Genomic DNA, 98,544 nt, shown 5'->3' with positions numbered 1-98,544 from the left:
GGCGTGGAAATGTTCCGCAAGCTGCTGGACCGTGGTGAAGCTGGCGACAACATCGGCGCGCTGCTGCGTGGCGTTGAGCGTGACGGCGTTGAGCGCGGTCAGGTTCTCTGCAAGCCCGGTTCCGTGAACCCGCACACCAAGTTCGAAGCCGAAGCCTACATCCTCACCAAAGAGGAAGGTGGCCGTCACACGCCGTTCTTCGCGAACTACCGTCCACAGTTCTACTTCCGTACAACTGACGTGACCGGCACCGTTCAGCTGGCAGAAGGCACCGAGATGGTCATGCCTGGCGACAACGTGTCCTTCGGCGTTGAGCTGATCGCACCGATCGCCATGGAAAACGGCCTGCGCTTCGCGATCCGCGAAGGTGGCCGTACGGTTGGCGCCGGCGTTGTGTCGAAGATCACTGAGTAATTATGGGCCGGGCCTTTGGGCCTGACTTGTAAGACTTTCGAAAGGCCGCAGCATTCGCTGCGGCCTTTTGCGTTTGCGGGGGAGGAGCTATTGCGCCTGCCGGCCAAGTCAGGAATCAGGTGTTTTTTTCGGTCGTGATTGAACTCTGGCGGTGTGCGCTGTCACGCCGCAAGCGGCATGACTTTGCGCACAGGTTCTAAAAACACGGGGGTTTTTAGAACCTGCTTGCCACGGCCATCGATTCCCCCTATAGGACGCCAATCACCGGGGTGCGTCAGACGCGCCCCGTTTGATTTGATACCAAGGCGCGATGAGGGGGCCGGATGAGCCTGCTTCCTCCAATCCGTTGAAATCCCAAAACAAGGGATATGCATATGGCCGCTCCAAGCCAGAACATCCGCATTCGCCTGAAGGCGTTTGACTATCGGGTGCTCGATTCTTCTACACAGGAAATCGTCAGCACCGCGAAGCGCACAGGCGCTTCGGTTCGCGGACCCATTCCGCTGCCGAACAAAATCGAGAAATTCACCGTTCTGCGTGGTCCCCACGTTGACAAGAAATCCCGTGACCAGTTCGAAATCCGCACGCACAAGCGTCTGCTGGATATCATTGATCCGACCCCCCAGACCGTGGACGCGCTGATGAAGCTCGACCTCGCCGCTGGCGTGGATGTCGAGATCAAGCTGCAATCGTAAGCCGGGAGGGTAATCATATGTTGCGCTCAGGCGTTATTGCAAAAAAAGTCGGCATGACCCGGCTGTTCATGGAAGACGGCAAGCAGATTCCTGTGACCGTTCTCCAGTTGGACAAGCTTCAGGTTGTCGCACAGCGCACCGCAGACCGTGACGGCTACACCGCCGTTCAGCTGGGTGCCGGTTCGGCGAAAGCCAAACGCACAAGCCAAGCCATGCGTGGCCATTTCGCAGCAGCGAAAGTGGAACCCAAGCGCAAGGTTGCTGAATTCCGCGTCGATGCGGAAGCGATGCTGGAAGTCGGTGAGGAAATCATCGCGGACCATTACTTCGCAGGTCAGTACGTTGACGTTGCAGGCACTTCGATCGGTAAAGGTTTTGCCGGTGCGATGAAGCGTCACAACTTTGGCGGTCTGCGGGCGACACACGGTGTTTCCATCAGCCACCGTTCGCACGGTTCCACAGGCCAGTGTCAGGATCCCGGCAAGGTTTTCAAAGGTAAGAAAATGGCCGGTCACATGGGCGCTGCCCGTGTCACCACGCAGAACCTCGAGGTCGTCAAGACTGACAGCGCGCGTGGCCTGATCATGGTTAAAGGTGCCGTTCCTGGCTCCAAAGGTGGCTGGGTCACCGTCAAGGATGCGGTCAAAAAGCCGTTCCCCGAAGACGCGATTCTGCCCGCCGCTCTGAAATCCGCCGCTGAAGAAGCCGCGAAAGCCGCCGAAGAGGCAGCCGCCGCAGCCGCAGCAGAGGCAGAAGCTGAAGCCAAGCGTTTGGCCGAAGAGCAAGCCGCACAGGAAGCCGAAGCGCTGAAAGCCGCAGAAGCTGAAATCGCAGCTGAGGGTTCGGATGCCGACAATTCCGATGCCGACGCTGACAAGAAAGAAGGTGACGCATGAAACTCGATGTCATCAAACTCGACGGTGGCAAGGCCGGGTCCGTAGACCTGGACGAAGCACTGTTCGGCCTTGAGCCGCGTGCCGACATCCTGCACCGCGTCGTGCGCTGGCAGCGTAACAACGCGCAGCAGGGTACGCACAAGGTCAAGACGCGGTCCGAGACCAGTTACTCGACCAAGAAGATCTATCGCCAAAAAGGCACCGGCGGCGCACGCCACGGTGACCGTAACGCGCCGATCTTCCGTAAGGGTGGTATCTACAAGGGTCCAACCCCGCGTAGCCACGGCCACGAGCTGACCAAGAAGTTCCGCAAGCTGGGTCTGCGCCACGCGCTCAGCGCCAAAGCAAAAGCCGGTTCCTTGGTCATCATCGACGAAGCAACGTCCGAAGGCAAAACAGCCGCTCTGGCCAAGCAGGTTTCGAACCTGGGTTGGAAGCGCACGCTGGTCATCGATGGCGCTTCGGTCAACGAGAACTTCGCACAGGCCGCACGCAACATCGAAGGTTTGGATATCCTGCCGTCGATGGGCGCAAACGTCTATGACATCCTCAAGCGTGACACTCTGGTGATCACCAAAGCGGGGATCGAAGCATTGGAGGCACGCCTGAAATGAGCGCCAAGCATGAACATTACGATGTGATCCGCAAGCCGATCATCACCGAGAAAGCAACAATGGCGTCCGAACAGAACGCTGTCGTTTTCGAAGTGGCGATCGAGAGCAACAAGCCAATGATCAAAGAGGCCGTTGAGGCGCTCTTTAACGTCAAGGTGAAGGCCGTGAACACGTCCATCACCAAAGGCAAGGTCAAGCGTTTCCGGGGCCAGATGGGCCGCCGTAAAGACGTGAAAAAGGCTTATGTGACGCTCGAAGAAGGCAACACAATCGACGTATCCACCGGGCTGTAAGCTTTCGGTGAATGATCTGGAAAGGGCCTCCGCTTAGCGGGGGCCTTTTTTGTTGCGGCGGTGGTAAGTCAGCGCACTGGCAATCAAAAGCGCCAGTGGTGTGTCTGAGATGCTAGTCTGTGCATTAAATAGGACTGCGCGGTTCCCTTCATAGGTGAACGCATCCCCGAACGCCGTGCGCGCGTCTGAAATGAGTGTGGTCTGGCAATGAACATAGAGCGCGTATCCGCCGGATTTCGGCACACCTAGTCGCAAAGGCGTTCCCGATTTGCTTTGGGAAGTAAGATAGGCCGGTTGCCCCCATTTGAGAGTTTCTTCGATAGGGCCTACGCCTTCGGTCTCTGCAACTTCGAAAATAAGCTGCCGTATTTCCAGAAGGCCCGCGCGTGCCAACGCAGGAAAACATGCAAAAGCGGCTGCTACGCCTTCGTTTTGAAACGGTGGGCTGGATGAAATCATGGGTCAGCCTAGGAGGGGAGGGCGGCATGTTCAATTGTCGGGGTGTCCCAAAGCGTCGCCTTACCGGCTAATTTTGGCCACAGACGCCGAAACCCGACGTTAATAGTCAACGGATAAGTTGCTTGCTGCGTGCTTTCCTCTACAAGGCATAGAGCAACGATAAAAAGCAGTTCTATGTTTCACGAAAAATCTCCCTCTGGCGCGTCTGCGGACGTGCCGAACGCGCGCGACTGGGTCCGCGTGCTGGCTCGCTACCGCGAGCCGAGCACTTGGCGCAGCAGTTTCGAGCTGGCGATCACGCTTGGGCCCTTCGTCCTGCTTTGGGCACTGGCGTGGTGGGCGATGTCGATCAGCGGCTGGCTGACACTGGCGATCTCGCTGGTCAATGCGGGCTTTTTGCTGCGGCTCTTTGCGATCCAGCACGATTGTGGTCATGCTGCGTTCTTTAGCAGCCGACGTACCAGTGATTGGGTTGGGCGTGTGTTGGGGGTTTTGACACTCACGCCCTATGACGTTTGGCGCCGTACGCATTCGATCCACCACTCCTCTGCCGGGAATCTTGGGCGCCGGGGGATTGGGGATATTCACACGCTGACAGTTGCAGAATATCGCGCACTTGGGGTGTTCGGAAGGTTTCACTATCGGCTTTATCGCAACCCGGTGGTGCTGTTTGGTCTTGGACCAAGCTATCTGTTTTTCGTGCAGAACCGCATCCCGCTGGGGTTGATGGCCAAAGCGCGCTATTGGATAAGCGCGATGGGCACCAACCTGTCGATCCTGGTAGCGCTGGCGGTGATCTTTTATTTCGGGGGGATCATGCCGATCCTGCTAATCTTTGTGCCCAGCACGCTATTGGCGGCGACGGCAGGCATGTGGCTGTTCTACGTTCAGCACCAGTTTGAGACGACTCATTGGGAGGAAAACGAGGCATGGGATTTGCATGATGCTGCGTTCCACGGCTCGTCGCATTATATCCTGCCGCGGCCGCTGCAGTGGTTGAGCGCCAACATCGGCATCCACCACGTTCACCACCTCTACAGCCGTATCCCATTCTACCGTCTGCCTGAGGTGTTGCGTGATCACGCGGCGCTAGCAGAGGGGAACCGGATGACCATCCGCGAGAGCCTTTCCAATGCGCGTTTGCATCTGTGGGATGAGAAGACCAAGCGCCTGTTGTCATTCGCTCAGGCCCGCAGCGCGGCCTGACGCGCAACCGACCTAAGCATAGACATAAACCCCGCTTTGGCGGGGTTTTTTGCATTTACGCCCTTCACTTGAAACCAAAATGAGAGCGCGGGACAGGGTGCTCCAATCATATGCCGGAACTCAACGAAGCCGAAGTTGCAATCCTTGATCCGGGTATACGTCTGGTCGAAAGGTTGGCCTTAACTAATCCCGCCCTGCTGAAAACCTGAACATATGGAGGAAGGCGCCCCGGCGCCATCTTTTCGTTTGTGTAGGCGCGGCGGGAGGAATCTTTCTATGCCCACTGGACGGGCAGATTTGAACCTGCTAGGTCGCCACATCGGCTCAGACCCCGGATTCGTCCGGGGTTTGGCTATTTGAACGATCCCGGTGGTTGGGATGCCTGCCTCGCAAGAGATTTTAGCCCATCCACCACTCCTACAGGGGACCTTCGGGGCCCTACAACCAACGCGCTTTCATCATGATGGATGCGTGCCAAGCAAACGGAAGACAGAGAACATGGCACTCAAGTCGTACAAACCGACGACGCCAGGCCAGCGTGGACTGGTACTGATCGACCGTTCGGAGCTGTGGAAAGGCCGCCCGGTCAAAGCCCTTACTGAGGGTTTGACCAAATCTGGCGGTCGGAACAACACCGGACGAATCACAATGCGTCGTACAGGTGGTGGTGCAAAGCGCCTCTACCGTATCGTTGATTTCAAGCGTAACAAGCTGGACATGTCCGCTGTTGTCGCGCGGATCGAATATGACCCCAACCGGACCGCTTTCATCGCACTGATCCAATACGAAGACGGCGAGCAGGCCTACATCCTGGCCCCCCAGCGTCTGGCCATCGGCGACAAGATCATCGCCGGCGCCAAAGTGGACATCAAACCCGGTAACGCGATGCCTTTCTCGGGCATGCCAATCGGTACGATCGTCCACAACATCGAGATGAAGCCCGGTAAGGGCGGTCAGATCGCACGTGCCGCCGGCACCTACGCCCAGTTCGTGGGTCGTGACGGTGGCTACGCTCAGATCCGTCTGAGCAGCGGCGAGCTGCGTCTCGTGCGTCAGGAATGCATGGCCACCGTTGGTGCTGTGTCTAACCCCGACAACTCCAACCAGAACTACGGTAAAGCGGGCCGCATGCGTCACAAGGGCATCCGTCCTTCTGTACGTGGTGTGGTGATGAACCCGATCGACCACCCGCACGGCGGTGGTGAAGGCCGGACCTCTGGTGGTCGTCACCCGGTTACTCCTTGGGGTAAGCCGACGAAGGGTGCCAAGACCCGCAACAAGAACAAAGCGTCCAGCAAGCTTATCATCCGCTCGCGTCACGCCAAGAAGAAGGGGCGTTAATTCATGGCTCGTTCAGTATGGAAAGGTCCTTTTGTTGACTCTTATGTCCTCAAAAAGGCAGAGGCTTCCCGCGAGGGCGGCCGTAACGAAGTGATCAAGATCTGGTCGCGCCGCAGCACGATCCTGCCCCAGTTCGTGGGTCTGACGTTTGGCGTGTACAACGGTCATAAGCACATCCCTGTTAACGTCAGCGAAGACATGATCGGTCAGAAGTTCGGTGAGTACTCCCCGACTCGGACCTACTACGGTCATGCCGCCGACAAAAAAGCGAAGCGGAAATAAGCCATGAGCAAGGATAAGAATCCCCGCCGCGTGGCAGACAACGAAGCAATGGCAAAACTGCGCATGCTTCGCACCAGCCCGCAGAAACTGAACCTGGTTGCAGCTCTGATCCGTGGCAAGTCCGTGGACAAAGCGTTGACCGACCTCACCTTCTCCAAGAAGCGGGTCGCGCAGGACGTGAAGAAATGTCTTCAGTCCGCGATTGCTAACGCCGAGAACAACCACAACCTGGACGTCGATGAGCTCATCGTGGCCGAGGCCTATGTCGGTAAGAACCTGACCATGAAGCGCGGTCGCCCACGTGCCCGTGGCCGTTTCGGCAAGATCATCAAGCCGTTTGCCGAGATCACGATCAAAGTGCGTCAAGTTGAGGAGCAAGCCTGATGGGTAACAAAGTAAATCCGATCGGTATGCGTCTTCAGGTGAACCGCACCTGGGACAGCCGCTGGTACGCCGACACCAAGGATTACGGTGATCTTCTTCTCGAAGACCTCGCAATCCGCGACTTCATCAAGAAAGAGTGCCACCAAGCTGGTGTTGCCCGTGTGATCATCGAGCGTCCGCACAAAAAGTGCCGCGTCACGATCCACACAGCACGCCCCGGTGTCATCATTGGCAAGAAAGGCGCGGACATCGAGACGCTGCGCCAGAAGATCGCCAAGATGACCAACTCGGAACTGCACCTCAACATCGTTGAGATCCGCAAGCCCGAGCTAGACGCACATCTGGTTGGTGAGAGCATTGCACAGCAGCTGGAGCGCCGGGTTTCTTTCCGCCGCGCCATGAAACGTGCCGTGCAGAACGCCATGCGCATGGGCGCACTGGGCATCCGCGTGAACCTCGCGGGTCGTCTTGGTGGTGCTGAAATCGCGCGTACCGAATGGTACCGTGAGGGTCGCGTGCCTCTGCACACATTGCGTGCCGACATCGATTACGCACATGTCGAAGCGGCCACCGCTTACGGCATCATCGGGATCAAGACATGGATCTTCAAAGGCGAGATCATGGAACATGACCCCGCCGCGCGTGACCGTAAGGCACAGGAACTCCAAGACGGCCCAGCACCTCGCGGTGCCGGCGGTCGTCGCTAAGGGGGAATGACAAATGCTTCAACCAAAGCGTACTAAATTCCGTAAGCAGTTTAAGGGCTCGATCAAGGGTCTGGCAAAGGGCGGGTCTGACCTGAACTTTGGCACCTACGGCCTGAAGGCACTGCAGCCGGAGCGGGTTACAGCCCGTCAAATCGAAGCGGCACGCCGCGCCATGACGCGTCACATGAAGCGTCAAGGCCGTGTCTGGATCCGCATCTTCCCGGACGTTCCGGTCACCTCTAAGCCCGTCGAAGTTCGTATGGGTAAAGGTAAAGGTTCCGTCGACTTCTGGGCAGCCAAGGTCAAGCCGGGCCGCATCATGTTTGAAATCGACGGTGTCGGTGAAGACGTGGCACGCGAAGCCCTGCGTCTGGCAGCCATGAAGCTGCCGATCAAGACCCGGGTTGTCGTCCGCGAGGACTGGTAAGCCGCACGCCCCGCGAGGGGTGGGTAAGAGAAATGAACCCCCGTCGAGCGATCGGCGGGGGTTTTTCTTTGTCAGACGAGGGCTTCGTTTTTGAGGTCAAGCCAGAGCTTGCCCTTCTGGTAGCCCCCTTTGACCAGATGCCCCGGTTCGGCGATTTCAGGGTAAGCATCCGCCCAATCGCGAAACCGATCACGGCTCACCACCTGCCCCCCATAGTCCCGCGCCGACTGGAGGATATAGGGGTCGGCCGGGGTGCCTTTGGGGACCACCATTACCCGGTCCACCGGAAGATCAAGTTGTCTGCTTAACGCTTTATCGTGTTGATATCGTCCGATAAGCAGATAGCCGGCATTGGCATCAAACACGACGCCGGGTGTGTAACCGCGGTCGCGCAGCTCGTCCACGACCTCGCGCACGACTTTGATGCTCGGCTCGCCCGACTTCCAATGCATAACGTTCGAGCCATCCACGATGATCCACTTTTTCTGGGCGCGCTTGGGTTGAGCCAGGGCGCGCAGCAAGAGGATCGCACTAGCAATAACGCAAGGCACACCGAGCAGCGTGAGATCTTGCCAGCCGGGCATAGATGCTCCGGCGATGGTCAGGACCAAAGAACCGAGTAATAATAAGAAGGGGCAAATCATATTTGAGATAACTGCGTTGAATAATGCTTAAGGTTGAGTGTCAGGCAAATAGGCGCGTTGAGCAAGGCGCGGCGGCCCGTACTGGCCATCCCGCCTAATAGTCGGTAGCCTCGTCACAACCCATCGCGACAGGAAAGGCCCAGCCACATGAAGCACGTCCCAAAGCCCAATACCGACGAAGACTTGATCCGTGCGTTCCTCGACAAGGGTGGGGAGGTCAAAAAGGGAAAGACCAAGCCGATGCCCAGCGATTTGGGGCTCAGCAACAATCAGTGGGGCAATAAGCTGACGAAAGAAGAGAAAGCCGCAGTAAAGGCGCAAGAAGAGGCGGCAAAGGCGGCCAAGAAGTAGGGCAGAGCGCGATGGTGTGCCTTCAGATATCGACCTGATAGACGCCCAAAGCCTCGGCCAGCGTGGTTTCTTCGAAATGGAAGTGCGATTGCACGACAGTAACGAGTTGGTCAAAGATTGCGCGGGTTTCGGCGAAGTCCTTCGCACTTGGTGCTTCGGTCAAGCTTTCCGCGGCCTTGCCGAGCCGCTCTAGAAGCGCATGCACTACCTCATGCTCTTCCCGTAGCCGATCTACGATGGTGCGGACAGCATCAGATCCACGGGCCTGCAACTGCGGAAAAATGCTTTGTTCTTCGATGTTGTGATGCATCGTCAACGCCCAGCATTGCTGCCCGCAGAGCGTTCCGGCAGCGGCGAAATTCTGGGCCATTTCTGTATGCAGCACGATATGGGCCAGATCGGCGGGTGGTGTCTCTCCGCCTTCCATCCGGGCCATGACCTGTGCAATCCGGGCAAGATCCTTTAAGTAATGTCTGTGAATGGCCGCCAGATGCCGCCCCGCTTGCCGCTGACTGTCGGTTACCTTACCTAGCTGAGGCATCGGCGGGCGGGTGTCTGGGTCAATCGTTAACGCAGTCAGGGGCCGCCCATCGGCGTGTTTTGCCATCCTAGGCCCAATTGTAGTTGAAGCTCACCGACACGCGATCTTCCTCAATCATGTTCATCGGCACCTCGTGGCGCAGCCAGCTTTCCCACAGCAGCACATCACCAGCTTGGGGCGCGACATAGATGAAGGGGCGCAGCTCCTCGCGGGCGTCCTTCACCCGGCCGGGGGCTGCCATCATCATCGGCAAGCGCGGGTCTTCAAAGCGGATCGCGCTGGCGCCTTCGGGCATGGTGACATAGGTCGTGCCCGAGATTACCGAATGCGGGTGAATATGCGATGTGTGGATGCCGCCTTCGGGCAGGATGTTCAGCCACAGTGAATCCAGCACCAGTTTGCGCGCGCCCAGATCGAACTCTAGATCTTTGGCAAATTCCGCCACATGTTTGTCCAGCACGGCGACCAGATCTTTGAAGATCGGGAAGCGGTAGGGCAGGTCGTCCAATGAGGCATAAGAAGTGTAACCCGCATAGCCGTTCTCCTCGCACCAATCCTGTCCGGCCTCGTCATCCTCGGCAATCGAGAAACAAGAGGCGGCCAGCTCATCAGTGTCGATGGGTTTGCCATGCGCCGACAGGGCGGCGTGATAGAGGCGGGTGGCGAAAAGCGATTTGATGTTTGACATAGGCCCTTCTTATGCGGAACATGTTCCTATCGCCAGCGTCTTTCCCGCCTAATTCACAGGCGCCGGGCCATCGGGGGTTGCCATGTGCGACCTCAGCGCGTATTGGCACCTTTCATCATGAACTCCACCAGAATCATGGTCACCCTGACAGGGGCCTACTGGTGATGTTGAAAGGAAGAGGCCGTGAAAGCCAGCGAACTGCACGACAAGACGCCGGACCAGCTCCGCGACGAGCTTGTGAACCTGAAAAAAGAATCCTTCAACTTGCGTTTTCAGCAGGCCACCGGCCAGCTGGAGAACCCTGCACGTTTGAAGACCGTGAAGCGTGACGTGGCCCGTGTCCACACCGTGCTGAACCAGAAAGCCGCTGCTGCGGCAGCCGAATAATAGGAGCCTGAAACATGCCCAAGCGTATCCTTACAGGCACCGTGACATCGGACGCCAACGCACAAACAGTTTCCGTTTCCGTAGAGCGCCGCTTTACGCATCCGGTTCTGAAAAAGACCATCCGTAAGTCCAAGAAGTACCGGGCTCACGATGAGAACAACACATACAAAGTGGGCGACAGCGTTCGCATCATCGAGTGTGCACCAAAGTCGAAAACCAAACGTTGGGAAGTTTTGACTTCGGACAAGACCGAAGCCTGAGCCCCTTAAACGAAACCCTGGGATGAGGGCCGCATCGCCCCCCAGAAGGTCGGGAGAAACCAAATGATCCAGATGCAGACCAACCTGGATGTTGCTGACAACAGCGGCGCGCGCCGTGTTCAGTGCATCAAGGTCTTGGGTGGTTCCAAGCGTAAATACGCATCCGTCGGCGACATCATTGTCGTGTCGGTCAAGGAAGCCATCCCTCGCGGTCGTGTGAAAAAGGGCGACGTCCGTAAGGCCGTTGTCGTTCGCACCGCCAAAGAAGTTCGCCGCGACGATGGCACCGCCATCCGTTTCGACCGCAACGCTGCTGTTATCCTGAATAACAACAACGAGCCTGTCGGCACCCGTATCTTCGGGCCGGTTGTTCGTGAGCTGCGCGCGAAGAACTTCATGAAAATCATCTCGCTCGCTCCGGAGGTGCTGTAATCATGGCTGCTAAACTTCGCAAAGGTGACAAGGTCATCGTCCTGTCCGGCAAGGACAAGGGCAAGACGGGCACCATCTCGTCTGTTGACCCCAAGTCGAACAAGGCGATCGTTGACGGCGTGAAAATCGCCATCCGCGCCACACGCCAGACACAGACATCTCAAGGCGGCCGCATCCCCAAGGCGATGCCGATCGACCTGAGCAACCTCGCACTGGTGGATGCCAATGGCAAAGCCACCCGCGTGGGTTTCAAAATCGAAGGCGACAAAAAAGTGCGCTTTGCCAAGACCACGGGGGACGTGATCGATGCTTGATACCGCAACCTACACACCCCGCCTTCAGGCCGAATACCGCGAGAAGATCCGCGCCGCCCTGAAAGAGGAATTCGGCTACAAGAACGACATGATGATCCCCAAGCTGGACAAAATCGTTCTGAACATCGGCTGTGGTGCCGAGGCCGTACGTGACAGCAAGAAAGCCAAGTCGGCTCAGGAAGACTTGACCGTGATTGCAGGCCAGAAGGCCCTGACAACCGTGGCCAAGAAATCCATCGCTGGTTTCCGCGTCCGTGAGGAAATGCCGCTGGGTGCGAAAGTAACCCTGCGCGGTGACCGCATGTACGAATTCCTTGACCGTCTGATCACGATCGCAATGCCCCGTATCCGCGACTTCCGCGGCGTGCCAGGCAAAAGCTTTGACGGCCGTGGCAACTACGCCATGGGCTTGAAAGAGCATATCGTGTTCCCCGAAATCGACTTCGACAAAGTTGACGAGACTTGGGGTATGGACATCGTGATCGCCACCACGGCGAAAACCGACGCTGAAGCCAAGGCGCTGTTGAAAGCTTTCAACATGCCCTTCAATTCATAAGCGCGGGAAGGATTAGAAATGGCTAAGAAATCCATGATTGAGCGCGAGAAGAAGCGCGAAGCACTGGTCAAAAAATATGCTGAGAAGCGCGCGGCTCTGAAAGAGATCGTGAGCGACGAAAGCAAACCGATGGAAGAGCGTTTCCGCGCTTCCCTGAAGCTGGCGAAACTGCCGCGCAACAGCTCTGCTGTGCGTCTGCACAACCGCTGCCAGCTGACGGGCCGCCCGCACGCCTACTATCGTAAACTGAAAATTTCGCGGATCGCGCTGCGGGACCTTGGCTCTTCGGGCCAGATCCCCGGCATGGTCAAGTCGAGCTGGTAAGGAGCGCATCAGATGAACGATCCTATCGCAGATATGCTGACACGCATCCGTAACTCTTCGCTGCGCGGCAAATCCACCGTATCCACACCAGCTTCCAAGCTGCGTGCATGGGTGTTGGACGTGCTGGCCGACGAAGGCTACATCCGCGGCTACGAAAAGGTGACGGGCGCCGATGGCCACCCCGCCATCGAGATCAGCCTCAAGTACTACGAAGGCGAGCCTGTTATTCGCGAATTGAAACGGGTTTCCAAGCCCGGTCGTCGCGTTTACATGGCCGTCAATGACATTCCTGTTGTCCGTCAGGGCCTCGGTGTGTCGATTGTCTCCACCTCCAAAGGTGTGATGTCGGACGCATCTGCACGCTCTGCCAATGTTGGCGGCGAAGTGCTCTGCACCGTATTCTAAGGAGAAGACAATGTCTCGAATTGGTAAGAAACCTGTCGCCATGCCTTCGGGCGTCTCGGCAGAGGTAAGCGGTCAGACGATTGAAGTGAAGGGCCCTAAGGGGACCCGCACCTTCCGTGCGACTGACGACGTGACGCTGACGGTCGAAGACAGCGCAATCACTGTGACACCGCGCGGCAAGTCCAAGCGCGCACGTCAGCAGTGGGGCATGTCCCGGACTATGATCGAAAACCTGGTGACCGGTGTCACCACGGGCTTCAAGAAAGAGCTTGAGATCCAAGGTGTTGGTTATCGTGCTGCCATCAACGGCAACACGCTGCGCCTGAACCTCGGTCTCAGCCACGATGTTGACTATGTTGCGCCCGAGGGCGTCACCGTAACAGCACCGAAGCAGACCGAAATCGTTGTGGAAGGCATTGACGAACAGCTTGTTGGTCAGGTCGCTGCGAACATCCGCGCTTGGCGCAAGCCCGAGCCCTATAAGGGCAAAGGCATCCGCTATAAGGGTGAGTTCGTGTTCCGCAAAGAAGGCAAGAAGAAGTAAGGAACGGAAAGATGGCAAATACCAAAAGACAGCTGTTCCTGAAACGCCGCATGCGCGTTCGGAACAAACTCCGCAAAGTGAACGCCGGGCGCATGCGCCTGTCGGTACACCGTTCGTCCAAGAACATCTCGGCTCAGCTGATCGACGATGTGAACGGCGTTACACTCGCATCCGCCTCCACCATGGAGAAGGATCTGGGCGTCGTTGGCAAAAACAACGTCGAAGCGGCAACCAAGGTCGGCGCATTGATCGCCGAGCGTGCCAAGAAAGCTGGCGTGGAAGAAGCATACTTCGACCGTGGCGGTTTCTTGTTCCACGGCAAAGTGAAAGCTTTGGCCGAAGCGGCCCGCGAAGGCGGTCTGAAGATCTGATTGTGCGGTGCGTGGGCAACCACGCACCTGCTTTCATGTGGAGGCTGCGCCGCGTGTGCAGCTTTCCTACGAAGAGGGCCACGCTGGCCCTCTCGATGATCCGGGGGCCGCTGGCCCACCAGGATTGACCAAAGGGGGCCCAAGGGCCACAGAAAAAGGAAGATGCCAGATGGCAAGAGATGACAACCGTGGGGGCAACCGCCGCAACCAGCGCGACGAGACCCCGGAATTCGCTGACCGTCTGGTCGCGATCAACCGCGTGTCCAAGACCGTTAAGGGTGGTAAGCGTTTCGGCTTTGCCGCACTTGTAGTCGTGGGCGATCAAAAAGGCCGCGTCGGCTTTGGTAAGGGTAAAGCGAAAGAAGTGCCCGAGGCCATCCGCAAGGCGACTGAGCAAGCCAAGCGTCAGATGATCCGCGTGCAGCTGCGCGAAGGTCGTACGCTGCACCATGACATGCACGGCCGCCACGGCGCCGGCAAAGTCATCATGCGTACAGCACCTGAAGGTACCGGTATCATCGCCGGTGGTCCGATGCGTGCCGTATTCGAGATGCTGGGCGTAAAGGACGTTGTGTCCAAGTCGGTCGGTTCGCAGAACCCATACAACATGATCCGCGCCACTTTGGACGGTCTGAGAAAAGAGCAATCGCCCCGTTCCGTCGCGCAACGTCGCGGCAAGAAAGTGGCTGACATTCTGCCCAAGCGTGATGACAACGTAGAGTCCTCCGCACAAGTGGCTGAGGAGGCATAAGCATGGCCAAGACACTCGTAATCAAGCAGGTCGGCTCGCCGATCCGCCGCCCCGCCAAGCAAAAGGCAACTCTGGTTGGCCTGGGTCTGAACAAAATGGGTCGTACCCGTGAACTGGAAGATACACCTTCCGTCCGCGGCATGATCAACAAGGTCTCGCACATGGTCGAGATCGTTGAAGAGAAAGGCTGAACCTAGGGTTCAGCGGTAGAGTGGGGGACCACTCTACGAAGACGCCTCGCAGGAAACTGCGGGGCGTTTTGCTTTTTGGGCTGATTGTGCCACCGGCCCGGATCAAGCTGCAGGCGCCGGGCGTGCTGGCGAGTTAGTGAGGTTTGGCGCTCTTCTGCGCAGTCACACTATCACTGCAGGCTAAAGTGGCCTGGATCACTGTTGAGGTCGCCACCTCACGGGCAGGCGATGGCCCGTGTTGCCTCGTAAGAGCCCATGTTTGCCGCCACCCCCTTGTCACGCCTTGCGCCATCCCCTATACGCCCCCGGTGGCCCGTGTTGGGTTGCAATGGAATCGAAACGCCGCGTTTGGCCACTCCCGTCGCTGGGGGCCATTTCCGGCAAAAGGAGAAGCGACATGAAACTGCACGAACTTTCCGACAACGAAGGCGCAACCAAGAAGCGTATGCGCGTCGGCCGTGGCCCTGGCTCCGGCAAGGGTAAAATGGGTGGCCGTGGTATCAAAGGTCAAAAGTCCCGTTCCGGCGTGGCGATCAAGGGCTTTGAAGGCGGCCAGATGCCGATCTATCAGCGTCTGCCCAAGCGTGGCTTTAACAAGCCCAACCGCAAGTCTTTCGCTGTTGTGAACCTAGGCCTGATCCAGAAGTTCATCGACGCCAAGAAGATCGACGCTGGCAACACCATCGACGGTGCTGCTCTAGTTGCGTCCGGTCTGGTTCGTCGTGAGCTGGACGGTATCCGCGTTCTGGCCAAAGGTGACATCACCTCTAAGATCGACCTGAACGTTGCCGGCGCTTCTCAGTCTGCCATCGAGGCGGTCGAGAAGGCAGGCGGCAAGGTGACTGTGACTGCCCCCAAGGCGGTCGAAGCATCCGAGTAATGCGGCCTTAAGGCTTGTGAGCGGCGCGCCAGCCGCTTACATATCCTCAAGTTTTCCCGAACGCCGCCCGCCGGAAAACGGCCCGGGCGGCGTTTTTGTAACAAAAGAAGAGACCCCTCATGGTATCTGCCGTCGAAAACATGGCCGCGAACACGAGCTGGGCCGCATTGGGCAAGGCAACTGACCTGCGCAACCGGATCCTGTTCACGCTCGGGCTGCTTATCGTTTACCGCCTTGGCACCTTTATCCCGGTGCCCGGCATCGATGGTGGGGCGCTGCGTGACTTCATGGAAAGCGCGGGCCAAGGCATCGGCGGCATGGTGTCGATGTTTACCGGCGGCGCGCTAGGCCGGATGGGTATCTTCGCTCTGGGCATCATGCCTTATATTTCGGCCTCGATCATCGTTCAGCTGCTGACCTCCATGGTTCCGGCGCTGGAGCAGTTGAAAAAAGAGGGCGAGCAGGGACGCAAGAAGATTAACCAGTACACACGCTACGGCACCGTGGCGCTGGCGACTTTGCAGTCCTATGGTCTCGCGGTCAGTCTTCAGGCGGGTGACATTGTTGCTGACGGGCAGATGGGCTTTGGCTTTATCGCAGCCTGTATGATCACGCTCGTCGGCGGCACTATGTTCCTGATGTGGCTCGGTGAGCAAATCACCGCACGCGGCATCGGCAACGGTATCTCGCTGATCATCTTCGTCGGCATTATCGCCGAAGTCCCCGCCGCCATAGCCCAGTTCTTTGCTTCGGGCCGCTCTGGCGCGATCAGCCCTGCGGTGATTGTTGGTGTGCTGGTCATGGTGATCGCGACGATCATGTTCGTGGTCTTCATGGAGCGCGCGTTGCGCAAGATCCATATCCAGTACCCCCGTCGCCAAGTCGGCATGAAGATGTATGACGGCGGCACGTCGCACCTGCCGATCAAAGTGAACCCCGCAGGCGTGATCCCGGCAATCTTTGCCTCCTCACTGCTGCTTCTGCCAGTGACGGTCAGCACATTCTCGGGCAACTCCACCAGCCCTGTGATGTCTTGGCTCTTGGCGAACTTTGGCCCCGGCCAGCCGCTTTATTTGCTGTTCTTCGTGGCGATGATCGTCTTCTTTGCCTATTTCTATACGTTCAACGTCAGCTTCAAACCCGATGACGTGGCCGACAACCTGAAGAACCAGAACGGTTTCGTGCCGGGCATCCGTCCGGGCAAACGCACCGCCGAGTATCTTGAGTATGTCGTGAATCGCATACTGGTCTTGGGTTCGTTCTACCTCGCTGCGGTCTGTGTTCTGCCGGAAATTCTGCGCGGTCAGTTCGCTATTCCCTTCTACTTCGGCGGTACATCGGTGCTGATCGTCGTGTCGGTGACGATGGACACCATCCAACAGGTGCAGAGCCATCTGCTCGCGCATCAATACGAAGGTTTGCTTGAACGCTCGCAATTGCGCGGCAAAGGTGCGGGCAAAGGCAAAGGTACACGCAAGAAACGGAGCCCCGTACGTCGATGAACATTATTCTACTCGGGCCTCCGGGCGCAGGCAAAGGCACCCAAGCACGTCATCTCGTCGAGACCCGCAATATGGTCCAACTCTCCACCGGCGACATGCTGCGTGAAGCGAAAGACAGCGGTACAGAGATGGGCAAGATCGTCGCGGACGTTATGGACCGTGGCGCGCTGGTCACTGATGAGATCGTCATTGGCCTGATCCGTGAAAAGCTGACCGACAAGGCCGAGCATGGCGGTTTCATCTTTGACGGGTTCCCGCGCACGCTGGCCCAAGCCGACGCATTGGCCGAATTGATGGCGGATGAGGATCAAAACCTTGATGCCGTAATCGAGATGAAGGTCGACGATGAGGCGCTGGTCGCCCGCATCACCGCTCGCTCCACCTGCGCAAGCTGCGGCGAGGTTTACAACGACCTGACCAAGCCGATCCCCGAAGATGGCAAATGCAGCAACTGCGGCGGCACCGAGTTCAAACGCCGGGCGGACGACAATGAGGAAAGCCTCAAGACCCGTCTGATGGCTTACTACAAACAGACCTCTCCGTTGCTGGGCTATTACTATGCCAAAGACATGCTTCAGAGCGTTAATGGTTTGGGTAAGATCGACGAAGTTCGCGCCGAGATCGCAGCAATCCTCGACGCTTGATCGGGTCGCAGGGAAGGGCAGGCGGCGACGCTCTCTTTCCCTAGATGGCGCATCGGCAGCACAGTTTTGCGCAGTGGCTTGACGCCCTGCGCAAAACCTCATAGTCACCCCTATCTCGCGAGAGAATCAAATTGTGGCAAGGGTTCAGCCCAACCCCGCAAGATCACCTGATCAGCCTCAGCCCGATGGCCTTATCGCCTCGGGCTTGTGTTGTGAAAAAAGGGTCTGGAACGACGGACCCGCAACGAAAAGGAATAGCTAACGTGGCACGTATTGCCGGCGTAAACATCCCGACTGCAAAGCGGGTTCCAATCGCCCTCACCTATATCACCGGTATTGGCACCTCCTCCGCCAAAGCCATTTGCGAAGCCGTTGGCATCGACGCGACCCGTCGCGTTAACGAACTCTCCGACGCCGAAGTTCTGGCCGTGCGTGAGCACATCGACGCCAACTACACCGTCGAAGGCGACCTGCGTCGTGACACGCAGATGAACATCAAGCGTCTGATGGACCTTGGTTGCTACCGTGGCCTGCGCCATCGTCGTAACCTGCCCGTCCGTGGTCAGCGTACCCACACCAATGCTCGCACCCGCAAAGGCCCCGCAAAGGCCATTGCTGGCAAGAAGAAATAAGGGAGGGTCTGATCAATGGCACGCGATAAGACAAAGACCAAGCGTAAGGTCTCCAAGAACATCGCCGCAGGTGTGGCGCATGTGAACTCAAGCTTTAACAACACCAAGATCCTGATCTCGGATGTTCAAGGCAACGCAATCTCCTGGTCCTCCGCTGGCACCATGGGCTTCAAAGGGTCGCGTAAGTCGACACCTTACGCAGCTCAGATGGCCGCAGAAGATGCTGGCCGCAAAGCTCAGGATCACGGCGTCAAGACGCTGGAAGTCGAAGTGCAAGGCCCCGGTTCCGGCCGTGAATCCGCACTGCGCGCTCTGGCTGCTGCCGGTTTCAACATCACGTCGATCCGTGATGTGACCCCGATGGCCCACAACGGTTGCCGCCCGCCCAAACGCCGCCGCGTTTAAGTCGGGATTGTTTGACATGGGGTCGCGCCTTACGTGCGGCCCCATACCGCTTTTCAGAAACCTCGAGCGTTTGTGTCATTTGGACATGAGGCACAAGCAAGGATGGAGGGACGCATGATCCACAAAAATTGGGCTGAATTGATCAAGCCGCAACAGCTGGACGTCAAGCCGGGCAATGACCCAGCCCGTCAAGCAACTGTTATGGCAGAACCGCTGGAGCGGGGCTTTGGCCTGACGCTCGGCAACGCGCTGCGCCGCGTGCTGATGTCGTCGCTCCAGGGTGCGGCAATCACATCCGTGCAGATCGACAACGTGCTGCACGAGTTTTCCTCCGTGGCCGGTGTGCGCGAAGACGTGACCGACATCATCCTGAACCTCAAAGGCGTTAGCCTGCGCATGGAAGTCGAAGGGCCCAAGCGCCTGTCGATCTCTGCGAAGGGTCCGGGCGTTGTCACTGCCGGTGACATCTCCGAATCCGCCGGTATCGAGATTCTGAACCGCGAGCATGTGATCTGCCACCTTGACGATGGTGCAGATGTCTACATGGAACTGACCGTCAACACTGGCAAGGGCTATGTCTCTGCCGACAAGAACAAGCCGGAAGATGCGCCCATCGGTCTGATCCCGATCGACGCGATTTATTCGCCGGTCAAGAAGGTCTCCTATGACGTGCAGCCCACCCGTGAGGGCCAGGTGCTGGACTATGATAAGCTGACCATGAAAGTCGAAACAGACGGTTCCATCACGCCGGATGACGCCGTAGCCTTCGCCGCGCGCATCCTGCAGGATCAGCTGGGCATCTTCGTCAACTTCGACGAGCCGGAATCGGCGTCCCGTCAGGACGACGACGATGGTCTTGAGTTCAACCCGTTGCTGCTCAAGAAAGTCGACGAGTTGGAACTGTCTGTACGTTCGGCAAACTGCCTGAAGAACGACAACATCGTCTATATCGGCGACCTGATCCAGAAGACCGAAGCCGAAATGCTGCGCACGCCGAACTTTGGCCGCAAGTCTTTGAACGAGATCAAGGAAGTGCTGTCGGGTATGGGCCTGCACCTTGGCATGGACGTCGAGGACTGGCCGCCAGAGAACATCGAAGACCTCGCCAAGAAGTTCGAGGATTCGTTCTAAGAGACACGGCCCCGGAAACTTTCAAAGTTTCCGGGCCGATTTCTTCAAAAGAAATCGGGCACCGTTACGACCGGGTGCAAGCCCCAAGGAGAGCCCGTGACACGCATCGCGGGCCAGACAAAGCAAAACCGCCCGTAGAGGGCATCACGATTGGAGTAAGACAATGCGTCACGCACGTGGATACCGCCGCCTGAACCGTACACATGAACACCGCAAGGCGCTGTTCTCGAACATGGCAGGCTCGCTCATCGAGCATGAGCAAATCAAAACAACCTTGCCGAAAGCCAAGGAACTGAAGCCGATCATCGAAAAGATGATCACGCTGGCCAAACGTGGCGATCTGCACGCCCGCCGTCAGGCCGCAAGCAAGCTGAAAGAAGACCAGTATGTCGCGAAACTGTTCGACATCCTCGGCCCGCGCTACAAAGACCGCCAAGGTGGTTACGTTCGCGTGCTGAAAGCTGGCTTCCGCTATGGTGACATGGCGCCTATGGCGATCATCGAATTCGTCGACCGCGACCGCGACGCCAAAGGCGCCGCAGACAAAGCGCGTCTGGCTGAAGAAGAAGCCGCAGAATAAGATTTCGCAGATTGCGGATTGGAAAGCCCTGCCATCTGGCGGGGCTTTTTCTTTTGGCGGCGTAGGGATAGGCAGTTGCACCAGTGAAGGCGGCTGCGCATATCAGGACGTATGAGATACTTTTTGGCGTTCTTAATACCGCTGGCTGCACCAAGCAGGGTTGGCCATCTGCGCTCGCATTATGACACAACCGCCGTGATCGGCGCAGCGGCCTAGGGGGTAGTATGGCGGATTTATTCGGCGACAGTGACGCAGCGGCAGCAGAAAGCGGCCACCGACCATTGGCAGACCGCTTGCGCCCGCGCGCATTGGCGGAGGTTATCGGGCAGGAACAAGTGCTTGGCCCCGATGCGCCGCTGACGGTAATGCTCGCGTCGGGTGCATTGTCGTCGCTGATCTTTTGGGGCCCTCCGGGGGTGGGAAAGACGACCATCGCGCGTCTTTTGGCGGATGAGACAGATCTACATTTCGTACAAATCAGCGCAATTTTCTCTGGCGTACCGGAACTGCGCAAGGTTTTTGACGCGGCCAAGCTGCGGCGGCGACAGGGGCAGGGGACGCTGCTGTTTGTCGATGAAATCCACCGCTTCAACAAAGCGCAGCAAGACGGGTTTCTGCCGCATATGGAGGATGGAACGATCCTTCTGGTTGGTGCCACAACGGAAAACCCCAGCTTTGAACTAAACGCCGCGGTGCTTTCTCGGGCGCAGGTACTGGTATTAGAGCGCTTGCCGCATGACGATCTTGAACGATTGGCGCAACGGGCAGAGCAGGAGCTAGGCAAGCCATTGCCGTTACAACCTGACGCCCGCGAGGCGCTATTGGAAATGGCCGATGGCGACGGGCGCGCTTTGCTGAACCTGATCGAACAGGTGACTGCGTGGAAGGGCAATGAATTGCTCGATAAAACCGGGCTCTCCAAACGCTTGATGCGCCGTGCGGCACAGTACGACAAGTCAGGCGATTCGCATTACAACCTCATTTCCGCCCTGCATAAGTCTATGCGCGGGTCAGACCCCGACGCGGCGCTCTATTGGCTGGGGCGGATGCTGGAGGGGGGCGAAGACCCCCGTTATCTGATGCGCCGTATTACCCGAATGGCGGTCGAGGATGTGGGCCTTGCCGATCCGCAGGCGCAGGCCTTTTGCCTTCAGGCTTGGGAGACATACGAGCGGCTTGGGAGTCCCGAGGGGGAGTTGGCCATAGCGCAAGCGTTGACCTACATCTGCCTCGCGCCAAAATCGAACGCGGTTTACAAGGCCTATAAAGGCGCGCGCAAACTGGCCCGCAGCACCGGGTCAGAGCCGCCGCCCAAACATATCCTCAACGCGCCGACAAAGCTGATGAAGGAGCAAGGCTACGGCAGCGGCTATGCCTATGACCATGATGCCGAGGATGGATTTTCGGGGCAGAACTACTTTCCCGATACGATGGCGCGGCCCAGCCTGTACGAGCCGGTCGAACGCGGTTTCGAGCGCGAGTTGAAAAAGCGACAGGATTACTTTGCAGGGCTGCGCGCCAAGCGGAAAACTTGACTCCGGGCCGCGCCCGCGCGATGGGGTGTCGATGATGAAAACACTGATCATGGTGGCCCTCGGCGGCGCTTTGGGCGCCAGCTTGCGGTTCCTTGTCGGGGTCGCGGTGGGCTTTCCGCTGGGCACCTTGGCCGTCAATGTCACTGGCTCGCTGGCGATTGGCGTGGTCTGGGTGCTGGCCGACAAGACGTCGCTGCTGCTGCCCTTCTTGATGACCGGGCTGCTGGGTGGTTTTACCACTTTTTCGGCGTTTTCACTCGATACCCTGCGGCTGCTTGAAGCGGGCCGCGCAGGGGTCGCATTTTCATATGTGGGGGCCTCGGTGATCTTGTCGCTGGCCGCCTGTTTGCTGGGCCTCTGGTTGGCCCGAGAGGTGTTGGCATGAGCCGCGTACAAACCATTACCGTCGCCGTGGGCGATGGCGACCAGCGGCTGGACCGTTGGTTCAAGCGGATGTTTCCGCAGATCAACCAAGGGCTCATCGAGAAGATGTGCCGCAAGGGCGAAATCCGTGTCGATGGGGGCCGGGTCAAGGCCAACACGCGGCTGGAGGCGGGCCAAGAGGTGCGCGTGCCGCCGCTGCCCGACAGCGCGCCTCCGCCGCCGCCCAAGCGGACGCGGATCACCGATGCCGACGCCAAGATGATCCGCAACTGCGTGATTTACCGCGACGATCATTTGATTGCGCTGAACAAGCCGCCCGGTCTGGCGGTGCAGGGCGGCTCGGGGCAGGCGGACCGCCATGTCGATGCGCTCTCGGAAGCGCTGATCTTTGACGCCGAGGAAAAGCCACGTCTGGTGCACCGGTTGGACCGCGACACCTCTGGCGTGCTGCTGCTGGCGCGCACACGTCTGGCGGCCAAGGCGCTGACGGCGGCGATGCGCCACCGTGAGACCCGCAAGATTTACTGGGCCATCGTGGCCGGTGTTCCGACGCCCTACCTGGGCGAGATCAAATATGGCCTCGTCAAAGCAGGCGGTCATGGCCGCAGCGGGGAGGGCGAAAAGATGATTGCCGTGCATCCGCGCGACATGGATGCGACGCCGGGCGCGAAACGCGCGCATACACTTTACGCCACGCTGTTCCGCGTCGGCTCGCGCGCGTCTTGGGTGGCGATGGAGCCGGTCACGGGTCGTACCCACCAGTTGCGTGCGCATATGGCCGAGATCGGACATCCGATCGTCGGTGACGGGAAATACGGCGGCTCTGGTCAAGAGAACCTTGGCGATGGTTGGGGCGCACAACTGGGCGGGATCATCTCGAAAAAGCTGCATCTGCACGCGCGGATGATGCGGTTTGAGCATCCTCAGACGCGCAAGGTTGTCACGATCACGGCTGAGCTGCCGGATCATATGAAGCATAGCTGGGACACCTTCGGCTGGACCGAAGACTTGGCTGATGAAGACCCGTTTGAGTCGTTGCAATGAGCAAGCCGCTGCGCTTAGTGATCTTTGACGTCGACGGCACGCTCGTCGACAGTCAGGCTGATATCATTGCCGCGATGACGGCGGCGTTTGCAGCCGTGGACGCGCCTGTTCCATCGCGCAATGAAATCCTATCGATAGTTGGTTTGTCACTTGATGTGGCGCTGCCGACACTTGCCCCTACGCGCTCTGCCGGGGATCACCTTGTGATGGTTGAGGCCTATAAGACGTCTTACATGACCCTTCGGGCAGAGGCCGGGGTGGCGCAGTCTTCGCCGCTCTATCCCGGCGCGGCAGAAACACTGCGCTGTCTTCACGCTGAGCCAGAGGTGCTTTTGGGTGTTGCCACGGGCAAATCAAAGCGCGGTTTGGACAAGCTGATCGCGGGCCATGGGCTGGAAGGGTTGTTCATAACCCAGCAAGTTGCGGATTTTCATCCTTCAAAACCGCATCCTTCGATGATCCATCAGGCGATGGCGGATGCCGGGGTCGGGCCAGACGCGACGGTTATGATCGGCGACACTTCGTTCGACATGGACATGGCCGCCGCTGCCGGGGTGACTGGGATCGGCGTGAAATGGGGCTATCACGGCCCGGAACGGCTGGCCGCTGCCGCGCATCTTGTCGAGGACTTCGCGGCGCTACCCGCCCTGCTGGAACAGATCTGGAGCATTCCCGCATGAGTGACTGGAAAGCCAAACGTTTTTGGAAAGATGCTGCCGTGGTCGAGGTCGATGGCGGCTTTACCGTCGAACTGGATGGCCGCCGGGTGAAAACACCGGCCAAACGCCCGCTGACCTTGCCGACCCGTGCCATGGCAGAAGCCGTGGCCGCCGAATGGCAAGCGCAAGAGAAACAGATTGACCCGCGCACCATGCCGGTGACCAAGACCGCCAATGCGGCGATTGATAAGGTCGCGGTGCAAAAGGATGAGGTCGTTGATATGCTGGCCGCTTATGGCGACAGTGATCTTCTGTGCTACCGCGCCGACAATCCCGCAGAATTGGTGGCGCGGCAGGCGGCTGAATGGGATCCGATGCTTGATTGGGCCGCTGCGTTCCTTGGCGTCAATTTAGAGACGCGGCAGGGCATTATGCATCAGCCGCAATCGCCTGACGCTTTGGCCGAAATGCACCGCCGGACGGCTGCGCTGGATGCTTTTGAACTGGCAGCATTTCATGATCTCGTAAGCTTGACCGGCTCGCTGGTGCTGGGCTTTGCCGCCTATGAACAGGCGTTTGACCCTCAAAAAATATGGGCGCTTTCGCGCTTGGATGAGGTTTGGCAGGCTGAGCAATGGGGCCGCGATGACGTGGCCGAGCAAGAGGCCGAAATTAAGCGGCAGGCATTTTTACATGCATGTGCAATGATTGTGCTTTCCAAGGCTGCTTAACTTGCTAAAAGCTTTGCGTGCGGATGGGCAAATCACGTTCTAAATTTGCCCATCGCGCCCTTGACCTTCAAACCTGAATCCGCCCACACTGCTTTCCATTGAGCAGGGGAGACCCTGCACATGATCGCTTTCGGCGTCACTTGGCGTCGGATTAACCGCCAGTGAACGTGGCGGACTATCAGGAAGAGGTAAAAATGAAAAAAACCGTAATTTTTGGCGCGCTGACCGTTGCTGGCCTTGCGGCCGGTGCTGCTGGCGCCGCCACGCTCGATGACGTCAAAGCCCGTGGCAAGCTGAACTGTGGCGTGACCACAGGCCTTGCAGGCTTTGCCGCGCCTAACGCCAACGGCGAATGGGAAGGTTTCGACGTGGCCGTGTGCCGTGCCGTTGCCGCAGCCGTTCTGGGCGACAAGAACGCCGTGGAATTCGTTCCGACAACTGGCAAAACCCGCTTCACCGCGCTGGCTTCGGGCGAGATCGACTTCCTCGCACGGAACACCACATGGACCTTCAGCCGTGACACCGACCTGAAATTCGATTTCATCGGCGTGAACTACTACGACGGTCAGGGCTTCATGGTTCCGAAAGCGCTTGGCGTTTCCTCGGCGAAGGATCTGGACGGCGCGACCGTCTGCATCCAGACCGGCACCACAACCGAGCTGAACCTCGCGGACTTCTTCCGCAAGAACAACATCAGCTACGAGCCCGTTCCGGTTGAAACCAACGCCGAAGGCCAGCAGCAGTACCTTGCCGGTGCCTGCGACACCTACACAACTGACGCCTCCGGTCTGGCCGCCACACGTGCGACCTTTGAAACCCCTGGCGACCACGTTCTGCTGCCCGAAATCATCTCGAAAGAGCCGCTCGGCCCGCTGGTCCGTCACGGTGACAACGAGTGGGGCGACATCACCCGCTGGGTGCTGAACGCGCTGATCGCAGCCGAAGAGCTGGGCATCACCTCTGCTAACATCGAAGAGATGACCGGCAACACCAACAACCCTGAGATTGCTCGCCTTTTGGGCACCGAGGGTACGCTGGGTGAGATGATCGGCCTCGACAATGAGTGGGCCAAGCGCGCCATCATGGCCGAAGGCAACTACGGTGAAATCTTTGCCAAGAACATCGGCGAAGAGACACCTATCGGTCTGGCACGTGGGCTGAACGCTCAGTGGACAGACGGTGGCCTGCTCTACGCACCGCCAGTACGCTAAATTAGTTGCCAAGGGGCGCGGGAATTCCTGCGCCCCTTGTGCCTCGGAACCGGGTAACTTGGACTTAACTAAAGCAAGCTACTCCAAAGCGAACAACAACGCGCTAAGAAGACAATAAAAACCCACGATCGGCTAAAACGATCAACGACCAAAAATGATTCGGCCAAGGTGCGCTAAATGCACCAATAAAAAACAAGCCGGAACACAGGGATACATACATGACGACATTCTCCGACCCTCCCAAGGCGTCGTTCCGGCCATCTATGCTGTTGAGCGACACCCGCTATCGGTCGATCACCTTTCAGGTGATTGCGCTGGCGCTGCTGGTCACGGCGATCTGGTATCTGGGCTCTAACCTTGCTGCCAACCTGCGCGCCGCTGGCCTGAACATTTCTTTCCAGTTTCTCGGCAATCCAGCCGGTTATGACATCAACCAAACGTTGATTCCCTATACCAGCCAGTCGTCCAACCTTCAGGCCGCTTGGGTGGGTATCATCAACACGCTGCTGGTGTCCTTCCTTGCCTGTGTCACCGCGACGATCTTTGGCGTCATCGCCGGGGTTCTGCGCCTGTCGAACAACTGGCTCGTGCGCAAGCTGATGGCGGGCTACGTCGAGATTTTCCGCAACATCCCGGTGCTGATCTGGATTCTGATCATCTACACTATCATGACCGCCGCGATGCCCGCGCCTTCGGCCTTCCGCGGTGACGATCCGGCCTCGACCATGATGCTGGGCTCTTTCGCCTTCACCAACCGGGGCGTCTATATTCCCGGGCCAGTCTGGGGGCCGGGGTCGATGATCGTGATGGCGACTTTCGTCGCCTCGGTGATCGGCGTTTTCGCCTACCGCCGCTATGCGACGAAACTGCTATATGACACGGGCCGCCTGCTGCCGATGCTTTGGCCTTCGGTCGCGATCCTGTTGCTGCCGACGATCATCATGTTCTTCATCATGGGCATGCCGATCGGGCTCGATTACCCCGCGCTCAAAGGCTTCAACTTCCGTGGCGGCATCCAAATCGGCGCGCCGTTGATCGCGCTGTGGTTCGCCCTGTCGATCTACACCGGTGCCTTCATCGCCGAGAACGTCCGCGCGGGCATTCAAGCGGTAAGCCGCGGCCAGTCAGAGGCCGCAGCCGCTCTGGGCCTGCGTCCGGGGCGAGTAATGAACCTTGTGGTGCTGCCGCAGGCGCTGCGCGTGATCATCCCGCCGCTGATCTCCAACTATCTTAACATCACCAAGAACTCGTCGCTGGCGATCCTTGTGGGCTATGCCGACATCACCGCAACGCTGGGCGGGATCACCCTGAACCAGACCGGGCGGGCGATTGAATGCGTCGTTCTGCTTATGCTGTTCTACCTCGTGATTTCGCTGGGTATCTCCATGGTGATGAACGTTTATAACAACGCAACGAAGCTGAAGGAGCGTTAAGCCATGTCAGATACACATGCTGAATCCATCGCCTTCGTGCGCGAGTCCTCCCTGCCGCCAGCCGCTCCGCCTGACAAAGTTGGCGGGCCGCTGAAATGGGTGAAAGACAACCTTTTCCCGACATGGGCCAATGCGATTCTGACCCTCGTGGCGCTTTACTTCCTGTATCTGCTGCTTGCGGGCTCTCTACCTTGGTTGCTGAACGGGGTCTGGTCTGCCAGCAGCCTATCGGAGTGCCGTGAGATACTTGACGGTGCTTCGGGGGCCTGTTTCTCGGTGCTAAGCGAGCGTTGGCACCAGTTGCTCTTTGGGTTTAAATACCCAAGCGATCAATACTGGCGTCCGACCCTTGCGCTGGTGCTGCTGTTCCTTGCTGCCGCGCCTGTCCTGTTCATCGACCTGCCGCGCAAGATGCTGCTCTTTACAGGTCTTTATCCATTCCTTGCCTTCTGGCTGATCTGGGGCGGGCCGATCTGGGGGCCGATCTTTGCGCTCTTGGGCGTCGTGGCCGGCTATATCGTCTATAGCCGTCTGGTGCAGAAAAGCTTTGCCATGGCGCTGGCGGGCGGCATCGTTGCTGCGGTGATCGTCTGGTATGTCGGTGGCTTTATTGGGGAGGCGCTGCGCCCCGCGTCGCCCCTGCTTGAGGCGATCCCCAGCCGTGACCTTGGTGGCTTCATGCTCAATATGATGCTGGGTATCACCTGTGTGTCCCTTTCGCTGCCCATTGGCATCGCGCTGGCTCTGGGGCGTCAATCCCACCTGCCGATCGTTAAAGGCATCTGCGTGGTCTTTATCGAATTCGTGCGGGGCGTGCCGCTGATTACCTTGCTGTTCGTGGCGAACGTGATGCTGGCCTATTTCTTCCCGCCGGGTTCGGGGGTCGATCTCTTCATCCGCGTGGTCATTATGATCACCATGTTTTCTTCGGCCTATATCGCTGAGGTGATCCGGGGGGGCCTCGCCGCATTGCCGAAGGGCCAGTATGAGGCCGCTGACAGCCTTGGCCTCGACTATGCGCAGGCGATGCGTCTGATCATCCTGCCGCAGGCGATGAAGATCTCCATTCCGGGCATCGTCAACATCGCCGTGGGTCTGTTCAAGGATACCACGTTGGTCTCGGTCATCTCGTTGTTTGATATCATCGGCATGATCCGCGGACCGATCCTCGCTTCGACCGATTGGAACGGCGTTTACTGGGAACTCTTCATGTTCGCCTCGTTGCTGTTCTTCATCGTTTGCTACGGCATTTCACAATATTCGCAGTGGCTGGAACGCCGTCTTGCGACTGACCATCGTTAAGGGAGGGTTCTCGCATGGCTGAGACCGCACAAATGAAAGTATCCGACGAAGTCGCGATCCGTATCGACAACATGAACAAATGGTATGGCGCGTTTCACGTGCTGCGCGACATCGACCTGACGGTGCACCGCGGCGAGCGGATCGTGATCTGCGGGCCCTCGGGCTCGGGCAAGTCGACGCTGATCCGCTGCATCAACGCGCTGGAGGAGCACCAGAAGGGCTCCATCGAGGTTGACGGCACGCTTCTGTCCTCGGACCTCAAGAACATCGACAAGATCCGCTCTGAGGTCGGCATGTGCTTTCAGCACTTCAACCTCTTTCCGCATCTGACGATCCTTGAAAACTGCACGCTGGCGCCGATTTGGGTGCGCAAAACACCCAAGAAAGAAGCCGAAGAAACGGCGATGCATTTCCTTGAAAAGGTGAAGATCCCCGATCAGGCCAACAAGTACCCCGGCCAGCTTTCGGGTGGTCAGCAGCAGCGTGTGGCGATTGCCCGTTCGCTTTGCATGCGCCCGCGCATCATGCTGTTTGATGAGCCGACATCGGCGCTTGATCCTGAGATGATCAAAGAGGTGCTCGACACGATGATCGAGCTTGCCGAAGAGGGTATGACTATGCTCTGCGTGACCCACGAGATGGGTTTTGCCCGTCAGGTGGCGAACCGGGTGATCTTTATGGACGAAGGCCAGATCGTCGAGCAGAACGAGCCGGAAGCCTTCTTCAACAACCCACAGAGCCCGCGCACACAGCTGTTCCTGAGTCAGATTCTGGGTCACTGATCCGCGCTGCGCCAGTACCGTGAACTAAACGCCCCGGCCAATCGGTCGGGGCGTTTGCGTTTCAGACCAGTTGCTTCGGGACGGTAAAGGCGTGCAGCGCACCGCTACCGGGGGCAAGGTCGGCCCAATTGTCGATGTCGAAATCCATCACCGTGGTTGCGCCGGAAGGATAGCGATCAAAGGCATCCTGATCGGGCGTCTGCTGCAACAGCAGCTCTGCGGCAGCGGCAATGCCGGGGTTATGCGCTACAAGCAACACTGTGTCGCCGGTCGCCCGCTGGCGCAGGTTTGCTATAATCTCACTGGGTTCGGCGAGGTAAAGCTGGCGGAGGTGTTCCACTGCGCAGCTTTCAGGCAGGTTCAAAATCGCGCAGGTTTCGCGCGTGCGCGCCGCCGTGGAACAGAGCACCGCATCAGGCAGCAGCCCTTCAGCCCGTAACCAGTTGCCAAGCGCTTCGGCAGCGCTACGCCCACGGGGGTTCAGAGGGCGATCGTGATCGCTGGTCCCGTGGGACCAGTCCGATTTCGCATGTCGCATTAGGATCAGGCGGCGCATGTCATTCCTTTCACTGCTCGGCCCATCATAGGCGCGAAGCAGGGGCAGGGGGCAAGGGCTTTACCCCTTGCGAATGATGCTGCCCGCGCCGTGTTCGGTGAAGAGTTCCAACAGGCAGGCATTTGGCGCACGACCATCGAGGATCACCGCCGCACGCACGCCACCTTCGAGCGCATCCAGCGCGGTCTGCACCTTCGGGATCATCCCGCCCGCAATTGTGCCGTCCGCGATCATCTCGTTGATCTGGCTTGCCGTCAGGTCGGTAACCACCTCGCCCGAGCCATCTTTGACGCCTGCCACATCAGTAAGCAGTAACAGACGATCAGCCTTCAGCGCGCCCGCAATGGCGCCTGCGGCGGTGTCACCGTTGATGTTATAGGTCTCCCCCCCGCGGCCCATGCCGAGAGGTGCGATGACGGGAATGATGCCCTTATCGGCGAAATCGCGCAGGATGCGCGGATTGACCTGCGTTGGGTTGCCCACGAGGCCCAGAACGGGGTCTTCGGGGTCGCAAACGATCAGGCCGCTGTCCTTGCCCGAGACACCAACCGCACGGCCACCTTGCTCCGAGATCGCCTGTACGATCCGCGCATTGACGAGGCCCGACAGGACCATCTCGACCACTTCCATGGTCGCGGCATCGGTGACGCGCTTGCCGTTCACGAATTCCGATTTGATGTTCAGCCGCGCCAGCATGTCGTTGATCATCGGCCCGCCGCCATGGACGATCACCGGGTTCACCCCGACCTGCCGCATCAGCGCGACATCGCGGGCGAATTCATCCATCGCCTCATCGCTGCCCATTGCATGACCGCCAAGTTTGATGACCACGGTGGCATCGGCGTAGCGTTGCAAAAAGGGCAGGGCTTGGCTGAGTGTGCGGGCAGTGGCGATCCAGTCGCGGTTCATGTCTTGCGTTCTCATCTGTTGACCCATGGGAAGCCGATAGCGGCGGAGGTGTTATACCAGCGTGGCGATGATGGCACGCAAGGTCGGGATGCCCCAGCCCTTTTCCGAAGATGTCACGACAATCTCCGGGTAGGCGGCGGGGTGTTTGCTCAGCGCGTCTTTCACCTGCGTTAGGATCTTCTCACGCTCGGCTTCTTTGACCTTATCAGCTTTGGTCAGCACCACTTGGAAGGTCACGGCAGAGCTGTCGAGCAGGGACATGATTTCATTGTCGACCTTTTTGACCCCATGCCGCGCGTCGATCAGCACGAAGGCGCGGCGCAATGTCTGGCGGCCCGAAAGGTATTGCTTGAGCAGGCGCTGCCATTTCTCGACCACGGGCAATGGGGCATTGGCATAGCCATAGCCCGGCAGGTCGACGAGGTAATGCTCTTCGCCCGCGGTAAAGAAGTTAATCTCCTGCGTGCGGCCCGGCGTGTTCGAGGCCCGCGCCAGTGCTTTCATGCCCGTCAGCGCGTTGATCAGGGTCGATTTCCCGACGTTGGAGCGGCCCGCAAAGCAGACCTCCATCCGGTCTGGGGGGGGCAGCCCGTCCATCGCCACCACGCCTTTGACGAATGTCGTCTCACCGGCGAAAAGCATCCGGCCTTTTTCGGCGCTCGGCGCGTCCGGCTCCTCGGCAATGGTGTAGTTCACTTGCATCAAATCAGCTCCAGTTCGTCGCCCACGGCGATCTCTCCGCCGGTGGTGACGGTCAGGGTAACACCGAAGTCGCGGTGACCCAATTGGTCAAGTGCCGCGAGTGTGTCCACGTCGCGTGCGCCGGTGTCGGTGTTTACGGTGGTTGCAAGGCAGCGAGTGATGCGTTTGGACACATGCAACCGTGCGCCACCGATTTTCATATCGCGCCCGACCCATTCGAATTCATCCCAAGGGGCGGCCCCGTCAAACCAGATGTTGCCGCGCCAACGGGCGGTTTGCAGCGGGGTGCCGCAAAGCGCTTCGACAGCGGCGTGAGAGGCAAGGCTGTTCAGCGAAAGTGTCGGCTCGGCACTGTCGGTATAGCCGCGGCCATCAAGGCGCAGGATGTCCACCGGCGCGGCCCGGCCTTCAGCCACCAAAGGGCCAACCCAATCAAGGAAGGCTGCTTTGTCGCGATCAGGGTGAAAGGTGATCTCGCCTCGCTTTGGATGATGCAAGGTCAGCATCTCGCTTGTTTCGTCAAGCTTGGCCGTAATCGCTTGCAACTGCGGAGAGGACGCGCCCCGCGTAAAATTCAAACACCGCGCCCAGTCGCCCGGCATGGCTTTGGAGGCATCATGCGCCACGGCCCAAAGGCGATCATAGGGCATAGATTGCCCGGCGTGCAGGGTCACACGCTCAACCGTCTCGCGGCCATGGGCCTTGAGCGGATGCCGGTTGAGCGCGGTGATCTGCATCACTTTTTCGACTTGCCAGACTTGGGTTTGGCATCTGCGTTGGCTGCGTTGCCCTTGGGCGTCCGTTTAAAGCCGCCCGCGATGTTGCCCCAAAGGTCAGGTTTGTATCCCTGGCTGCGCATGATCAGGTACTGCTGCGTAAAGGTAATCGTGTTGTTCGCGATCCAGTACACCACGAGGCCAGATGCAAAGCCGCCCAGCATGAACATGAAGACCCAAGGCATCCAAGCAAAGATCATCTGCTGTGTCGGATCGGTGGGGGCCGGGTTCAATTTTTGCTGCAAGAACATGGAGATACCCAAGAGCAGCGGCAGAATGCCGATGAACACCAGCGCCAGCATCGAGCCAGGCTCAGGCGCGGCATAGGGCAGCAGCCCCCAAAGGTTCATGATCGAGGTTGGATCGGGTGAGCTAAGGTCTTGGAACGGGCCAAAGAAGGGCGCGTGGCGCAGTTCGATGGTGACAAAGATAACTTTGTAGAGCGAGAAGAAGATTGGAATCTGCATCAGGATCGGCAGACAGCCCGCAGCGGGGTTCACCTTGTTCTTCTTGTAAAGCTCCATCATGCCTTGCTGCATCTTCTGACGGTCGTCGCCCGCATCCTTCTTCAGCTTTTCCATCTCGGGCTGAAGCTCTTTCATCCGCGCCATGGAGACGTAGGATTTATAGGCCAGAGGGAAGAGCAGCGCTTTGATCAGCAGGGTCAGGCCGATAATCGCAACGCCCATGTTACCGATCAGTTGGTTCAGGTTGTGCAGCAGCCAGAAGATCGGCTTGGTCAGAAAGAAGAACCAACCCCAGTCGATGCTGTCGATGAATTTGGCAACGCCTGCGGATTGGTAATCTTGCAGTGTTTCCCATTCCTTCGCGCCTGCGAAGAACTTGCTGGAAGTGCTTACGCTTTCGCCTGCGGCGACCGAGCGGGTCGGTTGGCGGGTGAAAGCGCGGTAGGTGTCGGCGCGCGGGTCATAGGTGAGCGCCTGTTCAAAGGTCTCGCCTGCTTCGGGGATCAGCACCGCCTGCCAATAGTGATCGGTAAAGCCGACCCAGCCTTCGGTGACGCCTTCGGTGACCACGGCGGGGCGGCCCCAAGTGCTGTTTACCTCAGCTTCGGCGATGTCGTCCCAATCAACTTCCGACAACTCGCCATTGGCCATCGAAACGGCGCCTTCGTGCAAGATGAAGAAGCTTTTCAGGTCTTCGGGCAATCCGTGCTGAGCGATCATGCCAAACGGGGCAAGGTTGACGGGCGCCTCGCCGTTGTTAGTGACGCTCTGGGTGATGTCGAACATATATTCATCATCAACCGAAATTTGGCGGGTGAAGACCTGACCGGCACCGTTGTCCCATGTCAGGGTGACGGGGCTGTCAACGCCCAAAGCCTCACCTTCGCTGAGGGTCCAAAGCGTGTCTACGCCCGGAACCGCATCAGGCCCAAGGCCGGAGCCTGCCGCCCAGCCGTGCAGGGCGTAATAGGCGTCGCTCGACCCTTCGGGAGAGAGCAGGGTGACCACTTCGGCGTTTTCATCGAGAGTGGTTTGGTAGTCGTTCAGCTTGAGATCATCAATCCGACCACCCATCAGGGAAATAGAGCCACTGACCTTATCGGTCGCGATTTCAACCCGAGGCGCATCGGCCAGTGCGGCGCGGCGGCCTTCGGGGGCGGCGCCTTCGCCGGTATCCGTACCGGGTGCCGCAGCCGTCTCTGCTGGGGAAGCGGGAACGGAGGTGCCATCTTCGGTTTGGGTCATCTCGACGCTGTTCTCTAGCGCAGGGTCGGCTTCGGGGGGCGGGAACAAGAGGAACCACACGAGGATGACGGCAAAGCTGAGCGCCGTGGCAAGGATGAGATTCTTGTTCTGTTCGTCCATGGGGACCGCCACCTGATGTCTTTGAATATCACGGGGGTTCAACAGAGTGCGGGGCCAAAGGTCAAGCGGAATCGGGTAGGATCACTGGGCGTATGGGGTGGTTTTGCTCCATCTGGCATGGGTTTTGCGGAGTTCTGCCGGGGAGAGTTGATAGGGTTGGTTGCGTGGCGGCTTTGGCCCATCGCGCAAGCCGGGAAGTTCTTTGGGATTGTGAAACGGTTACTGGTTTGTCATGCGCCTCTCGTTTGCCTGCTGCGGCTAAATGTTGGATTTTGCTGATGCTTGGGCAAAATGGACGCGCTAGGTTGCGCGGCCGTCCATGATACGTGGAACATCTTGTAGTTTTGCATTGTGGCGGGCAATCCAGTCCAGCGTTTGTTCAAACGGCATGGGACGTGCGATGCCGAATCCCTGCACATGATCACAGCCAAGTTGCGCCAGCAAAACTTCTCTCCCACCGTTTCCACCCCTTCGGCAAGGGTTTCGACGCCCAGCCTTTCGGCCATGGTGAGGATCGCACCAATCATACGCTGTTGGTCCGGGTCTCGGTCCGTTTTCATGACGAACGACCGATCAATTTTGATCCGACTGACCGAAAAACGGCGGATTGAGGCGATGGAGGCATTGCCAGTGCCAAAGTCATCAAGGTCAATACGACAGCCCAGCTTGCCCAAGGCATTGATATTTCGCGTGATCACATCGTCGGGGGTAGATGCGACGACAGTCTCAAGAACTTCGACAGCAAGTCTGTTTGGGCTCAGATCAAAACGGTCCAGCTCCCAAGTTATTTTGTCAATCAGCCGGGGGTTGGCAAGTTCGCCACCGGCGAAGTTCACGCCAATCTGCGGCACCTCCGTGCCGGAGCTGTCCCAGGCTTTGAGCGCGGCGAAGGAATGGTACATCATCACCTCGGCCAATCGTTCTAGAAGGCCGGCTTCTTCGATCGCGGGTAGGAAATCCGAAGGGGGGATCATGCCGCGCACCGGGTGGTTCCAGCGTGCCAAGGCTTCAAACCCGGTGATCTGGCCTGTGTCGGTTGAGATTTGCGGCTGGAACCAAGGCTGAATTTGGCCGCCATCCAAGGCGATCGTGACGTCCTCGCGCAGTTCTGCGCGGTTTTCGGTTTCGCGCCGCATCTGATCAGAGAAGGCACGTATGGAAGAAGGTCCGTGTTGTTGCGCAATACGCAGGGCGGTGGCTGCAGCAGCAAGCCATGCGGCGCCATCGGGACCCGGGGCGCGGGTGCTGAGGCAAAAGCCAACCGAGGCGGTTAGATAAACGGTCACGCCGTCGACAGAGATAGGCTCTTCCAATGCTGTTTGAACCCTTCCAGCGAGTTGGATGCAAAGCTCAAGGTCAAGCTGGCGCACTGGGGCCATGCAGATCGCAAAACGCGCCTCTCCCATTTTGCCGATGTTGTCGTCATCCCGTAGGGCGCTAACCAGACGTTGGCCGCTTTGTCGGACAATGGTGTCGGCAGCCGCATGACCGTAACGTTCGATAAGCTGGTCGAATTCCTCAATCGCGATGAAAAACGTTGCTGACAATCGCCCCTGTGATCGGGCGCGCTGAAAGTCTTGTTCGGTCAATTCTTCAAAAGTGCGGCGCTGAAGTATGCCGCTGACCGCATCCCGGGGCAACATTACCCCCCCACCGAAACGCTGTCCTGCAAGGTATAGAAGCGGCAGCGCGGCGGAGGTCGTGATCAAAGCCAATTCACCGCCAAGCCAAAATGCAAGCAATGACATTGCAGGAAGGAAAGCCAAAGCGGCCTGTCCGCTGAGCAAAGCGGCAAACGACTGGCGCAGCTGCGTTAGCCCAGAACGCTGGTAAAGTGCCATCGCGATATCCCTATCTTATGTACGCAATGTCTGCGCCTTCGAAAGTGGAATATCGCCTTTGGGGTGTGCTGTGGGTTAACAGAGAGCAGTTTCTTGTGGATTCTTATCTAAAATTGTTCTTGCTTCGTACCCTCAAAGTTCCGCATCAGCCCCGCAAAGTCGAAGAGATTTGGATCCAGAAGATGCGAGGGGCGGGCATTCATCAGGGCCCGGAACATCACCTGCCGTCGGCCGGGGCTATTAGTCTCCCAACCATCGAGAATCGCCTTTACCTGCTGGCGCTGTAGCCCGTCTTGAGACCCGCAAAGATCGCAAGGAATGATCGGGTAATTCATCGCCGTGGCAAAGCGTTCGCAATCGCTTTCAGCCACATGGGCGAGGGGGCGGTAGAGGAACAAGTCACCTTCCTCGTTAACCAGTTTGGGCGGCATCGTCGCCAGTCGCCCGCCGTGGAAGAGGTTCATGAAGAAGGTTTCTAGAATGTCATCCCGGTGATGCCCCAGCACCACGGCAGAGCAGCCCTCCTCCCGCGCGATCCGGTAGAGATTGCCGCGGCGCAGGCGGCTGCAAAGGGCGCAAAAGGTGCGTCCGGCGGGGATCTTGTCCATCACGATTGAGTAGGTGTCTTGATATTCGATGCGATGCGGAACGCCCATCTTTTCAAGGAATTCCGGCAGCACGGTGGCCGGAAAGTTCGGCTGGCCTTGATCGAGGTTGCAAGCCAGAAGCTCGACAGGCAGCAGGCCGCGCCATTGCAATTCATGCAGGACCGCAAGCAGGGTGTAGCTGTCTTTGCCGCCCGACAGGCAGACCAGCCATTTGGGTTTCGGCGCGCCCTCGGCGGTCGGCTCGACCATACCGTATTGGTCGATCGCCTCGCGGGTCATGCGGACGATACGCTTGCGCAGTTTCTTGAACTCGGTGCTTTGCGGTGCGCCGGCAAAGAGGGGGTGAATCTCGTTGGTTTCGTCCAGCATCGTCTGTCTCTCACTATCAACTTGGCTTCACCTAGGGCATTTTACCCCTTTGCCGCAAGCGTGACGCTAATCGGGGACGTTGTCGATTCCGCTTTGTCCCCATGGATGGCAGCGGGCGATGCGCCGCGCGGCCAGCCATCCGCCCCGCAGACCGCCGTGCTTTTGCAACGCTTCCAGCGCATAGGCACTGCAGGTGGGCTGGTAGCGACAATTGTATCCGACCCACGGGCTGAAGAGCAGCCGGTAGCCGCGCACCGGTAGGGCGAGCAGCGTCGCAAAGGGGGTCATTTGCGCGCCCCGTGCAGGATATCGAGCGCGCGGGTGAGATCGGCAAGCAATTGGTCGAAGGGCAGGGCCGCCGTCGCCTCGCGCCGCCCGACAAAGACATAGTCCATGCCCGCTTGGCCCGTCTGCGGCAGGGTCAGCCGTGCGATTTCACGCAAGCGGCGCTTGGCGCGGTTGCGGGCAACGGCGTTGCCGACCTTTTTCGAGCAGGTAAATCCCACGCGAATGGGCGCCGCGCTGGGCTCTTCCTCCCGGCGGGGTCGCATTTGCAGGATGAATCCCGGGGTCGCCACACGTTTGGCGTGACTTGCACGCTGGAAATCCGCCCGTTTGGTCAGGGTTTCCAAACGCAGAGAAACCGCCGGGGCAGGGTTCCCCTTCGTGGCGCAAGTGCCATTCAAGGGTGCCTCCGGCGGTGTCATATTCTGGTTCCGAAGATCGAAAGCGCTTACGCGCTCAGCGATTTCCGGCCCTGTGCGCGGCGTGCGTTGATGATCTTACGACCGGCTTTGGTGGCCATACGTGCGCGGAAACCATGGCGCCGCTTGCGCACGAGGTTCGAGGGTTGAAAGGTGCGTTTCATCGCTCCGTCTCCATTTAAAGCTGGCTGGGCACGGAATCACTTGAAGGGTTCCACCGCGGCCAGCGTCAATTCAAGCCCGTCCTCTAATGCGGGAGGGCGCGCAAGTCAAACCCCCTGACAGGGAAAAACCGCGCTTTGCAACAAAATGCCGGTCCGTAGGGGCCGGATTGTTTCAGTTTGCCCCAGTACCCTGCAAAATCGGCCCTTTGCGCACAAGTCCTATCAACCACGCGTGAAGAGCCTGTTCGTGCGGGCCGCGGCACGCCATCATTATAGAAACACAGATGGTCTGATGCAGGCCCAATGGAAGTGATGACATGAGCCCCAATGACCAAAGTAAACCAACGCTAATGCGTTACCTGCCCCTCGCGGTGATTGTGGCTGTTGCCGCCATCGGCGCGTTTACCCTGCGTGATTACCTGAGTTTCGACGCCCTGCGTGAGAATCGCGAGGCTCTTATCGCCTTTCGTGACAGCAACTATCTGCTGACCGCGCTGGCCTTTGTCGCCGCCTATGTGGTGATCGTGGCCTTTTCGTTGCCCGGTGCCACGGTGGCGACGCTGACGGGTGGGTTCTTGTTTGGGCTGTTTCCGGGCGTCCTTTATAACGTGGGCGGTGCGACACTTGGCGCGATCGTGATCTTTCTGGCCGCGCAATGGGGTCTGGGCGACCGGCTGAAAGAACGGATGGACGCCTCTGATGGGGTGGTGCGCAAGATCAAGGCGGGGATCGACGACAACCAATGGTCGATGCTCTTCTTTATCCGGCTCGTGCCGGTGGTGCCGTTCTTTGTTGCGAATCTGGTGCCGGCCTTCCTCGGCGTGCCACTGTTTCGCTTCGCGATCTCCACGTTCTTCGGCATCATGCCGGGGGCGCTGGTCTTTACCTCTGTCGGGGCTGGGCTAGGTGCAGTCTTTGCCCGAGGTGAGACGCCCAACCTCGGGATCATCTTTGAACCCCATATTTTGCTGCCCATTTTGGGCCTCTGCGTGCTGTCGCTGCTGCCCGTGGCGATCAAGACATTTACCGGCAAGAAGGATCTGCTGAAATGACCAACCGTATCAAGACCGACGTTCTGATCATCGGCGCAGGCTCTGGCGGGTTGTCGGTGGCGGCGGGGGCCGTGCAGATGGGCGCGGATGTGACCCTGCTGGAAGGGCATAAAATGGGGGGCGATTGCCTGAACTATGGCTGCGTGCCCTCAAAGGCGCTGATCAAAACCGGCAAGACCGCCTATGCTCAACAGCACAGTGCGCAATATGGGGTCGAGAATGCCGCCGGAGTGGTGGATTACGCCGCCGCCAAGGATCACGTGGCCGATGTCATCTCGCAAATCGCGCCGGTGGATTCGGTTGAACGGTTTGAAGGACTGGGCGTGCGGGTGATCCGCGAATACGGGCGTTTCATTTCCGATAAAGAGGTGCAGGCGGGCGATACGATCATCACCGCGCGGCGCATTGTTGTGGCCACAGGGTCATCCCCTCTGGTGCCGCCGATTCCGGGGCTGAATGATGTGCCGTATGAGACCAACGAAACCCTCTTTGAGCTACGGGAGAAGCCGGAGCATTTGATCATCATCGGTGGCGGGCCTATCGGCATCGAAATGGCACAGGCCCATGTGCGGATGGGCTGCAAGGTCACGGTGATCGAAGGCAGTCGTGCGCTTGGCAAGGATGATCCGGAGCTGGCCGAAGTTGTTTTGCAAACTATGCGCGACGAAGGTGTGGTCTTTGAAGAGGGCAGTGATGCCGCCAAAATCAGCGGCGCGGCGGGCGCGATCACGGTTGAAACCAAGGATGGTCGGGTGATCAATGGCTCGCATCTGCTGATGGCAGTGGGCCGCAAAAGCAATATCGACCGGCTCGACCTCGATAAAGCGGGAGTGGAGACCACCAAAGCGGGCATCAAGGTGGACGACAGCCTGCGCAGCAGCAACCGCCGCGTCTATGCCATTGGCGACGTGGCAGGCGGGCTGCAATTCACCCATGTGGCAGGCTATCACGCCGGGGTGGTGATCCGCTCGATCCTGTTTGGCCTGCCGAGCAAGACCAAGTTGCACCATATCCCATGGGTCACCTATGCCGCGCCGGAACTGGCCCAGGTCGGGCTGACCGAGGCGCAGGCGCATGAGGAACATGGGGATAAGCTGGAGGTTGTGCGTTTTCACTATAACCACAACGACCGCGCCATCGCCGAGCGTCAGACGAAAGGTTTTATTAAGGTTATGGTGGTTAAAGGTCGCCCAGTTGGTGCCAGTATCGTGGGCCATCAAGCGGGTGAATTGATTTCTTTGTGGTCGCTGGCGCTGGTCAATAGCATGAAGATGAGCCAAATTGCGGCTATGGTCGCCCCTTACCCCACGATCTCGGAGATTAACAAACGCGCTGCGGGCGCCTATTTCAGCCCGCGCCTGTTTGAAAGCGCGCTGGTCAAGACGGTCGTGCGGGCTGTGCAGCGCTTGCTGCCCTGAGATAGCTTATGATCCACTCGCTTTCTGGCCGTCTGTTGATCCTCACCACCATCTTTGTGATGCTGGCCGAAGTGCTGATCTTTGTTCCTTCGATCGCGCGGTTCCGCGAGGAATATATGCTGACTCGGTTGGAAAGGGCGCAGATTGCGTCATTGGCGCTGTTGGCTGACGACATGCTCGACCCAGAGCTGGAAGAGGAGCTGCTGCGCAACGCCGAAGTTTTCAACGTCGTCTTGCGCCGGGATGAGGCGCGGCAGTTGATGTTGGCCTCACCCATGCCGCGCACCGTGTCGCAAACCTATGACCTGCGCGATGCCACTGCGATGGTGCTGATCCGCGACGCGATGCTGCGGCTGTTCCGGCCCGGCAATGAAGTTGTGCGGGTGATCGGTGCACCCGTGCGCGAGGCGGGGTTGCTGATCGAAGTAACGATGGAAACCGCGCCTATGCGTGTCGCCATGCTCGACTACGGGATTCGGATCCTGATGTTGTCGGCGGTAATCTCGGTTATTACGGCGGTGCTTTTGTTCTTTGCCATGCGTGCCTTGTTGCTAAAGCCGATCAAGCGAGTGGCGGGCCATATGCAGCGCTATGCCGCCGCGCCCGAAGATGCGCGCCGAATCTTTGAGCCATCCTCCAGCGTGACCGAGCTGCGCGAGGCCGAAGAGGCGCTGAAAAAACTGCAAACAGACCTGACGCAGGCGCTGAAACAGAAAGAGCGATTGGCCCAACTGGGCAGCGCGGTGAGCAAGATCAGCCATGACCTGCGCAATATCCTAACATCTGCGCAGCTGTTCACCGACCGCATTGAGATGTCAGAAGACCCTACCGTCAAGCGCATGGCGCCAAAACTGGTTGGTTCGATCACCCGCGCGGTTCATCTGTGCGAATCGACGCTGGCTTTCGGCAAGGCCGAAGAGCCGGGGCCGACGTTGACCCTCATGGCGCTGGATGAACTGGTAGAAGAGGTGATTGATGGCGAACGCCTTGCTGATCCCGAAAGCGAGATCAGCTTTGCTGCCGACATTCCTGCGCAACTGACTGTGCGTGCGGACCCTGAACAGATGTACCGCGTGCTGGCCAACCTGATGCGCAACGCCCGTCAGGCGATCACAGCCACCGGCAAACCGGGTGAGGTGCATCTGCGTGCCGAAGATGGGGCAGGGGCCTGGTGCATCACAGTCAGCGATACTGGCCCGGGCCTGCCGCCCAAAGCGCGCGAACATCTGTTTACGGCGTTTCAAGGCGGTGCGCGCAAGGGCGGCTCGGGGCTGGGTTTGGTCATCGCGTCGGAACTGGTGCGCGGCCATGGCGGCACTTTGGCGCTGCGCAGCACTGGGCCCGAAGGCACCGTTTTTGACATTACCCTGCCCAAGGGCGACGGCACTTTATAAACTTTCGAAGAAAATTGCATTTCCTCAAAACGAGGGCTTGCAACTCTCCGGGGGTAAGACTAAACCCCCGCTCAGTGGACCGATAGCTCAGCTGGATAGAGTACCTGACTACGAATCAGGGGGTCGGGGGTTCGAATCCTCCTCGGTCCGCCACTAACCAAGCTTAAAGACCTGATTTTATTGATGGAATAGCGGATTGGTGGAGTTTTCTCCCATAATCCCTCCCATTTTTAATCTTAGATACTGCCGGTTCGAATTTCGCTAGAATTAGGTTTGTTTGGTTGTCTGTTCCCGCTGTCCTCAGCAATGGTCCCTATCCGCTCTTAAGGGTGCTCTTGAAGGCAATTAGAACCGGCTTCGCGCCATAGGCGTTTAATTCAGCTTTGCCAGAAGCCGGTCAGGGACTATGGGGATTCGGCACTAAGGCGCATTGGCGGTAATTTCCCAAATCGCCTGTAAATCGAGGAAAACAGCTAAAACCTGATCAGTCCAAGATGTATTCGGGTATTTCTTCCATGGCTATATCATACTTTCGTACAAATTCTGTCAGTTCGGACGATACGCTGAAGTGTTTTGATCCCCCATCGCCCGTATAGCGGATCATTAATTCCGGCCTATCCACGGCTCTTGCGATGGTGAATTCTGCGGAGCTTAAATTATGTGGGAGTTTTTCCAAAGATGAAGGAAGGCCCTCCGATAACGCGATATACTCGCTTGTTGTCTTTCCCCTTTCAGCTGACCATCTAACAGTTTCTGGCGCTCTCATGACTATAATGGAGCTATCTGAGTATTTTCCAAGTGCGGTGGAGGACATGGCGCCCGGCAGTAGGTCCGGGAATAACCGTTCAATTTCGTCTGTAGCTACAAGTTTAGGTGCGGAGTCAGCATCGGCGATAAGTGAAGGAACCTCCACAATGGTCTGTGAGCCTGAATTGTTGCTTGTATTGGCCGCTCGTCTGCTCTCGGACACTCCCATGATCGCCGCGAATCTCAGAGCGTTTCGGTAGCGTTCAGCTAGTGCCCTATGCGGGCTATCTAACCCACCTGAAGCTACGTAGTATGTGCGATTGAATGCATATAGGTCGCGATTGTGGGTCAAACCGAGGCCAAGCGCACGTTTCAAGGCTCCGCACTTAATGTCTCCTCCCGCAAACTGAGAAGAGACAATAAGGCTTTCATAGATCATTTCCCCTTCCGAAGATATCCGGTAGTAGCCGCAGTTTGAACCCGGAACCTTAACTACAACCATCTCGTCTCCAGACCTGCCAAGATATTGGTCCAAGGAATTGAGAGAGATTTTGAGCAATTCCTCACGGTTCACGCGCCCTTGCCGGTCCATTTGATCCAAAATCTCTGAAATGGTCTGAACTGACAGATAAAGGTGAGTGTTCCCCTCAGAGTCGTCGCTCTTGTCCCAGCAGGAGCCGGAGTGCTCAGCTTGATTACTTTCTGCGATAGATAGGGGGCACGCCAATGCAGGGTTGGAAGCAATGATGCCTAGGATTAATAGCGCGAAGCCTAGTGAGATAAATCTGTTCATGAACCCAAAGCAACCGCCCGCGCATCAAATATTATACCATCTATCATATATTCGACCAAGACTTGATCAACTTGGTATGTTTCGTCTTCACAGAAGATTTTATTTTTTGGGTATTCGCACATCGCCTCATAAATGCTTTCGAAGCGAAGCTCTGAGAAATCACCAGCAGTTGGGTTCAGCCCAATGAAGATTGGCACAGGTACTCTATCCCCCAGTCGTACATCTGACTGCCCATCGGAGAAGATTGGTTGAACGAACAATGTTTCCGGAGGGCGGTCATTCGAGTGGCTGCCCAAGAGTGTTAGAGTTCCTGCGTCATATTTTGGTTCATACCTATTCGCTGCAACTTGATAGGCATGCACGTCACGCTGTAGTTGAAGCGCGCTTTGGCTAGCGCTCCATCCAAGATAGGCACCGACGCCGCCGCCAACTGCACCAATTAGTCCAGCAATCGCACCTAGAATGGATAAGCAGATGGTGGCTGTGGCATGCTCCGCCATTTTGTACTCCCGCGCCCGGAAAAGTTTCCTGAAGTGTATCACATATTGAAACTCAAGCAAAATTTATTGCGTCTCAACTTTCTACTCTTGGGCTAATTATGGCGTTTCATCGGGGTCGATTTCTCCTTGAGATACTGCTTCGCAACGAGCCTCAAATTCTTCGAATGCTTCAGTGGTATGCCGCTTCACAAATGCTCCTGCGTAGGGGCCGGTGACAACCGATGCGTTCCAAATCTCAGCCTCAACGCCGCCAGCCTTGTCTTCATAGACCGTTCGAAAATACACGATGAGATAGTCTAGACCTCCCGACTTCCGTTCCATTGCATCAAGGCGTCTTTTGATATTCATTTGCTTGCCTCCAAAGCCATGATCCGGCGTTCAATCTCTGTGGTTTCCAAGGTGCGGCGGAACTGCTCGACCACGGCCATGACGGTCGCGGCCTCCACTGGGGTCACTTCACCCTCTGCGATTGCTCTGAGAATGGCTCGCGCGGCCTTAGCTGCATCCTCTGCCGTTTCAATCTCTGGCAAGGCAAACGAAACCGGCGCATCCTTGCGGGCGGGCGCAATACGGTCGAGGCATAGGCGCAGGGCCGTCACATCGCCTTCCAACGCTTTGTCTATGGCTGCCTGCGTCAACGCCTCTTGCTGACCCTCTAGCATCGCCTCAATGGCCTGTGTGGCCTTGTGTCGCGCCCCTCGCGGTCTGCCGGGGTTGCCGGGGGCAAATGTGCCATTCGGATTTCGCTTATCCGTTTTCTGCCCGTAATTACGGTTCTTCATGGGATCGCTCCTATGCGTCTTGCTGCTTCGATAGTTTCTGAGTGTGGCCCTTGAGCCTTTTTCCCTTTCTCAGCACCTTTGACCTCTGCCGAATTCGGTGCCGTGAATGGTTGGACATCTTCCGCCGAAAATTGGTCCGTATAGTTTTCGTCTTTTCTCGTTTTAGTCTCGTCTAAGTGTCGTCTCGTCTTAGTGTCGTGTGCCCCCACGGTGTGGGCAGGGTGGCGGCAGGGTGCCTCAAGGTGATGCTGCAAGGACGGGATAAGCGCGCAGAGTTCGACCTTCACCGCACGGTTTTGCCCATTGAGTTGACCGGCTAGTGCCTCGTGTAGGTCGTCCTCGTAGTTGTGGCGCATCCCTGCCAAGAATGGCTTGAACACCTCGCGAAGCTTCGACCATTCCACGCTGTCGGATTTCCACCGTTGTGCGCGTTTGATCGCGCCGACTGTGAACTCTGCTGCCGACTCGAGGATCATCGCGTCCGGCGCATTGAGGTCCGCATAGTCAGCCGCGATAGATGCCATACGGCTGGCATTCTCAGGCGCGTTCTTCTTGAGAAACCAGCTGTGAATTCGAATGAAGTCCTCATCTTCATCGAAAGTTAGCAGGCCGGTTTCCGCCATCTTGTGTATAGCAGCATTAAGCTCCGTTACCGAAAGGTCAGCATCATCTGCCCAGACGGCCTTGGGGTACCGAAACAGGCCGATGTATCCGCCCAGCGGCGTGAGGTGGGCGCAGAGGTACGCCCACCTTTCCTCATGGTTAAGCTGCCGCAGCTTGCGAGAGTGCGGCAGTGTGGTTTCAATTTGGGCGAAGGTTTTGCTCACTACACGCCCTCCCCGTAGTGCAGGCCAGCCACAAGGCGGGCTTGGGTTGCGGTCAGGCCATAGAGACGTTGCAAGCGGGCAATCTGAATTTTGAGGGCCATTAATATGTACCCCCATTCCCGTTGGCTAACTCAACCTTGCTCTTGAGCGTATAAATCCCAAATTTTGCACGGTCGGTCTCGTTGTCATTGGCGTAAAGGTCCATTGCGATGTCTACGCCGTAGTCACGTTTGAGAATATGAACCAAGTCAGAGATGCGGACTGGGCTGGCGCAATACATCGGCGCTCGCATTAGTCCTTCAAGTACCCGGCGCTTGTTCTTAGAAACTGTGACGGTATGGGCCTTGCCGGTTTCGTCAGTGATCCGGTACTGGGCTGGGCTGACGGTATTCGGAAAGTCGCGCCAACGGCTATTTCGGACGGTGTTTGCCGGAGGGGGAGCATAAATCGTTGTCTTGCTATTCATTTATTAGGTCCTTGAGTTTTGGACCAAGCGCGGCTAGCATTCGGGTAGTCCTCCAAGACCGCCGAATAAGTAGCACCCCTGCTTGATCCATTGGATTGGGCGGGGAGTGCCTTACGCTGCTGCGCCAATGAGATTGTCAGCTAGCCATTTGTCGAGGTCTACTTTGCGGTAAACGACACAACCGGCCACTTTCGAGTAAGTGGGTCCTTTACCGTGATTGATCTGCATTCGAAGTTTGGCGAGGTGAGACAAGCTGACGCCAGTATAGTGCGCCGCCTCACTTGGGCGAAGATTAGGCTTTTCTAGGTTTTGGTTCGAGTTCATATCCGCTACTCCGTTGGATGGGTGTTGCCATTCGGAATATCGGTTATGAGTTTGCCCTACTCAAAAGGAGTTTTCCTTCCATTTGTGAAAGGAAAATTCTTTAATTATTTCGCGTTGCTTTCCGCGCCCAAGCTTCTGGGCTGCCGCTTATAGAAAAATGGTGGAAAATTGCTGCGACAAAATCCAGAAAAGGTCCGTAAGCCTCGCCTTTTAAGGCATTCGTGCGAACCGCCGCGTGCTCGTCACTAAGTGCTTCGAATGCTAGTCTAGCCCTCTCAGCCATTAACTCAGCCGCTCTTTTGCGCTGTTTTGCCTGAGACGCGGGATTAGGTGTCTCTGTCGCCCCCGATTCTATGCTGTTGGCGCATGCTTCCACAGTGCTGGCTACTTCGATAAGGAAGTTCGACAGAATTTCCGCAGAGTTCAGTTCTCCAGCTGCAATTCGAAACTTGTTGAGAATTTGAAGTAATCCGCTATCCCAGAGCTCTTCATTTGCGGGTGCTCCTAATCTGTCAAAAATTTTGGCAGTCGCCTTAAGCCGTTTACCAATCGCCATTAAGTCGTCGGCATCCTTCATGGGGTCGCGTCTATGCTTTTGCTCTACAAACTCATACGCTAAAGCAACCGCTTGTTCGCGATTGAGTTGAGCTGCCCAGCTCGCAATTGTAGAGTTTTCGGCACTAGGGAAGTGCGCATGAAGGAGAGTCTGCAAAGCATTGTCAGGCAAGCTTTACCACCTTTCCCTTTTCGCCGGAGCAGTATCTTCCCCAATGCTCCATAAGCGACCTTCTGCGCTCGAACAGGTCTGACCGAGCATACGCGCGCTCAGTATCTGTCCCGATTGCATGGCTAAGCGCCGCCTCAGCCACCTCCCGATCCGCATGGGCGCTTTCGCTAGCCCAATCCCTGAATGCGCTGCGAAACCCATGTACTGTGAAGCCAGTACGCTTCATGCGATTGAGCAGCGCGCGGACAGACGCATCGCTTTGTGTTAATTCCAGATTTCCGCCGTTAGGACTGGGAAACACTAAGTCTTCCCCTAAACCATTTACCCGCTCCAGTACGCCCATTGCTTGGGGCGACAAAGGGATTCGATGCGCAATTCCTCTTTTCATTCGATCAGCGGGAACTGTCCAAGTGTTCCGATCAATCTCACAGTGACGTGCGCCACGAGCTTCGCCTGATCGAGTCGCTGTAAGGATAAGGAATTCGAGCGTGCGTGCAGATATGCCTTCACGTTTCGCCAAGTCCGCAATAAGCGCAGGCACTTCCTGCCATGGTAGGGCTGGGTGGTGCTGAACTCGCGGCTTGTAGTTGGGCAAGGCCTTGCTAATGCCATTGATCGGGTTCTCATGCGGATAATGTCCCGCGCCCTTAGCCCAATCGAACACTGTCGCCAGCCGCTGCCTTAAGCGCTTTGCAGTTTCGTGCTTGGTCGTCCAAATCGGAGCAAGTGCCTTCAAGCAATCTGCCGTGGTGACCGCTTCTATAGGGCGATTGCCGAATTGAGGGTTGGCGTAGGTTTTAACTGTCGAGAGCCAGCCAGCAGCGTGTTTGGCGTTACGCCAAGTGGGTTCAAGACTGGCGTGAACGCGTTCTGCTGCCTGTGCAAAAGTTAGGCGTTCTTTCTTACGCTCTTGCCGAGGGTCGCCGCCGGCACGCGCAATCTTTCGGATTTGCGCAGCTTGTTCGCGCGCTTCGGCTAAGCTGGTATATGCTGCACCTCCCAATCCTATGTCGCATTGTCTTCCGTGAATGGTGACGCGACAGACATAATATTTGCCCCCCGTCTTAGGTAGGACCAAGTACAAACAATTGCCGTCCCCATAGCGTCCCGGCTCAGTTAGCTTCGCCACTTTAGAGACGGTGAGGCCTGTGCTTGCCATTCTACCATTATTCCTACCTTGAATATCTGGCTACACCATAGAACTCTGAGAAACGCTTGAGCAAGGAAATTCGTACAAGATATTATTATCACAAAACTTTTAGGAATAGAGCGGAATGCGTGAGAATAGGGGTTAGGCGGTTCCTCGGTCCGCCACTACCCAAAATAGAATGCAAGCAGGGGTTTAGCGCTCTGTGATGCCGTGTTTTTGTAGCTTTGTGTGAAAGCGCATTGGCGTGATCCTACGCGCGCAATATAGCCAAAACCTTCAGCGGACTCGGACATCATGGTTGAGATGTGCAGTGTGCCGCGCAAACCTCCTCGGCGAGAGGTGGATATCGATCTGGGCCAACCTAAGGTGCGTTTGGTTAATTTGGCGCGATCCGAAAGAACCAATCACTGTATATAGAGTTGTTCAGCAGCGCAGTCTGGCAGAAGGCTCTTCCGCTGCATCGGAAGTCTCTGCCATTCCCGGTAATTCTGTAAACGTATTGAGATACAGCGCAGCAAAGAAAAATGACCAAAGCGGAGAGAATGCTCGCGCTTTGGTCAGGTGGGAGGGAGAGAGAGGTGCCGCGTAGTTAGGAGGTGCCGCGCAGGCTGCTGTCGAAGATGCTTTTCATATGGCTGTCGAACTCATTCCAAGTGATGACGGCCCGGTTGCCTGCATGGCCATGATAATATGAGCGGCCCGTCGATGTCGGTAACCCAGCCCAAATACGGGCGAGATTCTCCATAAAGCGATGGCGGCTGATCTTACCTTGCATGAAGGGGGTGAACCCCGCATCTTCAAGCAGGAAATCGGCAAGCAGGTCCTGAACCTGCGGTGTAAAGACATCATTCCTATTCAGCCCCGCTTCGGCGACCAGTGTTTTTAGTGTGTTGGGAATGAATTGATAACGCCCGATTGCATGCGGTTGACCAGGCGTTGCGGCGATCCAGCGATAGATTTCACCAATGGTCATACCGGTGGGGCGTTTCGGCGGCTTGATCCGCGCGCCATGCTGAACGGCATCATAGCCTTTGCCACCGGCCTCAGCCGTGGCGATCACATGGCGCACGGCCGCTGATGGCCCACCGCTTGTGGGGATGGTCAGCCTGCGCGCCGACGGTTTTGACGGTGTCGCTATCATGCTGCGGTTTAAATGAATGCGGCTTTCCGAGGCAAAGGGCGAGAGCGCAAAGTTCAACCCGGTGACGGCAATCTTTCTACTATCAAAGCGGGCGAGTTCATTCGCACTGGCCGCGCTGGAAAGGGTGGCGGCGATTAGACAAAAGGCAGTGCTGGCAGCGAGCTTTTTCATCGGAGTTTCCCATCTGGGTTTCAAGTTGCGTTGACTCAGATGATGCCCGCTTAAAATCGATATTTCATTAATGCGGGCAGGTAGTTAGCTTCTCAAAAGGATAGCTGTCCTGATGCATGGGGTAGTTAGGTAAGCTTTAGGGCGCGGTGGCACTTATGAAATGAGTCGAGCCACGTTCCAGATGCGCTTGGAACGTGGCTCTCCCTCGTGGCTGAGTCTCCCGGTCAGCTTCCGAGGAACTGGTCGAATTGGGTCCAGAGTGAGTTGTCCAACAATAGGTTGAACCGGAAATAGAACCCTTCGTCATAGAGGCTGCTTTGGCCGGCGACCCGTCCGCGCGCTTTGTTGTAGCCGAGCGCCAGCAGAACACCTTCGCGCGGGGTGAAGCCGAACTCAGCGCCAATCCCGTTGGAGGAGTTGCCCTCACTGTCCCATAGATGCGTGGCGTTAAGCCCAAGCTGAAAGCGGTCATTCCCAAACTCGTAGTTCAGACCGCCTTGGACCAGTTGGGTGGTTGCATTGGACGATGTGCCCGCCGCGGTGCCAACCTTCTGGTACTGGCCAGCGTATTTGCCGTTGATCCGCAGGTCCGCGTCCAGTTCATAGTTGGCATCGATCGACCACATATGCGTCTCGGTGCTGCTGTGCTTTTCTTCAAGCCGGTGTTCATACCAAGCCAAAACATCAAGGCGGGCGTTGTCCTTGGGCCGATAGGCCGCCCCGATGCGGGTGCGCATCTGGCGGAAATTCTCGCCATTGCGCCGATCAAGTGCTGCGCGGCTTCGCGCCAGAATTGTAAGGTCTGGGGTGACGTTGCCCGCAATGCCGATGCTGGCGTAATGCGTTTTGCCCACATCCTCCCAAGTGGTTTCCAACTCGGCATCGCCAACCCAATCGCCATCGGCCGATTCCCAGCTGGTGCCGATCGCAAAGGATGTCAGTTCGCCTTCTTCGGTGTCGAGGTTGCGCGCATGTTCCAGATCGGCGCGCAGGTTGGTGCTTTGATTGACGTCCCAGTCAACCGACAGCCCCTGCACCATGTTGGTATCGCTAGTGCCGCTGGCTTTGGTCATCTCGGTCCGTCCAGTCACCCATTCGTTTAGCGTGTAGGTGAAGCCGTAAGCCGCGCGGGTGACCAACTCATCGCTGCCGAACTGAAGCTCGATCTCGTCATAGACACGCCAGCCGTTCTTGGGTTCGTCGTAAAGTCCCAAGGTCAGCTCGGTTGGGGTGTCACCATTGAGCGGCGCGCGCAGCTTAGCTTCGATCACGGTGCCGGGGCGGGCCGCTGGGGTCCAATGGGCGCCGAGGATCAAGGCCGTATCACTTTCATTGGTGCCATCGTTGCGGTCATAGCGGTATTCAAGGCCGATCCCGCCGCGCAGGGTCTTGCTCAGGCGGCGCGAATAGATCGCATCAACGGTCAGTTGTTCGCGGTTGTTGATCCGATCACGGGTATATTCCGCACCAAAAGCAATGTCGCTGCGTTGGTCGATCTCTGCACCATAGCTTAGACGAACCTGGCTGGTGCCTGCGCGTGCTAGCCCCCCCTGCGCATAAAAGTCGCGCCCGGTGTGGATTGCCTCGAAAGCAAAGTGGCGAGTCTCGGTCTTGAGTTCATAAGATAGGCGCGCAGCGGTGTCTTTTTCGCCCATGGCATTTTCCGAGCGGGCCACTTCGGCCTCCCAAACGCCGCCCTGACGGTCTTCGTGTTGCAGGTAGGCAGAGTGCATCCGCTGGCGGGCTGTGTTGCCAAGCGGTGCATCGGCATGAACCGCGCGGGCACCGATTGAGGTCCGCTCGGACAGGGCGTAGTTCACCTCGCCCCCATAGAGCCAGTATGCCTCGGCGCCTTCGGCCTCAACCTCATAGGTCACACGGATCGACACGGGGTTACCATCAAGGTCGAACTGGCGCACGGGGCTGTCGAAGGTGATCGTGTTGCGGAAGAAATCTAGCAGGTAGTCGGTGCCGCGCAGCAGAGGTGTGGCCGACAGGATATCGCCGCCATCTTCGTCCCGCACAAGAATTTCGACGCGCTCAGAGCCTTGCACATAGCCCCCGAGATCAAGGTCATAGGGACCAGAGACGCCGCGACCACGGATTTCCTGTACTTGCTGCTCTTGTGCCGTCCGGGCTGCGAACACGGTAACCGACACGCGGTCGTTCTCCCAGTGGCCCTTGGCCCCGGTGGCGACACGTTGCAGACCGCCGAGTTTCAGTGCGCTGGCTTCCGGCTCAATGGCGATGTCGCCGTAGAGAACATAGGAGCGGCCTTTTTCCACCTTCACAAAGAGGTTGGAGGAGGACTGCGCATCGGCACCGCGTTCGGAATTGTCGCCGTAGACGGGGTAGTATTCTTCACCCCGGATGTCGCGGAACAGGCGGTCTTCGGTGTCACGATCCGAGCTGTAGCGCAGAGTGAGCAGGGCATCGCCCCGGATCACACCCTTGAGGTAAAGCTCACCCCGAACACCGGTGGTGGTGTCTTCGAAAGAGCTGAAGCGATCCTGTTCAAGCACATTGCCTGCGTCTCCGCTCAGCGATACCGCGCCTTCAATCACGCCGATAAGCACTCGTTCGTTCAGGTCAGGGGTGAAGGTCAGCGTCGCCTCGGCCTCCCCAAAAGAAGAGCGCACGGTGATCAAGTCGGGGCCAGAGGCCTGCGGCGGGATCAGGTTGAAGGTGGCTTCGCCATTGTCGAGGTAGGCTTGCACGCCGGGCGTGCTGCTGCGGATATCGGTCACATCCCACAGCGAACGGCGGGCCGAAATGGTCACCGTGCCAGAGGCTGGCACTGGGCGGCCACCGGCATCAAGAACGCGGACGACCACGGGCACCACAGAGGCCGGGTTGGCCGCTGCCGTGTCAGGCAACAAAATCTCGATCCGGGCGGGTTTGCCGGGGGCGGTGAGGCGCAGTTCCTTGCGGACACGCTCGATGCCAAATCCGTCACGGCCCACCAGTGTCAGAACGTTTTCGCCCGATCTCAGTTTAACTGCGACATATTCCAGTGCCTGAACGTTGTTTTTTTCCCAATTGGTACGTTCGCCCACCCGATCTGCGCCGAGTTCGCGGCCATTGACCAACAGTGCAAGCGTCAGGTCTGCTTTGCCTTTAACCCGAATGTTCTGGGTGGCGCGGGATACGCTGGTGTGTTCTGCAAAGTCGACAAAGCCGGCGGCGCTATCAAGGTTACGGATCATGCTATCGAGTGACTGGCGCTGGGCCGACGCACGGGCGGACTGGGCCACAGAGGTGGCATTCGCACCGGCCTCTTCGCTCTGGGCGGCGATCATGCCGGGAGTGAGCTGTGTCGTGGTCGCGATACCCGCTTCGCTGCGCACGGAACGGGTGCTGCTGCGTTGGCCATCAATCGGCAGGTCGGTCGCATTCATGCCGGGGGACTGACGTTTTCCATCAAAATGGTCGCGACGTTTGCTGACCTCATCAAGCGCTTCGGGGGTGCACTGGGCCACCGCAAAGTTCTCGGTCCTGAGCTCGCCCTTCTTCAGCGGCACCAGTCGAGAGCCACCGCGCCGCAGATCGTTGGTGCGGGTCACCTGCACTTCGGTCCCGGCGGGGAGGGTCTCTGGCTGCACGAGGAAGGCGTGTGTCACCGGGCGCATGCCATTCAGCGAATAGGCACCATCAATGTCGGTCACTACAAAGAGGCCTTCTTGGGTCACGATGCGCACGCCGGGAATGCCGGGCTCATCCGATGCGCGGTCGCGCAGGCCGTTGCCGTTGCAGTCCATGAACACAGCGCCGAGCACTGTACCCTGCCGGGCAAAGACGCCGCCCGAGTTGTCGAGGCGTACCATGGCGCGGGAAGTCTGCGATTGGCGCAGTGTTCCGGTGCCCGCTTGGCGGCCCGACAGGATTGCGGCGTTTTCGTTGCGGCCTTCACGGGCGGCGGCAGAGAAGAGCATCACATAGGACAGTTCATGGCGGGACAGCGGTTCAAGCATGCCAACATCAAAGCGCAGATCGCCATTGCCAATTTGCTGCGGATCGTCCAGCGGTGCGCCGTTCAGCGTAACCGAGCCGGGAACGATGTTTACACCATAGGCAGGGCGGTCAAGGATCTCGCCACCGATCAAGGCTTGGTGCATGTTGTTGGTAAAGCTGAGCGTATAGGTAACGAATTCGCCATGCCCTACGCTGTCGAGATTTGTCGTCTTATCCAGCGCTAGCGGTGTGCCGTAATGCGGATCGACCGGAATGTCAGAGACAAAAAGTGCCCCGCCCGCATGGCTGAACTCTTCGCCATAGCCTGCATCAATCACGTTGCGGCCCATACCGACAAAGTCCGTCCGCGCCGATGGGAAAATCCACGCTGGCGCATCCATCACGGCATAGCGGTAATCGCCCTCTGGAATATCGAAAAAGGTGAAAAAGCCGCGCTGGTCTGTTTGGGTGCGCGCCACTTCCGCGCCTGAGCGCGCATTGACAACAGCGATGACCACATCGTCGATCGGAGCGTTGGTGACTGAGTTGAACAAGAAGTTGCCGGGGTTGATCATCAGATCGTCTTCAAGCACCTCGTTTTCGCAGAGCGCCGTGGCGATAAAAGTATCGCCAAAGTCTGTCGCCATGACCTGGTCACCAGCCACGGCTGGGGACATCTGCGCCATAGGCAGAACGGGGGTGAGGAATACGCCAGTGTTCGCTCCGGTCTCGGTCGCGATGAGCGTCTCGACATCATTGGTCAGTACACTGCGGACGGTTACCGGAGTACTGTCGATTTCGGTGGTGCCGTTGCACATGCCAGCAGTGACGCGCAGGCGCGTATCGCTGCCCGGTGTGCCGTAGGGTTGGTCTGCACCGGTTTCTGGGTGCTCGAATACAAGCGTTCCGGGGGTATCCGTCTCGCGCTCATAGACCACGGTGTTCGAGTCCAGCAACAATGTGTTTTCTTGGTTGTTGTAAAAGGCAGAAGCGGTGTTGTGCACTTCGACCGCGCCCAAAGCCATTGGCACGCGCACCGAAAAGCTGGGGGCAGAGGCGTGGCCGACAGCAAAGTCGCCCTCGTGGAAAAAGGCCACCGCATCAACGTCGTCGGCAAGACCCGCAGGAACGGCGCTGCGGTAGGTATGGACAGGCGCGCCCCGCATGTGGACCAGCGCCGTCATGCCGCCAGCGTTTTGTATTGCATCGAAGGTCGTGTTCAGCGGGATCGCATCGCGCAGCAAAACCCCCGTCTGGGGTGCACCATCAATCACGATGGGCTGGCCGTCGATCTCAGGGTAGCCAAAAGCGTCGCGCTCAGAGTCGTTGCGCATGCGCAGGGTGTAGGTGATGATCGCGCCTTCTTCGTTTTCGGAGATGACCTGCCCTTTGGCGATCTCAAGCCCGCCTTCTTCGACGCGCGAGATACCCATCGCCTGACCTGTCAGGCTCCGACCATCGTCGGCAACGCCAACTGCCGTCAGTATGCTGGAGAACCGGGTGCTCACCGGGGTTTCGGCGGAAATGCGGAAGTCATAGATCAGCTGGAGCCGCTCGCCCACGGCCAGCAGGAACGGGGCTGACATGTCTGCTGCTATGTCTTCCCCATCGATCTGGCCGTTGCCATTAAGATCGGGGTAAAGCGTTTGGTGCGACATCAGCGGGGACTGGTTCTCTTCGTCGATGCTGAGCGATGTGAAAAGGCGCACGTTGCCGCTGTTGACCACGTCAAAGTGATAGCGGCCAAACGCACCACGGGTCAGCAAAAGGTCAGAGTAGCCTGTCACTTCGAGCCCAGGAACCGAGGCGACTTCGACCTGTACCGGGTTAGAGAGAACGCGCTCCATGATGCCGAGCGACGTGTTGAAATAGCTTACTTCTGCGACGTTGCGGATGAAGGTTCCGGCGAGTGCCGCGTCAGCTGCGGTGGATTGGGGCAGAAGGCTGAGACCCAATGCGGAGGCGCTTATCAGGGCCAGAGCCGAGCGGGCTGTAGACATAAGGAAACTGCGCATCAGTTTGCTCCTGTTGCGATCCCTGCGAAGGGCGTGAATAGAATGGGGAGACGAAAACGGGGGGAGGAGGTGGCACCCCCGGTGAGCATGGCTCAGCCGGAGGCACCGGGGAGGTCGATTAGTTGTCGACCCTTACGGTAAACTCTACCCGGGCAAAGCCGCCGGGAAGGATCGTACCATGCGCGCTCGACACGTTTGTCGAGGTGATGGTTGCCGTGCTGGCCCCCGGGAACAGGCTTTCAGAGCAGGCGCCGCCACAGTCAGTTACTGTGGTATAGGCTGGGGCCGCATCCGTGATGTTCACGTTGTCCGCCGGAGAAGCCCCGGTGTTTTCGGCTTCGACCATGTAGCGGATGCACTGGCCGGGCTCGACATCAAGGCGCGTCTTGGTGAAGGTGCCCGCGGTTCCGTCGCATTGAGCGTCGATGTACTGGTACTTGCTCAATGTGACATCACCCGAGATAATGACCACGCGGTCTTCGACGGCGTTGTTGGTCAGGTCAATGTCGGTCCCGGTCCCGTTCAGAGTGCTTCCGATGGTGATCGTACCGATTTCGGACACACCTTGGGTTGCTGTAGATGGAGTCTGCACACGGTAGATCAGCGAAATGCTATCACCGGGGGCCAGCCCGCCTACACCCAGATCATTGAAGTTATCGATGACCGGCTCGTTTGGATCAATAACGCCGTTGCCGTCCTGGTCCCAGAAGATCGCGCCGGAGAAGTTCGTCAGGCCACCTGCAGTGATCGTCCCTTCGGTGATGGCCACGTTACCTTCGTTCGAGATCGTGTGAAGGATGTCCACAATACCACCGGGCGAAGCCTGCGCGCTCTGATCGTCGATGATCTTTACGTCGTAGATTTCGTTGACCGACACTTGGTTAACGATGCGGTCACCCTGTCCCGAGACAGAAGAGACAACCGCGATGTCGATTAAGGTGTCGCCGGGCAGGGCATCATCTGTCGGCGTGATCACCGCGCGGATGGACTGCGAAGCCCCTGCCGGGATGGTGCCTGTGTTGGACACAACGGAGCCATCGGGCAGTTGGAACTCAACGGTCCAGCCTGGGGGCAACGCTTGATCCAGCGAGAGGTTGAAGCTGTCCGAGACGGGGCCGTTGTTTTCGACCAGCATCTCAAAGATGACGGGTTCGCCGGGGTCTGTCGTTTGTGTCACCCACGGGTTGCCACCGTTCGTCGGCGCGGCTCCATCACCTTCGGAACCAGCAACGTCGTTTTCAAGGTCGACCGAAGCGGCGAGCACCGCACCTGAGAATTCGGCTGTCGACACGTCAGAGACGCCAGAGTTGTCCGAAGTCGTGGTGATCGTCGCGGTATAGTTGGTGGTGGCGGTTGGTGTGACGTTTGTTGGCAAAGTCGCGATCAACGTCACTTTGGCGCTATCCCCAATGCCGAGCGGGCCAACAGAGCTTACCACCGGTGTGACACCGTCAGCGCCGACAAAGCGGAAGGTGGTGCCGTTCGGGAAGTCCACATTGGCCACGTCAAGCTGTAGGCTGTCCGGGCTGTTAGAAAGGTTGGTCAGCACGAATTCCTGACGGATCACGCCGCCCTGAAAGACATCGCCGGTTTCGGTGACGATATCGTTGTTGGCCGCGTCATCATCGGTTGCCGATGAAATCGCCGGGTTCGCGGTGCCGTTGGCGTTAATCGCCGTATCGGCAATGGCCACCGCATATTGGTTGTCGACGGTAATAGAGGCTGTGTTCGACGGGGGGAAGGCCGTGCCGTCTACGTCTTGGGTTGCCACGTTGGTGATGATACCCGCATTCGCGGTGTCGGCGATCACGGCGCGGAATGTCACCTCGCCCGAACGGCCAGAGCCTACCGAAGAGATCAAGAAGTTGACGTTCTGGCCATCATCATAGTCCCAAGCCATCGTCTCACCAGAGCCGTTTGTGGCATCGACGACGGTGGAGCCGTTGTCATCGTTCAGGGGCACTGCAGAGTCAGACCAGCGGGCCGAGCCGGGCACGTAGGTCAAGCGACCATCAAGAACATCCTGCACGGAGTAGCTGTTGGCTGCGGCCAGACCGGTGCTGGAATAGGTTAAGGTGATGGTCACTTCGTCGCCAGCGTCGATGATGTTGGGGTTCCCGCCCGAGGCCGGGTCTGCCGTCATAGATTTAACAAGTTCGACGATTGCGTCGTTGGAGATTGTCAGCGTGTCTGTGTTGGTGATGAGCACTGTGCCATCGAGATTGGAAGTCGCTGTGACGGTGATCGTGTCAGAGCCGGAAGCCGTAGATGGGGCCGTGGCTTCGATCACGACGCCGAACTGCTCGCCCGGGGCCAGGGTAGGTGTTTCAGACAGCGGAGTGGCGCTATCTGCCACGCCGTCCATGTTGGCGTCTGGGTAGAAGACCAACGGTTGCAAGTTGAGCGTACCACTGTTGTTTTCCGCCGCTTCCAGCAAGAACGCATCTGCGCCGTTACCATCGTTAGTGATGATGTGAGGCAAGAAAGCCTTACCGCCGGGGGCGATGGTTTCAGTGTTGTCGGAGGTCATAGACACGCCAGCAACCTGCTGAACGATCGTCTCAACTGTGTTGGAGGTTACCGTGATCGTATCGCCAGCACCGTTGGTATAGGTCGCGACAGCTTGGTTGCCGATCACCGAGCCCGCTTCGGGGGCCGCGAAAACGACGGTGCCAATCACGGAAGTCAATGCGATAGCGCTGACAGAGCGCAGGAAGGTTGTTTGGTATTTCACGTTAATATTCCTAGTTCTATGGAGGTTGGAGAGAGAGGCGCCGGTTTAGTTCAGGCGCACGCGGTAACTGTTGAAGGCAGAGCCGCCTGCTTCGAGCGGTTCCGACAGGGTCCAGCGCACAGCGGCGACGGCTTCTTCGGGGAGCGGCTCTTCGATCATGTTGCCTTCGGCATCGACGACCTTGCGGGTGGCAGGAACGGTCGACCATTCCAGCCCTTCCTGCTCTGGGTCCATCTCGGCCTGGACTTCAAACACAGCGGCGACAGAGGTCACTTCGGACCCGAGTGCGAGAGAAACGCCATCTGGAACCGGTGCGGCAATGACGAGACCTTCCATCGCGCCGTCGGTCATGTTCTCGTGACGCAGCTCATAGGAGATCACTTCGCCCGGGCGAATGGTTTCGCGCTCAACGAGAACCTCTTCACCTTCGGCGTTGGTTTCTACCACGCGGAAGGAAAATTCGCTCGACAGTGCCTCCGCGGCAGCGGCGAAGCCAGCGATGGACAAGGCCGTACTGGCAATGAGTGTTTTGGATAACTGGGAGATCTGGATACGCATCTAATAGTTCCCTTGTTGACCGGTGAAGCGCCGGCAGTTGCAATGAACGGACACGCCCATTGCGTTGTCCTGTTCTGATCTTCGGGGAAACGGATACCGAGTTCATCTGAGCGAACGGTTAATGCGCTGAGCCTGCGGTCAGGCGTTTATTCGAAAGGATAGGAGGGCCTATCAAGTCGCGCTGCGGGCTATCAATTGGCGCGGTGATGAGGCGCAAAAATGGTTAATTTCGAAGGGAAAAATGGTGCCCGCGAACCTTTGATTCGCTGGCCAAGGCCATAAAGCTAACGCAAAAACGCCCGCGCAAGGCGGGCGAACAAGGTTTACAAAGGCGGTGTAGACTGAGGCGGGTTACGCCACGCTTTCGCTAGAGACGCAGAGGGGGGCAAGCGTGAAAACGCAGTTTCAGACGAAGCCAGCGTCACGTGCAATAATCGCAGCATCCGTGCGATTCTTTGCATCCAATTTGCGGCAAAGTGTTTTGACATGCAGTTTTATCGTTACTTCCTGCAGATCGAGGTCGCGCGCGATCTCTTTGTTGGACTGGGCAGTCATCAATCCGCGCAGCACTTGGCGCTCGCGTTCTGACAGGGCTTTCTCAAAATCGGTCTCTTCAGGGTTATCTTTGCCCGACATGAACGAGACCGGGGCATAGGTTTCACCCGCGGCCATAAAGCGAACCGCATTGACCAGTGACTTCGCGGGTAGTGTTTTTGGCAGGAAGCCAATAGCCCCCATTTCCAGCGCTTGTTCTGCAATTAGTCTGGTCGCCGTGCCAGAGATCAGCCCGACGGGGCGGCCTTCATTGATATCAAGTACGGTCTGCAGACCTTGCAGGCCTTTCATGCCGGGCATTGTATAATCAAGCAGCACCAAATCGTAGGGTGGTTGGGTTTTGATCTTGTCCAGTGCTCCTGCCAGATCGCTTGCCGCTTCGGTGACGGTTGCACCATCTGCATCAAGAAACATAGCGATGGTCTCTCGGACCATGTCGTGATCATCGGCAATTAAAATACGCAAAGACATAATAGATCTCCTGAAGCCTAACGTGGCCGGGGTACTCTTATTGGTAGAGGGTGCCTGTTTGAAAAGAAAGATAAAAGCCCGAAGTGAAGAGGTCGCAAAGGCACGCGTACCTATCCTTTGGTATAGGAGGGATGCACTCTTGCGCCTTCGCCCCTTCCTTTCGCGCAGGGTATGGTCAGGTCATAACGCTAGATAAGGAAACTGGACATGATCGCTCGAACTCTCAGCAAGACCATCGCCGCTGCCGCACTCACAATCGGCCTTGCCTCTGCGGTGGTCGCGCAAGACGAAGAAGCAGTGCTTAATGTGACGCTGGCCGAAGAAACTCACAGCTTTACGCTATCGGACCTTAAGTCGATGCCGGTCTCCCGCTTTGAGACGACAACCATCTGGACCGATGGCGCACAGGCGTTTGAAGGCGTCTCTCTTAAGCACCTGTTTGAGACCTTAAACGTCGATGAGGGAACGATTACCGCAACGGCGATCAATGACTACGCCGTGGAAATCCCGATGTCCGACGCCGTCGAGGATGGCCCGATCATCGCCTACCACACCAACGGTGAAGAGATGTCGCGCCGGGATAAAGGGCCGCTCTGGGTTGTGTACCCCTATGACAGCGACATCGCCTACCAGACTGAACTGGTCTACAGCCGGTCGATCTGGCAGCTTGATCGAATTAGTGTCGAGTAACTGAAAATGGTTCAGAGGGCCCAGATGAACGACGCAGGAAGAGTTGGGCCAACAGGCGCCAGAAGCCGGCAGGTTCTGATGCTCATCCTTGTTGTAGGGATGAGTATCGCCGCCTATCTGGCCTATAACATCTGGGATCGGATTCAGGCGCTTGATAGTGCGCAGCAGGATCACGCCGAATGGGTTTTTACCCAAATTGAGATTGAGTTTCTCAAGACAGACCGTGCGTTGGCCGAGGCACAATCCGCCACGCCGGAAGCACTGGATGAGCTTCGCAAACGGTTCGACATCTTCTACAGCCGCGTTCTTTTGGCCGAGCGGGTACGCAACAATGCCGAGGCCAAGCCGCAGATCCGCGAGTTGCGGTTTCTACTCGATAGTTTCTTGCCGACGATTGATGGCACGGATGCCGAACTGGCCGCCGCGCTGGGCGATATTGATGGGATGCTGCGCGCAGTAGAGGATATCCCGCGCGAAATCGCTTTGGCTTCCATCGCGATCGCGAGTGAAATGTCCCAAAACGAACGCCATGAAATTGTGCGCCTGATCGAAGTGATGGCGGCGATTGTATTGATTGTCACCTTGGCATTGGTCGGCGCTGTTTATCGCCTGTCGCGGCAGGCCAGCCGATTGAACAGCACGTCGCAGATGGTCGAAGAAAACCACCTGCGCCTCGCCACGACACTCCAAGCCTCATTGGACGCTATCGTGGTGATCAACGCGCAGGGAGAGATCGAAGATTTTAACGGGTCAGCTGAAGAGATATTTGGGATCACCCATGAGGCGGCGAAGGGCAGTGACTATATCAGTCTGCTGATTCCCCCTGCTGACCGTATGGCGCACCGCGAACGCCTTATGAAATTCCGCCAAACTGGTGAGACGGAGGTGGCTGACAAAGGCCGACGCGAATTCGAGATGATCGACCAAGACGGTCGCATTTTCCCTGTAGAGATGTCCGTCTCGCAATCGCCGTCGGCGCAGGGTTCGCTTTTCATCGCCTATATTCGTGACATTACCGAAAAGCGTCTGCGCGAAGCCGAAATCATCGCCGCACGTGATGAGGCCTTGGACGCCTATCAAGAAAAATCACGTTTCTTCGCCATGATGAGCCATGAGATGCGCACCCCGCTCAATGGTGTGATCTCTGCTTTGCAATTGTTGCTGGATGATAGGCTTGATGATGAGCAGAAACGCTATCTTGATGCGGCAATGACCTCGGGGGAAATTCTGCTGGGGCATATTAATGACGTGCTAGCGATTGAGCGCAGCGAGGCGGGGACATATGAACAGGTGCGGCAGGCCTGCGATATGACCGCGCTGATGGCGGGGATCATCAACACGATGGAGCCTCTGGCCGAAGCTGGCGGCACCCGGCTGCATCTTGATCTGACAAAGCTGGACGATAAATCTATCGTCACCGATCCTCGGGCGATCCAGCAGGTGCTGGTCAATCTACTAAGCAACGCAATCAAGTTCAGCCCCGGCGGCGATGTGACGCTAAGAGGGTGGTTCGCAAAGGCAGACGCGGGGGAGGAATTTCACCTGCAGGTCGAAGATGACGGTTCTGGCATTCCGGCCGATGATATTGATCGTATCTTCGAAGATTTCGTTTCGCTCGACAGCCGGTATGAGCGCCGAACCGGGGGCACCGGACTGGGGCTTGGAATCGTGCGCCGTTTGGTGAAACGGTTGGGCGGCGAGATCACCTGCGAGTCCACGGTGGGGGAGGGGACAAGCTTCACGCTGTGCCTGCCGGTGGAACTCGCTGTGATGGTAGAGACCTGCTGTGATGAGACGCCTGATGTGCATAACAAACGCGTTGAGCAAGCCCCAGCACAACGGCTGAACCTGTTGTTAGTGGATGATAATGAGATCAACCGCGAGCTTATCAAAGCGATGCTCGAGCGGATCGGCCATGATGTCACCCTGGCGACCGGGGGGCGCGAAGCGATTGATATTGCGAAAGGCGCAACTTTCGACGCAATTTTGATGGATATCTCTATGCCAGAGGTGAATGGCATTCAGGCGACAAAGGCAATTCTATCCGGCAGTGGCCCGAACCACGCGACGCCGATTATTGCCGTAACGGCCCATGCCATGCCCAAAGAGCGCGAGGAGTTTAGTGCAGTCGGCATGTCGGGCTTCTTGCAAAAGCCCTTGGATATGAAAGTGTTGCGCGCTGAATTGCGAGAGGTTCAGGTGCGCACGGCTATGCCTGAAAAGGCGTTGCGAAAACAGGCGCAAAGTGTGCCAACACCAATTCAGGGGAAATCCGCGAAACGCCCGTTGTTGAACGACCAACAGATGGTAGATTTGATCGACCTGCTGGGCGAAGAGAAACTGCGCGAACGGGTTCAAAAGCTGTCCGATCAGGTCGCGGATGATCTGCCAGCCCTGATGGCGGCCGACGCCTTGCCTGATCTACAGGCGCGTGCCCACGCCATGGCCGGGATGTGCGGGATGCTCGGAGCGGATCGGCTCCATGGGTTGCTCAAAGAGATCGAGACCGCATGCAAGACCGACAAACCCGAAGAGGCACGCGGCCTATGCAATGCTTTGCCGGATACGTGGAACGCCACAGAGGCGGCGATGCAGGCGCAGGTTGGTCCCTGAGAACGGGAACCAATCCAAGCACATTATAACCTATCCTTAAGGCTAGCCCGATTATACCCCCGCTGAGATGCAACAGCGCGCGGCACGGACTATGTTGAGATGTACCCGCCAATCGACGGGTCTGCATGAAGGCATCGTTGACCAGTTCAATGACCGCTCCCCTAAGCTGACAGTCGGTTTTTTCGACCGATCTGTCTGAAAAATGCTTCGACGCGCGGGCCTTCTCAGGAGCTGCTACCCGTCCCCCCACCCCAGGGAGCGGCTCCTTGATTGTCTTGCAGCGATGCGCCCCTCCGGCTTTCTCCATCCCTCCCCTCGGGGGAAGGCCGGGGCCGCATTCGACGAGGTTTGTCAGGACTTTCACCTATCCTCAAGTATATCGCGCTATCCACTGGGCCGTTGAGTCTGATCGAATGCACCTTCGTCTTGGGGACGGAAATTCACGATAAAGGTAGGGAAAATTAAGCTCGTTACATCGTTTGGGTGCCTGTTTCTGCGGATTCAATGGCCGGGACCGAAAGGTATATTGTGAAACATCTTCATTGTCGGAAAATGCTGTGCGGCGTTTCCTTAGCCGTTTGCGCCACAGTCGCCATGACAGCCGCGGAAGCCGGGGATTTCTCTATCGATTGGTCGACATTCGACTGGCCCGCAGGATTTGCCGGGCCGTTGGTGCGAACCCTAGATGATCAATACGGCTTTGAGATTGATGCGACCGTAGAGATGACAGGGTCGCTGCGCTCCTATAGCACTGATGCGCAGGGCAACCCGATTTTGAGCCCGGATGACGTAGACATTTTCGGCGGCGGCGTGGAATCATTGGTTGTCATCGGCGATGCCGCGCCGAACGCGGGGCGGCGCGGGGATGACAGGATCACTGCCAGCGTAACGGCAAGCTCTGGCGGAGTGGCGTTTCAGGTTGACAACTTATTTGTCGACATTCTCGACATGGATGCCTCTGATGCGCACAGCACGGCCGACCGGTGCGACTTCGTCACCGCCTTTGGTGACAACGGCAATCCGAGTATTAGCACGCTAGGCCCCGCGCCCACCGTGGTTGTTGGCCCTGGTCTAGGCTCTGGCGATACGGGGCTGCTGAATGCAAACGAGGCGCAGTGTTTGTTCATTGACGGGAGCGCCGTTCTTTCTCCTACATCCAATAACGATTCGAACGGGTCGATCCGGCTGACCTATCCCGATGCAACCTCGCGGATCGAAATTTGGTACGATGAAAGCATCGGTGAGGTGCGCAGTTACTACAATCCTGTGACGCTGCCTTACGACGCGGGCGCGCGGGGGATTGGCATTTTTGCGGAGGTGAATTTCACCACGGATCAGACCATCGGCCTTACGCGTTTCACCAGCCCGCTGTCCGCGCTGCAAGGCAATACGATTACCTTTATCTATGAGGTGACGAACACGGGGGAGTTGCCCTTTAACCTGAACCAAGATGTGGTGATCCAAGACAGTCTTGTGGGAACGGTCACTTGCCCTGCGATCACCGCGCCCGTGGCACCCGGTGGCACGGTAACCTGTACGGCGGAATATACTGTTACGGCGGCTGATGCGTTGTCGGGTGCGGTCGATAGCACGGCCACGGCAGGGATTGGCGCAATTGGCACGCCTTTCGTATCCCGCCTGCAATCCAACCCAGAGAATGCCAGCATCGTCGCCAATGTGCTGTCGACCGATACGGGGCCGCAAACCTGCACGCCGCAATCCGTCTTTGGGCAGCCGCGCACCCAATTGGCAGGGGCGGGGAGCGCCTTCGCGCTGACCACCTCAGATATCTTCGTTTATGACAATGTCACCACAGACATTAACGGTAACGATTTGGATGTCGTGTTTCAGGCGACACAAATTAGTAACGCCATAAACGTCAATATCGACGGGTCGCTCGAAGCGCGGATGACGCCGATCGACAATGGCTTTGTCACCTACCGGCTACGTCTTGTCCAAGACGGCAGTGCGACCCCGTCCAATCCTCAAGGGACGCCGGTCGAGCAAAGCCGCATCAACGGTGTGATCATTCAGCAGACGGACGTGGACAGCCGCGGCACAACGGATGACAGTTCTGACGTTGTTGGCCCTTTGCTTGCACCCGATGGAATTTCATATTTTCACACCGCACCTCTGGCCTCATTCCCGGCCAATGGGCAGGCCATCACGATGGACCCTGCCAAGACCGGCGATCCGACCAATTGGATTGATGAGCCGAATGAGAGCAGTTTCGACAACTATGTGACCTATGAATACGGCACCTTTACGGAAGGAGAATTCATTCACGGCTATACCGGAACTTCGCAAAATGATGCGGCGCGCGGTTCTTCGATCCGGCTCTGCGCGGTGACGAATACCTCGGCCAGCGTGGTGGCGGGCGACGATGACTATACGGCGTCTCCCCTTAACAGCTTGCTGGGCGGCACCGCCGGAGAGGTCATGTCCAACGACACGATCAACGGCCTGCCAGCCGCCTTTCCAACCGCAACGCTGGATGTCCTGACCGAGGCCGTGCCTCAAAACACCGGCGACCCGGTGCCCGTACTTGAGACACAAGGCGCAGATGCGGGTCGGGTGATCGTTCCGCCCGGCGTGCCTTCTGGCACCTATGAGATCGAGTATGAGCTTTGCGACAACCTAGACCCCACGCAATGTGACCGGGCGCGGGTAATCATCGCTGTCTTTGATGGCTTGGGCGTCGATTTTGGCGATGCGCCGATTTCATATCTGACGGCGTCCCATGGGGTAAGCGATACGCCCCTCATCTACCTTGGAAGCATTCCGCCAGATATTGAACTGGTGGCACAATCTGACGCTTCGGCCACGGCGGATGACTTGCTGGATACTGATGACGAAGATGCGGTGGTTTTCCCTGTAATGACCCAAGGTGTGATCAGCACGCTCAACGTTCCGGTCACCGGTGCGGGCTACCTTCAGGCGTGGATCGACTTTAACGGGGATGGGGTTTTCGAAGGCTCCTTTGGCGAAAACATCGCAAGTGATCTGCGCGACGATGGCACCGGCTTCGATGACGTAGCGGGCGATGGCGTGATCCAGATCGACGTGAGCGTGCCCAGCGACGCTACCACTTCCACCACTTTCGCACGCTTCCGTTATTCTTCCGAGGCCGGGTTGCCTGTCGCCAGTTTTGTCGTCGACGGCGAGGTCGAGGATTACTCGCTTGTGATCGCGGCTGCCGATCTGGTGGACCGGGGTGATGCCCCTGCAAGCTATGGCGAACCGCGTCACATCATTGCGTCGGACATCTATCTTGGCGGTGGGGTGCCCGATTCCGAGACTGAAACCATGTATAGCGCTAGCGCGGATGGGGACGATCTTGATGGGATTGACGATGAGGATTCCATCGCCGTCTTCCCGGTGCTTGAGGCAGGCACGATCGTGCCGCTGACCATTCAAACTCATGAGACGTTAAGTGTGCAGCTTGCCCTTGGCATACCTGTGACCGAAGGCATCACAAACCTTCAGGTGTGGATCGACTTCAACCAGAACAATGTCTTTGACCCGACCGAACAGGTTGCCGTCAACTTCCGCGATGGTGGTCTTGGCGATACTGATGGCAGCTTCAATAACCAGATCACCCTGAATATCCCGGTGCCTGCTGACGTCGGCAATGGCACCAGCTTTGCGCGCGTCCGTTGGTCGACTTCAAGCGCGCTAACCCAAGACCCGTTCAGCGGTTTGAACTTCGATGGGGAGGTCGAGGATTACCTTGTGACCCTCGTCAACCTGCTTCCGCAAGGCGCGATAGAAGGCACACTTTACGAAGACGCCGACAGTTCTGGCAGCCGCGATGGGGCGGAAACCACACTGCCTGCTGGCATTGGCGTGACGCTTTTCGATGATGCGGGCACCCCGGTTGATCCTGCGGATGACACGGTTGTCGGGTCGACCGAAACCGATGCGGCGGGGGCCTATCTGTTCAACAATCTTGACCCGGCGCGTGGCTATTTGGTGGAAGTGGATGAGACCGATCCCGAGATTCCTGCGGGGCTGGTCCTGACCACTGGCAACCCGATCGCAAGTCTTGCCGTTGATATCGGAAGCGGCAGCGCCGTCAGCTATGACTTTGGGTTTGAAAATGCGCCGACAGAGGCCGATCTGGCGCTCGCTCAGACCATCCTGCACTCCGGGGACGGTACGCCCGCGACCGAGGCAGCGGCGGGGGATGCGTTGGATATTGTGCTGACCCTATCGAACAGTGGCCCCGGCAGCCCGTCAGATGTTCGCGTGCTTGATCTGATCCCTGATGGCTTTGCCTATGTCTCTGATGATGCGGCGGCACAGGGCGATAGTTATGACCCCGCGACCGGGGTGTGGTTGCTCGGCGATGTTCTTGCGGGCAGCAGCCATAGTCTGACGATCCGCGTGACAATGCAGAGCGATGGGACATATGAAAATCAGGCAGAGATCATTGGCAGCTCGCTGATCGACCTAGACAGTGATCCCGACACCGGCGCGCTGGTGGATGATCTGGGCGACGGGTTGGCGGACGATGATGAGGCCCGCGCCAGCGTGACCCTTAGCACAACCGGACCCGTCCTTTCAGGTACAGTCTTTTTTGACATCGGTGCCAGCGGCGCGGCCTATGACGGCACGCAGCAGAGCGGTGAACAGGGCACAGATCGCGCCGAAGTGCAGATATTTGATGCGGGAGGCGTGTTGCTTGCTACGCCCGCCGTGGCGGCGGATGGCATGTGGCGCGCGACATTGCCTGATGGGTATAGCGGTGCGGTCACCGTCACAGCATTGCCCGGCACCGGCCTGTTGAACGTGTCAGAGGGCGGCGCCGCACTGCCGGGGCTGGTCAACAGTGACCCGCATGATGGCAGCATCACCTTCACACCTGCAGCGGGCACGTCCTATGCTACGCTCGATTTCGGCATGGTCGAAGCGGCCCGGTTGAACCAGTCGCAAGAGCGAACCATCCGAGCCGGGCAGGTCTTGGTGTTGTGGCATGAGTATATCGCCGCCGCACCGGGCAGCGTATCGTTCAACATCGCGGGCGACGCCTCTACCCTCGACGGGGCATTCTCAACCGCGCTTTACGAAGACACAGATTGCGACGGTACAGCCGATCAAGCGATCACCGGACCGCTGCCGACCGATGCGGGCACGCTGATTTGCGTGCTGGCAAGGGTCACTGCCTCAGGTGCCGCGACGCAGGGATCGACCTATCGTTTCGACCTTTTGGCCGATACCAGCTATGGTGCCAGCGGGTTGAGCCAGCGAAACGACAACACTGATCGGCTGGTGGTAGAGGCGGCCCAAGGCACGCTGCAACTGACCAAAACCGTCCGTAATGTGACCCAAGGCAGCCCCGAAGGGGTCAGCAACGGTGCCTCTGCCGGGGATGTGCTGGAATACCGCATCTATGTCGAAACCGTCGGCACCGTGCCCGCGCGTGATATCGTCGTCTACGACAGAACGCCGCCCTATACTGCGCTGTCATCTGCGGTGCCCAGCCCGATTACATTGGCCGATGGGGTGGAGTGCACGCTGGATGAACCACTGGCAAATACGCCGGGCTATGATGGTGCATTGCGCTGGTCCTGCACGGGGGTACTGCAACCGGGCGCGCAGGGATTTGTTGCCTTCGAAGTCAGCATTCAATAGCCAAAACACGGGCCGCTTTTGCGGGCGGCCCTACACCCTCCAAATCCCTGATCCGACGATGTGCCCTGTTGCATCCCCGCGCGCTGCGGCTTAACACGCAATAGTTTACTAAAAGAATCGGATTAAAGGGGGCCAAAGTGCTCAGAACTTTGTCAATCATTTGTGTGGCTTTTGGCGCGACTGCGGCCATGGCGCAGGACTTTCCCGTCACCGTTGAACACGCCTTTGGCGAAACGGTTGTCGCAGAGCGCCCCGAGCGGGTGGCTTCGGTTGGTTGGGCCAACCACGAAGTGCCCTTGGCCCTCGGCATTGTCCCGGTCGGATTCGCACGCGCCTCCTGGGGCGATGACGATGGCGATGGGTTGCTGCCATGGGTGACCGAAGCGCTTGACGAACTGGGCGCTGAGGTGCCAACGCTTTTCGACGAGGGCGACGGTATTGACTTCGAAGCCGTGGCCAGCACCCAGCCTGATGTGATCCTCGCCGCATATTCCGGCCTGTCCCAGTCCGACTATGAAACGCTAAGCCGTATCGCGCCGGTTATCGCCTATCCCGAAGCGGCGTGGACAACCACATGGCGCGAGATGATCCGCCAGAATGCTGCGGGCCTTGGCATGGCCGCGGAGGGCGACGCGATGGTCGCCGAAATCGAAACACGCATCGAAACCGCCCGCGCAGAGCATCCTGAACTGGCAGGCAAAACCGGCATGTTCGTAACTCACCTTGATCCGCGTGACCTCAGCACCATCGGTTTTTATGCTGCCGCCGACCAGCGCGTGCAATTCCTGACCGATATTGGCATGGCCACACCCCAAGCGGTGCGTGACGCCAGTGAGGCAGGAAAATATTCAGGCCGCGTCAGTGCAGAACGGATCGACCTATTTGAAGACGTGGACGTGGTGGTCACCTATGGCAATCAGGCACGGTTGGATGAGCTGACGAAGAACCCGTTGATCGCGCGGTTTCCGGCGGTTGCCCGTGGGTCGGTCGTGCTGCTAGCGAATGATCCAATGGGCACCGCTGCCAACCCGACGCCGCTGTCGATTGACTATGTGCTCGACGATTACCTCGCGCGTCTGAGCGCCGCAGCCACGCGCAGCGAATAATGCAGGTGCAGCGCCCCCAACGGTTGGCAGGCTTTGCGCTTTTGCTCGGACTTTTGGCTCTGATGACGGGCCTGTCGCTGACCGTGGGCGCGCGTTCTGTCCCATGGGCTGAGATCTGGGCGGGGATAACCGGCCAGATCGAAACCATCGGGGCTGCGGCGGTTGCAGTGCGGATGCCGCGCACGGCGTTGGCCATATTGGCGGGTGCCGCGCTTGGCCTTGCGGGGGCGGTGATGCAGGGCATCAGCCGCAATCCGCTGGCCGATCCGGGCATCTTAGGTGTCAATGCGGGGGCGGCGCTGTTTGTCGTTGTGGGCATCGCTTGGTTCGACATCAGCGGCGCGCATAGTTATCTGTGGCTCGGGATCGCCGGGGCGGGGGTGACGGCGGTCTTCGTCTATCTGATCGGCTCAGCCGGGCAGGGCGGGGCGACGCCGCTGAAACTCACCCTTGCGGGCACGGCGACTTCGGTCGCGGTATCGGCCTTTATCATCGCGGTGGTGCTACCGCGCAACGATATCGCGGGTTCTGTGCAATCTTGGCAGGTCGGCGGTGTTGGCGGTGCAAGTTTCGAGACACTTTTGCCTGCCGTGCCCTTTGCCTTGGTCGGCTTGCTACTAAGCCTTGCGTCGGCCCGCGTTCTGAATGCGCTGGCTCTGGGCGAAGAGCTTGCCACTGGCCTTGGTCAAAGCGTCGCCTTGGGGCGCCTTATGGCTGCGGCGGGGGCGGTGATCCTATGTGGCACGGCGACGGCGCTTTGCGGGCCGATTGGTTTTGTCGGGCTGGTGGTGCCGCATCTGTGCCGGATGATCGCTGGGGTGGATTACAAGCTGGTGCTGCCGCTGTCGGCGCTGGCAGGCGCCTCGATGTTGGGGCTGTCGGATGTGCTGGGCCGTATTGTCGCGCGGCCGAATGAATTGGACGTTGGTATTGTTACCGCCTTTGTCGGCGCGCCCTTCTTTATCTGGACGGTGCGCAATCACAGGATGCGCGGGTTATGAGTGATATGAGCCTTGCCGCCCCTCTGGCGCCCCGCAAAGCAGGCACGCGTCGCCTTCAGGTATTGGTGTTTCTGGCAGCGCTGGTGTTGGGCCTTGTCTTGCTGACACTCAGCTGCGGGCGCGGCTGTCTGGCACCGGGCGATGTTGTGGCCGCGCTGACCGGTACGCCGGGGGCCAATGCATCTTTCGTGGTGTCCGAGCTGCGATTGCCCCGTGCGGTGATGGGGTTGCTGGCGGGGTTCAGTTTTGGCTTGGGCGGGGTGGCGTTTCAGATCATGCTGCGCAACCCGCTGGCCAGCCCTGACATCATTGGCATCAGCGCCAGCGCGGGCGCGGCGGCGGTCTTTGTCATTGTTATTCTGGCCTTCGATGGCTGGCTTGTGTCGCTTGTCGCGGTGCTAGCGGGATTGGGCGTGGCCGCCATGATTTGGGCTCTGTCGTCGCGCCGGGGTGCTGCTGGTGCGCGGTTGATTCTGATCGGGATCGGTGTCTCGGCCATGCTCGACAGTGTGACGGCCTATGTCCTGCTAGAGGCCCCTGCGTGGGACCGTGCCGAGGCGATGCGCTGGCTGACCGGCAGCCTGAATGGCGTGCAACTGGTGCAGGCGTTGCCCGTGGCCGGGGCGCTGCTGGTGTTTGGCGGGCTTTTGGCCTGCACCGCCCGTGATCTGGAGGTGCTGCGTCTTGGCGATGACACCGCCGAAGCGCTTGGTGTCCGGTCGGATGTCACGCGGCTAAGGGTTACGCTTGCGGCTGTGGGGCTTGTGGCCATCGCCACGTCGGCCACCGGGCCAATCGCATTCGTTGCCTTTCTGTCTGGCCCCATCGCAGCACGGCTTTTGCCGGGCTCGCGCGGCTTGCTTTTGGGGGCCGGACTGGTGGGCGCTGTGCTCGTCATCGCTGGGGATTACGCAGGGCAGTTCCTATTGCCCGCGCGCTTGCCTGTGGGTGTCATCACTGGCGCGATCGGCGCGCCGTTCCTTTTATATCTCATCGTTCGCGCCAATAGAAATGGGGGCACATTATGACCCACGATCACCGTCTCGAAACGCGCAATCTGGGCGCAGGTTATGAAAAACGCATCATTCTGGAGGATGTCTCCCTTACCGTTCCAGCGGGTAAGATCACGGCGATCGTGGGGGGCAATGCGTCGGGCAAATCGACGCTATTGCGGACGCTGGCACGTATTTTACAGCCGAAATCCGGTGCGGTGCTGCTTGATGGGCAGTCGGTTCACCGCATGAAATCGCGTAAGTTGGCCCAAGTCATGGGGTTGCTGCCGCAATCGCCCATCGCGCCTGAGGGCATTGCCGTGGCTGATCTGGTCGGGCGCGGGCGGCATCCGCATCAGGGGCTGTTTTCGCGCTGGTCGGCAGAGGATGACAGCGCCGTGGCCCGCGCGCTGTCCGCGACCGGGACCGAAGAGCTGGCTGAGCGAGACCTTGATACGCTTTCAGGCGGGCAACGTCAGCGGGTCTGGATCGCCATGGCGCTGGCACAAGAGACCGATCTGCTGCTGTTGGATGAGCCGACCACCTTTTTGGACGTGGCGCATCAGATCGAAGTTCTGGACCTTTTGGTGGACCTTAACACCGCGCAGGGCACAACAATCATCATGGTGCTGCACGATCTCAACCTTGCTGCTCGCTATGCCGACCACCTGATCGCCGTAGGCGATGGCGGCATCCGTGCCGAGGGGCCGCCCGCTGACGTTCTAACAGAGGAGATGGTGAAAACCGTTTTCGGCCTTTCGTGCCGTATCGTCAGCGACCCCGTCTCGCAGACCCCCTGCATGGTGCCGATTGGGCGCCATAAAACTGTGCATTCCCACAAAGATGCCGCAGCCTGAGAATAACTTACTAAATTAGTCAGATTGACTCTGGCGCTCTCCGTATCATAGGCGTAAGGGAATCCCGACTGATTAACTAGGTTATTACGGAGACCGCCATGTCCTCTTCAAAATTCACTCATCTTCAACTGGGGCGCGGCTCTATCAAAACGGCGCTTTTGTGTTGCACGGCACTGGTGCCCGGCGCGCTATCCGCGCAAGAGACGTACCAATTGGATGATGTGATCCTTGAGGCAAGCGCTCAAAACTCGGGCGCGGCGGATGCGGAAACGGTTGTCGCCAACGAACTCAGCAGCGGCGGCAAGCTTTCGGGTGAGATCATCAACATCCCGGCCAGTGTCTCAGTCATCACCAGCCGCGAGATCGAAGCCCGCGGCGCGGACAGCGTGGAGCAGGTGTTGAACTACACCGCCGGTGCCACCACGGACAGCTATGGCGCGGATGACCGGTTTGACTATTTCATCCTGCGCGGGTTCGAGGCCTATACCTACCGTGACGGCCTGACGCTGGGTGCAAACTTTGGTGCCGTCCGGGAAGAGCCTTTTGCCTTTGAACGTGTTGAAGTCATCAAGGGCGCGTCTTCCTCAACCTTTGGTCTGTCGGACCCCGGCGGCTCGGTCAACTATGTTACCAAAAGGCCGCGCGCCGAACGTTTCGGCACCGTCTACACATCGGTGGATTCTTACGGCAGCTTGGAAACCGGCGTAGATTTCGGCGACACATTGGATGAAGAGGGCACGCTTAGCTATCGCTTCACCGGACTTCTGCGCAACGGTGAGCTGGAATATCCCTATTCCGAGAATGATGAGTTGTTCGCGATGGGTGGCCTGACATGGCGGCCCTCCGATGCGTCAGAACTGACCATAATCGTCGACCATCTTGACCGCGATTCAGTACCGGGCAGCGGTGGCTTCCCAGCGGGCGGCGATTTCGACCGCGGCGACGTGTTCTATGGCGAGCCTGACTACAACTATCGCGGCACCGACCGGACGACCGTCTCTGTGCTGGGCACGCATGACTTTGGCAATGGGCTGAGTTTTGGCGGCACCCTGCGCTATAGCGACAGTGAAGACGACTTTGGCTATGCCTACGTCAGCGATGGCACCCCGGATGATGACACCGTGGATCGCGCGTTCTTTGCCAGCGATGGCACCAGCGAGAACATGATCTCTGACTTGCATTTGACCTACGAAGAGTTCTTTGGCGGGGCGGCCAGCACCACCACTGCGGGGGTCGAATTCTCTTGGTCGGATGACACAGACAAACGCTATTACGGCGCGGCACCTTCGGTTGATCTAGACAATCCAACCTACACTGGTCGCCCAACTGACGTTCCGATGTTTGCCGACCTCGACACCGAAACAGAAGGCAAGGCGCTTTATGTCCAGCAAGAGCTGAACTGGAACGAGCGTTTCATCGCTTCTTTCGGCCTGCGCCATGACTGGATCGATGTAACCGAGACAAATAACCTTGCGGGTACGGTCCAGACAAACGACATCAGCGAAACGACAGGCCGGGCGGGCCTGACCTATAAGATCAAACCGAATATCGCGGTCTTTGGGAACTACGCGCAGTCGGTCGTGCCTGCAGGCTTTGGCGTTGAACCGGAAGAGGGCGAGCAGTTCGAACTGGGCACCAAATGGCAACCGGCGGGCACCAATGCACTGTTGACAGCCTCGGTCTATGACCTGTCGAAAAGCAACATCACCCGCACCAACCCGGCGACCAACCTGCCGGAAACCATTGGTGAGATTGGCGTGCGCGGTATTGATCTGGAAGCCAAGGCCGAGGTCGGTGCCTATACCCTCACCGCCGCCTACAGCTTTCTGGATGCCGAGATCAAAGAGAACGGCACATCCGGCAACGTCGGCAATCGCCCCGGTCTGGTGCCTGAGAATGTCGCTTCGATCTGGGCCAGCCGGACGTGGGAAAACCTCGGCCGCGGTGATCTGACTGTTGGTCTGGGCGCGCGGTTCAACAGTGGCTATTACTACAGCGACAGCAACACCGCAGGCGACACAGGCAGCTTTGTCGTTGTGGATGCCGCAGTGACCTATGACCTGTCCGAGCAGACATCGCTTTCGGCCAATGTCACCAACCTGTTTGACGAAAAGCACACCTCCTACGGCGGTTTCTACGCTGACTTCTACAGCCCCGGCCGTGAAGTCACCGTGAAGCTGGCCCACAGCTGGTGAGCCTCAAGCGCGGCACCACCCTCGTGTGCCGCGCTTTTCTTTGACCGGGAGGAGCCACAGATGACCATCGCCAAAGCCAAGACCACAATCCCCCTCGACGCCCCTCAGGAGATGCTCTCGCAGATCCTGTCGCATCTCGTCGATGACCACGGCATGGTTTTCCGCGCCAAAGGGGCGACCGGCCATGTGTTTGAACGAGACGGCTATCGCGTGGAATTTGACCTTCGCCCGGGCAAGTTGGAAGTGAACCTCCAAGCGCCCGGTGAAAACGCCATGCAATTCTCGAAAGAGGGCATGGTGCATCATGTTGCAGAATTTGATCCGCTGCTGGCCGAGCGTATCCGCTGGCAAGGTATAACGCAGGAGGCGGGTGTCGCGCCGCAGAACTTCCGGCTGCTGACCGTCCTCAACAGCGAAGTTCTTTTTGAGGGGATGCAGCGTGTCACCCTGCATTACCCTGACATTGCAACACTTGCGGCACAGGGGCTGCATCTGCGGCTGATCCTACCGCGCGATCCCAGCCGCACGCCGGTTTGGCCCGTGATGGGTGCAAATGGCGCGCCGGTCTGGCCCAAAGGCGCGGATGAGCTGCACGCACGCTATGTCACGCTCAAGAACATCCGCCCGGAGTGCGAAGAGGTCGACATCGACGTGGTGCGCCATGGCTCCGGTCTGATTTCGCAATGGGCGCAGAACGCGATCGCGGGCCAAAAGATTGGCGCTATGGGCCCAGTCGGGATCAGCGCCTTGCCGCCAGCGTCTTCGTATTTCTTAGCCGCAGATGGCACGGGCCTGCCCGCCGTTGCGCAGCTTTTGGCGCGTCTGCCAGAGGGTGCCGTGGGCGATGTGGTGGCCGCCCTGCCGCGCGGTGTGTCCTATCGAGACTACCTGCCAAAGACCAAGTTGCGCGTTCACGCTCTGCCACCGGCAAAATTTGAAACTGCCGTTCTTGGTCACGCGCAGGCGCTGACCGATGACGGTTTGGGCTATGCCTTTTTCGCCGGAGAGTTCCAGAACGCCCAGCAGTTGCGCGGCCATTTCAGAAGCGCGCTCGGCATGGATAAGACCCGGCAGATTTGCACAGCTTACTGGCGTCGGGACTGAGCGCGGCTTAGCTCCACGGTCCTGCGTCCCCGCGTCTGCCGCTCTTAGGGATGCGGCTGCTGCTGGTGGGGCGGGGGCTTTGTGCGCGCGCAGGCGCGGCATCGGGCGTCATCGCCCGCAGGGCCGCGATGCGGTTCTCTGTCGCGGGGTGGGTGGCGAAGAGGCTGTCATGCTTATGCGCGTGCAATGGGTTGATGATGAACATATGCGCCGTGGCCGGGTTCCGCTCGGCGGCGTGATTGTCGATCCGCGCGGCGCCCATCGCGATTTTCTCAAGCGCTGAGGCCAGCCAGAGCGGGTGGCCGCAGATCTCGGCCCCGGCCTTGTCTGCTGCATATTCCCGCGTTCGGCTGATCGCCATCTGCACCAATGCTGCGGCCATGGGGGCGAGGAACATCATCATCAGCGTGCCGATCATGCCCATCCGCTCCCGCGCCCCGCCGAAAAACATCGCAAAGTTCGCCAGCATCGAAATCGCACCGGCGAAAGTCGCGGTCACGGTCATGATCGCGGTGTCGTGGTTTCGAATATGCGCCAGCTCATGCGCGATAACACCCGCTAGTTCCTCGCGGCTGAGACTTTGCATTAGCCCTTTGGTGACCGCGACGGCTGCATTGGCCGGATTGCGCCCGGTGGCGAATGCGTTGGGCTGGGGCGTGTCGATCAGATAGACTTTCGGCTCGGGCAGGCCTGCATTCCGCGCAAGCTCTGCCGTCATGGCATATAGCCCTGCGCGGTCCCCCGGTGAGACCGGCTGCGCATTGTGCATCTTGAGCACCATGCGGTCGGAATTCCACCACGTGAAGGCGTTCATCCCTGCCGCCACCACGAGCGCGATCAGCGCGCCACCTGACCCGCCAATCAAATAGCCAACCCCCATGAAAAGCGCGGTCATCGCCGCCATCAGCATCGCTGTCTTTACATAGCCCATTTTGGTCTCTCGCGGTTGTCCGTTGTAAAGGAAATATGGGTCGATTTTCGCAGGGTGCAAGGCAGGCCGCGGCAGAGCGGCTAGTCGTCGAGATCACCGTCATCGGGTGTCGTGTGCAGGTAGATATGGCCGATCTTGCGGATCAGCGGAATGTTCACAAAGGCAACGATGGCTGCGGCAATCCCAAGACGGCTGAGGACGCTCAGCGGCATGGGGTCGTCTCCTTTGGCATAAATCAGCACCACGAAGGTCACCACCAGAAACCAGATGGCAAGGCTTGTCAGCAGGCGGCGCATGGGGTGTTTTGGTATTTCAGTCATGGCCGCCTCAGATTGCACGCTCCTCCGCACTATTCCGAGGGCGTGGGTAATCTGCAAGGGCGATCTATAAGGCGGCCCCGGATGAAAACCCGTGGGCCGCCTGCGTGTTACTGGCTCGCCATCCCCGCCAGCATCGCGGACATGGCGACGAGATGGACCAGCGTAATTGCCCGATCGTTCCAAAGCACCCCGACGATCAACCAACCCAGTACCCCCACCACAAAGAGGTAGAGGTTCCATGGCGTCCAGCCAAAACCGGTGGCGGCATAACCGAGGATCTGGATCACCGAGGCGACCCATTTAACCCAGAACGCCAGCTGCGCCGGGGCTGCGCGCGCGATTGCCTCAGACGCCACGGGTCAGCCCACCATCAATGCGCCAGTTCTGCCCGGTGACATAGGCTCCGCCTTCCGAAGCGAGCCAGCCGATCAGCGAAGACACTTCGGCCTCGGTTCCGTAGCGCCCCATGGGAATGCGCGTCCGGCGGTCTTCGGTCTCGGGCAGGCTGTCGATAAAGCCCGGCAGGACGTTGTTCATGCGAATGTTCTGGCCCGCGTATTGATCTGCGTAGAGCTTGGCGAAACCCGCGAGACCTGCGCGGAAGACGCCGGAGGTGGGGAAGAGCGGATCCGGCTCAAAGGTGGCAAATGTTGAGATATTGATAATCGCGCCGCCGCCCTGCGCCGCCATGATCGGCGTCACCAGACGCGTGGGACGGATCACGTTCATCAAGTAGACATCCAGACCGCCGTGCCAATCTTCGTCGGTCATCTCAAGAATGTCGCCCTTCGTCCCGTGTCCGGCGGAGTTCACCAGCACATCGACGCGGCCCCAGCAGTCCATCGCGCCGTCCACCAATTGGGCCAGCGCCTCTTGCGACTGGTTTGAGCCGGTGATGCCAAAGCCGCCCAATTCTGTGCCGAGCGCCTCTCCCTTGCCGGAGGAGGAAAGCACGCCGACCTTGAAGCCATCAGCGGCCAGTTTGCGGGCCGCTCCAGCGCCCATGCCGCTGCCGCCTGCTGTCACAAGTGCTACTTTTTCTGCTGTCATCGGATATGCTCCTTATGCTGTGCAGCGATTGCGCTGCGGGGATATGTTTTGTTAATTAGGTGTTGAAGGCAGTCGCAACCAGCCAGATGCATTGTCGTATGACTGTAGGAATTCTATCGTGTCCAGTGACGTACCACTGCCGCCCCTGAACGGGCTACGTGCATTTGCCGCGGCGGGGCGGCATATGAACTTCCGCGCGGCTGCGGATGAGTTAGGCGTTACCCAAGGGGCGGTCGCCCAGCAGGTGCGCGGGCTGGAGGGTCATCTTGGGCTGCGCCTGTTCCTGCGCGAGCCGCGCGGCCTTGCCTTTACCGAAGAGGGGCGCGCCTATCATGCCTCTGTGTCGCGCGCTTTCGAGCAGTTGGTCGAGGCAACGGACGCCCTACGCAGTGCGCCCGCGCGGGTGACAATCAGCGTGACCCCGACCTTCGCGTCGAAATGGTTGATCCCCCGCCTGTCAGACTTCACCGAAGCCCATCCCGGCATCGATCTGCGCATCACAGCGACAGAGAGGGTGGCGAGCTTTCATGCAGATGGGATCGACCTCGCCGTTCGGCAGGCGCGTCCGCCTTTCGGTGCAAGCCTGCGGGCTGATCTGCTGTTCGCGCAGGAGGTTGTGGCGGTCTGCTCGCCCAGTTTGATTGTTGATGACGCGTCGTTGGATGCGGCAGGTTTGGCGCGTTTGACCCTGCTGCACGACACGCATGATCTTTGGCCGCGCTATGCGGAAGAAGCATTTGGCAGCGCCGTAAAGCCGGCGCGGCGGTTACGGTTTAACCAGACGACGCTGAGCCTTGATGCGGCCTTAGCAGGGCAGGGGGTGGCCTTGGCAAGCCGCTTTTTGGTTCAGCGCGATCTTAAGGCGGGGCGGTTGGTGCGTCCGGTGTCTCATGTGATGGCAGGCGGCTTGGACTTCTACCTGCTCTCCCCGCGCCAAGGGGTTTCAAGCGCCGCGATTGTCGTGCGTGATTGGCTTTGCGCGGTGGCGAAGTGCGAGGCAGGCTAACCCTGCTCGCAAGCTTTGAGGCGCAGGAAGCTATCCTCCCCGGCCAAAACATAGCGCAGGAGCAAAAGCTCAACCTTGGCCGCGTCGCGTTCGACAAAGGCGCGCAGCATGTCGCGTTGAAGATCGACGAGGGTCTCATGCGCGGTGGCGTCGCGCAGGGTTGCCATACGAACGGCTTGGATTTGCGCCATGTAGCGCAGGATCGTGTCGCGCAACTCGATATTGGGCACGGCCATGATCCATGTGCGGCGGATGTCTTCCGAGGCGGCGTAAAGGCTCTCAATTTCGCCAGTCACTAGGGTGCGTTCGGATTGCTCGACCGCGCAGGTGAGGGAGGCGATGTCGTCTTCGGTCAGTTGATTGGTCGCCAGCGCGGCGGCGCGGGGTTCCAGCAGACGGCGCAGTTCGAAAATCTCGCATATCTGGCGCATCGATAGGTTGGGCAGGGTAAAGCCCCGTGTCGTGCTGTCGAGATAGCCCTCATGTGACAGGCGCATCAGGGCATCGCGCACCGGCATCCGCGAGACGTTGAACTCTTCGGCGACGGCGGTATCGACAAAGCGGTCGCCATGGCTGATCTCCCCCCGCTGAATCCGCCCAAGGAAGATGTCATAGATCTGATCTTTCATGTGGCGCTTGGCGGTGCGGTGCATTCGGACCTCTGAAAAAGTATTCGATTGTGATCCGAGCATGCGCAAGGAATGCGCATATGGCTAGGTATAAGTTTGCATACTTGTAAAATTCAATTGAATTCGTATACGAAAGCTGGCAGCCATACTGTGAAACTTGCCGCGTTGCGCGGGGATGTTCACAGGGAGAAAAACATGAATCTGAAGAAAAATCTGATCGTTGGCCTCACCGTTGCGGCCTTCACGGCACTGTCTGGCGTCTCTGCCATGGCGCAGGATGTGCTGAAAATTGGCTCCTACCCGGCAAACCCGCCGTGGGAGTTCAAGAACGAAGCTGGTGAATTTGAAGGCTTTGAGGTTGATATCATCAACGAAGTCGCCGCCCGCCTTGGTAAGACGACCGAGATCACAGGTCTCGATTTTCGCGCGCTGTTTGTCGCCACAGCATCGGGCCGTGTGGATGCGGTCATTTCCTCGCTGACCATCACCGATGAGCGGCTTGAGGCCCAGTCTTTCACGCAGCCCTATTTCTCAGGCGCGCTTGGTGTGGGCACAAAGACCGACGCAGGTATCGCTGATTTGGACGGGCTGAAAGGCAAGCGCATCGGCTCCATCGCCACGTCGTTCCCGGAGAACTGGTTGAAGGAGCGTGAGGCCGAGCTCGGGTATAAATCTTATTCCAGCTATGACACCACGGCAAATATGCTGACCGATCTGCGCAGTGGCCGGATTGATGCCGCCGTGAACGATATCGTCAGCCTGCGCTATGCCTTTGCCCAGCCGACGATGCAGGGGCTTCAGGTCTCTGTCGAGATCCCGACGGGGGATAAATTCGCGATCATGATGCCTAAAGGCTCCGAACATCTGGAGGCGGTCAATGACGCGCTCTCTTCGATGAAAGAGGATGGCACCATGGCGGCGCTCTATGAAAAATGGCTGGGCGTGGCACCTGCTGAGGGCAGCCTTGCCGTCACCTCATTGCCCGTGCCGACTTCTGCTGACTAACGAAGTTGAAGCCGCGGGCGGGGCATCACTCCCTTGCGGCTTTTTGACTGGCCTCCTGCGATCAAACTGACGGAATGCGCTATGGAAATCCTCGACATCTTCTTCAATCTCGACGTGATGCGCCGCGCTTTCCCCATTCTGATGCGCGGGTTGGTCAACACGATCCTGCTGGGTTTCGCGGCGATCTTCTTTGGCGGCATCCTTGGCGTGTTGGTCTGTCTGGTGCGGCTTTACGCGGCCAAGCCGTTCCGGCTGCTGGCGGTTCTGTATACGGATATCTTTCGCGCCATTCCGGTTCTGGTGGTGCTGATCCTCGTCTATTACGCGCTGCCGTTTGCCGGAATTGTCTTTTCCTCCTTCGTCGCGGCGACCATTGCGCTGGCGCTGGTGCTGGCGGCCTATACGGCCGAGGTCGTGCGCGCCGGGATCGAAGCCGTGCCGCGTGGCCAGTTCGAGGCCTGCGATGCGCTTGGCCTGTCCTTCTTTACCACCATGCGCAAGGTGATACTGCCACAGGCGTTTCGTATGATGATCCCGCCGCTGGCCTCCTATGCCGTGGCGATCATGAAAGACACCTCGCTGGCCTCGGTCGTCGCTATGGATGATCTGCTGAAACAGGCCACCGACGCGCAGGCGCTTTTCGCTAACCCCACACCGCTGCTGCTGGCCGCGCTGATCTATATCGCAATCCTTTGGCCCATGGTCCGTTTCACCGGCTGGCTAGAGCAACATTACAAGCGCGGCTATCGCTGAACCCTTCCGACAATTTTCACACCATCCTACCGTCCCGCGCGCCTGCGCGGCCCACACCCTACGGAGATTACAATGTCCACAGAAACAGGAACGGGCGACGCCTATCTCCTTTATCACTCCATCGGCCAATACCCCGGCAAGCACGCGGATATGCTGGCCGGGCTCACCGATTTCACCGATGCATGGGCTGCGCCGAACGGCGATCAATGGGCGGATGTCCTGCCAAAGCGGCAGCAGTTCATTGACCTTTGGGCAGAACTGATCGGCGCGCCCAAGGGCACTGTCACCACGACTGAAAGTGTCACCACCGGGCTGATGGCCGTCATCGGTGCGCTGCCCGAAGGGACCCTGCGCGGCAAGAAAGTCTTGGTGGCCGAGGATGGCTTTCCCTCGTTGCATTTCCTGCTCACGGGGCTGTCGAAGCGCTTTGGTTTCACGTTGAACACTGTGCCGATCCGCCAAGGTGGGCATTGGGTCGAGGCCGAAGATATCATTGCCGATTGGGACGGAGACGTGGCGCTGGCGTTGCTGACATGGGTCAGCTCAACCACCTCGCACCGGTTGGATATCCCTCAACTGGTGGCGCATGGGCGCAAGATGGGCTCGCTCATTGGGGTTGATATGACCCAAGCAGTCGGCCTGCTGCCCTATGACGTGACCGCGCCCAAAGTGGATTTCGCGCTGTCGACCAGCCTTAAATGGATGTGTGGCACGCCGGGGGCGGGGATCGTCTATATGGATGCTGATCTGATCCCGCAATGCCAGCCCGAGATGCGCGGATGGTTTTCGCAGGGCAATCCGTTTTCGTGGGATTTGGACGCTTTCGAATTTGCACCCGACATTCGGCGGCTCGACAGTGGCACGCCGTCGACGGTGCCAGCGGTGGCCAGCCTGCCAGCGATGAAATGGCGCATGGGGCAGAATACAGAGATACTGTCGGCGCATAATCGCAAATTGACGGGCCAGTTACAGAAGGGGCTGGAAGAGATGGGGCTGAACCTTGCAAGCCCCACCGATCCCGACCAGCGCGGCGGTAGTCTGATGGTGGTTTTGCCAGATCACATTGACGCCCCTGATGTGGTAGCGCAATTGGCCGCCTTGGACATTTACGTCGACAACCGCAGCCAGACCTTGCGCATGTCACCGGGGGTGTTGACCACTGCCGTAGGGATCGAACGGACACTGCAAGCCCTGCGCGCCTTCTTGGCTTGACGCTTGGTGCAGCCCGCGATGCGCCGTCAACTGGCGGCCATGGCGTCTGCCTGAGATTCAAGCGCCGGAAAATCGACGAAGAAGGTGGTGCCCTTGCCCTCGGCAGTTTCAAACTTGATGCTGCCGAGGTGTTGGTCGACGATGGCCTTTACGATGCTCATGCCCAGACCGTGGCCCTCTTCGACGCGGTAACTGGACCCACGGGAAAACCGCTCAAACAGAACCGGCTGAAGATCAAGCGGCAGGCCACTGCCCTCGTCACGTACCCAAAACCCCATGCCGCTTTCAGAAACGCCCAGCTTAACGGTGCCGCCTTCGTCAGACGCTTTGATCGCGTTGGAAAGCAGGTTAGACAACAGCCGCATCAGCCGTCCTTCGTGTAGGCGCAGTAGGGTCGCGGGGGCCGCTGTCGGATGTATCTCTAGGCGAACACCGCGATCTTTCGCATAGGGGATCAGTGTCTCGGACGCCTGCGTTAGCAAGGGCGCCAATGGTCGCTCGGCAAAACCAGATTGGTCTGGCCTGCGCAGGGTTTCCAGATCTAGAATATCCGCGACCATCTGATCAATTGCCCGCGCGTTGCGCAGGGCGAGCCGTAGAAGTTTTTGTTTTTGCGGGGGCAGGTCGTCTTGCCCCACTTCAAGAAGGCGCAACGCCCCGCTGAGCGACGTCAGCGGCGTTTTCATCTCGTGGCTAACAGTGGCGATCAACTGATCCTTGGCGCGCTCAAATTCGCGCTGCTCACTCACATCGCGCACGACACCCAGAAATCCTAAATGCTCGCCTCGATCCGTCTCGACCTTGGCGGTCGAGACTTGGCCCTCGAATGTTGTTCCGTCGGCGCGGCGGCAGGCAATCGAAAGCGCGCCCGGCGCGGTCGAGGCTTGCGGGTTAAACTGCTCTTCGCCCGCGCGTTCATAACCACCGAGCGTTTCATAAAGAACCGCTGTTTGCCGCCCCAATAGCTGTTCGGGCTCATAGCCAAAAAGCGTCTCAACCGCAGGGTTTACAAGCGCTACACGGCGGTTCGGGTCTGCCATGATGATTGCTTCGGGCACGGCATCCACCATGGCGCTAAGCAGCCCGCGCTGTTCGCGCAATTCACGGCGTTCAGATTGAAGGGTCAACTCACTGCTGAGCCAGCGTGCAAGGAACTGTACGAATTGCACCTGCGCCCTGCTGAACGGCCCAGAGCGGGGCGCGCGGCCTGAAAAGTTGATTGTGCCAAACAGTTCGCCACCGCATTTCAGGGGCGCCCCGATATAGCTTTCCAGTTTGAAGGTTTCATAACACGGATGGCTCGAAATTTCTTGCTGCCCGGCGTGGTGAAAAGAGGTCACATCGGCACTGGAAAGCGTTTGCAGACAATAGGTGCCATTGATGTCGAAAGTGGTGCCGGGCGCAGGGGCCCAATCCGGTCCATATACGTACAGACATTCGTAAACTGGCTGATCGACGCGGCTGACAATACCCAGCTCAAGCGCAAGCGCCTCGGTGCCCAGTCGGAGGAGTTTGGCGATTTTGTCTTCGGTCGTAAGATCAGGTTCGACAGCAAGCATATAGAGTTGCCGCAGCGGATCATCGAAATCCGCCAAGGCGCTGTAAAAGTCGTTCATATGGGCCTCTGGTTGCTCGCGCTCTTCTTATCTGGTCTCGTTTGGCAGTCAGATGTTTACCCTAGGTATCCCCGCGAAGCATCGCTGCCAATGCCGCAGGGGTGAATTAGGGCGACATTTGGGCGCTTTATCCTCAAAAACCAAACTGGGGCCGGGAATGTGGGGCCTGCTCAAAGGCGGCTAACCAATTGCCGCGGTGTAGTTTACTTGAGATTAATCAAACTGACCCCGGCTATTGTCCTGTTGCACGTCTTCGCTGAGCACCTCAGTCTTGCCACAATTCGGGCCAGCGGCGCGGGGTCTATGCCCGAAGGGGCTGGACAGAATGAAGCACAGCCCTGCCGATACATTAGCTGAAGTTCTTCCATCCTTCATCGGGGTCAAATCGCGGGCCATGCGCCTTGGCCAATGTGCGCAGGCGGAGGGCCACTTCACGCGCACCGCGCGTGCGTGCATAGTGCAATGGCCCGCCCCGGAAAGGAGCCCAGCCAGTGGCAAAGATCATTGCGGCGTCGATCTGATCGGCGTCCTTTGTCACGTTTTCGCGCATCACTTCGACGGCGGCGTTCAGCATCGGTAGGATCAGGCGATCGGTCAAATCCGCGGGGCCGGGTTCTTCGGTTTCAGGATGCGGCGTGCCATCGGCCCAGTCATAAAAGCCGCTCCCGGTTTTGCGACCCAGATCACCCTGTTCGACGCGTTCTTGCAGCATATCGGTAATCTCAGCCATAGACGTGCCCAGCCTGTCACGCAGGCTTTCGGCCACATGCAACCCGATATCAAGCCCGACCTGATCGGCCAGCGTCACCGGGCCCATCGGCATGCCAAAGCGCAGGGCGGCGCTGTCGATCACCTCTTTCGGCACACCTTCGTCCATCAGCACCATCGCTTCCATCAGGTAGGGGGTGAGGATACGGTTCACGACAAAGCCGGGATAATCACCGACGCGCGCGGGCAGTTTGCCAATGGCCCCGCAGAATGCGGCCAAGCGGCGCGCCGTCTGCGCTGCTGTATCCGCCCCAGCGACAACCTCGACGAGCGGGATCTTCGAGACGGGGTTAAAAAAATGCAGCCCCGCAAAATGCGCTTTGTTGGGGGCGTGAGCGCTTAGGGCATCTATCGCGAGGCTAGAGGTGTTGGAGGCAAGGATCGCGCTGTCCTTCATTTCGGTCTTCAACTCTGCATAAATCCTCTCTTTGACCTCCATCCGCTCCGGGGCGGCTTCAATCACCAGATCAGCGCGGACCGGGCCATATCCATGAGGGTCGGGCATCAGACGGTCGAGTGCATCGCGCGTTTCTGCGCCGGTCAGATGTTTGTCAGCACAAAGTTTTGCTGCCAGTTTGATGGCGCGGCCAAGGGCGGCGCTGTCAAGATCGCTCAGGGTGACGCGCTTGCCCCGGATCGCGGCCATGGCTGCAATCTCAGCCCCCATGGCACCTGCGCCGATCACATGCACATGGGCGATGTCGTCGTCGCCCCGCGCGGCTTCTTTGAGTTTTTGCCGCAGGAAGAACACCCGGCGTAGGTTTTTGGAACTAGGCGTTTTCAACAGGTTGGCGAAAGACCGGATTTCGCCGCGCTGCATGGTTGCCCGGTCGGTGCCGTGTTCCTCCCACAGTTCGATCAGCGCATGGGGGGCCGGATAATGGTCCGCTGGCGCACGCTCTTCGGTGCGGTTGCGCATTTGACGGGCCAGCAAGGTTCGGGCCTGTTCCAGCCCAAGCGCCCGGGTTTTAAGGCCTGGTTCTGCCCGCTCAACCCCGGTTTCGGCCAATGCGCGAACCGCGGCGGCGATGTGGCGTTCTTCGGCCACTTCATCAATGATTCCCAGTGTTTTTGCGCGCTTGGTATGCGCGGTTTTCCCACTCAGCATCATGGTCATCGCTTCGGTCGGGTCGATCAACGCGGGCAAGCGGAAAGTGCCGCCAAGACCGGGATGCAGGCCAAGCTGTACCTCAGGAAAGGCGAAAGAGGCCCCCGGCACTGCGATGCGGATGTCACAGGCAAGCGCCAGCTCAAATCCCGCGCCAAGTGCTGCGCCGTGCACCACGCAGATCGTCGGACAGGAGAGTTGTTCAAGCCGGTCCAGCACCGCATGGCCTTGGGTCAGAAGCTCTGCCGCGCCCTCATCGCTCATCTTTGCAAAGCTTGATATATCGGCCCCAGCAGCAAAGCCGCCCGGTTTGGCGGAGCGGATTACGAGGGCATGAGGCGGGTCGTTTTCGGCGGCGGTGACGTGATGTTCCAACTCACGCAGCACGTCGCCAGAAATCGTATTGGTGCCGCTGTCAGCCTTATCAAGCGCCAGCCAAAAGATGCCATTGGCGTCACGTCCCGCGCGCCAGTTGCCTTTGCGCGCGTTTTCGGTGCCAAGTTCGAGTTTGCTCTCGCCCAAATGCTTTAGAACATGTCCCGTCATCACACCGCCTCCAGCATCATCGCGCCACCCAAGCCGCCGCCAATACATTCCGTGGCGATGCCCCGTTTCGCACCGCGCGCTTTCATCGCATTGGCCAGATGCAAGACAATCCGATTGCCGCTGGTGCCGACCGGGTGGCCCAGTGATATTGCGCCGCCGTCGACATTCAGCCTGTCTCGGTCGATCCGGCCAAAGGCAGCGTCATAACCCAATACGTTGCGGCAGAAGTCTTCGTCGCTCCAAGCGGCCACGCAGGAAAGCACCTGTGCGGCAAAGGCTTCGTTCAATTCCCACAGGTCAATGTCGTTGACCTCAAGCCCATGGCGTTGCGCGATGGGGGTGGCGGACAGCACCGGACCCAGCCCCATGATCGACGGATCTAGTGCCGCCCATTCGCTGTCGGTAATCTCAGCCAGCGGGGTCAGCCCATGCGCCTCAACAGCGCGTTCAGAAGCAACGATGACCCAGCTTGCCCCATCGGTGATCTGGCTGGAATTGCCTGCAGTGACTTTGCCGTGGGGCTTCTCAAACACCGGGTTCAGCTTGGCAAGGCCCTCCATATCACTGTCAGGACGCACGCCGTCGTCGTGATCATAAACAGTGCCATCTTTGTCAAAGGCGGGCATGACTTCATCCGCAAGTCGCCCGTCGTTTTGCGCTGCGGCAAGCCGGTGGTGGCTTTGCATTGCATAGGTATCTGCCGTGGCGCGGTCGATCCCGAACCGATGCGCTAGAACTTCGGCGGTTTGGCCCATGTTCAGTTCAGTGATCGGGTCGGTCAGACCGCGTTCCAGCCCAATGACGGGTTTGAAAAACTCTGGCCTGAGGCCCGTCATGGCGCGAGCCGTATCAATCGGGCCCTTGGCGGCATTTATCCGGCCGAACCATTCCACCGCTGATTGGCGCAGCACGAGCGGGGCGTGGCTGAGCGCCTCGGCCCCACCAGCAAGGATCATTTGGTGGCTGCCGTCGCGGATGTAGCGGTAGGCGGTGTCGATGCTCTGCATTCCCGAGCCGCAGTTGATCTGCACGGTAAAGGCGACTGTCTGCTCCCCAAGCCCCAGCCGCAGGGCGGCAACGCGGGCGGGGTTCATTTCATCGGCGATGACGTTGACGCAGCCGAGGATCACCAGATCAAAGGCTGCGCGGTCAAAGCTCTGTCGCGCCAGCAGGGGCCGCCCGGCCTGCACGGCCAAATCGACCGGGGTAAAGGGGCCGGGGCCTTGTCGTGCCTTCAAAAATGGAGTGCGGGCCCCATCCACAAGAAAGACGCGCTGCGCTTTAGGGTGGGTCATTCGGCGGCCTCTCTAGGGTTGGGGGTTTCGTCAAGATTTTCCTGCGGGACATCTAAGTCAGGGAAGTAATGGGCCAGCGCGGCAGGCCTGTAGTCATCAACGGCGATGACCTTTGATACCAGTTCGTTCATCGCGGTCAGGTCCGCCATATCGCTGTCGCTTAGGATGCCTGCCTGTTGTGCTTCTGTGGGGGTCTTCTTGGCGTCGCGCAGGCGCTTCATGACCGGCTCCATTTCGATCACTTTGGCGTAGCAGCGGTTCAACAGGTCGATCCCGTCGCCAGCGCTGCCTTCGAATAACCGCCCAGTGATCCGGTCGCGGGTGGCAGACGGGGCATAAATCAAAGCACTGCATTCTGTGGTGAGCGTGTCATCCGGACCGCGGCGGCCCAGTCCCGGCAAGGTAATGGCGCGTAGCACCCACGCCGCCCAGCGGGCAGGCAGATTGGCGATGACCCCATCAAGCGCGGTTTGAATGCGCGAAAAGGCATCGGCAGCGGCGAATTTGAGGAGCGGCAGATCGGCCTCTTGACGGCCTTCGTCCTCCCAACGTTTGAGTGCGGCAGAGAGGATATACATTTCAGATAAGATATCGCCCATCCGGCCTGAGATCATCTCTTCACGTTTCAGTGCTCCGCCGAGGGTGAGAAACAGAAAATCCGCCGTGAGTGCATAAGCCGCCGACCAGCGCGAAAGCTCGCGGTAGATTGGCGTTGCGGCACCTGCATCAGGGGCGGGAGCAAAACGGCCGCCCGTCAGGGCGCGACCCCACGCGCGGAAGAGGGTTTTCGTGGTATGCCCCACATGCGCCCACAGAGATTTGTCGAAAGCGGCGAGAGACTCTGCCTCATCCTCCTTCTGCAAGGCTAGCATGTTATCGAGCATATGGGGGTGCGCCCGGATCGACCCTTGGCCGAAGATAATCAAGCTGCGGGTGACGATATTTGCTCCTTCCACGGTGATGCCAATCGGCACGGCGCGGTAGAGTGGCAGCAGGTAGTTCAGAGGCCCGTCGATCACGGCTTTGCCCGAATGCACATCCATCGCATCGTTCAGCGCCTCGCGCATTTTAAAGGTCGCATGGGCCTTCATGATCGCCGAAATTACGGAAAGCGCCCGGCCCTCATCAAGCCCGGCGCAGGTCAGATGGCGGGCGGCGTCCATCGCATAGGCATCCGCAGCCAGCCGCCCCATACGCGCCTGAACGCCGCCGAATTTGCCGATCGGCAGATTGAATTGCTGGCGAATACGGGCATAAGCGCCAGTGGTATGGGCCGAAAATGCGATGGCAGCGCAGCCCATAGATGGCAGGGAGATGCCGCGCCCAGCGGCGAGCGCGGACATCAGCATCATCCAGCCTTTGCCTGCGTATTCCGCCCCACCGATGATATGATCAAGGGGGATAAAAACGTCTGTGCCAGTGGTTGGCCCATTCATAAACATCGTCGAAGACGGCAGGTGTCGCCGCCCGGTCTCCACTCCGGGCAAATCGGTGGGCACCAGCGCGCAGGTAATGCCAATGTCAGCCGTGTCGCCCAGCAGACCATCAGGATCGCGCAGTTGAAAGGCCAGCCCAAGGACCGTGCAAACCGGGGCAAGGGTGATATAGCGTTTGGCCCAGTTGAGGCGGATGCCCAAAACCTCCTCCCCCTCCCACATACCTTTTTCGATCACGCCCTCATCGACCATGGCTGAGGCGTCAGAACCCGCCTCGGCGCTGGTAAGGCCAAAGGCAGGCAGCTCACGCCCATCGGCAAGGCGCGGGAGCCAGTGATCCTTTTGCGCATCAGTGCCAAACTGGTGCAGCAATTCACCGGGGCCGAGTGAGTTGGGCACCATCACCGTCACCGCTGCTGCGACGGAGCGCGTGGAGATATAGCGGACCACCTCGGAATGAGCGAAGGCGGAAAAGCCCAACCCCCCATGAGATTTCGGGATGATCATGCCAAAGAATTTTTTGTCTCGTAGAAAGGTCCATGCTTCTGGCGGCAGATCGGCGGCCTCATGGTTGATCTTCCAATCGTCGATCATGGTGCAAAATTCTTGCACGGGACCGTCGAAAAAGGCCTGTTCCTCTGGGCTTAGCTGGGGTGCTTTGACCGCCTGCAACTTTGACCAGTCGGGGTTGCCCGAGAAAAGTTCGGCTTCCCACCAGACTTCGCCAGCGGTCAGGGCTTCGCTTTCGGTTTGAGATAGGGCGGGCAGGGCTTTCTTGGCCCAGCGGTATATCGGTTTGGTAAGCAGATCAGCGCGCAGGTTTTTCATGGGAACCCCCTTCAACGAACCAACGCCGCTCGCGTATCGTCGGTTCCTCAGCCGTAGAGCAAGCGTGCGTCTTAACGAGCCCCGTTGCAAAGCTGTGGCCAGCGCCGTGTCATTGGGTATGGTGCCACCAGCGACGGTTGAAAGAGGGAGAGCAAGACCATGAGATTGATGCGATACGGAACGCGCGACGGGGCGAAAACGCCAGTGGTGCTGGATGCCGCGGGGCAGGCGCGAGATGTTTCAAGCCTTGTTGGTGATTTCACACCTGAGACGATTCCGGCGATCCGCAATACGCTGGAGGGTGTCGATCTGGAGGGGCTGCCGCTGTTTGAAACCCAAGGAAAACGCGTCGCCCCGCCTGTGAGCCAACCCCGCAACATCTGGGGGATCGGGTTGAATTATTCCGACCACGCAGCGGAATCGGGGATGCCCGTTCCCACCGAGCCGATCCTCTTTAATAAGGCCAGCCGGACCTATTGCGGGCCGAACGATCCGCTTTTGTATGCCAAAGGGATGAGCAAGCTTGATTGGGAGGTCGAGCTGGGCGTGGTGATTGGGCGCGAAGCACTGAATGTAAGCCGTGCAGACGCGCTTGATTACGTGCTGGGTTATTGCGTGGTTCATGATGTGTCCGAGCGTGCTTGGCAGGCCGAGCGGGGCGGCCAGTGGGTTAAAGGCAAGAGCTTTCCCAATTTCTGCCCCACAGGACCGGTTCTGGTGACAGGGGATGAATTGGGCGATCCCGGGAAATTGGCGCTTTGGGCCGAGATAAACGTTTTTTTTCTGCATGCGGGGACCACCGAGAGAATGATCTTCGACGTGGCGACGATCATCGCCTACATGTCTGAATTTATTCAGCTAGAGCCGGGCGATCTGATCTGCACAGGCACCCCTCCGGGCGTGGGAATGGGCCTCAAACCACCGCGCTACCTCAGCCCGGGTGACCGGGTTCGACTGGGGGTCGAAGGTCTGGGCGAGCAAGAGCAGGTGGTCGAGCGACTGGCGGATCGCTAAGCGTCCTCAACCTCGCGCGTTTCGGCGGCGGCCGCAGCAACGGCAATGGCGGGGCGCAGGGGCAGGGTCAGCAGGAAACTGCTGCCCTTGCCCATGACGCTGGTGGCCACAAGACTGCCACCATGGGCGGTGGCAATATCGCGCGAGATCGCAAGGCCCAGCCCAGTGCCGCCAAAACGGCGGGTGGCGGTGGAATCGACCTGATGGAACGGCTCAAAAACGCGCTCCAGCTCATTTTCGGGGATGCCGATGCCAGAATCCGTGACGCGGAATTCTACCACTTCCCCCCGGATGCGACATGTGAGCGAGATCGTGCCCTGATCCGAGAATTTCGTGGCGTTGCTGAGTAGGTTTATCAACACCTGCTGAATGCGTTTGCCATCGGCCAACATCACGCCGGACGCTGATTTCACCTTCAACTCCAGCCCTTTGTCTTCGATCATCGGGCGTAGTTGATCGGCGGTCGGTGCTACGATGTCGTCGATTTTCACCGGTTCCATCGTGATCGACAGGCTGCCCGCGTCGATCTTGGCAAAGTCGAGCACTTCGTTAATCAAGGTGAGCAGATGATTGCCCGAACGTTCCACGGTTTGCATGATGTCGCCCAGCTTGGAGAGGGTAGCGGCAAACTTGGGCGCAAGCGTTTCACGGGTTTGCGGATCAGCATCAATGGCAGCGCCAAGATCGCGCGCCGCCGGGGTGCGATCAAAATGCCGTGCCAGCCGAACATGGCCCAAGATAACGGTCAGCGGGGTGCGCAACTCATGGCTCAGCACGCCCATAAAATCGGTCTTGGCTTTGTTGGCATCCTCGGCTGTCAGCAGCGCCCTTTTCAAATCGGTCACGTCAATCCTTAGACCTACAACGCTGCCGTCCTCCATGCGCCGATCTGAGGTGCGGATGATGCGGCCGTCCGGCATTCGCTGTTCGGTTTCAAACGCGCCGTTTTCACGCTTTTCCAGCCAGACGCGAATCCATTCCTCTTCCTTGCCGATGGCATCGGGCACCAGCCCCCGACGGATGCTGTCGCGCACGATCTTTTCGTAGGTTGATCCGGGTTTTACCACTTCGCTATAGTCGTGGATTTCGCGGTATTTCTCATTGCACAGCACCAATATGCCCTTGGGATCGTACATCACAAAACCATGGTCCAACGCTTCGACACCTGTGCGGAGACGTTCTTCGGCCAGTTTTCGGTTGTCGGTTAAGCGCATAATATACCACGCAAAAATAACAACGCCTGCCGCGCCTTGAAGGCGGAGCAGCCAGTGCAACCAAAAATCGGGTCGGTGATCGGGCCAGCCGCCCTTGGTCGTGGCGGCCATTTCCCAAACGCCAAAGGTGAAGCTAAAGTCGAGAGATATGGGGTCAGTCCCAGTGAAATCAAAATCACCGACGATGGTCTGCTCAACCTCGCCATCTGCGGTCATCTCGCGAATGGCCAGATCGTAGTTTTCTGAAAGTTCGGGAATGTTCAGGCGCGTGAGGAAGGCGTTGTAGTCGATAACCATCGACAATAATCCCCAAGGTCGGGCGGGGGCGCCAGCCCCTTGAGTGGTGTCATTCGCGTAAAAGACCGGGTGGCGCAAGATCAGCCCGCGTCCCCCCTGAACAAGGTCCACCGGCCCGGTCACCAAACCTTCGCCGCTCTGCATGGCCTGTTCTACCTTGGGAAGCTGTGCTGGGTTCTTGCGGTAATCCAGCCCCAAAACGCTTTGGTTGGCTTCATAAGGGTGTACGATGCTGACCACGAGGTTGGGTGCGACAGCAAGGTTGATGACATCGGGGTTTTTGGCCATGAATTCGGTCGCGCGTGCGCTGAACTCTGCTTGGCTGATATCAGGGTTTTCACTGATGATGGTGGCCAGTTCACGCAGCTTAAGAATTTGGTCAAAGATATCAGTACGAATCCGTTCCCGCACTTCTATCAATTCCAGCGTGGTCTCAAGTTCGAGATCCTGCATGTAGGTTTGATAAGAGAGCGTCTCAATCCGGTGGCCAAAGCCAAGGACAACGCCCGCCAATATCAGCAGAACACATATTCTTTTTGCACGCTGTGACAGCGTATTCCTAATCATTTTCATGCCGAGTTTGCCCAAACCTGCCCTATCCTCCGCGCACCGGCCTTCTATGGGCCGGGTCCGCCCCCTTATTGCTTAATAGGCTGTACTGCCGGTTGCGGGTGCAAAAAAAATGGCGAAATGTTGGCAAAAGCTGTAACAGCGTCAATTTTGCAAAAGGCAGGGGCAGCACCGCGCGTCAGTCTAACCCAGCGTTTCGAGGAGAATACCGCGCAGCAGGGAGATATCTGCGGGGTTGGACATGTTGGGCGCGTGACCGCAATCGGGAAGCTCGGTCACGTCGGGGCGCGGGCCGCTTTGGGTCATGCGCTTGGCGGCCTCAGGTAGCAACAGATCGGATTGCGCGCCGCGCAGCAGATGGGTTGGCGTGGTGATCCTCGCCCAGCGGTCCCAAGTAGAAAGCTCATGCGCAGAGGCAGTGAATTGCACGGTGATCCGCGGGTCATAATGAAGCGTCAGCCGCCCGTCGCAACGGCGGCGCAACGACGACCGCGCCATGCGCTGCCAATAGGCATCCGCCGCCGGGCCAAAGGGCGCGTAGGTTTGGCGCAGCCACGCCTCTCCTTCGGCAAAACTGCTAAAATCCGGCAGGCTGCCGACATAAGATAAGATCCGATCAACCGCTGCGGCGGGCAGTTCGGGGCTGATGTCGTTCACCACCAAGGCGCTGATCCGGTCAGAGTCATGCCCAGAGGCGATGTGCATCCCGATCATACCGCCAAGCGAGGTGCCAAACCACGCCGCGCGGTCAATCTGGAAGTGATCCATCACATTAGTTGTGATGCCCGCGTAGTATTCGACCGCGTATTCAGCTTCGGGATTGCGCGACCAACTCGACATGCCCCGTCCAATCATATCGGGGCAAAGCACATAGAAATTATCCGATAGCGCGGCTGCGACCTCATCAAAGTCGCGCCCTGTGCGCGCCAGCCCGTGCAGCATAATCAGCGCAGGTTTGCTGGGATCGCCCCATTCGGTGACGTGAATTTCGTGGTCCATTACAGGGACAAAGTGGAAACGGGGGGAGGTCATCAGCGCGCACCCTTTTGCATGATGGTGCCAGTGATCCCCCGAGGGAAGAAATAGACCAGCAAGATAAATATAATGCCAAGCCAGAAGAGCCAGCGGTCGGGGTCGAGCAAATCGGGCAGCAATGGAATGTTGGCGGTGGCCTCTGCGGCAGCCCCCATGAGGTCACGCAAATAGTATTGCGCCACGACCATCAGCACCGCACCAACAACCGCGCCCCACATCGTGCCCATGCCGCCAATCACCACCATCAGTAGAATGTCGATCATGATGGCAAAGCTCAGCGTGGTGTCCGGCCCGGTGTATTTCAGCCAGACGGCATATATCGTTCCCGCCAGCGACGCGACGGCGGCTGACAGACAGAAGACGAATGTGCGGTAGGCCACGACGCGGTAGCCAATGGCTTCGGCGCGGGCTTCGTTCTCGTGGATGGCTTTCAGAACGGACCCTAACGGCGCCGCCACCACCCGCAACATCAGCAAGAACAGCGCCAGCGAGGTGAAAAACACAAAGTAATAGGCCGCAAGCTTGCCATTGAGTTTCACGCCGAAAAGCCGCGCCACCTTGCCGGTTTCATCCACCATCAGTTTTGTCGCGGGTTTGAACAGGTCCGGCACGCGGTAGGTGATGCCGTCTTCGCCACCGGTAAATTGCGACAGTTGCGAGGCCAGCACAAGCGCGACCGAAGCGGTCGCCAATGTGATCATCGCGAAGAAGATCGCTTTGACCCGCAGGCTCAACAGCCCGACGCCCGTGGCCACCACCAGCGAGACCAGCACACCCGCCAAAGCGCCTATAGCCACCGCGTCCCAGCCCGGCCCCATCTGGCGCAGGGCGATGGCGGCACCGTAAGCGCCGAAGCCGAAAAACATCGTATGGGCAAAACTGACGATGCCGGTGTAGCCGATCAACAGGTCATAGCTCGCCACTAACACAATGAAGATACAGATGCGGGCGGCGACCTCTAGCGCGCGCACGTCCTGAAACAGAAACGGTGCAAACAGCAGCAGGGCGGCGATCAGCAACACGGCGGTTTTCACGGCAATGGTGCCATAAGTTGATTTGCTGTGCATATTCATCTCACTTCACCGCCGGACGCAGGCCGTTGGGCCGCCACAGCAGGATCGCCGTCATCAGGATCATATTGCTGGCCAAAGCCAGCTTTGGCGCCAGAAACCCTACGTAATTCGCGGTCAGCCCGACCAACAGCGCCCCCAAGAGCGTTCCTTCGATAGAGCCAAGCCCACCGATAATGACGACGATGAAAACGACGATCATCATCTCGCCCCCAAGCGCAGGCGTGATCAGCGTCTCATACCCCGCCCACATCGCACCGCCGACAGCTGCCAGCGCCGAGCCGACCATAAAGACGCCGATGAAAAGCCGGTCGATACGAAAGCCAAGCGCCTCTACCATCTCGCGGTTTTCGACACCTGCGCGGACCAGCAGGCCCAAACGCGTGCGGTTCAACACGAGGTAGAGGCCGATAAAGGCAGCAAGCCCAAGACCAAAGGCAAAGATGCGGTAGATTTCGATGCTCACGTCGCCAATGATCCACGCCCCTTCAAGGAACTGCGGACGCAGAACGGTGATCGGCGTGCCGCCCCAGATGGCGAGAATGATCTGTTCGGACACGATTAGCGCGCCCATAGTGATCAGGATTTGCCGCAGGTGGTCGTGGTAAACGGGGCGGATGATGACCGTTTCAAAGAACCACCCGGCGGCAAGGCCAAAGGACATGGCCGCGATGATCGCGAGGGTCAGTGCGACGATGTTAAGGAGCACATTATCAGCCCCCAGCCACCCACTGAGGGCCGCGAGGACAGAGGCGGCGACGAAAGCACCAAAGCTTACAAAGGCCGAGTGGCCGAAGTTCAGCACATCCATCAGCCCAAAGATCAGGCTGAGACCCGAAGCCATGAGAAACACCATCATTCCCATCGCCAGCCCCGCGACGGTCAGCGTGGCCCAAGAAGAAGGCGCGCCAATTAGCACAAAGGCCAAAGCGGCGAGGGCGAGCGGGAGTAGGTAGACCCCGCCGAACCGGCCCATGATATCTGAAATGCGGTCCATGTTCTTCCTCATCACGACAGGCCCAACAGCCGGTCTTGCAATGGTTTATCGGCGGCAAATTCGGCCATGCTGCCGCTGTGCACAACGCGGCCGTCGTCAATCACTGCCATGTCGCGGCCAATGCTGCGGGCGAAATGAAAATTTTGTTCGACAAGCAGAAGCGTTGCTTCACGTGAAATCTCGGTAAAGGCTTCGGCCATGGCGGCGACGATGGCAGGGGCGAGGCCCTTGGTCGGCTCGTCGATCAAGATCAAGCGGCGCGGCTCAACAATGGCGCGGGCGACAGACAGCATCTGCTTTTGCCCGCCCGAAAGTGACCAAGCCTGTTTGGTCCAGAACCGCTCTAGAGCCGGGAACAGTGTAGTGATGCGTTTCAGGCGGGCGGCATCGAAATGCCCCTTCGCCGTGGCGAGGATCAGGTTTTCTTCAACTGTCAGATTGCCGAAGATCCCCATGTTCTCGGGCACATAGGCTATGCCAAGGCGTGCAATGTCGGCGGTGTGCAGCCCGGTGATGTCTTGGCCGTCAAAGCGCACCGAACCCGGCGCGGGTTTCCACAGCCTCATGATCGAGCGGAGCGTGGTTGTCTTGCCCGCTCCATTGCGGCCCAGAAGAACAAAGACGCCGCCCTCGGGCACCTCAAGGTTCACATCATGGAGCACGGCATATTGGCCGATGTCGGTTTTCATCTGGTTGAGGGTCAGCAGGCTCATGCCGTCTCCTCCGTGGCGGTGCCGAGGTAGACATCGCGCACGATCTGGCTTTCCATGACCTCGGTTGGGGCGCCATCGGCCAGCAATTCGCCGTTGTGCAAGACGATGATCCTGTCTGCCAGCGCGCGCACCACATCCATCTTATGCTCGACCAGCAACACGGTTTTGGACGGGTCGGATTTGATCTGGGCGATTAACTCCAGCACATCGGGCGCGTGGTCCAGTGACATGCCCGCGGTGGGTTCATCGAACATGTAAATGTCAGGTTCCATTGCCATCAGCAGCGCCACTTCCAGCTTGCGTTGGTCACCGTGGGGCAGGGCGGCGGCGGGCAGATGGGCGACGCGGGATAGGCGGGTCGCCTCTAGGTAGTGCTCCGCGTCTTGGGTCAGTTTGGTGAAGCGATGTGCCGGGCGCAGCAGCCGCCAGCCGTCCCCCTCACGCGCCTGAACGGCGAGGCGAATGTTCTCCAAAACAGAGAGTTGCGGGAAGAGATTGGTCAATTGAAAGGCGCGGCCCACACCTTGCCGCGCGCGCGCCGAGGGTGGCATACGGGTCAGATCGACCTCGCCTTTCAATACCTTGCCCGAGGTCGCGGTGAGCTGGCCTGAGATCAGATTGAAATAGGTGGTTTTCCCGGCCCCGTTCGGCCCGACGATCACCGTGAGTTCACCGGGATGGAAGGCACAAGAGACCTGATTGACGGCGACGTGACCGCCAAAGCGAATGGTCAGATCGCGCGTGATGAGTGACGGCGTGGACATCTGAAAAACCTTTGGTACGGAAATTGGCACAGAGGGGCTGGCCCACCGCATGCGACGGGTCGGGCAGGCCAGCCGGGAGTGCGATCAGTCGTTGGTGCGGCCGATGGGGATGTCCATCTCGTCCGCTTCGATGATGCGCACCAGATCGGGGATCGCCCAATCGACGTTCTCATCAACGCGGATTTTGAAGTGGACCATGGACTGCAGCGCCTGATGGTCTTCGGGGCGGAAGGTCATGGTGCCTTTGGGTGTCTCCCAAGACATGCCTTCCATCGCAGCGATCAGGTCTTCGGTTTCTAGGCTGTCGGCTGTTTCGATCGCTTTGACGGCGGCAAGCGCTGCCGACATGCCACCCGCAGTGAAGAAGTCAGGCGGGCCGTCGAACCGTTCCTGATGGGTTTTGACCAGCCAATCGTTCACCGGATTTTTGTAGGCTTCATAGTAGTAGTAAACCGGGCCTTCCATGCCGGGAAAACGCTTATAGGTTGGGAGTACAGGCAGGATATGCCCGCCCATGGAAATCTCAATGCCATGACGCGATGGATCAAGCGCCTGAATTTTTCCCGGCGCGTCGCCGCCCCCAGCGATATAGACAAGGATCACCTT

98 protein-coding genes, 1 tRNA gene and 1 pseudogene (1 of these 100 only partly in view) are annotated in these 98,544 nt (G+C 58.6%); 57 read left to right on the top strand and 43 right to left on the bottom strand.

The window, feature by feature from the left end; genetic code table 11:
* The 5 genes from BM229_RS08635 to BM229_RS08615 all read left to right on the top strand — a co-directional run.
* On the top strand, positions 1-414 hold a 414-nt coding region (locus tag BM229_RS08635), incomplete at its 5' end, for an EF-Tu C-terminal domain-related protein (RefSeq protein WP_476755911.1).
* 374 nt (positions 415-788) lie between these two features.
* Positions 789-1,109 (top strand): 30S ribosomal protein S10, encoded by a 321-nt coding sequence (rpsJ, locus tag BM229_RS08630; RefSeq protein WP_093927152.1) that lies wholly within the window; start codon positions 789-791, stop codon positions 1,107-1,109.
* Between the two features lie 17 nt (positions 1,110-1,126).
* Positions 1,127-2,005: a 50S ribosomal protein L3 gene (rplC, locus tag BM229_RS08625; RefSeq protein WP_007118831.1), complete on the top strand. Its 879-nt coding sequence runs from the start codon at positions 1,127-1,129 to the stop codon at positions 2,003-2,005.
* Positions 2,002-2,619, top strand: coding sequence for a 50S ribosomal protein L4 (rplD, locus tag BM229_RS08620; RefSeq protein WP_093927151.1), 618 nt, complete (start codon positions 2,002-2,004; stop codon positions 2,617-2,619). Before rplC ends, rplD begins: the two co-directional genes overlap by 4 nt.
* Entirely contained in the window at positions 2,616-2,912 is a 297-nt protein-coding gene (locus BM229_RS08615) for a 50S ribosomal protein L23 (protein ID WP_007118833.1), read from the top strand. The genes rplD and BM229_RS08615 overlap by 4 nt, the downstream gene beginning before the upstream one ends.
* 33 nt (positions 2,913-2,945) lie before the next feature.
* Here the strand turns inward: BM229_RS08615 and BM229_RS08610 are convergent, their stop codons facing one another.
* Positions 2,946-3,371, bottom strand: coding sequence for a DUF1801 domain-containing protein (locus tag BM229_RS08610; RefSeq protein ID WP_093927150.1), 426 nt, complete (start codon positions 3,369-3,371; stop codon positions 2,946-2,948).
* Positions 3,372-3,545: 174 nt separating this feature from the next.
* On the opposite strand from BM229_RS08610, the gene BM229_RS08605 reads away from it, so the two are divergent.
* The 6 genes from BM229_RS08605 to rplP all read left to right on the top strand — a co-directional run bounded on the left by BM229_RS08605 (position 3,546) and on the right by rplP (position 7,718).
* Positions 3,546-4,577: a fatty acid desaturase family protein gene (locus tag BM229_RS08605; protein WP_093927149.1), complete on the top strand. Its 1,032-nt coding sequence runs from the start codon at positions 3,546-3,548 to the stop codon at positions 4,575-4,577.
* 498 nt (positions 4,578-5,075) lie between these two features.
* A complete protein-coding gene (gene rplB / locus BM229_RS08600) occupies positions 5,076-5,918 on the top strand; it encodes a 50S ribosomal protein L2 (protein WP_067625855.1) in 843 nt (280 codons plus the stop codon).
* A gap of 3 nt (positions 5,919-5,921) precedes the next feature.
* Positions 5,922-6,200, top strand: a complete 279-nt coding sequence (gene rpsS / locus BM229_RS08595) for a 30S ribosomal protein S19 (RefSeq protein WP_007118838.1) — start codon at positions 5,922-5,924, stop codon at positions 6,198-6,200.
* A 3-nt stretch (positions 6,201-6,203) separates the two neighbouring features.
* Positions 6,204-6,584 carry a 50S ribosomal protein L22 gene (gene rplV, locus BM229_RS08590; protein WP_067267968.1) on the top strand — a complete coding sequence of 127 codons (381 nt, stop codon included), beginning with the start codon at positions 6,204-6,206 and terminating at the stop codon, positions 6,582-6,584.
* Positions 6,584-7,291 (top strand): 30S ribosomal protein S3, encoded by a 708-nt coding sequence (gene rpsC, locus BM229_RS08585; RefSeq protein WP_093927148.1) that lies wholly within the window; start codon positions 6,584-6,586, stop codon positions 7,289-7,291. The genes rplV and rpsC overlap by 1 nt, the downstream gene beginning before the upstream one ends.
* A 13-nt stretch (positions 7,292-7,304) precedes the next feature.
* The gene (gene rplP / locus BM229_RS08580; RefSeq protein ID WP_007118841.1) at positions 7,305-7,718 is read left to right on the top strand and encodes a 50S ribosomal protein L16; all 414 of its coding nucleotides are present in this window, start codon (positions 7,305-7,307) and stop codon (positions 7,716-7,718) included.
* A gap of 71 nt (positions 7,719-7,789) precedes the next feature.
* On the opposite strand, the gene BM229_RS08575 is transcribed toward rplP, so the two are convergent.
* A complete protein-coding gene (locus BM229_RS08575; RefSeq protein WP_338117460.1) occupies positions 7,790-8,302 on the bottom strand; it encodes an NYN domain-containing protein in 513 nt (170 codons plus the stop codon).
* A gap of 207 nt (positions 8,303-8,509) precedes the next feature.
* Here BM229_RS08575 and BM229_RS08570 point away from each other — a divergent pair, with 207 nt between their 5' ends.
* Positions 8,510-8,713, top strand: a complete 204-nt coding sequence (locus BM229_RS08570) for a hypothetical protein (RefSeq protein WP_093927146.1) — start codon at positions 8,510-8,512, stop codon at positions 8,711-8,713.
* Between the two features lie 22 nt (positions 8,714-8,735).
* On the opposite strand, the gene BM229_RS08565 is transcribed toward BM229_RS08570, so the two are convergent.
* A complete protein-coding gene (locus BM229_RS08565) occupies positions 8,736-9,320 on the bottom strand; it encodes a hemerythrin domain-containing protein (RefSeq protein ID WP_093927145.1) in 585 nt (194 codons plus the stop codon).
* 1 nt (position 9,321) lies between these two features.
* Entirely contained in the window at positions 9,322-9,942 is a 621-nt protein-coding gene (locus BM229_RS08560; protein ID WP_093927144.1) for a TIGR02466 family protein, read from the bottom strand.
* Positions 9,943-10,125: 183 nt separating this feature from the next.
* Here BM229_RS08560 and rpmC point away from each other — a divergent pair, with 183 nt between their 5' ends.
* The 27 genes from rpmC to BM229_RS08425 all read left to right on the top strand — a co-directional run bounded on the left by rpmC (position 10,126) and on the right by BM229_RS08425 (position 29,332).
* Positions 10,126-10,329 carry a 50S ribosomal protein L29 gene (rpmC, locus tag BM229_RS08555; RefSeq protein ID WP_007118846.1) on the top strand — a complete coding sequence of 68 codons (204 nt, stop codon included), beginning with the start codon at positions 10,126-10,128 and terminating at the stop codon, positions 10,327-10,329.
* A 14-nt stretch (positions 10,330-10,343) separates the two neighbouring features.
* Complete coding sequence (gene rpsQ, locus BM229_RS08550) at positions 10,344-10,589, top strand: 30S ribosomal protein S17 (protein ID WP_093927143.1); 246 nt, start codon at positions 10,344-10,346, stop codon at positions 10,587-10,589.
* Between the two features lie 63 nt (positions 10,590-10,652).
* Entirely contained in the window at positions 10,653-11,021 is a 369-nt protein-coding gene (gene rplN / locus BM229_RS08545) for a 50S ribosomal protein L14 (RefSeq protein WP_007118848.1), read from the top strand.
* A 2-nt stretch (positions 11,022-11,023) separates the two neighbouring features.
* Positions 11,024-11,335 carry a 50S ribosomal protein L24 gene (gene rplX, locus BM229_RS08540; RefSeq protein ID WP_067267981.1) on the top strand — a complete coding sequence of 104 codons (312 nt, stop codon included), beginning with the start codon at positions 11,024-11,026 and terminating at the stop codon, positions 11,333-11,335.
* On the top strand, positions 11,328-11,891 hold the full coding sequence (gene rplE / locus BM229_RS08535) for a 50S ribosomal protein L5 (protein ID WP_093927142.1): 564 nt from the start codon (positions 11,328-11,330) through the stop codon (positions 11,889-11,891). The genes rplX and rplE overlap by 8 nt, the downstream gene beginning before the upstream one ends.
* A gap of 18 nt (positions 11,892-11,909) precedes the next feature.
* A complete protein-coding gene (rpsN, locus tag BM229_RS08530) occupies positions 11,910-12,215 on the top strand; it encodes a 30S ribosomal protein S14 (RefSeq protein ID WP_007118851.1) in 306 nt (101 codons plus the stop codon).
* Between the two features lie 12 nt (positions 12,216-12,227).
* On the top strand, positions 12,228-12,620 hold the full coding sequence (rpsH, locus tag BM229_RS08525; protein ID WP_067622243.1) for a 30S ribosomal protein S8: 393 nt from the start codon (positions 12,228-12,230) through the stop codon (positions 12,618-12,620).
* Between the two features lie 10 nt (positions 12,621-12,630).
* A complete protein-coding gene (gene rplF / locus BM229_RS08520) occupies positions 12,631-13,164 on the top strand; it encodes a 50S ribosomal protein L6 (RefSeq protein ID WP_093927141.1) in 534 nt (177 codons plus the stop codon).
* An 11-nt stretch (positions 13,165-13,175) separates the two neighbouring features.
* Positions 13,176-13,535, top strand: coding sequence for a 50S ribosomal protein L18 (rplR, locus tag BM229_RS08515; protein ID WP_093927140.1), 360 nt, complete (start codon positions 13,176-13,178; stop codon positions 13,533-13,535).
* A 169-nt stretch (positions 13,536-13,704) separates the two neighbouring features.
* Positions 13,705-14,286, top strand: a complete 582-nt coding sequence (gene rpsE / locus BM229_RS08510) for a 30S ribosomal protein S5 (RefSeq protein ID WP_093737988.1) — start codon at positions 13,705-13,707, stop codon at positions 14,284-14,286.
* A gap of 2 nt (positions 14,287-14,288) precedes the next feature.
* A complete protein-coding gene (gene rpmD / locus BM229_RS08505; RefSeq protein WP_007118856.1) occupies positions 14,289-14,477 on the top strand; it encodes a 50S ribosomal protein L30 in 189 nt (62 codons plus the stop codon).
* Between the two features lie 397 nt (positions 14,478-14,874).
* Complete coding sequence (gene rplO / locus BM229_RS08500; RefSeq protein ID WP_093927139.1) at positions 14,875-15,357, top strand: 50S ribosomal protein L15; 483 nt, start codon at positions 14,875-14,877, stop codon at positions 15,355-15,357.
* 119 nt (positions 15,358-15,476) lie between these two features.
* The gene (gene secY, locus BM229_RS08495) at positions 15,477-16,859 is read left to right on the top strand and encodes a preprotein translocase subunit SecY (protein ID WP_093927138.1); all 1,383 of its coding nucleotides are present in this window, start codon (positions 15,477-15,479) and stop codon (positions 16,857-16,859) included.
* Complete coding sequence (locus tag BM229_RS08490) at positions 16,856-17,503, top strand: adenylate kinase (protein ID WP_093927137.1); 648 nt, start codon at positions 16,856-16,858, stop codon at positions 17,501-17,503. The genes secY and BM229_RS08490 overlap by 4 nt, the downstream gene beginning before the upstream one ends.
* 263 nt (positions 17,504-17,766) lie before the next feature.
* Entirely contained in the window at positions 17,767-18,135 is a 369-nt protein-coding gene (rpsM, locus tag BM229_RS08485) for a 30S ribosomal protein S13 (RefSeq protein WP_007118860.1), read from the top strand.
* 15 nt (positions 18,136-18,150) lie between these two features.
* A complete protein-coding gene (rpsK, locus tag BM229_RS08480; protein WP_067622222.1) occupies positions 18,151-18,540 on the top strand; it encodes a 30S ribosomal protein S11 in 390 nt (129 codons plus the stop codon).
* A gap of 114 nt (positions 18,541-18,654) precedes the next feature.
* Positions 18,655-19,671, top strand: a complete 1,017-nt coding sequence (locus BM229_RS08475) for a DNA-directed RNA polymerase subunit alpha (RefSeq protein WP_007118862.1) — start codon at positions 18,655-18,657, stop codon at positions 19,669-19,671.
* Positions 19,672-19,834: 163 nt separating this feature from the next.
* Complete coding sequence (gene rplQ / locus BM229_RS08470; protein WP_093927136.1) at positions 19,835-20,251, top strand: 50S ribosomal protein L17; 417 nt, start codon at positions 19,835-19,837, stop codon at positions 20,249-20,251.
* 224 nt (positions 20,252-20,475) lie between these two features.
* On the top strand, positions 20,476-21,786 hold the full coding sequence (locus BM229_RS08465; protein WP_093927135.1) for a replication-associated recombination protein A: 1,311 nt from the start codon (positions 20,476-20,478) through the stop codon (positions 21,784-21,786).
* Positions 21,787-21,817: 31 nt separating this feature from the next.
* Positions 21,818-22,171, top strand: a complete 354-nt coding sequence (locus BM229_RS08460; RefSeq protein ID WP_139226270.1) for a fluoride efflux transporter FluC — start codon at positions 21,818-21,820, stop codon at positions 22,169-22,171.
* Positions 22,168-23,214, top strand: coding sequence for an RluA family pseudouridine synthase (locus tag BM229_RS08455; protein WP_093927133.1), 1,047 nt, complete (start codon positions 22,168-22,170; stop codon positions 23,212-23,214). The genes BM229_RS08460 and BM229_RS08455 overlap by 4 nt, the downstream gene beginning before the upstream one ends.
* Positions 23,211-23,894 (top strand): HAD-IA family hydrolase, encoded by a 684-nt coding sequence (locus BM229_RS08450; protein ID WP_093927132.1) that lies wholly within the window; start codon positions 23,211-23,213, stop codon positions 23,892-23,894. Before BM229_RS08455 ends, BM229_RS08450 begins: the two co-directional genes overlap by 4 nt.
* Positions 23,891-24,604 (top strand): ATP12 family chaperone protein, encoded by a 714-nt coding sequence (locus BM229_RS08445; protein WP_093927131.1) that lies wholly within the window; start codon positions 23,891-23,893, stop codon positions 24,602-24,604. The genes BM229_RS08450 and BM229_RS08445 overlap by 4 nt, the downstream gene beginning before the upstream one ends.
* A gap of 194 nt (positions 24,605-24,798) precedes the next feature.
* Positions 24,799-25,815, top strand: coding sequence for an amino acid ABC transporter substrate-binding protein (locus BM229_RS08440; RefSeq protein WP_093927130.1), 1,017 nt, complete (start codon positions 24,799-24,801; stop codon positions 25,813-25,815).
* Between the two features lie 218 nt (positions 25,816-26,033).
* A complete protein-coding gene (locus BM229_RS08435; RefSeq protein WP_093927129.1) occupies positions 26,034-27,248 on the top strand; it encodes an amino acid ABC transporter permease in 1,215 nt (404 codons plus the stop codon).
* Positions 27,249-27,251: 3 nt separating this feature from the next.
* Positions 27,252-28,550, top strand: a complete 1,299-nt coding sequence (locus BM229_RS08430; protein WP_093927128.1) for an amino acid ABC transporter permease — start codon at positions 27,252-27,254, stop codon at positions 28,548-28,550.
* Between the two features lie 14 nt (positions 28,551-28,564).
* Complete coding sequence (locus BM229_RS08425) at positions 28,565-29,332, top strand: amino acid ABC transporter ATP-binding protein (RefSeq protein WP_093927127.1); 768 nt, start codon at positions 28,565-28,567, stop codon at positions 29,330-29,332.
* Positions 29,333-29,393: 61 nt separating this feature from the next.
* Here the strand turns inward: BM229_RS08425 and BM229_RS08420 are convergent, their stop codons facing one another.
* From BM229_RS08420 to rpmH, 10 genes and pseudogenes are all read right to left on the bottom strand, one after another.
* Positions 29,394-29,888, bottom strand: coding sequence for a SixA phosphatase family protein (locus tag BM229_RS08420; protein ID WP_093927126.1), 495 nt, complete (start codon positions 29,886-29,888; stop codon positions 29,394-29,396).
* A gap of 60 nt (positions 29,889-29,948) precedes the next feature.
* Complete coding sequence (argB, locus tag BM229_RS08415; protein ID WP_208604036.1) at positions 29,949-30,812, bottom strand: acetylglutamate kinase; 864 nt, start codon at positions 30,810-30,812, stop codon at positions 29,949-29,951.
* Between the two features lie 36 nt (positions 30,813-30,848).
* Positions 30,849-31,499 carry a ribosome biogenesis GTP-binding protein YihA/YsxC gene (gene yihA / locus BM229_RS08410; protein ID WP_093927124.1) on the bottom strand — a complete coding sequence of 217 codons (651 nt, stop codon included), beginning with the start codon at positions 31,497-31,499 and terminating at the stop codon, positions 30,849-30,851.
* Complete coding sequence (locus tag BM229_RS08405; protein ID WP_208604049.1) at positions 31,499-32,236, bottom strand: MOSC domain-containing protein; 738 nt, start codon at positions 32,234-32,236, stop codon at positions 31,499-31,501. The genes yihA and BM229_RS08405 overlap by 1 nt, the downstream gene beginning before the upstream one ends.
* Positions 32,236-34,107 (bottom strand): membrane protein insertase YidC, encoded by a 1,872-nt coding sequence (gene yidC, locus BM229_RS08400; RefSeq protein ID WP_093927122.1) that lies wholly within the window; start codon positions 34,105-34,107, stop codon positions 32,236-32,238. The genes BM229_RS08405 and yidC overlap by 1 nt, the downstream gene beginning before the upstream one ends.
* 300 nt (positions 34,108-34,407) lie before the next feature.
* Positions 34,408-35,948 (bottom strand): annotated as a pseudogene (locus BM229_RS08395) (putative bifunctional diguanylate cyclase/phosphodiesterase).
* A 107-nt stretch (positions 35,949-36,055) separates the two neighbouring features.
* Positions 36,056-36,925 (bottom strand): tRNA 2-thiocytidine(32) synthetase TtcA, encoded by an 870-nt coding sequence (gene ttcA / locus BM229_RS08390; protein ID WP_093927121.1) that lies wholly within the window; start codon positions 36,923-36,925, stop codon positions 36,056-36,058.
* Between the two features lie 66 nt (positions 36,926-36,991).
* Positions 36,992-37,213 carry a membrane protein insertion efficiency factor YidD gene (gene yidD, locus BM229_RS08385; protein WP_093927120.1) on the bottom strand — a complete coding sequence of 74 codons (222 nt, stop codon included), beginning with the start codon at positions 37,211-37,213 and terminating at the stop codon, positions 36,992-36,994.
* Positions 37,210-37,632 (bottom strand): ribonuclease P protein component, encoded by a 423-nt coding sequence (rnpA, locus tag BM229_RS08380; RefSeq protein ID WP_093927119.1) that lies wholly within the window; start codon positions 37,630-37,632, stop codon positions 37,210-37,212. Before rnpA ends, yidD begins: the two co-directional genes overlap by 4 nt.
* Positions 37,633-37,658: 26 nt before the next feature.
* Positions 37,659-37,793 (bottom strand): 50S ribosomal protein L34, encoded by a 135-nt coding sequence (rpmH, locus tag BM229_RS08375; RefSeq protein WP_007118882.1) that lies wholly within the window; start codon positions 37,791-37,793, stop codon positions 37,659-37,661.
* A gap of 317 nt (positions 37,794-38,110) precedes the next feature.
* On the opposite strand from rpmH, the gene BM229_RS08370 reads away from it, so the two are divergent.
* From BM229_RS08370 to BM229_RS08355, 4 genes are all read left to right on the top strand, one after another.
* Positions 38,111-38,845 carry a TVP38/TMEM64 family protein gene (locus BM229_RS08370; RefSeq protein ID WP_093927118.1) on the top strand — a complete coding sequence of 245 codons (735 nt, stop codon included), beginning with the start codon at positions 38,111-38,113 and terminating at the stop codon, positions 38,843-38,845.
* Entirely contained in the window at positions 38,842-40,263 is a 1,422-nt protein-coding gene (locus tag BM229_RS08365) for a dihydrolipoyl dehydrogenase family protein (RefSeq protein WP_093927117.1), read from the top strand. Before BM229_RS08370 ends, BM229_RS08365 begins: the two co-directional genes overlap by 4 nt.
* Before the next feature lie 8 nt (positions 40,264-40,271).
* On the top strand, positions 40,272-41,657 hold the full coding sequence (locus BM229_RS08360; RefSeq protein WP_093927116.1) for a sensor histidine kinase: 1,386 nt from the start codon (positions 40,272-40,274) through the stop codon (positions 41,655-41,657).
* A gap of 76 nt (positions 41,658-41,733) precedes the next feature.
* Positions 41,734-41,810, top strand: a tRNA-Arg gene (locus tag BM229_RS08355).
* Between the two features lie 331 nt (positions 41,811-42,141).
* On the opposite strand, the gene BM229_RS08350 is transcribed toward BM229_RS08355, so the two are convergent.
* The 13 genes from BM229_RS08350 to BM229_RS08285 all read right to left on the bottom strand — a co-directional run bounded on the left by BM229_RS08350 (position 42,142) and on the right by BM229_RS08285 (position 59,569).
* Positions 42,142-43,197: a hypothetical protein gene (locus BM229_RS08350; RefSeq protein WP_093927115.1), complete on the bottom strand. Its 1,056-nt coding sequence runs from the start codon at positions 43,195-43,197 to the stop codon at positions 42,142-42,144.
* Entirely contained in the window at positions 43,194-43,697 is a 504-nt protein-coding gene (locus tag BM229_RS08345; RefSeq protein WP_139226269.1) for a hypothetical protein, read from the bottom strand. The genes BM229_RS08350 and BM229_RS08345 overlap by 4 nt, the downstream gene beginning before the upstream one ends.
* A gap of 96 nt (positions 43,698-43,793) precedes the next feature.
* A complete protein-coding gene (locus BM229_RS08340) occupies positions 43,794-44,045 on the bottom strand; it encodes a hypothetical protein (RefSeq protein WP_139226268.1) in 252 nt (83 codons plus the stop codon).
* On the bottom strand, positions 44,042-44,479 hold the full coding sequence (locus BM229_RS08335; RefSeq protein ID WP_093927112.1) for a DUF5681 domain-containing protein: 438 nt from the start codon (positions 44,477-44,479) through the stop codon (positions 44,042-44,044). The genes BM229_RS08340 and BM229_RS08335 overlap by 4 nt, the downstream gene beginning before the upstream one ends.
* Positions 44,476-45,306, bottom strand: a complete 831-nt coding sequence (locus BM229_RS08330; protein WP_093927111.1) for a hypothetical protein — start codon at positions 45,304-45,306, stop codon at positions 44,476-44,478. Before BM229_RS08330 ends, BM229_RS08335 begins: the two co-directional genes overlap by 4 nt.
* A 100-nt stretch (positions 45,307-45,406) precedes the next feature.
* Positions 45,407-45,772, bottom strand: coding sequence for a hypothetical protein (locus BM229_RS08325; RefSeq protein ID WP_093927110.1), 366 nt, complete (start codon positions 45,770-45,772; stop codon positions 45,407-45,409).
* Positions 45,773-46,196: 424 nt separating this feature from the next.
* Positions 46,197-46,823, bottom strand: a complete 627-nt coding sequence (locus tag BM229_RS08315) for a hypothetical protein (protein ID WP_093927108.1) — start codon at positions 46,821-46,823, stop codon at positions 46,197-46,199.
* Entirely contained in the window at positions 46,816-47,982 is a 1,167-nt protein-coding gene (locus BM229_RS08310) for a tyrosine-type recombinase/integrase (RefSeq protein ID WP_093927107.1), read from the bottom strand. Before BM229_RS08310 ends, BM229_RS08315 begins: the two co-directional genes overlap by 8 nt.
* Before the next feature lie 580 nt (positions 47,983-48,562).
* On the bottom strand, positions 48,563-49,285 hold the full coding sequence (locus BM229_RS08305) for a lysozyme family protein (protein WP_093927106.1): 723 nt from the start codon (positions 49,283-49,285) through the stop codon (positions 48,563-48,565).
* A gap of 224 nt (positions 49,286-49,509) precedes the next feature.
* The gene (locus tag BM229_RS08300) at positions 49,510-55,251 is read right to left on the bottom strand and encodes a hypothetical protein (RefSeq protein ID WP_093927105.1); all 5,742 of its coding nucleotides are present in this window, start codon (positions 55,249-55,251) and stop codon (positions 49,510-49,512) included.
* A gap of 118 nt (positions 55,252-55,369) precedes the next feature.
* Entirely contained in the window at positions 55,370-57,985 is a 2,616-nt protein-coding gene (locus BM229_RS08295) for a beta strand repeat-containing protein (RefSeq protein ID WP_093927104.1), read from the bottom strand.
* 45 nt (positions 57,986-58,030) lie between these two features.
* Positions 58,031-58,492 (bottom strand): hypothetical protein, encoded by a 462-nt coding sequence (locus tag BM229_RS08290; protein ID WP_244152140.1) that lies wholly within the window; start codon positions 58,490-58,492, stop codon positions 58,031-58,033.
* Between the two features lie 456 nt (positions 58,493-58,948).
* The gene (locus tag BM229_RS08285; RefSeq protein WP_093927102.1) at positions 58,949-59,569 is read right to left on the bottom strand and encodes a response regulator transcription factor; all 621 of its coding nucleotides are present in this window, start codon (positions 59,567-59,569) and stop codon (positions 58,949-58,951) included.
* Positions 59,570-59,776: 207 nt separating this feature from the next.
* Between BM229_RS08285 and BM229_RS08280 the strand changes: the two genes are divergently transcribed.
* The 9 genes from BM229_RS08280 to BM229_RS08240 all read left to right on the top strand — a co-directional run bounded on the left by BM229_RS08280 (position 59,777) and on the right by BM229_RS08240 (position 75,761).
* Entirely contained in the window at positions 59,777-60,259 is a 483-nt protein-coding gene (locus tag BM229_RS08280; RefSeq protein WP_093927101.1) for a putative pterin-binding protein, read from the top strand.
* A gap of 78 nt (positions 60,260-60,337) precedes the next feature.
* The gene (locus tag BM229_RS08275) at positions 60,338-62,872 is read left to right on the top strand and encodes a hybrid sensor histidine kinase/response regulator (protein ID WP_244152139.1); all 2,535 of its coding nucleotides are present in this window, start codon (positions 60,338-60,340) and stop codon (positions 62,870-62,872) included.
* A 594-nt stretch (positions 62,873-63,466) separates the two neighbouring features.
* Complete coding sequence (locus BM229_RS08270; protein WP_244152138.1) at positions 63,467-68,506, top strand: GEVED domain-containing protein; 5,040 nt, start codon at positions 63,467-63,469, stop codon at positions 68,504-68,506.
* A gap of 188 nt (positions 68,507-68,694) precedes the next feature.
* The gene (locus tag BM229_RS08265) at positions 68,695-69,612 is read left to right on the top strand and encodes an iron-siderophore ABC transporter substrate-binding protein (RefSeq protein ID WP_093927279.1); all 918 of its coding nucleotides are present in this window, start codon (positions 68,695-68,697) and stop codon (positions 69,610-69,612) included.
* Complete coding sequence (locus BM229_RS08260; RefSeq protein WP_093927098.1) at positions 69,612-70,613, top strand: FecCD family ABC transporter permease; 1,002 nt, start codon at positions 69,612-69,614, stop codon at positions 70,611-70,613. Before BM229_RS08265 ends, BM229_RS08260 begins: the two co-directional genes overlap by 1 nt.
* A complete protein-coding gene (locus BM229_RS08255; RefSeq protein WP_420855245.1) occupies positions 70,610-71,641 on the top strand; it encodes a FecCD family ABC transporter permease in 1,032 nt (343 codons plus the stop codon). The genes BM229_RS08260 and BM229_RS08255 overlap by 4 nt, the downstream gene beginning before the upstream one ends.
* Positions 71,638-72,462: an ABC transporter ATP-binding protein gene (locus BM229_RS08250; RefSeq protein ID WP_093927097.1), complete on the top strand. Its 825-nt coding sequence runs from the start codon at positions 71,638-71,640 to the stop codon at positions 72,460-72,462. The genes BM229_RS08255 and BM229_RS08250 overlap by 4 nt, the downstream gene beginning before the upstream one ends.
* A 98-nt stretch (positions 72,463-72,560) precedes the next feature.
* Positions 72,561-74,657: a TonB-dependent siderophore receptor gene (locus BM229_RS08245; protein WP_093927096.1), complete on the top strand. Its 2,097-nt coding sequence runs from the start codon at positions 72,561-72,563 to the stop codon at positions 74,655-74,657.
* A gap of 60 nt (positions 74,658-74,717) precedes the next feature.
* The gene (locus tag BM229_RS08240) at positions 74,718-75,761 is read left to right on the top strand and encodes a siderophore-interacting protein (RefSeq protein ID WP_093927095.1); all 1,044 of its coding nucleotides are present in this window, start codon (positions 74,718-74,720) and stop codon (positions 75,759-75,761) included.
* 7 nt (positions 75,762-75,768) lie between these two features.
* On the opposite strand, the gene htpX is transcribed toward BM229_RS08240, so the two are convergent.
* The 4 genes from htpX to BM229_RS08220 form a co-directional block, all read right to left on the bottom strand.
* Entirely contained in the window at positions 75,769-76,692 is a 924-nt protein-coding gene (gene htpX / locus BM229_RS08235; RefSeq protein ID WP_093927094.1) for a zinc metalloprotease HtpX, read from the bottom strand.
* Positions 76,693-76,772: 80 nt separating this feature from the next.
* Positions 76,773-77,012, bottom strand: coding sequence for a hypothetical protein (locus BM229_RS08230; protein ID WP_093927093.1), 240 nt, complete (start codon positions 77,010-77,012; stop codon positions 76,773-76,775).
* Between the two features lie 107 nt (positions 77,013-77,119).
* Positions 77,120-77,368 (bottom strand): DUF6552 family protein, encoded by a 249-nt coding sequence (locus BM229_RS08225; protein WP_093927092.1) that lies wholly within the window; start codon positions 77,366-77,368, stop codon positions 77,120-77,122.
* Positions 77,358-78,062 carry an SDR family oxidoreductase gene (locus tag BM229_RS08220; protein ID WP_093927091.1) on the bottom strand — a complete coding sequence of 235 codons (705 nt, stop codon included), beginning with the start codon at positions 78,060-78,062 and terminating at the stop codon, positions 77,358-77,360. Before BM229_RS08220 ends, BM229_RS08225 begins: the two co-directional genes overlap by 11 nt.
* A 118-nt stretch (positions 78,063-78,180) precedes the next feature.
* On the opposite strand from BM229_RS08220, the gene BM229_RS08215 reads away from it, so the two are divergent.
* The gene (locus BM229_RS08215; protein ID WP_093927090.1) at positions 78,181-79,068 is read left to right on the top strand and encodes a LysR substrate-binding domain-containing protein; all 888 of its coding nucleotides are present in this window, start codon (positions 78,181-78,183) and stop codon (positions 79,066-79,068) included.
* Here the strand turns inward: BM229_RS08215 and BM229_RS08210 are convergent.
* Positions 79,065-79,697, bottom strand: a complete 633-nt coding sequence (locus BM229_RS08210) for a GntR family transcriptional regulator (RefSeq protein ID WP_244152137.1) — start codon at positions 79,695-79,697, stop codon at positions 79,065-79,067. The genes BM229_RS08215 and BM229_RS08210 overlap by 4 nt on opposite strands.
* 195 nt (positions 79,698-79,892) lie before the next feature.
* Here BM229_RS08210 and BM229_RS08205 point away from each other — a divergent pair, with 195 nt between their 5' ends.
* The 3 genes from BM229_RS08205 (at position 79,893) to BM229_RS08195 (ending at position 82,667) form a co-directional block, all read left to right on the top strand.
* Entirely contained in the window at positions 79,893-80,702 is an 810-nt protein-coding gene (locus BM229_RS08205) for an ABC transporter substrate-binding protein (protein ID WP_167360212.1), read from the top strand.
* A gap of 81 nt (positions 80,703-80,783) precedes the next feature.
* Complete coding sequence (locus BM229_RS08200; protein ID WP_093927087.1) at positions 80,784-81,455, top strand: amino acid ABC transporter permease; 672 nt, start codon at positions 80,784-80,786, stop codon at positions 81,453-81,455.
* Positions 81,456-81,527: 72 nt separating this feature from the next.
* A complete protein-coding gene (locus BM229_RS08195) occupies positions 81,528-82,667 on the top strand; it encodes an aminotransferase class V-fold PLP-dependent enzyme (RefSeq protein WP_093927086.1) in 1,140 nt (379 codons plus the stop codon).
* 26 nt (positions 82,668-82,693) lie between these two features.
* On the opposite strand, the gene BM229_RS08190 is transcribed toward BM229_RS08195, so the two are convergent.
* From BM229_RS08190 to BM229_RS08175, 4 genes are all read right to left on the bottom strand, one after another.
* The gene (locus BM229_RS08190) at positions 82,694-84,283 is read right to left on the bottom strand and encodes a GAF domain-containing sensor histidine kinase (protein WP_093927085.1); all 1,590 of its coding nucleotides are present in this window, start codon (positions 84,281-84,283) and stop codon (positions 82,694-82,696) included.
* A gap of 349 nt (positions 84,284-84,632) precedes the next feature.
* Positions 84,633-86,705 (bottom strand): 3-hydroxyacyl-CoA dehydrogenase NAD-binding domain-containing protein, encoded by a 2,073-nt coding sequence (locus BM229_RS08185; protein WP_093927277.1) that lies wholly within the window; start codon positions 86,703-86,705, stop codon positions 84,633-84,635.
* Complete coding sequence (locus tag BM229_RS08180; RefSeq protein ID WP_093927084.1) at positions 86,705-88,000, bottom strand: acetyl-CoA C-acetyltransferase; 1,296 nt, start codon at positions 87,998-88,000, stop codon at positions 86,705-86,707. Before BM229_RS08180 ends, BM229_RS08185 begins: the two co-directional genes overlap by 1 nt.
* The gene (locus BM229_RS08175; RefSeq protein WP_093927083.1) at positions 87,997-90,264 is read right to left on the bottom strand and encodes an acyl-CoA dehydrogenase; all 2,268 of its coding nucleotides are present in this window, start codon (positions 90,262-90,264) and stop codon (positions 87,997-87,999) included. Before BM229_RS08175 ends, BM229_RS08180 begins: the two co-directional genes overlap by 4 nt.
* Before the next feature lie 159 nt (positions 90,265-90,423).
* Between BM229_RS08175 and BM229_RS08170 the strand changes: the two genes are divergently transcribed.
* On the top strand, positions 90,424-91,278 hold the full coding sequence (locus BM229_RS08170; protein WP_093927082.1) for a fumarylacetoacetate hydrolase family protein: 855 nt from the start codon (positions 90,424-90,426) through the stop codon (positions 91,276-91,278).
* Here BM229_RS08170 and BM229_RS08165 read toward each other — a convergent pair.
* The 7 genes from BM229_RS08165 to BM229_RS08135 all read right to left on the bottom strand — a co-directional run.
* Positions 91,275-93,242, bottom strand: a complete 1,968-nt coding sequence (locus tag BM229_RS08165; protein ID WP_167360211.1) for an ATP-binding protein — start codon at positions 93,240-93,242, stop codon at positions 91,275-91,277. The genes BM229_RS08170 and BM229_RS08165 overlap by 4 nt on opposite strands.
* Positions 93,243-93,542: 300 nt before the next feature.
* Complete coding sequence (locus BM229_RS08160) at positions 93,543-94,391, bottom strand: alpha/beta fold hydrolase (RefSeq protein WP_093927080.1); 849 nt, start codon at positions 94,389-94,391, stop codon at positions 93,543-93,545.
* Positions 94,391-95,461 (bottom strand): branched-chain amino acid ABC transporter permease, encoded by a 1,071-nt coding sequence (locus BM229_RS08155; RefSeq protein ID WP_093927276.1) that lies wholly within the window; start codon positions 95,459-95,461, stop codon positions 94,391-94,393. Before BM229_RS08155 ends, BM229_RS08160 begins: the two co-directional genes overlap by 1 nt.
* A 7-nt stretch (positions 95,462-95,468) precedes the next feature.
* Complete coding sequence (locus tag BM229_RS08150) at positions 95,469-96,461, bottom strand: branched-chain amino acid ABC transporter permease (protein WP_093927079.1); 993 nt, start codon at positions 96,459-96,461, stop codon at positions 95,469-95,471.
* Positions 96,462-96,472: 11 nt separating this feature from the next.
* The gene (locus BM229_RS08145; protein WP_093927078.1) at positions 96,473-97,174 is read right to left on the bottom strand and encodes an ABC transporter ATP-binding protein; all 702 of its coding nucleotides are present in this window, start codon (positions 97,172-97,174) and stop codon (positions 96,473-96,475) included.
* The gene (locus BM229_RS08140; protein ID WP_093927077.1) at positions 97,171-97,938 is read right to left on the bottom strand and encodes an ABC transporter ATP-binding protein; all 768 of its coding nucleotides are present in this window, start codon (positions 97,936-97,938) and stop codon (positions 97,171-97,173) included. Before BM229_RS08140 ends, BM229_RS08145 begins: the two co-directional genes overlap by 4 nt.
* Positions 97,939-98,022: 84 nt before the next feature.
* Positions 98,023-98,544: the 3' portion of a substrate-binding domain-containing protein gene (locus tag BM229_RS08135; RefSeq protein WP_093927076.1), read on the bottom strand. It continues 678 nt past the right edge of the window; 522 of the gene's 1,200 nt are visible here — the last part of the coding sequence; the start codon falls outside the window, past its right edge; the stop codon is at positions 98,023-98,025.

It is taken from the genome of Sulfitobacter dubius, assembly GCF_900113435.1.
GTDB classification, from domain to species: Bacteria; Pseudomonadota; Alphaproteobacteria; order Rhodobacterales; family Rhodobacteraceae; genus Sulfitobacter; species Sulfitobacter dubius.
Note: the sequence above shows the minus strand (reverse complement) of the source record. Positions and strands in the feature narration are given on the sequence as shown.

Bases quoted from the DNA above. Each gene is read 5' to 3' on its own strand.
- secY (WP_093927138.1), top strand. From the start codon at position 15,477: ATGGTATCTGCCGTCGAAAACATGGCCGCGAACACGAGCTGGGCCGCA.
- rpsE (WP_093737988.1), top strand. From the start codon at position 13,705: ATGGCAAGAGATGACAACCGTGGGGGCAACCGCCGCAACCAGCGCGAC.
- BM229_RS08300 (WP_093927105.1), bottom strand. From the start codon at position 55,251: ATGCGCAGTTTCCTTATGTCTACAGCCCGCTCGGCTCTGGCCCTGATA.
- rplX (WP_067267981.1), top strand. From the start codon at position 11,024: ATGGCTGCTAAACTTCGCAAAGGTGACAAGGTCATCGTCCTGTCCGGC.
- BM229_RS08220 (WP_093927091.1), bottom strand. From the start codon at position 78,062: ATGACAGCAGAAAAAGTAGCACTTGTGACAGCAGGCGGCAGCGGCATG.
- BM229_RS08570 (WP_093927146.1), top strand. From the start codon at position 8,510: ATGAAGCACGTCCCAAAGCCCAATACCGACGAAGACTTGATCCGTGCG.
- BM229_RS08155 (WP_093927276.1), bottom strand. From the start codon at position 95,461: ATGCACAGCAAATCAACTTATGGCACCATTGCCGTGAAAACCGCCGTG.
- BM229_RS08615 (WP_007118833.1), top strand. From the start codon at position 2,616: ATGAGCGCCAAGCATGAACATTACGATGTGATCCGCAAGCCGATCATC.
- BM229_RS08575 (WP_338117460.1), bottom strand. From the start codon at position 8,302: ATGCCCGGCTGGCAAGATCTCACGCTGCTCGGTGTGCCTTGCGTTATT.
- BM229_RS08270 (WP_244152138.1), top strand. From the start codon at position 63,467: ATGACAGCCGCGGAAGCCGGGGATTTCTCTATCGATTGGTCGACATTC.
- rpsC (WP_093927148.1), top strand. From the start codon at position 6,584: ATGGGTAACAAAGTAAATCCGATCGGTATGCGTCTTCAGGTGAACCGC.
- argB (WP_208604036.1), bottom strand. From the start codon at position 30,812: ATGAGAACGCAAGACATGAACCGCGACTGGATCGCCACTGCCCGCACA.
- BM229_RS08275 (WP_244152139.1), top strand. From the start codon at position 60,338: ATGCTCATCCTTGTTGTAGGGATGAGTATCGCCGCCTATCTGGCCTAT.
- rplD (WP_093927151.1), top strand. From the start codon at position 2,002: ATGAAACTCGATGTCATCAAACTCGACGGTGGCAAGGCCGGGTCCGTA.
- BM229_RS08445 (WP_093927131.1), top strand. From the start codon at position 23,891: ATGAGTGACTGGAAAGCCAAACGTTTTTGGAAAGATGCTGCCGTGGTC.
- rplC (WP_007118831.1), top strand. From the start codon at position 1,127: ATGTTGCGCTCAGGCGTTATTGCAAAAAAAGTCGGCATGACCCGGCTG.
- BM229_RS08420 (WP_093927126.1), bottom strand. From the start codon at position 29,888: ATGCGCCGCCTGATCCTAATGCGACATGCGAAATCGGACTGGTCCCAC.
- BM229_RS08440 (WP_093927130.1), top strand. From the start codon at position 24,799: ATGAAAAAAACCGTAATTTTTGGCGCGCTGACCGTTGCTGGCCTTGCG.
- BM229_RS08160 (WP_093927080.1), bottom strand. From the start codon at position 94,391: ATGACCTCCCCCCGTTTCCACTTTGTCCCTGTAATGGACCACGAAATT.
- BM229_RS08350 (WP_093927115.1), bottom strand. From the start codon at position 43,197: ATGAACAGATTTATCTCACTAGGCTTCGCGCTATTAATCCTAGGCATC.
- BM229_RS08280 (WP_093927101.1), top strand. From the start codon at position 59,777: ATGATCGCTCGAACTCTCAGCAAGACCATCGCCGCTGCCGCACTCACA.
- BM229_RS08370 (WP_093927118.1), top strand. From the start codon at position 38,111: ATGAGCCCCAATGACCAAAGTAAACCAACGCTAATGCGTTACCTGCCC.
- rplB (WP_067625855.1), top strand. From the start codon at position 5,076: ATGGCACTCAAGTCGTACAAACCGACGACGCCAGGCCAGCGTGGACTG.
- rpsJ (WP_093927152.1), top strand. From the start codon at position 789: ATGGCCGCTCCAAGCCAGAACATCCGCATTCGCCTGAAGGCGTTTGAC.
- BM229_RS08565 (WP_093927145.1), bottom strand. From the start codon at position 9,320: ATGGCAAAACACGCCGATGGGCGGCCCCTGACTGCGTTAACGATTGAC.
- htpX (WP_093927094.1), bottom strand. From the start codon at position 76,692: ATGGGCTATGTAAAGACAGCGATGCTGATGGCGGCGATGACCGCGCTT.
- BM229_RS08285 (WP_093927102.1), bottom strand. From the start codon at position 59,569: ATGTCTTTGCGTATTTTAATTGCCGATGATCACGACATGGTCCGAGAG.
- rplO (WP_093927139.1), top strand. From the start codon at position 14,875: ATGAAACTGCACGAACTTTCCGACAACGAAGGCGCAACCAAGAAGCGT.
- rplF (WP_093927141.1), top strand. From the start codon at position 12,631: ATGTCTCGAATTGGTAAGAAACCTGTCGCCATGCCTTCGGGCGTCTCG.
- rpsQ (WP_093927143.1), top strand. From the start codon at position 10,344: ATGCCCAAGCGTATCCTTACAGGCACCGTGACATCGGACGCCAACGCA.
- BM229_RS08140 (WP_093927077.1), bottom strand. From the start codon at position 97,938: ATGTCCACGCCGTCACTCATCACGCGCGATCTGACCATTCGCTTTGGC.
- BM229_RS08405 (WP_208604049.1), bottom strand. From the start codon at position 32,236: ATGCAGATCACCGCGCTCAACCGGCATCCGCTCAAGGCCCATGGCCGC.
- BM229_RS08310 (WP_093927107.1), bottom strand. From the start codon at position 47,982: ATGGCAAGCACAGGCCTCACCGTCTCTAAAGTGGCGAAGCTAACTGAG.
- BM229_RS08230 (WP_093927093.1), bottom strand. From the start codon at position 77,012: ATGACTGAAATACCAAAACACCCCATGCGCCGCCTGCTGACAAGCCTT.
- BM229_RS08450 (WP_093927132.1), top strand. From the start codon at position 23,211: ATGAGCAAGCCGCTGCGCTTAGTGATCTTTGACGTCGACGGCACGCTC.
- BM229_RS08460 (WP_139226270.1), top strand. From the start codon at position 21,818: ATGATGAAAACACTGATCATGGTGGCCCTCGGCGGCGCTTTGGGCGCC.
- rplQ (WP_093927136.1), top strand. From the start codon at position 19,835: ATGCGTCACGCACGTGGATACCGCCGCCTGAACCGTACACATGAACAC.
- BM229_RS08490 (WP_093927137.1), top strand. From the start codon at position 16,856: ATGAACATTATTCTACTCGGGCCTCCGGGCGCAGGCAAAGGCACCCAA.
- BM229_RS08250 (WP_093927097.1), top strand. From the start codon at position 71,638: ATGACCCACGATCACCGTCTCGAAACGCGCAATCTGGGCGCAGGTTAT.
- BM229_RS08430 (WP_093927128.1), top strand. From the start codon at position 27,252: ATGTCAGATACACATGCTGAATCCATCGCCTTCGTGCGCGAGTCCTCC.
- BM229_RS08180 (WP_093927084.1), bottom strand. From the start codon at position 88,000: ATGACCCACCCTAAAGCGCAGCGCGTCTTTCTTGTGGATGGGGCCCGC.
- rplV (WP_067267968.1), top strand. From the start codon at position 6,204: ATGAGCAAGGATAAGAATCCCCGCCGCGTGGCAGACAACGAAGCAATG.
- rpsN (WP_007118851.1), top strand. From the start codon at position 11,910: ATGGCTAAGAAATCCATGATTGAGCGCGAGAAGAAGCGCGAAGCACTG.
- rpmH (WP_007118882.1), bottom strand. From the start codon at position 37,793: ATGAAACGCACCTTTCAACCCTCGAACCTCGTGCGCAAGCGGCGCCAT.
- BM229_RS08245 (WP_093927096.1), top strand. From the start codon at position 72,561: ATGTCCTCTTCAAAATTCACTCATCTTCAACTGGGGCGCGGCTCTATC.
- BM229_RS08365 (WP_093927117.1), top strand. From the start codon at position 38,842: ATGACCAACCGTATCAAGACCGACGTTCTGATCATCGGCGCAGGCTCT.
- yidD (WP_093927120.1), bottom strand. From the start codon at position 37,213: ATGACCCCCTTTGCGACGCTGCTCGCCCTACCGGTGCGCGGCTACCGG.
- rplP (WP_007118841.1), top strand. From the start codon at position 7,305: ATGCTTCAACCAAAGCGTACTAAATTCCGTAAGCAGTTTAAGGGCTCG.
- BM229_RS08210 (WP_244152137.1), bottom strand. From the start codon at position 79,697: ATGAAAGATCAGATCTATGACATCTTCCTTGGGCGGATTCAGCGGGGG.
- BM229_RS08435 (WP_093927129.1), top strand. From the start codon at position 26,034: ATGACGACATTCTCCGACCCTCCCAAGGCGTCGTTCCGGCCATCTATG.
- BM229_RS08170 (WP_093927082.1), top strand. From the start codon at position 90,424: ATGAGATTGATGCGATACGGAACGCGCGACGGGGCGAAAACGCCAGTG.
- BM229_RS08425 (WP_093927127.1), top strand. From the start codon at position 28,565: ATGGCTGAGACCGCACAAATGAAAGTATCCGACGAAGTCGCGATCCGT.
- BM229_RS08195 (WP_093927086.1), top strand. From the start codon at position 81,528: ATGTCCACAGAAACAGGAACGGGCGACGCCTATCTCCTTTATCACTCC.
- rpsK (WP_067622222.1), top strand. From the start codon at position 18,151: ATGGCACGCGATAAGACAAAGACCAAGCGTAAGGTCTCCAAGAACATC.
- yihA (WP_093927124.1), bottom strand. From the start codon at position 31,499: ATGCAAGTGAACTACACCATTGCCGAGGAGCCGGACGCGCCGAGCGCC.
- BM229_RS08345 (WP_139226269.1), bottom strand. From the start codon at position 43,697: ATGGCGGAGCATGCCACAGCCACCATCTGCTTATCCATTCTAGGTGCG.
- BM229_RS08255 (WP_420855245.1), top strand. From the start codon at position 70,610: ATGAGTGATATGAGCCTTGCCGCCCCTCTGGCGCCCCGCAAAGCAGGC.
- BM229_RS08305 (WP_093927106.1), bottom strand. From the start codon at position 49,285: ATGAAAAAGCTCGCTGCCAGCACTGCCTTTTGTCTAATCGCCGCCACC.
- BM229_RS08335 (WP_093927112.1), bottom strand. From the start codon at position 44,479: ATGAAGAACCGTAATTACGGGCAGAAAACGGATAAGCGAAATCCGAAT.
- BM229_RS08185 (WP_093927277.1), bottom strand. From the start codon at position 86,705: ATGACGGGACATGTTCTAAAGCATTTGGGCGAGAGCAAACTCGAACTT.
- BM229_RS08175 (WP_093927083.1), bottom strand. From the start codon at position 90,264: ATGAAAAACCTGCGCGCTGATCTGCTTACCAAACCGATATACCGCTGG.
- rplR (WP_093927140.1), top strand. From the start codon at position 13,176: ATGGCAAATACCAAAAGACAGCTGTTCCTGAAACGCCGCATGCGCGTT.
- BM229_RS08260 (WP_093927098.1), top strand. From the start codon at position 69,612: ATGCAGGTGCAGCGCCCCCAACGGTTGGCAGGCTTTGCGCTTTTGCTC.
- rnpA (WP_093927119.1), bottom strand. From the start codon at position 37,632: ATGACACCGCCGGAGGCACCCTTGAATGGCACTTGCGCCACGAAGGGG.
- BM229_RS08200 (WP_093927087.1), top strand. From the start codon at position 80,784: ATGGAAATCCTCGACATCTTCTTCAATCTCGACGTGATGCGCCGCGCT.
- BM229_RS08340 (WP_139226268.1), bottom strand. From the start codon at position 44,045: ATGAATATCAAAAGACGCCTTGATGCAATGGAACGGAAGTCGGGAGGT.
- BM229_RS08560 (WP_093927144.1), bottom strand. From the start codon at position 9,942: ATGTCAAACATCAAATCGCTTTTCGCCACCCGCCTCTATCACGCCGCC.
- BM229_RS08165 (WP_167360211.1), bottom strand. From the start codon at position 93,242: ATGCAGGATCTCGAACTTGAGACCACGCTGGAATTGATAGAAGTGCGG.
- BM229_RS08475 (WP_007118862.1), top strand. From the start codon at position 18,655: ATGATCCACAAAAATTGGGCTGAATTGATCAAGCCGCAACAGCTGGAC.
- BM229_RS08240 (WP_093927095.1), top strand. From the start codon at position 74,718: ATGACCATCGCCAAAGCCAAGACCACAATCCCCCTCGACGCCCCTCAG.
- rpmD (WP_007118856.1), top strand. From the start codon at position 14,289: ATGGCCAAGACACTCGTAATCAAGCAGGTCGGCTCGCCGATCCGCCGC.
- BM229_RS08605 (WP_093927149.1), top strand. From the start codon at position 3,546: ATGTTTCACGAAAAATCTCCCTCTGGCGCGTCTGCGGACGTGCCGAAC.
- rpsH (WP_067622243.1), top strand. From the start codon at position 12,228: ATGAACGATCCTATCGCAGATATGCTGACACGCATCCGTAACTCTTCG.
- BM229_RS08610 (WP_093927150.1), bottom strand. From the start codon at position 3,371: ATGATTTCATCCAGCCCACCGTTTCAAAACGAAGGCGTAGCAGCCGCT.
- yidC (WP_093927122.1), bottom strand. From the start codon at position 34,107: ATGGACGAACAGAACAAGAATCTCATCCTTGCCACGGCGCTCAGCTTT.
- rplE (WP_093927142.1), top strand. From the start codon at position 11,328: ATGCTTGATACCGCAACCTACACACCCCGCCTTCAGGCCGAATACCGC.
- BM229_RS08360 (WP_093927116.1), top strand. From the start codon at position 40,272: ATGATCCACTCGCTTTCTGGCCGTCTGTTGATCCTCACCACCATCTTT.
- rpsS (WP_007118838.1), top strand. From the start codon at position 5,922: ATGGCTCGTTCAGTATGGAAAGGTCCTTTTGTTGACTCTTATGTCCTC.
- BM229_RS08455 (WP_093927133.1), top strand. From the start codon at position 22,168: ATGAGCCGCGTACAAACCATTACCGTCGCCGTGGGCGATGGCGACCAG.
- BM229_RS08465 (WP_093927135.1), top strand. From the start codon at position 20,476: ATGGCGGATTTATTCGGCGACAGTGACGCAGCGGCAGCAGAAAGCGGC.
- BM229_RS08205 (WP_167360212.1), top strand. From the start codon at position 79,893: ATGAATCTGAAGAAAAATCTGATCGTTGGCCTCACCGTTGCGGCCTTC.
- BM229_RS08325 (WP_093927110.1), bottom strand. From the start codon at position 45,772: ATGAATAGCAAGACAACGATTTATGCTCCCCCTCCGGCAAACACCGTC.
- BM229_RS08265 (WP_093927279.1), top strand. From the start codon at position 68,695: ATGGCGCAGGACTTTCCCGTCACCGTTGAACACGCCTTTGGCGAAACG.
- BM229_RS08150 (WP_093927079.1), bottom strand. From the start codon at position 96,461: ATGGACCGCATTTCAGATATCATGGGCCGGTTCGGCGGGGTCTACCTA.
- ttcA (WP_093927121.1), bottom strand. From the start codon at position 36,925: ATGCTGGACGAAACCAACGAGATTCACCCCCTCTTTGCCGGCGCACCG.
- BM229_RS08145 (WP_093927078.1), bottom strand. From the start codon at position 97,174: ATGAGCCTGCTGACCCTCAACCAGATGAAAACCGACATCGGCCAATAT.
- rplN (WP_007118848.1), top strand. From the start codon at position 10,653: ATGATCCAGATGCAGACCAACCTGGATGTTGCTGACAACAGCGGCGCG.
- BM229_RS08190 (WP_093927085.1), bottom strand. From the start codon at position 84,283: ATGAACGACTTTTACAGCGCCTTGGCGGATTTCGATGATCCGCTGCGG.